Consider the following 113,045-nt stretch of genomic DNA (forward strand, 5'->3'; position numbering starts at 1 on the left):
TTTGCCTTCGGCTTCCTCCAGATTCGCAGTTACCCGCGACACCCTTGCCGTTCGGCTAACTCTTCCCCTTGCCGGGCGAGTAGAGGACTTCCACCTCCAAGTGAGTGCGCCCTGCCGGGCGCACCAAAAAGAAAAAGCCCGCTTACGCGGGCTTTCGGGAAAAGCGCTGTGCGCCGCCGCATCTGCGACGGCGCCCGCGGCGATCACTCGAACTCGATGATCACCTCGTCCACCGACAGGCTCGCGCCCGGCTTCGCGACGAGCTTCTTGACCTTGCCATCCTGCTCGGCCTTGAGCACGTTTTCCATCTTCATCGCCTCGATGATCGCGAGCTTCTCGCCCGCCTTCACTTCCTGGCCTTCGGCGACGCAGATGTCGCGCAGCAGGCCGGGCATCGGCGACAGCAGGAACTTCGACATGTCCGGCGGCAGCTTCTCGGGCATCAGCGACAGCAGCTTGGCCGCGCGCTCGGTCATCACGATCGGCTCGACCTGCAGGCCGCAGTGCGAGATGCGGTAGCGCAGGCCGCGGCGCTCGATCTGCAGGCAGATCGGCACGCCATTGACCGTGCCCTGGAACAGCAGGTCGCCGAAGGTCCAGTCGGAGACGATGCGGTAGGTCTTGTCGGCGTGGGTGATCTCCAGCCCGCCGCCTTCCAGACGCTGAACCGCGACCGGGTACTGCTTGCCGCCCATCACCACCACCCATGCGCCGCCGACCTTGCGGCCGTGGCCGGCGAGCTGGCCGTCGATCTGCACGGCGCGGTCGATGTAGCGCAGGCGCGCGAAGGTCGCGACCGCCGCGAGCAGCGCCGGATCGTCGTGCGGCACCATCGACGCGTCGAAGCCCTGCGGGTATTCCTCGGCGATGAAGCCGGTGTTGAAGTTGCCCGAGCAGAAGCGCGGATGCTGCAGCAGCGCGGCCTGGAAGGGGATGTTCGAGCTGATGCCGCGGATCACGAAGGCGTTGAGCGCGTCGCGCATGCGCTCGATGGCCTGCTCGCGGTTCGCGCCATGCACGATCAGCTTGGCGATCATCGAGTCGTAGTACATCGAGATCTCGCCGCCTTCGAACACGCCGGTGTCGACGCGCACCTGGCCCGGCACTTCGGCCGGCGCCTGGAACTTCACGAGGCGGCCGGTCGAGGGCAGGAAGCCGCGGAAGGGATCTTCCGCGTTGATGCGGCATTCCATCGACCAGCCGTTGATCGTGACATCGGCCTGCGCGAGCGGCAGCTTCTCGCCGTAGGCGACACGGATCATCTGCTCGACGAGATCGAGGCCGGTGATGAGCTCGGTGACCGGATGCTCGACCTGCAGGCGGGTGTTCATCTCGAGGAAGTAGAACTCCTTGGTCGCACCGCTGACGACGAACTCGACCGTGCCGGCCGACTCGTAGTTCACCGCGCGCGCCAGCGCCACCGCCTGCTCGCCCATCGCCTTGCGCGTCTCCGGGTCGAGGAAGGGGCTCGGCGCCTCTTCGATGACCTTCTGGTGACGACGCTGGATCGAGCACTCGCGCTCGTTCAGATACACGTAGTTGCCGAACGAGTCGCCCAGCACCTGGATCTCGATATGGCGCGGCTCGAGCACGTACTTCTCGATGAAGACGCGGTCGTCGCCGAAGGAGTTGCGCGCTTCATTGACGCAGGACGAGAAGCCTTCGAAGGCCTCCTGGTCGTTGTACGCGACGCGCAGGCCCTTGCCGCCGCCGCCGGCGGAGGCCTTGATCATCACCGGGTAGCCAATCTTCTTGGCGATCTCGACCGCTTCGGCCGGACCGGCAATCGCGTCGTTGTAGCCGGGGATGGTGTTCACGCCGGCTTCGATCGCGAGCTTCTTCGACTCGATCTTGTCGCCCATCTTGGCGACCGAGTAGTGCTTCGGCCCGATGAACTTGATGCCTTCCTCTTCGAGGCGGCGCGAGAACTCGGCGTTTTCCGACAGGAAGCCGTAACCCGGATGGACCGCCTCGGCGCCCGTCTGCTTGCAGGCGGCGATGATCTTGTCCATCACCAGGTAGGACTCTTTCGACGGCGCCGGGCCGATGCACACGGCCTCGTCGGCGAGCTCGACGAAGAGCGCGTCCTTGTCGGCCTCGGAATGCACGGCGACGGTGGCGATGCCCATCTTGCGGGCGGTCTTGATCACGCGGCAGGCGATTTCGCCGCGGTTTGCGATCAGGATTTTCTTGAACATTTCTTTCCTCAATTCGAAGCGACAACTGAGCGATATGGCGCACGCAGGGCAAGGCGGCGACGCAGGCGGCGACGAGACAGTACGCCAGTACGGCGAGGAGCAGACGAGGAAGCCAACGCCGCCATGCGTGATGCCAGATCGGTCAGAGCGGGATGTTGCCGTGCTTGCGCCAGGGATTCTCGAGTTCCTTGTTCTTCAGCATCGACAGCGAGCGGCACACGCGCTTGCGCGTCTCGTGCGGCATGATCACGTCGTCGATGAAGCCGCGCGCCCCCGCGACGAACGGGTTCGCGAAACGCGCCTTGTACTCGGCCTCGCGCTGGGCGATCTTGGCCGGGTCGTCCTTCTCGCCGCGGAAGATGATCTCCACCGCGCCCTTCGGGCCCATCACCGCAATCTCGGCCGACGGCCAGGCGAAGTTCACGTCGCCGCGCAGGTGCTTCGACGACATCACGTCGTAGGCGCCGCCGTAGGCCTTGCGCGTGATGATCGTGACCTTCGGCACCGTGCACTCGGCATAGGCGTAGAGCAGCTTGGCGCCGTGCTTGATGATGCCGCCGTACTCCTGCGTGGTGCCCGGCATGAAGCCCGGGACGTCGACGAGGGTCACCACCGGGATGTTGAACGCATCGCAGAAGCGCACGAAGCGCGCCGCCTTGATCGAGCTCTTGATGTCGAGGCAGCCCGCCAGCACCAGCGGCTGGTTCGCGACGATGCCGACCGGCGCGCCTTCCATGCGCGCGAAGCCGATGATGATGTTCTTGGCGTAGTCGGGCTGCAGCTCGAAGAAGTCGCCGTCGTCGACCATCTTGAAGATGACTTCCTTCATGTCGTACGGCTGGTTCGGATTGCTCGGCACCAGCGTGTCGAGCGAGAAGTCCAGACGCTCGGCGGGGTCGATCGCCGGCACGGTCGGGGCCTTCTCGCGGTTGCTCGACGGGATGAAGCCGACGAGGCGGCGCGTCATCATCAGCGCCTCGACGTCGTTCTCGAACGCGAGGTCGGCCACGCCCGACTTGGTGTTGTGGGTGATCGCGCCGCCCAGCTCCTCGGCGGTCACTTCCTCGTGGGTCACGGTCTTCACGACTTCGGGACCGGTCACGAACATGTAGGACGAATCCTTCACCATGAAGATGAAGTCGGTCATCGCCGGGCTATACACCGCGCCGCCGGCGCAGGGGCCCATGATCAGCGAGATCTGCGGCACGACGCCCGAGGCCATCACGTTGCGCTGGAACACGTCCGCGTAGCCGCCGAGCGAATCGACGCCTTCCTGGATGCGCGCGCCACCCGAGTCGTTGAGGCCGATCACCGGCGCGCCGACCTTCATCGCGTGGTCCATCACCTTGCAGATCTTCTCGGCGTGCGTCTCCGACAGCGAGCCGCCGAACACCGTGAAGTCCTGCGAGAACACGAACACCAGGCGGCCGTTGACGGTGCCGTAGCCGGTCACGACGCCGTCACCCGGCGTGTGGTCCGCTTCCATGCCGAACTCGGTGCAGCGGTGCTCCTTGAACATGTCCCACTCTTCGAAGCTGCCTTCGTCGAGCAGCAGCTCGATGCGCTCGCGCGCCGTGAGCTTGCCCTTGGAATGCTGCGCGTCGATGCGCTTCTGACCGCCGCCGAGGCGCGCCTTCGCGCGCTTTTCGTCGAGCTGGCGAATGATCTCTTGCATTGATGACCTCCTTGACTTGTTCTGCTGTCCCGGCCTTGTGCCGGCCGGGCGTTCAACTCTATTCAGATCGTAGGGCGGAAAAGCGAAGCGCCTTCCGCCGCATGCGCCAATCCGACCTTCCTCGGCTCCGATTCATGCGGCGGCGCATGTGCCCAATCCGGCCTTCGGCTCATCCGCCCTACGGAGCGTCCTTCTCCACATATCCAAGCAATCGCATCGCTGCGGCCGAGGGCGTCGTGGTGCCCTCCTCCACCGCCCGCGCGAGCGCGGGCAATTCCTGCTTCACCTGCGCGTGCCCACGGAAATGGCTGCGCAGCCCGGCATCGATCAGGTCCCACATCCACGCCAGCGCCTGGTGGCGCCGCTTCGCCTCGAACTCGCCCGAGGCCGTCATCGCCTTGCGGTAGTCCGTCACCGCCGTCCAGAAATCGGCGATGCCCTGCTTCTGCAGCGCGGAGAGCGTCAGCACCGGCACCGTCCAGTTCGGGCTCGCCGGGCGCAGCATGTGCAGCGCCGTCTTCATCTGCGACTTGGCGCGCATCGCCGCACCCGCATCGATGTCCGCCTTGTTGATGACGATCAGGTCGGCGATCTCCATGATGCCCTTCTTGATCGCCTGCAGGTCGTCACCCGCGTTCGGCAGCTGCAGCAGGCAGAAGATGTCGCTCATGCCCGCCACCGCGGTCTCGCTCTGGCCGACGCCGACGGTCTCGATGATGATCACGTCGAAACCCGCGGCCTCGCACACCAGCATCGTCTCGCGCGTCTTCTCGGCGACGCCGCCGAGGCTGCCCGCGGACGGGCTCGGGCGGATGAAGGCCGCCGGGTTCTGGCTCAGCAGCTCCATGCGCGTCTTGTCGCCGAGGATCGAGCCGCCCGTCAGCGACGAGGACGGATCGACGGCCAGTACCGCGACGCGCAGGCCCTGCTCGATGAGGTACAGGCCCAGCGCCTCGATGAAGGTCGACTTGCCCACCCCCGGCACACCGGAGATGCCCACCCGCATCGCGCCACCGGTCTGCGGCAGCAGCGCCTCCAGCACCTGGCGCGCGCGGGCCTTGTGGTCCTCGCGCTGCGACTCGATCAAGGTGATCGTCTTCGCGAGCGGACGCAGCTGACGCGCACGCACGCCCTCGACCAACGCCTGGTCGGCGGCATCGAGGGCGGGCAGGTGTTCGGGCTTGTTCATCGACATCGAGGCATCAACGGGGCGGTTCACGTAGGGCGGAAAAGCGAAGCGCCTTCCGCCACCGGTGCGACATACGGCGGAAGGCGCCTTCGGCTTTTCCGCCCTACGGAAATCAGGCCTTCGCGGCGCGGATCTGCTTCAGCACTTCGCGCGCGGCCACCGGAATCGGCGTGCCCGGCCCGAAGATGCCTTTTGCCCCGGCAGCATACAGCGTGTCGTAATCCTGTGCCGGGATCACGCCGCCGACGAAGACGACGATGTCGTCCGCGCCGAGCTTCTTCAGCTCGCCGACGATCTGCGGCACCAGCGTCTTGTGGCCCGCGGCGAGGCTGGAGCAGCCGACCGCATGCACGTCGTTCTCGACCGCGTGGCGCGCGGCCTCTTCCGGCGTCTGGAAGAGCGGGCCGATGTCGATGTCGAAGCCGAGGTCGGCGAACGCGGACGCAACCACCTTCGCGCCGCGATCGTGGCCGTCCTGGCCGAGCTTGGCGATCATGATGCGCGGGCGGCGCCCCTCTTCGGCGACGAAGGCTTCGATCTCGGCCTTCAGGTCCTTCCAGTCGACATCGTTTTCCACGACGGCTCCATACACGCCGGACACGGCTTGCGGGTTGGCACGGAAGCGGCCGAAGACCTTCTCCAGCGCATCCGAGATCTCGCCGACGGTGGCGCGCAGGCGCACCGCCTTGACGGCGAGATCGAGCAGGTTGCCCTCATTGGTTTCGGCACACTTCGTCAGCGCCGCCAGCGCGGCCTGCACCGCGGCGTTGTCGCGCGTCGCGCGGATCTTGGTGAGGCGCGCGATCTGCGCCTCGCGCACGGCGTGGTTGTCGATGTCGAGGATCTCGATCGGGTCTTCCTTCGCCAGCTTGTACTTGTTCACGCCGACGATGACGTCCTTGCCCGAGTCGATGCGCGCCTGCTTGTCGGCGGCGCATTCCTCGACCTTCATCTTGGCCCAGCCGGACTCGACCGCCTTGGTCATGCCGCCCATCGCCTCGATTTCCTCGATCAGCGCCCAGGCCTTGTCGGCCATGTCCTGCGTGAGCTTCTCCATCATGTAGGAGCCGGCCCACGGATCGACGACGTTACAGATGTGCGTCTCTTCCTGGATGATGATCTGGGTGTTGCGCGCGATACGCGCCGAGAAGTCGGTCGGCAGCGCGATCGCTTCGTCGAGCGCGTTGGTGTGCAGCGACTGCGTGCCGCCGAACACCGCGGCCATCGCCTCGATCGTCGTGCGCACGACGTTGTTGTACGGGTCCTGCTCGGTGAGCGACCAGCCGGAAGTCTGCGAGTGCGTGCGCAGCATCATCGACTTCGCGCTCTTCGGGTTGAACTGCTTCATGATCCGCCACCACAGCAGACGCGCCGCGCGCATCTTGGCGATCTCGAGGTAGAAGTTCATGCCGACCGCCCAGAAGAAGGACAGGCGGCCCGCGAAGGTGTCGACGTCCATGCCGCTCTTGATACCGGTGCGGACGTACTCGAGGCCGTCGGCGAGCGTGAAGGCGAGTTCGATCGCCTGGTTCGCGCCCGCTTCCTGGATGTGGTAGCCGGAGATCGAGATGCTGTTGAACTTCGGCATGTGCGACGACGTGTACTGGAAGATGTCGGCGATGATCTTCATCGACGGCGTCGGCGGGTAGATGTAGGTGTTGCGGACCATGAACTCCTTGAGGATGTCGTTCTGGATGGTCCCCGAGAGCTTGTCCTGCGAGACGCCCTGCTCCTCGGCGGCGATGATGTAGCCGGCGAGGATCGGCAGCACGGCGCCGTTCATCGTCATCGACACGGAAATCTTGTCGAGCGGGATGCCGTCGAAGAGGATCTTCATGTCTTCCACGGAATCGATCGCGACACCGGCCTTGCCGACATCGCCGGTCACGCGCGGATGGTCGGAGTCGTAGCCGCGGTGCGTCGCGAGGTCGAACGCGACCGACACGCCCTGGCCGCCGGCGGCGAGCGCCTTGCGGTAGAAGGCGTTGGATTCCTCGGCGGTCGAGAAGCCGGCGTACTGGCGGATGGTCCACGGCTTCACCGCGTACATCGTCGGCTGCGGGCCGCGCAGGAAGGGTTCGAAACCGGGCAAGGTATCGGCGTGCTGCAGGTCGGCGGTGTCGGCCTTCGTATACAGCGGCTTCACCGCGATGCCTTCGGGCGTGACCCAGTTGAGCTTCTCCACGTCGCCACCCGGCGCCTGCTTCGCGGCGGCCTTGTTCCAGGCTTCCACGTCCGACTGCGGATAAGCCGGCATCTTGTCGTTCGGCATGACAAACCCTCTCTGATTCCAAAGGCCGCGGCAAGCGGCGTTGCTATGTTGTGTACTGCTGATCAAACGTCTTGTCGGCGACGACGAGACCGCCCGCAGTCCATGGACCACGGGCGGTCGCCGGCGCTCCCGCGCTATCGACGCAGCTCCCTCTCCCTCTCGCCCCGCAAACGCAATGGCGTCGACCGGACGATTTCCCTTTCTGCGTCGTGCCCGGGAAGTTGACTTGTGCGAGCGGAGAAATAATACTTTATCCATAATTATGAATGCAACAGCGAAATCGACCGCGCGTCGCTGAGGCGTTTTCCGGGAAACCGCGCGTGAGCCGATCCGGCCCGTGCAGAAGGTTTCTCGCAGATCCGTTAGACTCGCGGCCGCCACACCCTGCCAGCAAAAATTACTCATGACTGCATCCCGCATCGCCCCCCTCGCCCTGTACCAGGAGGTGGCCGAAAGACTGCGCCAGCGAATCTTCTCGCACGAACTGCCGCCCGGCACCTGGGTGGACGAACAGGCGCTGGCCGACGACTACGGGATCTCGCGCACGCCGCTGCGCGAAGCGCTGAAGGTGCTCGCCTCCGAGGGCCTGGTCACGCTCAAGCCGCGTCGCGGCTGCTACGTCACCGAGATCTCCGAGCGCGACCTCGACGAGATCTTCACCGTGATGGCGCTGCTCGAAGGTCAGTGCGCGCAGACGACCGCGCAGAAGGCCACCGACGCCGATCTCGATCGCCTGCGCGGCATCCACGCCGACCTCGAAAAGGCGGCGGCGGCCGAGGACATCAACGGCTTCTTCGAGGCCAACCAGGCCTTCCACCTCGCCCTGCAGGAGATCACCGACAACCGCTGGCTGCAGCACGCGATCGAGGACCTGCGCCGCGTCATCAAGCTGTCGCGCCACCATTCGCTGTTCAGCGAAGGACGCCTCGAACAGTCGCTCGCGGAACATCGGGGCATCCTCGCGGCACTGACCGGGCGCCGTGCCGATGAGGCCGAACTGCTGATGCGCGCCCACATCCGCAGCGGCCGCGCCGCCCTCGGGCGCATCGCCAAGGCGCGCAACAAGGTCGCGTGAGCAACGGCGTCGAAGAATCGTAGGGCGGAAAAGCGAAGCGCCTTCCGCCGTCTGCGCGGGTCGATCCGCACACCCCATCCGGCGGATAACGCCTTCGGCTCATCCGCCCTGCGGAGCGTCCCTCACCCGCCCGGCCGCGTCATCGCCTCGGCATCGACCCACAGGTCGAACTCCTCCGCGCCGACGTAGCCGCTCGCCAGCGCCGCCTCGCGCAGCGACAAGCCCTCGCGGTGCGCCTTCTTCGCGATCTCGGCCGCGCGGTCGTAGCCGATGTGGCGATTGAGCGCCGTCACCAGCATCAGGTTCTTCTCCAGATTCGCGCGGATGCGCGGCAGATTCGGCTTGAGGCCACGCGCACAATGCGTCTCGAAGGCGTCGCACGCATCGGCGAGCAGCGCGATGCTTTCCAGCACGTTGTGCGCCATCACCGGCTTGTAGACGTTGAGCTGGAAATTGCCCTGTGTGCCGGCGAAGGCGACCGCGGCATCGTTGCCGAACACCTGCACGCACACCATCGTCAGCGCCTCGCACTGCGTGGGGTTCACCTTGCCCGGCATGATCGACGAGCCCGGCTCGTTCTCCGGGATCAGCAATTCGCCGATGCCGCAGCGCGGACCGCTCGCGAGCCAGCGCACGTCGTTCGCCATCTTCATCAGCCCGCCGGCGAGCGTGCGCAGCGCGGCCGATGCCTGCACCAGCGCGTCATGCGCGGCCAGCGCGAAGAAGCGGTCCGGCGCGCTGCGGAAGGGGTGGCCCGTCAGCTCCGCGATCGCCGCCGCGGCGCAGTCGCCGAAGCGCGGATGCGCATTGAGCCCGGTCCCGACCGCCGTGCCGCCGATCGCCAGCTCATGCAGCCCCGGCAGGCTCGCCCCCACCGCAGCGAGCCCGAAGTCGATCTGCGCCACCCACGCGCCGATCTCCTGCCCGAGCGTGACCGGTGTCGCGTCCTGCAGATGTGTGCGCCCGGTCTTGACGATTTCCTCGTAGGCCTTCGCCTTGTCCGCCAGCGTGTCGCGCAGGCGCTGCACGGCGGGCAGGAGGCGCTCGTGCAGTTCGCCGACGATCGCGATGTGCATCGCGGTCGGAAAGGTGTCGTTCGACGACTGCCCGCGATTGACATGGTCGTTCGGATGCACCGGCCGCTTCGAGCCGATGGTGCCACCCGCCAGCGCAATCGCGCGATTGGCGATCACCTCGTTGGCGTTCATGTTGGACTGGGTCCCGGAGCCGGTCTGGAACACGACCAGCGGGAAGTGCGCGTCGAGCTCGCCCGAGATGACCTCGTCCGCCGCGCGGCCGATCAGTTCCGCCAGCTCGGGCGCCAGTTCGCCCAGCTCGGCATTCGCCTGCGCCGCGGCCTTCTTCAGGATGCCGAGCGCACGGATCATCGGCCGTCCCCAGCGGAAGCGATCCGTGCCGATCGGGAAATGGGCGAGCGAGCGCTCGGTCTGCGCGCCCCAGTAACGGTCCGCCGCGACCTCGACGGAGCCCATCGAGTCGGTTTCGGTGCGCGTCGCTTTCATGCTCGTCTCCCGGCCGTTTTCCGGCGTACTTTTCTTTGACGCCCGCTGCCGGCGGGGATTCCTCCTCGCACGGGCTCCGTGATTTTGTAACTTAGCGCAAACATTCCGCACGGCTACCATTCACACCGGGCAAGGAAGCGGCGACTTCGGGCCGCGAGCGACGCGCAGCCCGGGAGAGACTCCACGCGATGCCTGGAACCGACGGCAACTCCAATAGACAAGCCCGCATGTACACAACGGCCGCCGGCGCGGGCAGCAGCCCGGAACTGCGGCGGGTGCTGGCGAACATCCGCGTCCTCGTCGCAATCGTCGCGGCCACGGAAGCGATGACGCTGTCGGTGGCGACGCGCCCGACGATGATGCTCGTTGTGCTCGGCTACGCCGTCTGGGCCGGCTGGCTGTGCTGGGTCGAGCTCAACGGCCTGCGCTCGCTACGCTCGCCGCTTACCTCGTGGATCGACGCGGCCTGGATCCTGCTCTTCGCGTGGCTCGCCGGCACGCAGGGCACCACCTACACGCTGCTGCTGCTCTTTCCCGTGCTCTTCGCCGCCCTCAGCTTCGGCTTCCTGACCGGCCTGGCCGTGTCGCTGTTCGCCGCGACGGGGGCCACTGCCGAGATCATGCTGCGCGACCTGCAGGTGGGCAAAGTCGCGCTCGAAGTGATCCTGCAACCGCTCTCCATCCTGATACTCGGCCCCCTGGTAGCAGGGCTCGCACGCGCGGGCGTGCGAATGAACGAACAAATCACGGTGGCCGACCGGCTTCTCGGCGAGGCCGACCCGCGCCTCGGCGTGAAGCGCGTTGCCAAAACGCTGCTGCAAGGGCTCACCCGCCACTTTGCCGCCGACCCCGGTCTTCTCATGATCTGGCTCCCCGGCGGCGAAGCACACCTGTTTCGCACCGACCGCGGCTGCGACTTCAGCGAAGTCACCGGCGAACTGCGCAGCGCCCTCGTCGACGCGCTCGCGGCACTGCCTGCAAACATTGCAAGCATGCATCACCATACCTACCTGTTCGGCCGGATTCCGCTGCGCTACACGAGCGGCTTCGACCTCGTCAGGCGGACCCCGACCGCCGCGGCACGCGCCGCCGTCCAGGACCTCGCCGACGCGCTCGACGCTCACTCCATGCTCGCGATTCCGCTGTGCCGCCGCGGCCCCCATCCCTGCCGCCTTGTGCTCGCATCCAGTCAGCGCCGCTACCGCTCGCACGATGCCGAACTGCTCGCGGGCATACTCGACCAGCTCACCCCGGTGATCGAGAACGCCGGCCTGCTCGAACGCCTTGCCGACGAAGCCATGGCCACCGAACGTGCGCGCATCGGCCGCGATCTGCACGACACGGCGATCCAGCCCTACCTCGGGCTCAAATACGGCATCGAAGCCCTCGCCCGCAAGGCCGGGCCGGACAATCCGCTACGCGACGACGTGCAAGCCCTGCAGCAGATCGCTCTGGAGGAACTGCACACGCTGCGCGAACTCGTCAGCGGCATGCGCGACGGCAGCGGCAACGGGGACGACGCCCTGCTTCCGGCGCTGCGGCGCCAGGCCAAACGCTTCCGCGAGCTGTTCGGGATCGACGTGGCGGTGCAATGCGAAGGCGCCATTCCAATGCGGCGCAAGCTCGCCGCGACAATATTCCCGATGGTCAGCGAGGCGCTCACGAACATCCGCCGCCACACCCCGGCAACCCGTTCGGAGATCCTCGTGCGCAACCACGACGATGCATGCGTCGTGAATATCCGCAATCCACACGACATCCAATCGCCGCCGCAACCCTTTGTGCCGCGGTCGATCGTCGAACGCGCGGAGTCTGTAAATGGATGTGTCGTAGTCGACATCCGGCGGGACGGCATTACTGATCTAATGATCTCAATCCCGAAGACAGCATAAGCGGCAACGATCATGCTCGATGTCACCGAACGCACCATTCAGGTATTCCTGGTCGATGACCATCGCGCCACCCTGTGGGGGCTGGAACGCCTCATCGGCGCGGCCGACCGCATGCGCCTCGCCGGCAGCGCGACCAGCGTCGCCGAACTGCTCGCCTCCCCCGCCAGCCGCGACGCGGACGTGATCGTCATCGATCTCGATCTCGGCGGGGCGGATTCCAGCGCATCCTTCGCCGAACTGTTGCACACTTACGGCGCGAAGATCCTCGTACTGACAGGGTCGCGCGACCTCGACACCCACCGCCGCGCCGTGCTCGCAGGCGCTCGCGGCGTCGTACGCAAGGAAGAGCCGGTCGAAATCCTGCTACGCGCCATCGAAAAGGTGGACGAAGGCGACGTGTGGGTGAACCGCGCCCTCATCGGCGACATCATGAACATGCTCACCGGCGCCCGCCAGGCCGTCCCCAACCCCGACGACGCCCGCATCGCCACGCTCACGCCCAAGGAAATCGAAGTCATTACCGCCGTCGTCCGCCACAAAGGCGCCAAGAGCCTCGTCATTGCCGACGACCTCGGTATCAGCGAACACACCCTGCGCAACCACCTCACGACGATCTACCACAAGCTCGAAGTGCATGGCCGGCTCGAGCTCTATGTGTACGCGAAGGAACGCAGGATCGGTACGGAAGCCCATTCCTGAGCGGTCTCGCGACACCCAGGACAATGTTTCGGCGCAGCGAAAAGCGAAGCGCCTCCACCGCATGCAGATGCCCTTCGACCGGCTCAGGGCGAACGGAGGTATCAGTGTCTCGTACAGGAGCGCCCCCGAACGCGCGCCCTCACTCCCGCGTGTTTGATTGACCACTTAGCCGTCGATGCCCTTTCAAACACCTCGTGCCACCGCTGAGCGATTCGTGGCACGTGCGAGCCATTGCGTGACCGAATCGCATGTGGAGATATGAACATGAAGCCCCTCGAAAAGACCGCAGCGTCAGCGCACCTTCACCGAGCGTCCGGGGTGATATTGTCTATATTGTGGGCCTTATTCGCGATCGCGCACTTCAACGGTTTTCACCTCACCGGAAGAACTAGTCTGTTGATGTTTGGTCTCGCCGAGACGGCCATCGGCGTTTTCTTCCTGCTCCGCACCCAACCGAAATCCTGCACGACGCGGCCCCATGAATGGGTCACCGCGCTGGCGGGGACATTTCTTCCCCTATTCTTGCGTCCGACCACTGACACCCCGATAGCGATTGCCGACTGGTGCCTCGTTCTAGGATCGACCGTGCAGATCGTTGGCGTGCTCTCGCTCAACCGCAGCTTCGCTCTGGTTCCCGCCTTGCGCGAACTAAAGACCCATGGCATGTACCGCTTCGTCCGTCATCCAATCTATTTCAGCTACCTGATCAATTACACTTCCTATCTGACCGCCAACTTCTCGGCCGAAAACCTGCTGATCATATTGGGAAGCATTGGCTTCCTTGTCGCGCGCGTGTTCTTCGAGGAACGACATCTGAGTCAAACACCCGAGTATCGCGCCTATCAAGACCGGGTCAGGTGGCGCCTCCTCCCATATGTCTTTTGAACACAGCCCTCCTCTGGGACAACTGTCAGCCCCGCGCCGAATTCGGCAGCCTGGCTCAGTTACGCACTGCGCCAATCCGCGAGCCCCTCGAATACCTCGACCATCGCCGCCAGCTTTTCCGTCTCCATTGCCGGTAAAAAAAAGAAAGCCCCACAATACAGGCGGTCGCAAACAAATGCATGCACGCACATGATTATCAACGTATTTTTTTGCTGCGCTCCTGCAATATGGGTAGCTATGGAAGTCCTGGTCATCCGTCCCCCACGACTCGCGCTCCTATCGACCGACTTTCTGCTCGCCCATAACCAATAAACGGTCCCGATCGAGACCGCCGAGCCGACCATCCCCGTTTACCTCCACTTGCACATCCCACACTCGGCCCTGCCGGTCCACTACGTCACCGGCCTCACTGACGAATTTGTCGCCAGATCCGCCGAATCCGCTTCCGATTTGCCCCTCAACGACGTACCGGGGCCGTCGCTTGCTCTCGATATACGTCTTCGCGACGTATTCACCGATCACTCCCAAGCTGAGCAACTGAACGCCCCCGAGAAAAAACATCGGGACGAGCGTCGACGCCCACCCTGGCACCCCCTCGTGATTCACCAAGCGCTCCCACAACGCCCATAGCCCACCAGCAAAGCTCAGAAGCGAAACCACGAACCCCACGAGCGTAATTGCACGCAGCGGGGCCGCCGAAAACGACGTAACGCCCTCGAGTGCAAACGCCACCATCTTTCCGAGCGGATACTTGGTTTCACCCGCAGGCCGTTCGGTCCGGTCGTAATGCACCATCGCGCTATTGAAACCAAGCCGAGGGACGACACCGCGCAGGAAGATATTCCGTTCGTCGTACCCCTTCAACGCGTCGATTGCGCGGCGCGACAACAGACGGAAGTCCGCGTGATTGAAAATGATTTCGACCCCAAGGCGCTCCAGCAACCAGTAGTAGCCCTCCGCACTGAAGCGCTTGAAGAACGAATCGGCCGTGCGGCAGCGGCGCACCCCGTAGACGACATCGGCTCCACCATGGTACGCATCGAGCATGCCCGAGATTGCCTCCGGATCGTCCTGCAGGTCGGCATCAATTGTGATCACGGCATCGCCCGACGCTGAGAAAAGGCCCGCCAACAATGCGTTCTGGTGTCCGCAATTGCGTGACAGCTTGATACCCTGGACTCGCCGTTCCTTAGCAGCGAGCGCCTCCACAATCTGCCACGTCCCGTCGGATGAGCCATCGTCAACGAAATACAAGGCGCTCCCCTCGTCGGCTTTGCCCCGCGCCCGCAGATCGGCCAGCACGGTCAGCAGCCGCCGCGCGGTATCCGGAAGTACCGCTGCCTCGTTGTAGCAGGGCACAACGACGGCAAGTCGTGTCATGTCGTCTCCTCCGCCTGCGAGGGTCGATCCGCAAACACCCACCATCGACATCCGCAGTAGCTGACCAGCACATAAGGCAGAACCGCCACCGCCTGAGCCCAGGCCGCGGCCAACCCCACCTCTATGGCACCCAACAACGTGACGATATTCAGCAACCACGCAGACAGTACGACAAGCAAGAATTTCACGGCATGTCGTAACAAGGGGCCACGCCCCGCAAAGGTCCAGTGTCGGTTCAGCGCAAAACTGAACATCAATCCGATCGCATATCCTGCCGCGTTGGCTGCAACCTCGCCCAATCCCGACGCCCGCGCCCCGTAAATGGAAGCCAGCCCGACGGCCGTGTTGCCCACACCTACCGCGCCAAAGCGCCACACGGTCGCGCATCGCTTCACGGCTTGCATCTCCGCGCACAAAGACGGTATTGCGCGCCGAGCGGCAACCATTCGAGATACGGCTCCAGAGGTCGCAGAAAGCGCAAAGCGCCGGGAAAGAAAATGCGGTATGCAAGTGTGACGCTGCCAAAACCTGCCGCGCGCAGGCGCTCCCTCATCGTACGCGCCCGAATCAGTACGGCATTGGCGTCGAACGGACAGGTATCCACGGCATGTCGTGTCAACGGATTCAGCGGGTTATGCTCGAACAGAAACAGGCTCCCGCCGTCGGCCAGCGTCCGTAGCAGTTCGCGCAAGAGCGCCAGATGCGCGGCGGCATCAATGTGATGGAAGACACAGGCCGCAAACGCCACGTCGAAGGTCCCGTCCTCGAACGGAATCGTGACGCCGTCAAAGCAGCAATACTCTACAGCCCCCGGATAGCGATCACGCGCAATCGCCAGCGAGCGCTCCGATACGTCGAGACAGGTCAGCGATGCCCGCGGAAAGAACTCGCGCCAATAGGGAACGGAACCACCTATGCCTGCACCGAAGTCCAGAATGCGCGTGGTGGCCTGTGCTGCGGGAGAACGCGCAACATCCTGAACCTTGTAGCGTGCGAAGTAAGCCGGACTTTCACCCGAAAGCCCGATATTGGCAGCATGCTGCTGCTCGTATTCGTCCGCACAACGGTCGAACTCGGCTCGCTCCATCAATGCTCTCTCATTGAACCGCACCGACGGAGTCCCTGACGTGGGCGACGGCCACCCCGTCGGCATGAACCCGCCTCCAGCCGGGAAGGTGGTCCAACAACGCCACAGCGGGTGTCCCCGTTCCCAGCAAGGTCCAGCCGATACGGTAATCCGCCAGCAACTTCTCGAGTGCGGCTGTATCCGCCAGTCCCACCGCGTCGATATAACGCTTCAGCAGTTCGTCGCCATACATGTCGGCACGTCCATCGATGAACACAGGTATGCCGCGATAGATCAGGTAACCACCAAAATTGTACGAATTGAGAACTGGCCCTGAAGCTCCCACGCGAATGGCGGCGTCGACCGCCGCTTCGGGCGAGCTCGCGGCTGCGGGCGAGAAACGCCCTGTCTGAAGCACTGCACCGATCACTACTGCGGCAAGCACCACTGCCACGGCAATTGCCCCGCGTCGTGCGGGCAAGGCAAATGCCGAAAAAATGCGATCCAGGGACTCCGCATCAGGCATAGCTCCCTTCGTCTTGTGCCAGACAGCCGCGAAAGGCGTCGCGATCAGGAAGGGGCTGACCAGCCCCAGAACCGACATATGGCGGTGATGTTTGAGCGCGAGGTGCACCAGTCCCAGCATGAGGATCAGTCTCAACAACGGCAGCCGCATGCGCCCCGAGCACGCTGCAGCCAATACCAGCATGAGCCAGACTTCCAATGTCTGCAGTTTCTGGAAATCCGGCGAGCGCCACTCCGAAATAACCTTGAGGGCGAGATCCATGCCGCTCACCTGCACCGGATACCAAAGCCCCCACCAGCCCGAGGGAGTAATCATCGCCGCAAAGACGGCCAAGCCGACAAAACACGCCCATCGGACAGCCGCCTTGCGCCGACATTCGGCAGCTTGGCTCAGCACCGCATCCAGCGCCAGAACGCCGCTCAAGCCAAGCCCGAGAACAAAGCTGCCGTGCAAATTCGCCCACAACACCATCAGGATCAGCGCCCCCCACGGAGGATCGCTTCGACGTTCCCCCGCATCCACCAGGGTTCCCACCCAAACGGCAAGCAGCGGCCATACGAGAACGTGAGGGCGCGCCAGCAAATGCCCCATCAACATGCCGGCAGCCAATGCCGTCAGCAGCAGCGCATGTATCGGCTCCATCCGGCCGAGCAGAAAACGCAGCAGATACGCCAAGGTTCCGGCAAAAAGCAGCGCAACCAATACGACCAGCCCCGTCCAATCCGCGAGTGCCTGCACGCTTGCGAGCACCACCTCCGACAGCCATTCATGTGCTGTCCAGGGAACACCGGGCATCGAATGTGAAAACGGGTCAACGTGCGGAACCGCTTTGTTCGCCAGGATCCACTGCCCCGCAGCGATATGCCAGTAAGTATCCGGATCGCCAAGAATTGCGTTGAACCGCTGATTGGTCAATATCTGCGAAAAAGCAAAAAACGCAGTCAGCAATGGCCAGGAAAACCCGAAAGTCCGGAATCCAGGCGGATTGACGTTACAGGCACGTTCCACTGTCGACATATCGATCAACGAATTCCAGTTTCAAGGACTGACAATCCCGGATCATTCATGAGAGGCCGTGACCCCGTGCGTAAGGCTGCCACACAACATAATCATCCATTCAAGCATGACAACCCGAAATCATGGATACCTATCCACCTAGGGCACGATTCGCTGAAACGAGAAGCACGCGCGCTGATAGCGAGGCATGTATCGTTCGCGAGCTCACAATCAGGCTTCACAAGCAAGGTGAGTAGGCAGCTCAGAACGGGGGTGACCGCATCCCTTATAAACTTGTCCCGAGTGGACAAGACGTGCGTATTTCACGGGCTACACGAGACATCAAAGCATTATGTGAAAGATGTCACGGCCTCGGAAAACCAATCCGATCGATCGTCGCCCCTGATACCCGGGCATGAAAAACATCGAGCTGTCCTTGTTTGCTCGCGAGCCAAGCCCCTTCTGTTTCGAGCCCGTCCCGCCCGCCCGGTGAATTCCCCGCGGGCCCGTGACATTCGTCCCGGTCGCGACAGTCACATATGCCTAAGCCGTCAGGGCGCAATGAACGATGTATGGAGAATCACGTTTTCATAAGCTGGCATCAAGGGTTCAGGACGGAGCGGAACGATGAAAGCCAGCCGGTTCAAGACGCTCGCAATTTCGTTCTATCAGGAGCAGGACGCGGTCACGGCAATCGAGTATGCACTGCTGGCTTCGCTGATTTTTGCAGTGATAGTGACCGGCGTCACGCTCCTCGGAACCGAAGTAAAGGCAATGTATGACGCACTGGCCGCCGCAATACCACCGCAGTGATCCAGCGCGTACTGATTTCCGGAACGGGCCTCCCGCTCCGGGTGACAGCCGGGAGGCCCGGCGTATTCTTGACGAAGGAGAGGATCATGCTGGAAATGCTCAAACAATTCATTCGTGACGAGGAAGGGGTGACGGCGATCGAGTACGGTCTGCTTGCAGCCCTAATCGCGGTGGCGATCATTCTGGGTGCATCGACGCTGGGCACCAACCTCAACACCCTCTTCAACAAGATCGCAACGTGTATCTCGACTCCCTCCAGCACATGCTTCAGCGGCGGCGCGTAATCAAGCACACCTGACACGCCCAACCAGTTGTGGGAACGGACGGGGTCCGTACCCACACTGGCTTTTGGATATTTGAGCTACCCGCCAGGATGGATGGCAAATGAACATCGGACTCGCGGCGCTGATCGGAGCACTGGCGTTTGCCGTGGTCACGGACATACGCCACGCCAGGGTGCCTAACCTCCTCGTGGCTCTTGGGACCGTGGCAGCCGGTCTGTACCACGGAATCTCCGTATATGGCGGAGGCGTACTGCATGTTCTCTCGGGAAGTATCGGATTGATCTCCCTCCTGGAAGGGATGATGGTCGGATTCGTCTGCCTGCTGCCTCTTTACGCGCTCCGGGCAATGGGTGCAGGCGACGTCAAGCTGATGATGATGGTCGGCGCCTTTCTCGGCCCGCTTCAGACCCTCGGCGTCGTCGTGCTGACCTTTGCCGCCGGAGGAGCCCTCGCGATCGTGATGGCCTTGTGGCAGCGCTCGTTGCGCCAGGTCGCATCGAACCTGCGCTTCCTGCTGACGACCTACGCCGTACGCGCCACCGGCGGCACCGGCCCCGAACTGGAACCCCTGCAGCAAACCGCCGGCCGCATGCCCTACGCCGTCGCCATTGCCGCCGGCACCCTCCTGCAGCTCATCCTGGTCCGCTCCGGAGGCTGGGCGCTGAGCTGATTTCGTTCGTCTCTCGGAGCACCGCCATGAACGCACCTACCAGCGCCCGGGTCATCCCGATGGATGAATCCGGTGCCTTTCCGCGTGCGCCGCGCACGCTGGACGAAACCGGCCTGCCGCTGCTGTTCCTCGTGGAGCTCGCGACGAAGCTGCTGTTCCTGCGCGGGCAGATGCGGCTCACCGAGATCTCGCACCACCTTCACTTGCCCGCAAGCGTGCTCGAAGCCCTGCTCGCCTTCATGCGCTCCGAGCGCATCTGCGAGGTAGTGCGGCGGGGCGAAACCGACGGCGACATCCTCTTCGGGCTGACCGATTCCGGGCGGGCGCGGGCATCCGAGTTTCTCGGTCGCTGCAAGTACGCTGGCCCGGCGCCCGTCAGCCTCGCGAATTACGTCGAACAGACGGACCTTCAGTCCGTGACCAGGATGCGCATCACGCGCGAGGATGTGAACGAAGCCTTCCGCGGCCTGATCATCAAGCCCGACGTTCAGGACCAGCTCGGTGCCGCGATGGGCTCGGGGCGCGCGATGTTCCTCTACGGCCCGGCCGGCGCCGGCAAGACCTACCTCGCCGAACGCCTATCGCTGCTGCTGGAAGGCAACGTCGCAGTACCGCACGCGATCATGGTCGACGGCGAGATCATCCAGGTGTTCGACCCGCTGATCCACACTCCCGTGGACGACGGACAGCGCCCTGCCGGGCTGGACAACCTGCAGCGCGCGGATCTGCGCTGGGTGCGCTGCAAGCGCCCCGTGGCGATCACCGGCGGCGAGCTGACCATGCGCATGCTCGACCTGGACTACGACATGAGCACCGGCTACTACCAGGCGCCGCCCCACGTAAAGGCCAACAACGGCATCTTCGTCGTGGACGACCTCGGCCGCCAGCTCGTCAAGCCCGAGCAGCTCATGAACCGCTGGATCGTGCCGATGGACCGCCACCACGACTACCTCGCGCTGCATAGCGGCACCAAATTCACCCTGCCCTTCGACGTGGTCCTCGTCTTCTCCACCAACCTCATGCCCTCGGAAGTGGCCGACCCCGCCTTCCTGCGCCGCCTCGGCTACAAGATCCACATCGGCCCGATGAATGAAGACGAATACAGGAACATATTCACGCGCGTCTGCGAGGAACGGGGCGTACCTTACGACGAAGCGGCCTTCCGCACGCTGCTGGACGAGTACCACAAGGTCCACAACAAGCCGCTCCTGGCTTGTTTCCCGCGGGACATCATCGGCCAGATCGCAGATCTCGCACGCTACCGTGGGGAGCCCGCAAGGCTGACGCCGGACGCCCTTCACTGGGCCTGGCACAACTACTTCGCGTCGCGCTGACCCGCGCGACGGAATAACGGGGCCCGCCACGGCGGGCATTGGCAGGGCCGCAAGCCGCGCGCCGGCGGCCCGGAAACAGGGGGACGCACATGAAGACCAAAGGTCTCGTCTTTCTTTTCATAGCGGTGCTCGCTGGGCTGGCCGCCGTGGTGCTCGGAACGCGATGGCTGCAAACGATGGCCAAGCCGGGCGACAACCGCCTTGCCGTCGCGGCGGTCGAGCTGCAGCTCGGGGGGCGCATCACGCCCGATGCGATCCGCATGGTGGAATGGCCGTCCGGCAGCGTGCCCACTGGGGCCTTCAAGGATGCCGCTTCGCTCGACGGCCGCATCGCGGTCGCCAGCATCCTGCCCGGGGAGCCGATCCTCGAATCGCGGCTCGCCCCCGTCGGCACCAAGGGCGGGCTTTCGTCCGTCGTTCCCGAGGGCAAGCGGGCGATCACCGTGCGCGTGAATGACGTGATCGGCGTGGCCGGCTTCGCGCTGCCCGGCAACTACGTCGACATCATGGTCAACACCGAGAAGGCCGAGGCCAGCCGCGGCACCGGCGACGACAACATGATCTCCAAGATAGTCCTCGAGCGCATCCTCGTGCTGGCCGTGGCGCAGGAAGCCAACCGCGACGAAACCAAGCCCAAGGTCGTGAACGCCGTGACGCTCGAGGTCACGCCCGAACAGGCCGAACGGCTCGATCTTGCGCGCAGCGTCGGCACCCTGTCGCTGGTGCTGCGCAACCAGGTCGATTCGGATCCGGCAAAAACCGCCGGTATCACGAAGGCGGAACTGCTGCGCACGTCGGCGCTGGTGCCGCCGACTCCGGTTTCGCCCCCCCCGGCAGCGAAGGTGAAGAAGCCCGCCGCGAGCCGCCCGCGTCAACCAACCCGCGCTCCGGCGCCATCGACCGACAAGGTGGAAGTCATCCGCGGCCTGCAGCGCTCCACGGCCGAGTTCTGAGCACGCAGCGAATCTCGTACTGTAGGGAGCAACAACAATGAAAAGCCAATCTGCCGTACTCCGTGCCAAACCCGGCTTCAGTCACCTTGCCGCCTTCGCGCTGGCTGCAAGCCTGTCCGTCCCGATGTCCGCGATCGCCGCCAAGACCCCACCGGCCAAGGCTCCGGACCGGGGAGTGGAAACCGTTTACGCCGAATCGGCAGAAATCGGGCCGGCGATGAATCTCATGCTCGGAAAATCCACGCTACTGCGGCTGCCCGGCGCGATCGACCGGATCTCGGTCGGCAATCCGAACGTGGCCGACGTGACGCTCATCAGCGCACGCGAGCTGTACCTGCTGGGCAAGACCGTCGGTTCGACCAACGTCATCCTGTGGCGCAAGGGCGGTGCAACAACCATCGTCGACGTGTCGGTGAACGTGGATGCCGGCCGCCTGCAATCACGCATTCACGAGTTGCTGCCCGGGGAACAGGGCATCCGTGTCACTACCGCAGCCGAATCCATCGTCCTCACCGGCGAGGTCTCCAGCTCGTTGCGCGCCGAGGAGGCCGTTTCTATCGCGGAGGCCTACGTGCGCAACCTCAATCGCGGCCTCGTCCTGCCGGTGGTCGCAGGCGGCGGCCAAGTAGCATCGGGCACCACGATCAGCGTCGGTGAATCGCGCAGCACCACCGGGGCAGTGCGGGCGGCAGGCTCGCAAGTCGTCAACATGATGCGCGTCAGCGCGCCCCAGCAGGTGATGCTCGAGGTGAAGGTCGCCGAGATATCGAAAACCCTGCTCGACAAGTTGGGCGCCGAATTCCGCTTCTCGACGACCGGCGGCAACTGGACCTATTCCATCATCAACAGCCTGCTGACCGACAGCGCGGGCGTGCTGACCGCGATCAAGAGCCCCACCAAGCTGCTCGCGATCGACGCCGAGAAGCGCGACGGCCTGTTGAAGATCCTCGCCGAACCCAACATCGTCGCGATCAGCGGACAGGAAGGCAGCTTCCTCGCCGGCGGCAAGATCTTCATTCCGGTCGCGCGAGCCAACGCGACGACCGGCGGAACGACCATCACGCTGGAGGAAAAGGAGTTCGGTGTCGGCCTGAAGTTCACCCCGACAGTGCTGGACGGTGGCCGCATCAACCTGAAGGTCGCCCCGGAAGTATCCGAACTGTCGCAGACCGGCTCGCCCTTCACGACAATAGACGGCACCACCGCGATCCTGCCCAGCTTCACGGTCCGGCGCGCGCAGACGACGGTGCAGCTGATCGATGGACAGAGCTTCGCGATCGCCGGCCTGATCAAGAACAACGTCACCGAATCCGTGAAGCGCTTCCCCGGCCTCGGCGAAATTCCGATCCTCGGCGCCCTGTTCCGCAGCAGCGAGTTCCAGACCGACCGCAGCGAACTGATGTTCGTGATCACGCCGCGCCTCGTGAAACCTCTGGCGGCCAACTACGCGCTGCCGACCGACAACTTCGTGCCGCCGTCACGCGGGGAGTTCTTCCTGGAAGGCAGGATGGAAGGCCGCCCCTCGTTCGACGAAGCGCCTGCAGGCAACACACCGTCCGCCCCGGCCGACGGCGGATTCCAGACCCGATAAGAGGAGATGGCCATGCTCAGAGCACTTTCCACCCTCGTGTTCGTCGCCTCGGCCGTCGCGTCCGGATGCGCGACCACCACGCCCAACCTCGATGCAAAGTTCGGACATGCAGTCACCGCTGCGCGCGCGTTGCAGACGATCAATCCGGACGCGTCGCGCAACGCCGACCCGGTCGCCGGCATCGATGGCGAATCCGCCGGACACAGCATCGACCGCTACCACGACAGCTTCAAGGCGCCGCCCACTACCTTCTCGGTCATCAACATCGGCGAAGGCATCAGCAGCGGCCAATGAGCGCGGCAGGGGTTAGCGCAACCAGGGGAAACGCGGCAATGGCACCGACACCCTCGTTCAGGCACCGCCAGCGCGGCGTCGTGGCCGTCATGGCCGGGCTGACTGCCGTGACGCTATTCGCCTTCGGCGGAATCGTCCTCGACCTGGGACATCTCTACATCGCGAAGACGGAGTTGCAGAACGCCTCCGACGCGGCCGCACTGGCGGGTGCGAAGGAGCTGAACAACAAGTTGAGCGGGGTGACGGCCGCAGTGAACCGAGCCATTGCCACCGCCGCGCAGCACGAATACAACTTCAACTCCCCGGTAACGATCACCATCGCCAATATCCGCCTGGGCTCATGCCCGAATGCCAACAACCTCAACACCTGGAACCGCCCAGTCCTTCGTACACCGCCATGCACCTTCGTTTCCGCGGCGAGCGTCACCAGCGACACGGCTGCGTCCGGATTGACGTTCATGGAGGTGGATACGGGCGACCAGACCCTGAACACCTACCTGATGCGGGTCGCGAGTGCAGCCTTCGAGACGACGCAAACCGCCGGATATTCCGTTGCGGGACGTTTCTTCACCAACGTGACGCCCATTGGCGTGTGTGCGGTCGATCCTGACAACCTCACACGCAGCTATGTCTACCCTGACGGCAGCACCGAGTTGATCGAGCTCGGTTTCCGTCGCGGCGTGAGTTACAACATCATCGAACTGAACCCGCTTGGCAGCGCCTCCGGCACGCCGATGCTGATCAACCCGGTCGACGCCCCTCCGGCGATCTGCGATCCGAATCATTCGAGCGCCAATTTCACCGCGCCCTTCGTCTGCCAGGGCAACAGCGCGGTTGCCAACAACGTTGGCGCGAGTACTAAGGTCTATGTAAACACCGGCTTTTCTGCAGGGCCGATCCAGAGAGCACTTAACAGCCGTTTTGCCGATTTCGGTGGCGGCTCCCCTTGTGACCCGGCCACTGCTCCATCCGACAGTAACATTAGATATTTTGCAAAAAACCCTCCACCCCCTGCAATCGGTCAGCCCCGCGATTGGATGGAAAAAGACGCGAACGTTCTCCCTAAGGATTATCAGACGGTGACCCTGAACCGGGATGCTTCCGGAAATCTGACAGGTCTGCACGAACCGGATTATTGGCCGTATGCCGTGCCGCCTTCGCTTGCCGCGAACCCTTTCGCCCCGGCCCCCCCTCCTGTAACACCGACCCTGCCTTTCGAGCGGTATGGAGTTCTCTGGTCCTATTCGCGGCCTTATTCGGCGATCGGAACTCCCCCAAAGGCTGGCGACCCGATCACAGCGACGAATTTGAACTGGGCGAAACTCTACAACGCAGGAAGTCCGCAGACGACCACGGGAAAAGATCTGCTGGACGTCTACCCAACCGAAATTGGGTCCAATTTCACGGCGAACTCCCCTTCCTCACCCTCGCCTTATAACCAGACCGGCGGAAGTTATTTTGACCCGCCTCCGTTTGCATATCGCCCGGGCCGCGCGAACCGGCGAGTACTGAACATTGTGATCGTAGATTGCCGTGCTTTCGTCGGCACAACAGGCGGCTTGTCATGCGACGCGCTCCCCGTAAAAGCCATCGGCAAGTTCTTCATGCAGGTACCGGCCGATCTCAACGGATCGCCGAAGAAGATCGAAACCGAGTTCGCCGGACTTGTAGCCCCCACTCCCACTTCAGAAATAATGCTGTATCGGTGAAGCCATGAACGGACGCAATCTGCATTGTTGTCCAGCGGGTCAGCGCCAGACGGGAGTTGCCGCCGTCGAGCTGGCTTTCGTGATTTTCTTCCTGCTGCTGCTGGTGGCCGGCATCATCGAATTCGGCCGCGCCTTCTGGTATTACGACGCGCTGACGAAGGCAACGCGCGACGGTGCGCGGCTGCTGAGCATCGCCGAGCGCGCAGATTTCACATCCCATATCGGAACAGCCCAGACCCGCGTAATGAATTTGGGAAACGCAGCAAATCTGAGACCGCCCCTGACGGAATCCAACGTTGCCGTGACCTGCATGAACAAGGACTTCGGCGCGATCGGCTGCGGCAACGGCACCAGCGCACCCGAAAATATCCGCGTTGCCATTTCCGGCTACGCGATCGACATAGGGGGATTGTTTCCGTTCATTCTGCCGGGCACCGCAACAGTATTCGGGGGAATCCCCCTCGCGCCGCACACGACGATGCCCTACATGAAGTGAGGCGCGCGATGAAAAACCCCATTCACAGACAACAGATTGTGCGGCGGGAAAACGGCACCACTGCAGTGGAGTTCGCGATCGTTGCGATGGTATTTCTTATGATCGTGTTAGGCATCATGGAATTCGGCCGCCTCCTGTATGTGTGGAACACCGTGCAGGAGGTTACCCGCCGCGCAGCGCGCGAGGCAGTAGTTCGTACGGCGGACGACGCAAACAGGATTGCCCGCATGGCGGTATTTCACGATGAAGCCGGAAGCGGGACGGTGCACCTGCCCGCCGGACTCGAAATCAGCAATGCGGAAGTGAAACTCAATTATCTGAGGGGCGATCTTGCCGCTCCCAGCCCGATGCCCGTGGATGCGAGCGGCCGGTTTGATCCGGCCAAGAACCTCGCCGCATGCAATAGTGCCGACCCCACGGAACTGGCAAGCTGCGTCCGATTCGTCGAGGCATGCCTGGCCACGGACGGAGCATGCGCGAACACTGTGAAATACGCGCCGATGATCGGTCTCTTCCCGTTTCTTGCGATCGACATTCCTGTATCGCGCGTGCTCATGCCCGCCGAAAGCCTCGGCTTCAACATATCCGAATAGAAATAACCTTACGCCGCCCCCAAACAGGTCGCCAACATGAGCAAAACGCGCATCACCGTCGCATCCCTGGACAAGCAGCACCTGTCCGAGATCACCAGCATCCTCGAACAGGACGTGTCGATCGGCGAGGTCGTTCCGCTCCAGTGCCAGGCGGAGGGGCTCGACGCGATCAAGACCGCGCCGGACGTCCTCATCCTCAACGGCAACCTGCCCGAAACGGGCGGACTGGAAAGCCTCGAGCGGCTGCGTCTGAGAAGCCCCGAGACCGGGTTCATCGTCATCAGCGACAACAAGACCCCCGAATTCCTGCTGCGGGCGATGCGCGCCGGCGTGCGCGAGGTGCTGCCGAAGCCTGTGACCGACATGCAGCTGCGCGCAGCGATTCACCGCGTGGCGCCCAGGCGGAAAGTCGCGGAAGTGGGGCAGATTCTCGCGCTGACCTCATGCAAGGGCGGGAGCGGGTCGAGTTTTCTCGCGACCAACCTGGCGTGGATGCTCGCGGAGCAGTTCGGCAAGCGCGTCGCGCTGATCGACCTGAACCTGCAGTTCGGCGATGCGGCGATGTACGTCACCGACCAGAAGCCGGCCAGCAATCTGGCGCTCGTGTGCCAGCAGATCCATCGCCTGGACGCCGCTTTCCTGGAATCCGCGATGATCCAGGTGACACCGCGTTTCAGCCTGCTCGCCGCGCCCGACGATCCGGCCCACGCGGTCGACGTGCGCGCAGAGCATGTGGAGGCGATCCTGAAGGTGGCGCGGGCGAATTTCGACTTCGTGGTGGTGGACGTGGGCCGGTCGCTCGACGGGGTGAGCCTGAAGCCTTTCGACATGGCGGACATGATCTTCCCGGTGGTGCAATTGACGCTGCCCTTCATCCGCGAAGGAAAGCGCCTCGTTCAGGTATTCCAGTCCCTCGGATATCCGATGTCGAAGGTCGGCCTGATCGTCAATCGTTTCGACAAATCCAGCGAGATCAGCCTCGAGGACGTCGAGCGCACCGTGAACGCGAAGGTCTTCAAGGCGATCCCGAACGCATACGAGGCGGTCGCCGCATCGGTCAATCAGGGACGGCCGATTGCCCTGCTGGCGAAGAACAGCCCGGTCACGAAAACGCTGCGCGAGATCGCGGAATCGCTCACCAACGATTCCCCGAAAGCGGACAGGCCCTGGTTCTCGCGCCTGTTTGCGTCACGTTGAAGATTTTGAGCGGGAGAACCTGAAATGAGCTTGCGTCAGCGACTCGAAGCGGTATCGGCGGAGACTGCCCCGCACGAGATCGGGACCCCCGATGCCACCACCGGCCGGGCCTACCAGGCCCTGAAGCTGCGTATCCACCAGTTGCTGCTCTCGCGCATCGACCTCGAGGCGATGGAGAACCTGTCACCCGAGCAGTTGCGCGACGAACTGCGGCTGATGGTGGAACGCCTGCTTTCCGAGGAAAACATCGTCGTCAATGCCAACGAACGGCGCGATCTGGTGCGGGACATCCAGTACGAAATGCTGGGTCTGGGGCCGATCGAGCCACTGCTGGCCGACCCCACGGTGTCCGACATCCTGATCAACGGCTCACAGCAGGTCTATGTGGAGCGCCACGGCAAGCTCGAGTCGACCAACGTGAGCTTCAGCGACGACGCGCACCTGATGAAGATCATCGACAAGATCGTGTCGCGGGTCGGCCGGCGCGTCGATGAGTCCAGCCCCATGGTCGATGCGCGCCTGCCCGACGGCTCGCGCGTGAACGCGATCATTCCCCCGCTCGCGCTCGACGGCCCCATCGTCTCGATCCGGCGCTTCGCCGCGACGCCGCTGACGATGATGAAGCTCATCGACTACAAGACGCTCACGCCGCCGATGGCCGAGCTTCTTTCCGGGCTCGTGCGTTCCAAGGTGAACATTCTGATCTCGGGCGGCACGGGCAGCGGCAAGACGACGCTGCTGAACATTCTCTCCGGCTACATCCCTGGCGACGAGCGCATCGTGACGATCGAGGACGCAGCGGAACTGCAGCTGCAGCAGCCGCACGTGGTGCGCCTGGAAACCCGTCCGCCCAACATCGAAGGCAAGGGTGAGGTTACGCAGCGTTCGCTGGTGCGCAACGCGCTGCGCATGCGCCCGGACCGCATCATCCTCGGCGAGACACGCGGCGGGGAGGCCTTCGACGTGATGCAGGCGATGAACACCGGCCACGAAGGCTCGATGACGACGGTGCACGCGAACTCGGCGCGGGACGCCCTGGGCCGGATGGAGAACATGATCGGCATGGCCGGCGCGAACCTGCCACCCAAGGTGGCCCGCTCCCAGATCGCGAGCGCGATCGGCGTGATCGTGCAGACCAGCCGCCTGACCGACGGCAAGCGCAAGCTGATGAGCCTGCAGGAGATCACCGGCATGGAAGGCGACGTGATCACGATGCAGGAGATCTTCACCTTCCGCCAGACGGGCATTTCCGACAACGGGGCGGTTGAAGGGTATTTCACCGCGACAGGGGTACGCCCGCACTTCGCGGACCGGTTGCGCTCCTTCGGCGTGACGCTGCCCGAAGACATGTTCAACCCGGCGCGGCGCTTCGAGTGAGGTAGCCATGGACATCCTGAGCGTCCTCTTTGCCCTCGCGGTGTTTATCGCGGTGGTGCTGGCCCTGGAAGGCGGCTTCCTGTGGTGGAACGCGACACATAGCGCAGAAGCGCAGCGTCTGAGCCGACGGTTGGAAGAAGTCGCAACTGGCGTCACGCAGGAACGTCCCCGTACGCTCCTCAAGGATCCGAAGGGCACCGGTTCGGAGTTTGGGGACCGCATCCTCGAGGCGATTCCGCACCTGCATGGACTGAACCGCCTCATCGTGCAATCACGCCTGAATCTGAGCTTCGCACAGTTCGTCGGCTGGACCCTCGGGCTGGCAGCGCTGGGGTTCATCCTGGCGCTGGTCCTCAAGCTGCACATCGTGGTGGCATTGATCGCGGCAGCCCTTCTCGCGCTGATACCCCTGATCTATGTGGTCCGCGCACGCAAAAAGCATATGGAGACCTTCGAGCGCCAGCTTCCGGAGGCCCTGGACCTGATGGGGCGGGCGCTGCGCGCCGGACATGCCTTCCCGACCGCGGTAAAGATGGTTGCCGATGAAATGAAGGATCCCATCGGCGGCGAATTCCGCATCCTGTTCGACGAAACGAACTACGGAGTGCCGCAGCAGACCGCCCTGCTCAACCTCGCCTCCCGAACTGACAGCACGGACCTGAGCTACTTCGTGATCGCGGTGCTGATCCAGCGCGATTCCGGCGGCAACCTCGCCGAGTTGCTGGACAACATCAGCGCCATCATTCGCGCACGCCTGAAGCTCTACGGGGAAATCCGCACGCTGTCTGCCGAAGGGCGCCTGTCCGCTTGGATTCTTGGCCTGTTACCTTTCGTGATGACCGGAGTGATCAACCTTGTAAATCCCGGATTCATGAGGATCCTTTGGCACGATGAACTCGGCCTGAAGATGATCGGTGTTGCCCTGACAATGATGGTGATCGGCGTGCTGTGGATGCGCAAGATCATCCGGATTCGTGTCTAGCACAGCGGAACGGAGGAGAAAACGGATATGGACTACAACCAGATCGCATTCCTCGCGCTGCTGTTCATTGCCGTAACGGCCGGCGCGTTTTTTGTGATGACGCGCTTCACCCGGTCGGCAACGGTCGAGCGTATGCAGGCGCTCGGCGGCGGGCACAAGGCCGCAGCACCCCCGGTATCCGACACCTGGATCGAGCACATGGTAAAGCTCACCGGGCCGCTCGCGAAGCTTTCCACCCCCGAGGACAGCGAGCACATATCGGCACTGCACATCCGCTTCCTGCATGCTGGCATCCGCAATCAGTCTGCGCCCTACGCCTACTTTGGCATCAAGACCGCGCTCGCGCTGGGGCTGCCGCTGCTGGCGTATTTCACAATCCTGATCACGACACCCGAACTGAAGTTTCAGGGGACGCTGCTGGTAATCCTGATTACTGCAGCGATCGGCTACTACCTGCCGAATTCGATTCTGGAGCGATTGATCTTTCTGCGGCAGAGGGAAATCTTCGAGAGTTTTCCCGACGCGCTGGACTTGATGACCGTGTGCGTGGAGGCAGGCTTGGGTATCGAGGCCGCGCTCGTTCGCGTGGCGGACGAAATGCAGCACAAGAGCGCGGCGCTGTCGGAGGAACTGCACCTCGTCACGCTGGAACTGCGTGCTGGCATGGAACGCGCGCGCGCATTGCGCAATCTTGCGATCCGCACGGGCGTCGAAGAGGTGGAAGGGTTCGTCGCGATGATCATCCAGGCTGAACGTTTCGGTACCAGCATCGCATCGTCGCTCCGCGTGCATTCCGACATGCTGCGCACGCGGCGGCGCCAGAAGGCCGAGGAAGCCGCGGCCAAGATCGCATTGAAACTCCTATTCCCGCTGATTTTCTGTATTTTCCCGTCGCTGATGCTCGTGCTGCTCGGACCGGCAGTGATTCAGGTCTACCGCATCCTGTTGCCTACCCTCGCCGGCACGTCAGGCGGCTGACCCCAAAGGGGACTGCGATGACAAAGAACAAGATCGTATTCGCGCTGAAACCCGTGCTCGCGGCGATGGTGTTCGGCGCGTGCAGCACGACACCGACCATGCCGCCCAAGGCATGGTCGGTCGACCCGGTGCTCGAAATCCAGCACGCCGGCCGCGACGCGGACACCTACTACCAGCTCGGCCGCTATCATGACGGACAGGACCGGCTCGGCGTTGCGGTCGCCGCCTACAGGGTCGCCGTGGCTGCGAATCCGCAGCACGGCATGGCATGGAATGCGCTGGGAACGGCACTTGCGAGGACCGGCAGACTCGCCGAAGCCATCGGCGCGTTCGAGACGGCAGCGGCGATTGCGTCCGATGCGAGCCACATCCAGAACAATCTCGGATATGCGCTGATGCTCGCGGGGCGCGACAAGGACGCCGTCGTGCCGCTCCGCCGCGCAATCGGTCTGGACCGCAGCAACCGCCACGCCTGGCGCAACCTGGAAACTGCCTATGGGCGCATGGGTGAGCGCGAACAGGCGATGGTGGCCAAGGCATTCGCGGACGCCGGCCAGCCACCGACCACCGCACCGGAAACACAGCCCGTCGCAGCAACCGAAGACCCGCCGCAGACCGGCAGCGTCCTCGTGCAAATCGCGGAGAACGTGTTCGAACTGCGGGCCCCCGCTGCGTCGCACACCGAAGCCGTCGCGGAGGCCGCAACCATTATCACGGCAGCGGTCGCGCCGGTTGCCGGTGCGCCTGTCGCAATGGCTCATCCCGTCCCGGCGTCAGGAGAAGCCATCCGCAGCAGCACGTTGCCGCCCGAGCCGCGAATCGAGGCGATCGCCCCCACTGCTGCCGCCACTTCGGTCCCGGCCCCGCGGAGACCGCAGCTCGTCGCACGCATCGTCCGGTACGAAATCACCAACGGCCAGGGCGGCGAAGGACTCGCCCGCCGCCTCTCCGCGCTGCTGGGACGCGAGGGTTTTGAGCGTCCCCGCCTCACGAACCACAAACCCTTCGACCAGATGGCGTCCTACGTTGAATACCGCGAAGGCTACCGTGAAGCTGCCGCGGCCTTCGCGAAGCGACTGCCATTCGGCACCGAACTGCGCGCCGCATCCGGCAACCTTGTCATGACCGACGTGCGCCTGATGTTGGGCAAGGACCTGAACGTCAGCGATGCCTGTTCGGCGCTGGGGCTCTGCTCCAACTACGCGCGCAATGCGGCACCGGCCAAGCAGGCCCAGACGGGAGGATTCACTCGCGCCAGCGGCAAGGCCCGCGAAGCGCGACGCCAGACTAGCGATCCGATCTGACACCCGCGCTCAGAGACCCGAATCCGCAAAAACAAACGCCCGCAAGACAATCCTTGCGGGCGTTTGTCTTGATGGGCCCCGCGCCGCGGAGCCCCGGATGCACGCTCAGTGCGACGCCGCGCTCGCCGCGCCCACACCCGTCTGCGCACGCACATACTGGTCGTCGAAAGCCTCGATTTCCTTCTGTGCAGCGACGCTGCTGTCCATCTTCGACACGACGATCGCGAGGATGAAGGCGATCGGCATCGAGAACAGCGCCGGCTGGGTGTAGGGGAAGATCGCCGAGGCGTTGTGCAGCACGTCGACCCACACGGATTTCGACAGCACGACGAAGGTCACGGCGCTGGCGAGGCCGGAGTAGCCGCCGACAAGCGCGCCGCGGGTCGTCAGGCCCTTCCAGTACATCGACAGGATCAGCACCGGGAAGTTGGCCGAGGCCGCGACGCCGAAGGCCAGCGCGACCATGAACGCGATGTTCATCTTCTCGAAGGCCATGCCGAGCAGGACGGCGACGATACCGAGGCCGATGGTGGCGAACTTCGACACCTTCAGCTCGGTCGTCTCGGACGCCTTGCCCTTCATGATGACGCGGGCGTAGATGTCGTGCGAGATCGCCGAGGCGCCTGCGAGAGCGAGGCCGGCCACCACCGCGAGGATGGTCGCGAAGGCCACCGCCGACAGGAAGCCCAACAGCAGGTTGCCGCCGACCGCCTTGGCGAGGTGCATCGCGATCATGTTGCCGCCGCCGATGACCTTGCCACCGATCTGGCCGCCCTCGAAGAACTCGGGGTTGGTGCCGACGATCAGGATCGCGCACAGGCCCATGATAGCGATGACGTTGAAGAAGTACGCGACGATGCCCGAGGCGTAGAGCACCGACTTGCGCGCTTCCTTGGCGTCGGTGACGGTGAAGAAGCGCATCAGGATGTGCGGCAGACCGGCGGTGCCGAACATCAGGCCGAGGCCCAGCGAGATCGCGGTGACCGGATCGGCGAGCAGGCTGCCCGGGGCGAGGAGCTTGCCGCCGAGCTTGTGCACTTCCATCGCGCGGGTGGTCAGCTCGTCGAAGCTGAAGCCGAACTGGCTGAACGCGAGCAGCATCACGGTGGTGCCACCGATCAGCAGCATGCAGGCCTTGATGATCTGCACCCAGGTCGTGGCGACCATGCCGCCGAAGGTCACGTACACCATCATCAGCGCGCCGACCACGAACAGCGCGATGTTGTAGTCGAGGCCGAACAGCAGCTTGATGAGCTGGCCGGCGCCGACCATCTGCGCGACGAGGTAGAAGCACACCACGGTCAGCGAGCTGACGGCGGCCATCGTGCGCACCTTGCCCTGGTCGAGGCGGTAGGCGGTGATGTCGGCGAAGGTGAACTTGCCGAGGTTGCGCAGGCGTTCGGCCATCAGGAACAGGATGATGGGCCAGCCGACGAAGAACGCAATCATGTAGATGTACGCATCGACGCCCTGCGTGTACATCATCGCGGTGAGACCCAGCAGGGTCGCGGCGGACATGTAGTCGCCCGCGATCGCCAGCCCGTTCTGCCAGCCGGTGATGCCACCGCCGGCGGTGTAGAAGTCGGACGTCGACTTGGTGCGCGATGCGGCCCAGTAGGTGATGCCGAGCGTCAGCATCACGAACACGAAGAACATGCCGATCGCGTGCAGGTTGAGGCCCTGCTTTTCGGTCTGGGCGATGGCGTCACCGGCGATCGCCGATGCGCTCACGGACAGCGGCAACAGGCCGGCGGCCAGGCGCGAGATAACGGAGGCTTTCATTATTTTTCCTCCTTCCACGCGGCGCGCACGATCTCGTTGTTGATGTCGTCGAATTCGCCGTTGGCGCGACGCACGTAGATCAGGGTCAGAACCCAGAAGAACACGAACTGGAACAACCCGACCGCAACGCCGAAGGTCAGGTTGCTGCCTTCGGACAGCCGCTTCGCGATGAGCTCGGGCGCGAACGCGACGAGCAGCACGAAGCCGTAGAAGATCGCCAGGACGACGATCGACAGGATCGTGGCAAAGCGGGTGCGCTTCGCCACGAGTTCCGCGAAACGCGGATTGCGCCGGATGTGCGCATACATTGATACAGACATTTCCCTCTCCCTCCAAGAAAAGCAACGATGTCACGCTGCCCTCCACACTCCGCCTCTTGCCCACCCGATGTCTGTCGCACCGGTGTCGGCGAGCGGATGATATATCATCTACAAGACTCCATACCATGACGTATGGAGTTTTTTTAATTAATTGATAAATTGAATTTTTCTACCATTTTCGAAGCGACGGACAAACCCCGGACATGAGCGGCGAGATACTCTTTTCCACCGACGGCGACATCGCCACGCTGACCCTCTCCAACCCCGACAAGCTGAACGCGATCGACTCCGCAATGTGGGTCGCGCTGCGCGAAGCCTTCGAGCGCATCGCCGCCGATTCCGCGCTGCGCGGCGTGATCCTGCGCGGCGCGGGCGACAAGGCGTTCGCTGCGGGCGGCGACATCGAGGAATTTTTGACCGTGCGCGCGACTGTCGATGACGCCCTGCACTACCACGACACGCTGGTCGCGGCGGCGCTGGACGCGATCCGTGCCTGCGCGATTCCCACGGTGGCGGCGATCCAGGGTGCCTGTGTCGGCGGCGGACTGGAGATCGCCGGCTGCTGCGACCTGCGCATCGCCGGCGAGTCGGCGCGCTTCGGCGCCCCGATCAACCGCCTGGGCTTCTCGATGTATCCGGGCGAGATGGCGGGCCTGCTGGAGCTCGTCGGCCCGGCGGTGCTGCTGGAGATCCTGCTCGAAGGGCGCATCCTCGACGCGCGCGAGGCGCTGCAGAAGGGCCTGCTGACGCGCGTGACCGACGACGAGAAGGTGCTCGACGAAGCCCGCGCGAGCGCCGCGCGCATCGCCGCCGGCGCGCCACTGGTCGCGCGCTGGCACAAGCAGTGGGTGCACCGCCTGATGCGCGGCGGCGCCCTGGGCGAGGAAGAAAAGCGCGCCGCCTTCGACTTCCTCGCGACGAACGACTACAAGGAAGGCTTGGACGCCTTCTTCGCGAAGCGCAAGCCGGTATTCAAGGGGCGTTGACTCGTAGGGCGGATGAGCCGAAGGCGTTATCCGCCGGATGGGTTATGACGAAGGGCATTTGATAGGCGTGACGTGGCACATGCGGCGGAAGGCGCTTCGCTTTTCCGCCCTACGGATCAAGCGTCAAACGGCCCACGCCGCCGGCAACACCGCCGACAGATCCAGGTTCGCCGCGACGCTGTCCGCCAGCCGATCAAGATCGGCCTCGCGCCGCGCCGCGAGATCGACCGTCTCGACCTCCCCCGCCCCGGCCCACGCGAGCAGCGCGGACAGCGCTTCCGGCGCATCGAACAGGCCGTGCAGGTAGGTGCCGAGGATCTGCCCGTCGGCCGACAGCGCGCCGTCGGGCCGGCCATCGGCGAAGTGCAGCGCGGGGCGGTCGAGCGCTGCGCCGCGGCTCACGCCCATGTGGATCTCGTAGCCCGTGACCGCGGCCGCGCCGGGCAGGCACAGTTCGCCGCGACGGTTCTCGAGCTGCTTTTCGGCCTCGAGGACGGTTTCCATGTCGAGCAGCCCCAAGCCCGCGACGGTGCTCGGCGCCCCTTCCAGCCCCTGCGGGTCGGCGAGCGCGGAGCCGAGCATCTGGAAGCCGCCGCAGACCCCCACCACCTTGCCGCCGTAGCGCAGATGGCGCTTGAGCGCGGGCTCCCAGCCCTGCGCGCGCAGCCAGGCGAGGTCCGCCTGCACGCTCTTGGAGCCGGGCAGCACGATCAGGTCGGCGGACGGGATCGCCTGGCCCGGTCCGACCCAGCGGAAATCGACCTGCGGGTGCAGGCGCAGCGCGTCGAGGTCGGTGTGGTTCGAGATGCGCGGATAGACCGGCGCGACCACCCGCAGGCGCGCCTCGCCCTTGTCGACGCGGGCTTCGCCGAGCGCGTCCTCGGCGTCGAGGAAGAGGCCGTGCAGGTAGGGCAGCACGCCCAGCACCGGCCGGCCGGTGCGTTCTTCAAGCCAGTCCAGCCCCGACTGCAACAGGCCGATGTCGCCGCGGAAGCGGTTGATGACGAAGCCTTTCACGCGCGCCTGCTCGGACGGCGACAGCAGTTCCAGCGTGCCGACGAGATGCGCGAACACGCCGCCGCGGTCGATGTCGGCGACGAGGATCACCGGCACGTCGGCCGCTTCGGCAAAGCCCATGTTGGCGATGTCGCGATCGCGCAGGTTGATCTCCGCGGGGCTGCCAGCGCCTTCGACGAGCACGCAGTCGTAGGCGCTGGTGAGGCGGTCCCAGGACTGCATCACCGCCTTCATCGCGGTCGGCTTGTAGGCGTGGTAATCGCGTGCCGAGAGGTTCGCGGCGACCTTGCCATGGATGACGACCTGCGCGCCGATGTCGGTCGACGGCTTGAGCAGCACCGGATTGAAGTCGGTGTGCGGCTGCAGCCCGGCGGCCAGCGCCTGCAGGGCCTGCGCACGGCCGATCTCGCCGCCATCGCTCGTCACCGCGGAATTGAGCGCCATGTTCTGCGGCTTGAACGGCGCCACGCGCACGCCACGCCGCGCCAGCATGCGCGCGAGTCCCGCGACCAGCGTGCTCTTGCCCGCATCGGAGGTCGTTCCCTGCACCATCAGGGTGATTGCTTGCGGCATGGCGTAGAATCCCGGCTCGTTCAAAGTGGCGGATTATCGCCGATAAGCTTCGCGCCGATGATTTCCCTGTTCATCAAACTCCTCGCCGGCATCGCCCTCGACCGTCTGCTCGGCGAGCCACGCCGCTGGCATCCGCTGGTCGGCTTCGGCCGCTGGGCCGGCTGGCTCGAAACGCGCCTGCGCCCGCTGCTGCCGACCCGCGCGGGCGGGCTGCTGGCGTGGCTGCTGGCGATCGGGCCGTGGCTCGCGCTCGCGCTGTGGCTGCGCGCCAGCCATCCCGCCGCGCACTGGGTCGTCGACATCGGCCTGCTGTATTTCGCGCTCGGCGCGCGCAGCCTCGCGCAGCATGCCGAGGCGATCGCGGCACCGCTCGCGGCCGGCGACCTCGACGCGGCGCGCGAGCGCGTCGGCTGGATCGTCAGCCGCGATACGCGCGCGCTGGACGCGACCGGCGTCGCGAAGGCCGGCACCGAGTCGGTGCTTGAGAACGGCAACGATGCGGTCTTCGGCGCGCTGTTCTGGTTCTGCATCGCGGGCGGCGCCGGGGCGCTGGTGTTCCGCCTCGCCAACACGCTCGACGCGATGTGGGGTTACCGCACCGAACGCTTCATCCGCTTCGGCTGGGCGGCGGCGCGCCTCGACGACGCGCTGAACTGGATCCCCGCGCGACTCACCGCGCTGACCTACACGCTGCTCGGCCGCAGCCGCGACGCGCTCGCATGCTGGCGCGAGCAGGCCCCCGCCTGGGACAGCCCCAACGCCGGGCCGGTGATGGCGGCAGGCGCGGGTGCGCTCGGCGTCCGCCTCGGCGGTGCAGCGATCTACCACGGGCGCGAGGAACAGCGCCCGCCGCTCGGCTGCGGCAACGCGCCCGATGCCGCGAGCGTGCGCGCGGCGGTGCGCTTGCTGGAACGCGGCATGCTGCTGTGGCTGGGCATCGTGGCCGCCGGCGCGCTGCTCGCAGGCATCGCATGAGCTTCGCCGGGGACGCACATGCTTGAGCACGGCGGACGCCTGCGCCGCGCGGCGCAACAATACGGCATCCCGCTCGCCGACTGGCTGGACCTGTCGACCGGGATCAATCCGCACGCGTGGCCCGTCCCGCCCGTTCCGGGCGCCGCGTGGCACCGTCTGCCGGAGGATGATGACGGGCTGGAGGGCGCCGCCGCGGCCTACTACGGCACCGACCAGCTGCTGCCGGTCGCCGGCTCGCAACCGGCGATCCAGGCCCTGCCGGCGCTGATCCCGGGCGAGCGCGTGACCGTGCTCGCGCCGACCTACGCCGAGCATCCTCACGCCTGGCGCGGCCGCAGGCTGCGCGCGCTCGCCGCCGACGCCGTCGATGCGGCGATCGACGACACCGACGTGCTGCTCCTCGTGCATCCCAACAACCCGTCCGGGGCACGCTTTGCGCGCGAGAAGCTGCTCGACTGGCACGCGCGCCTCGCGGCCCGTGGCGGCTGGCTGGTGGTCGACGAAGCCTTCATCGATGCGGCGCCGGCCGAAAGTCTCGCGTCGGCCGCCGGGCGGCCGAACCTCGTGGTCCTGCGCTCGCTCGGCAAGTTCTTCGGCCTCGCCGGCGCGCGCGTCGGCTTCGTGCTCGCCCCGGCGGAACTGCGCGCACGCCTCGCCGACCTGCTGGGCCCGTGGACACTCAGCGGCCCGGCGCGCCATGTCGCGCGCGCGGCGCTCACCGACCGCGGGTGGCAGGACGCGATGCGCGCCCGCCTGGAAGGCGAAGCGGCACGCCTCGCCGCCCTGCTGCGCCACGGCGGCCTCGGCGAACCCGCCGGGCCGGCGCTGTTCCAGTGGGTGCGGCATGCGGATGCCCCCACCGTGCAGGACCACCTCGCGCGCGCCGGCATCCTCGTGCGCCGTTTCGACGCACCGGCCAGCCTGCGCTTCGGCCTGCCGCCCGACGAAACCGGCTGGGAGCGCCTCGCCGCGGCGCTCGACACCTTGCGCCCACGCGCCTGACATGCAGCTCGACCACCACGTCAACACCATCGGGCGCCACCTGCGTGCACGCTTCGGCGAGCGCGTGCACAAGCTGCCGCTGCACGCGAACTTCACCTGCCCGAACCGCGACGGCACGCTCGGACGCGGTGGCTGCACCTTCTGCAACGTGCGCGCGTTCAGCGACGAAGCCGAAGCGCCGATCGCTCAGCAGCTCGACACCGGGCGCGTGCGCACCGACCGCGCGCGCCGCTACCTCGCCTACTTCCAGGCCTACACCAGCACTTACGCGGAAGTGGCGACGCTGCAGCGGCTGTATGAGGAGGCCCTCGCGGGCGCCGACATCGTCGGACTGTGCGTCGGCACGCGCCCCGACTGCGTGCCCGACGCCGCGCTGGATCTCCTCGCCGGCTACCACGAGCGCGGCTACGAAGTGTGGCTGGAACTGGGCCTGCAGAGCGCCTTCGACGACACCCTCGCGCGCGTCAATCGCGGTCACGGCTTCGCCGCCTACGCCGACGCGGTGGCGCGCGCCCGTGCCCGCGGGATTCCCGTGTGCACGCACCTCATCGTCGGCCTGCCGGGCGAGTCGCCCGAGCGCAGCCTCGACACGCTCGAGCGCGTGCTCGAATGCGGCGTCGCGGGGCTGAAACTGCATCCGCTGATGATCGTCAAGGGCAGCCGGCTCGCCGCCGCGTGGCGCCGCGGCGAGATCGCGCCGCCGGACGCCGCCCGCTACGCCGACGTCGCCGCCGAGATGATCCGCCGCACGCCCGCGAACGTCGTGTACCACCGCGTCTCGGCCACCGCCAACGCGCCGACCCTGCTCGCGCCGGCCTGGTGCGCGTCACGCTTCGAAGGCATCCACGCGATCGCCCGCCGGCTTGCCGCGACCGGCCCGCAGGGCAGCCTCACGGCGCAGCCGCTCGGCCCCCCGCTCCCTTTTTCCCGCGAACACCGCGCCCCTGCCTGACATGCCCACGCCCCTCCGCCTGTACCCCCGGTTCGGTGCCCTCTGCTGCGCGCTCTCGATCGCCGCAAGCCTGTTCATTGCAGTCCCTGCCCAGGCCGAGCTGCTGATGCGCGACGACACCGGCCACGAACTGCGGCTCGCGCGACCCGCCGAACGCATCGTCAGCCTCGCACCGCACGTCACCGAGCTGCTGTATGCCGCCGGCGCCGGCGCGCGCGTCGTCGGCGCCGTCGCCTACAGCGACTTTCCCGAAGCCGCACGCAAGCTGCCGCGCGTCGGCGGCTACAGCAACGTGGATATGGAGGCCATCGCCGCGCTCAAGCCCGATCTGGTGATCGCCTGGAAGAGCGGCAACCGCGATGCGCACCTCGACAAGCTCGCGGCGCTCGGCATCCCCGTCTACATGAACGAACCGCGCAGCCTGGACGACGTCGCGCACAGCCTGGAAAACATCGGCCGGCTGGCCGGAACGGACAAGTCAGCCCGCGCCGCGGCCGATGCCTTCCGCGCCCGCAAGGCGGCGCTCGCCGAACGCTACAGCCAGCGGCCGCGCGTGCGCATGTTCTACCAGATCTGGGACAAGCCGCTGATGACGATCAACGACGAGCACCTCATCTCGGACGTGATCCGGCTGTGCGGCGGGGAAAACGTGTTCGGCCGACTGAGCCAGCTCGCGCCGACGATCGGCGTGGAGAGCGTGCTCGCGGCCGATCCGGAAGCGATCGTCGCCAGCGGCATGGGCGAGGCGCGCCCGGATTGGCTCGATCACTGGAAGCGCTGGCCGAAGCTGGCGGCCGTTGCGCGCGACAACCTGTACTTCGTCCCGCCGGAGCTGATCCAGCGCCACACGCCGCGCATCCTCGACGGCGCGACGATGCTGTGCGAACAGCTGGAAGAGGCGCGCCGCAAGCGCCGCGGCGCGAAGTGACGCGGCGAACTCAGGCGCGGCGCGCACGCTCGTAGCGGCGGCGCCAGTCGCGCCGGGAGTCCTGCCACCACGCGCGGTCGAAGACCCACGACAGCGTCGGCAGGATGGGGCCGAGATGCGTCGTCGCCAGCGACTCGCCGCCGCACACCGGCACGGCCGGATCGACGCGCAGCACGCGCAGCCGGTCCGCCAGGGTCGGGTGGAAGTCCGCGGTCGACGCGGTGCCGCCGAACATGTCGCGAATGTCGACCGGGCCGGGTTCCGGGCGGCGGAAGCCGGCCATCACCCCGAGGCCCATCTCGCGGAACGGACGGACCAGCGGCTGCGGCGCCGTACGGCTTTGCTCCATGATCTTGCGCCAGTAATCCTCGTTGAGGAAACGCTCCTTCAGCGCGACCTCGACGAGCGCTTCGCCGACGCGCTGCGCCCCGACGACGTGCGCTGCGCCCGCGTCCGCCTCGAATTCCTCCAGCCGCGACAGGCGCATCGCCGCGCGCAGGTCGCCCGCAGACCAGCGCTCGAGCATGCCGCCCAGGCGCGGCATGTCTTCGATGCAGCGATCGAGCGCGCGGAACCACCACGCGCGCAGGTGCCCCCACCATGCATGCAAGCCCTGGCGCTGCGCCGCGAGGTGGGCAAATTCGTGCGCGAGGATGGCGCCGAACTGGCGCCGTGAGACGCTGTGGGCGAGCGGCAGTCCGATCATCAGGTGGGTTTCGAGCGGCCCGACCCAGCCCCAGCGCGGGCGCTGCAGGATCGCGGCGTTCATGTCGCCGACCACCCACACGGCGTCGATGCGGATGCCGCCGAAACGCTTGCCCATCCTGTCCACGAGGCCGAACAGTTCTTCCGCGAGCTCGCGCGGCAGCCGGACGCCGTCCGGCTTCGCCGTCGGTGCAAGAAGCCAGCCGAGGATCAACGCACACGCGGCAAGCGCGACGAGGAAACTGACCACCGCCGCCACGGCGTGGGCGACGTCGCCGTCGACGAGCGCCGCCCAGGTCCAGCCGACCAGCAGCACCGCCGCCGTGCCGAGGACGGCGGCGAGCAGCGTCATCGTCGAAAGGCCGATCGCAGCGCGCAGCCCGAGTGTGCGGGCGAGGCGTGCGCGGGTGCGCGAGAGGCGGGTCGGGACGGCTGCCATGAACGATGCTCCGCTATAAACCATGCTGGAAACGCGGAATATACTGAACCAGCGGTAAACGCAACAGTGCACCTTAGTGATACGCGACCCGACAAATTGCATATAAATCAAGGCTAAAGCCGCGAAGACCGGAGCTGGGCGGCGCGTCGACACCTTGCTGCAGCGCAAGAAAGACGTGTACAATTACAACACCTGCAGCCTTGCCAATCGGCCGCAGCCCTCCCATAACGACCGCTGACGACCCGTTTCCCGGTCGCACGTCCCCCCGCCCGCCTCGATTGGTGCCGCTCGCAACGCAGCGGCAGGCCGTCGCTGGAGCATCCTACTTGATCACTTCCGAAGTTTCCTTCGCCAGTCTTGGACTGGCCGAACCTCTTTTGCGCGCCATTTCCGAGTCCGGCTACACGCAGCCGACGCCGATCCAGGCACAGGCGATTCCGCTGGTGCTGGCCGGCGGCGACCTGCTCGCTGCGGCCCAGACCGGCACCGGCAAGACCGCCGGCTTCACGCTGCCGCTGCTGCATCGCCTGTCGACGACGTCCGCAGCGGTGAAACCCGGCCGCCCCCGCTGCCTCATCCTCACCCCGACGCGCGAGCTCGCGGCGCAGGTCGAGGAGTCCGTACAGACCTACGGCAAGCACCTGCCGCTCACGTCGATGGTGATGTTCGGCGGGGTGAACATCAATCCGCAGATCGCGGCACTGAAGAAGCGCGTCGACATCCTCGTCGCGACGCCGGGGCGCCTGCTCGACCACGCCGGGCAGAAGACGATCGACCTGTCGGGCGTCGAGATCCTCGTCCTCGACGAGGCCGACCGCATGCTCGACATGGGCTTCATCCGCGACATCCGCAAGGTGCTCGCGCTGCTGCCGAAACAGCGCCAGAACCTGCTGTTCTCGGCGACCTTCTCGGACGAGATCCGTTCGCTCGCCAACGGCCTGCTGAACAATCCGGGCTGCGTCGAAGTCGCGCGCCGCAACACGACCACCGAGCTCGTCGAGCAGTCGGTGTATCTGGTGCCGCAGAAGCAGAAGCGCGACCTGCTGGTGCATCTGGTGAAGGAGCACGACTGGCACCAGGTGCTGGTGTTCACGCGCACCAAGCACGGCGCCAACCGGCTGGCCGAATATCTCGGCAAGCACGGCATCCCGGCCGCCGCGATCCATGGCAACAAGAGCCAGTCGGCGCGCACCAAGGCGCTGTCGCAGTTCAAGGACAACTCCCTGCCGGTGCTCGTCGCGACCGACATCGCGGCGCGCGGCCTGGACATCGACCAGCTGCCGCAGGTCGTTAACTTCGAGCTGCCGAACGTGCCGGAAGACTACGTGCACCGCATCGGCCGCACCGGCCGCGCGGGCGCGACCGGCAAGGCGATCTCCCTGGTCGACGGCGAGGAGAAGCCCTACCTGGCGTCGATCGAGCGGCTCATCAAGCGCACCATCGATCGCACCCCCGTGCCGGCCTTCGTGACGCACGCCCCGGACCCGGGCGACAACGACCGCCCGCCGCGCGACCCGCGCCAGTCCGGCCGCCGCAACGATGGCCGCGCGCCGCGCCAGCCGCAGACCGAACGCCCGGCGCCGCGCGCGCAGAGCCATGCGCCGAACCGCCAGCCGGCACGGCAGGGCGAAGCGGCCGGATCGGGGAACCGTCCGGCACGCCCCGAAGGGCAGAGCGGCCGCAATCCGCGCGCCGGCGAGCCGAACGCCAAGCGCCCGCAGGACTCCGGTGCGAACCGCGCTCCGCGATCGGCGGAAGCGCCGCGTCAGCCCGCGCAACGTCCGGAGGCGGGCCGTCGTCCCGCACCGCGCGCGGCGCTCTTCAGCGCCAAATCGGGCGGCCGCGGCGACTGAGCATCAGCGCGGCCGGCGCGGCTCAGCCGCGCCGCACCCCGACGAGCTTCTGGTAAAGACCACCGAAACAGGTGGTCTTTTTCCATGTGAAGGCCTCGCCCAGCGGCGATAGCGTCGTGATGTCGGTGTCGAGCAGCGAGGGCGCGAACGGTTCGAGCCAGCGGAACACCTGCGCCATGATCGGCCGCAGCGGGTGCCACGGGCGGGTGCGGTGGTAATCGACGAACACGATCTTGCCGCCCGGGCGCACCGCCCCCAGCAGGTTGTGCACGATGCACGCGCGCTCGACCGGCGGAACTTCATGCAGCAGAAAGAAGCAGCATACGGCGTCGCTGGCCTCGGCGGCGACGCAGCCGGGCCGCGCCAGATCGCCCTGGCGTACCTGCGCGTGCGCGAGGCCGTCGAGCTTGCGGCGGGCGTTGGCGACCTGGATCGGCGCGACGTCGACGACATCCAGCACCCCTTCGGGGCCGACACGCTCGGCGAGCATGCGCGAGAAGCGGCCATACACGCAGGCGGCCTGCAGCAGCCGCTGCCCGGGCGCAAACTCCTCCACCGCCGCGCGCATCAGGCGCCCGGCATTGCCCCACAGGATCGCGGAGACCACCAGCGAGCGGTCGAGCCAGGGCAGCGTATGACGGTTCAGATAGGCCCAGTGATAGGTGCGCGACAGATACGACGGGACGGCGCAGGCGCGGGTCACGGGTGGCGTCATGGCGGGATCGGCGGAAAGCTCTGTCATATCCGCCAGCATAACCGGATCCGCATCGCGGCGGAACGCGGCCTGCATACGCCGGAATAATCGCGCGACCTGCCCGGTCGGCAAGCGGCTGGCAAATGACGCAACGGGCACTTGCGTTGCACCGGAAGCTTCGCCTATCCTCTGCGTGTTTCGATCCGGGTTCCCCGCCGTGCGACCGCGCGACGGGGTGAAACGGGAAGTCCGGTGACGTCCGGGAGCACACGCTTCCGACCAGTCCGGCGCAGCCCCCGCTGCTGTAAGCCTGACGGATCCGCCACACGCCACTGAGCCTTGCGCTCGGGAAGGCGGCGGAATCCGGGAGAAGGCAAGCCAGAAGACCGGCCCGATCGATTTGGTAGGTTTGTGCCTCGGGGTGAGGGCTTGCCGACTGGAATCCGATCGCGTCCGCCGCAACCAGCGCTCCGCACGCACTCAGCGACCAGCCACAAGTACCGACCGGACTGCGCCCGCTTCGCGACGCCCGTCCATCGACTCCCTTCCCCCGATGCGTTTTCAGACGCGCGCGTGGGAGTCGTCATGCAATCCGATCACAAGCCCGGCACCGTATGGTTCGTCGGCGCCGGCCCGGGAGACCCGGACCTGATCACCGTCAAAGGCCGTCGCCTGCTTGAGCAGGCAGGCGGCATCCTGTTCGCGGGATCGCTCGTCGATCAGGCGGCAACCCTCTATGCCCCCGAAGGCTGCGCGATCCGCGACTCGAAGGACATGACGCTCGAGGAAATGAGCGCGTGGCTGATCGACGCCGCGTCGCGCTGCGAGACCGTGGTGCGCCTGCAGACCGGCGATCCGGGCCTGTACGGGGCGCTCGTCGAGATGACGCGCCTGCTCGATGCCGCCGGCGTGCCGTGGAAGGTCGTGCCGGGCGTGTCCTCGGCGCTCGCTTCGGCCGCGGCCGCCGGCGAGACGCTGACGCTGCCGGAAGTCACGCAGACCGTGATCCTCACGCGCGTCGCCGGCCGCACGCCGATGCCCGCGGGCGAGGAGCTCGACGCGCTCGCGGCGCACCGCACGACGCTGTGCATCTTCCTCTCGATCACGCTGCTGCACGAGGTGCAGGACGCGCTGCGCCGCGCCGGCTGGCCGGAGGACGCGCCGATCCTGGTCGTGCAGAAGGCGAGCTGGCCGGGCGAGGAGAAGATCGTCCGCGGCACGCTCGCCGACATCAAGAAGAAGTGCCAGGCCGAGAAAATCGCCTCGCAGGCGATGATCATCGCGAGCCCCGCGCTGGGCGCCCGCGACTGGCCCGAGATCGCCCGTTCCAAACTCTACGACCCGAGCTTCAGCCACCGCTTCCGCCGGGCCTCCGTCACGGAGAACGCATGATGCAAGACACCACGATCCTGCTGGTCGGCCACGGCTCGCGCAACCGCGCGGGCAACGACGAGATCGAACGCTTTGCCGCCGAGTGGCGCGCGCGACGCCCCGAGTGGCGCATCGAGGCCTGCTTCATCGAGTACGCCGACGTGCTGCTCGACACGGGACTGGATCGCGCGGCTCACGACGCGAAGCGCGTGATCGTGATCCCCTTCATCCTCAACGCCGCGGGCCACGTGAAGATGGAAATCCCCGCCGCGATCGAGGCCGCGCGCGAACGCCACCCGGAAGTGGCCTTCGAATGCACGCGCCACCTCGGCATGGGACGCGAAATCTTCGACGTGCTGATGGGGCAGCTCGACCGCCTGATGCACGCGCTGCACATGCCCGATCCCTGCACCACGGGCGTGATCCTGCTCGGGCGCGGCTCGTCGGACGCGGGCGCGAACGGCGAGCTCGCGAAGATGGCGCGCTGGATGTTCGAAGCCACCGACCACGAGCTGGTCGATCTCGCCTTCACCGGCGTGACCTGGCCGCGGCTCGAGACGGCCGTGCAGCGCCAGGTGCGCCTCGGCATGACGCAGATCGCGGTGGTGCCGGTGTATCTCTTCACCGGGGTGCTGATCGAGCGCATCGACGCGCAGCTCGCGCGCCTGCGTGCGCAGTATCCGCAGATCGCGTTCGCGCTCGGCACGCATTTCGGCTTCGACAAGGGGATCTTCACGCTCGTCGAAGCGCGGGTCGCCGACGCACACAGCGATGAAGAGGCGCTCCTCGAATGCGACGGCTGCAAGTACCGCCTCGCCGCCGAAGCCGAGCACCTGCACGACCACAGCCACACCGCTGGCCACCACGATCACGGCGCGCACCACCACGATCACGGCCACGAGCACCACGACCACGATCATGGCCACGGCTGCGCCCACACCCCATCGACCAGCAATCGGCCGCACGCCGGCTGCGCCCACCACGCCCACGCCTGAAACCATGAACAGCAACGTCGTCACCGAACAGCTCACCGCCGCCGGACGCGCGATCGAGCACGATTCCTTCGCGATCATCGACGCCGAGGTCGGCCGTCACGACTACCGGCCGGAGCAATGGCCGATCGTGCGTCGCATGATCCACGCGAACGCGGACTTCGAATTCAACGGCCTCACCGACTTCCACGCGGACGCGGTCGCGGCGGGCCTCGCGGCGATCCTCGCCGGCGGCACGCGCGTCGTCGCGGACGTCGAGATGATCTGCGTCGGGTTGTCGGCGTCGCGCCTCGCGCACTTCGGCATCACGACCCACCAGTTCATCTCGGACGCGGACGTGATCGAGCAGGCGAAGGCCGAGGAGACCACGCGCGCCGTGCAGGCGATGCGCAAGGCTCACCGCCAGGGCCTGCTCGACGGCGCGATCGTCGGCATCGGCAACGCGCCGACGGCGCTGATCGAGGTCGTGCGCCTGATCCGCGAGGAAGGCGCGCGCCCGGCACTGGTGATCGGCATGCCGGTCGGCTTCGTGTCGGCGGCCGAGTCGAAGGATCTGATGGCTGAAGTCGCGGACGTGCCGTGGATCGTGATCCGCGGCCGCAAGGGCGGCTCGACGCTGGTCGTCGCGGCGATCCACGCGCTGCTGGGTATCGCCGAAGCGCGCCAGCGCGAACAGCAGGCGTCGGCAGCCTAAACCAGCAACCAACGGAGTCGAATGATGGCAGCGGGCCACGCGGTGCCGGAGAAAGTGCGCAAGGGCGACGCGAAGCGCGAGCGCGGAAATCGCTCGGGTTTCACGACCGGCGCGAACTCGGCCGCCGCGGCGACTGCGGCGACCCTCGGCCTCGTGCACGGCGAAGTCCCCACCGAGATCGAGTGCGTGCTGCCGAACACGACGCATGTGACTTTCCGCATCACCGACGGGCGCGTCGAGGACGACTGCGCGCACGCGGTGAGCATCAAGGACGCGGGCGACGACCCGGACGCGACCGACAAGGCGCATCTGACCGTCGACGTGCGCCGCATCCGCGACGGCAGCGGCGAGGTGATCCTGAAGGGCGGGCCGGGCGTGGGCGTGGTCACGAAACCGGGCCTCGGGCTCGACGTCGGCGGCCCCGCGATCAACCCGGTGCCGCGCAAGAACATCTGCGAGAACGTCGCGCGCGCCGGTGCCGAAATACTGGCCACGGGCGACAGCCTGGAGGTGACCATCTCGGTGCCCGGCGGCGAGGAGATGGCGAAGAAGACGCTCAATGCGCGCCTCGGCATCCTCGGCGGGATCAGCATCCTCGGCACCACCGGCATCGTGCGCCCGTTTTCCACCGCGGCCTGGCGGGCGAGCGTGGTGCAGGCGATCGAAGTCGCCGCCGCCCAGGGGCAGACCACGGTGGTGCTGACCACCGGCGGGCGCACCGAGAAGGGCGCGATGCGCGTGTTTCCCGAACTCGACGAAGCCTGTTTCGTCGAGTTCGGGGACTTCGTCAAGGCCGCCTTCACCGCCGCGGTAAAGCTGGGCATGCGCCACATCGTGCTCGGCGCGATGGTCGGCAAGCTGACCAAGATCGCGCAGGGCCTGTCGGTGACGCACGCGTGGCGCGCGGAAATCGACCGCACGCTGATCGCCGACGCCGCGATCGAAGCGGGCGCGCCGGAGGAGATCGTGGAGCAGATCCGCGCCGCCGAGACCGCGCGCTTCGCCGCCGAAAGCCTCGCCGAACTGGGGCTCACCGTGCCCTTCCACCGCGCACTGGCGCTGCGCGCGGTCCGTACCCTGCGCGAACGCTACCCCGGCCCGTACCGCCTGACCGTCCTCGCGTTCAACTTCGAAGGCGTGCCCATCGTCACCGTGGAGGAATCCGAATGTCCGACCATCGCTGCCTGATCCTGGGCATTCTCGACGACGGCTGGGAGGGGCTTTCCGCCGCCGGCCGCGCACGCCTTGCCGCGAGCCGCGTGGTGATCGGCGCGCGCCGCACGCTGGACCTCGTCGCGCCGCATCTGGGCAGCGAGATCGAACTGCGCGACATGGACGGCGCCCTCGGCAAGACGCCCGAATGGGTGCGCGCCGCGCTCGCCGACCATCTGCCGGTGACCTTGCTCGCGACCGGCGACCCGCTGTGCCACGGCATCGCACGCTTCCTCGTCGACAAGCTCGGCGCGGCGTGCGTGGAAGTGCTTCCGGCGCCGTCGACGGTCGCGCTCGCCTGTGCGCGGCTCAACAAGACCTGGCAGGACGCGGCGATCCGCTCCTGCCACGGCGCGGATGCCGGCGAATGGTTCGACGGCGCCGCACCCGGCCACGGCCTTTACGCCATCGTGCGGGCAGTCGCCGAACAGACTCGCGTCGCCGCCTTCACGAGCCCCGCGAACAGCCCGGACCGCGTCGCGCGGGCGCTGCTGGCTGCGGGCTACGGCGACGACGTGCGCATCTCGGTCGCGGCGCGCCTGTGCCTGCCTGACGAAGCGCTCTTCGCCGACCTGACGCTTGCGGAGGCGGCCGCGCGACGCTTCCCCGATCCGAACATCGTCGTCATCGACCGTGCACCAGCGCCCTCCCCGCGCGCCGTGTTCGGCTTCGAGGATTCCGACTTCGTGCAGCGCCAGCCCGAGAAGGGGCTGATCACCAAGCTCGAAGCGCGCGCCGTGTCGCTCGCGAAGCTGGGGCTACGCAGCGACAGCCTCGTCTGGGACATCGGCGCGGGCTCGGGCTCGGTCGGACTGGAAGCCTCGCGCATCGCCCGCGCGGGCCACGTCTGGGCGATCGAAAAGAACACCGGCGACGCCGCCAATGCGCGCGAGAACGCCCGCCGCCTGCAGGCGACGAACTACACGCTGGTCGAGGGCAAGGCGCCCGACGGCCTCGACGCCTGGCCCGATCCGGACGCCGTGTTCATCGGCGGTTCGGGCGGCGAGCTCGCGGGCCTGATCGAGCTGATTCTCGCGCGTCTGCGACCCTCCGGCCGCCTCGTGATGAACTTCGTCACGATCGAGAACCTCGCGACCGCGACCGCCGCGCTCGCTGCCGCCGGTGCCCAATGGGACGTGACGATGCTGTCGGCCGCGCGCAGCCAGCCGATCCTCGACATGCACCGGCTGGCCGCGCAAAACCCGGTGTGGATCGTCACCGCGTACAAGAACACTCCCCAAGCAGAGAACAACAATGAATGACGCTCTCCCCACGCCCCGCTACGGCCGCCTGATCGGCGTGTCGCTCGGCCCCGGCGATCCCGACCTGATCACGCGCCGCGGCTGGACCGCGCTACAGTCGGACGCACGCTGGACCTATCCGGTGAAGAAGGCCGAGGAACGCTCCTACGCGCTCGACATCGTCGTGCGCGCCGGCCTGGCCGTGCCGGCCGACGCGGTCGAACTGGTGTTCCCGATGACGCGCGACGCGGTGGCGCTGGCGAAAGCCTGGGCGCGCGCGGCGGCCCGCACCGCCGAACTCCTCGCCGAAGGGCGCGACGTCGCCTTCCTCGTCGAGGGCGACGCCTCGACCTACTCGACCTTCCGCCACCTCGCCCGCGCCGTGCGCGAGCTCGCGCCCGAAGTCGAAGTCGAGACCATCCCCGGCGTGAGCTCCTTCGCCGCCGCGGCCGCCTGCGCCGACCTCGCGCTCGCCGAGGAAGACGAAACGGTCGCGGTGATCCCGGCCGCCTACGGCGTGTCGGTGATCGACCACCTCCTCGACGAATTCGACACGCTGGTGCTGATGAAGGTGAAGCCGCTGATGGACGAGATCCTCGACCTCCTCGAAGCGCGCGACCTCGTCGCGACGAGCTGCTTCGTCGAGAAGGTCGGCTCACCCGAGGAGCGCGTCGTCAAGGACGTCGCGAGCCTGCGCGGCGAGAAGGTCAATTACCTGTCGCTGCTGCTGGTGCAGAACCCCAAGCGCGCGCGCGGCGAGCTGCGGCGCGGCTGCCGCAAGCGCGCGGCGGCGGCCGAGGCAACGACGGAAGCTGCAGCATGAGCGCGCAACTGCCCTTCCCCAACGAACGCGTCGCGGTCGTCTCGATCACGAAGCACGGCATCGCGCTCGCCGGCCGCGTCGTCGCGGCGATCCCCGGCGCCCGGCTGTTCGCGCCGGAGAAGTTCCGCGCCGAAGCCGAAGCCGCCGCGCCCGGCGCCGCCGCCTGCTACACCGGCAAGACCGGCGACCAGATCCCGGCGCTCTTCGCGGGCTTCGACGGCATCGTCGCGATCGTCTCGCTCGGCGCCGTCGTGCGCCTGATCGCGCCGCACCTGAAGGCCAAGGAACAGGACCCCGGCATCGTCGTGCTGGATGAAGGCGCCCGCTACGCGATCCCGATGCTGTCCGGCCACCTCGGCGGCGCCAACGCGCTCGCGGGCGTGCTCGCCGCGGCGCTCGGCGCCCAGGCGGTGCTCACGACCGCGTCCGACGCGCGCGAGACGCTCGCCGTCGACCTCCTCGGCCGCGAACTCGGCTGGACCTTCGACGCGAGCCACGACGAGATCGTGCGCGCGAGCGCCGCGGTCGTGAACGACGAACCCGTCGCCCTCGTGCAGGAAGCCGGCAGCGGCGACTGGTGGGCGCGTCACGCCAACGGCCGCAGCGGTCCGCTGCCCGCGAACCTCAAGCGCTTCGAGCGCCTCGAGGACGTCGATCCGGACCAGTTCGGTGCCGTGCTGTGGATCAGCCAGCGTGATCTGCCCGCCGGCTGGAGCGAACGTCTCGCCGGCCGCCGCGTGATCTACCGCCCGCCGCAGGAGGCAGCGTGACGGCCTCCCCCGGTCCCGTCGCCCTCGGCCTCGGCTGCGACCGCGGCACGCCCGCGCAGACGATCGCGCGCGCGATCGACGAGGCCCTCGCCCAGGCGGGTGCGAGCCTCGCCGACGTGTGCGCGGTCGCGAGCATCGATCTCAAGGCCGACGAAGCCGGATTGCTCGACGTCGCCTCGCGGCGCGGCTGGACCATCGCCTTCCACCCCGCGGCGACGCTCGCGGCCGTGCCCGTGCCGAACCCGTCGGAGACGGTGCGCCGCTACACCGGCACGCCCTCGGTGTCGGAAGCCGCAGCCCTGATCGCAGCCGGCACGGACCGCACGCAACTCGTCGTCGAAAAGCACAAGCTGCGCGGCCCGGACGGCCGCAACGCAACGGTGTCGGTCGCCCGCATGCCGGCATCCCACTGAGTTTCACACCCTGTCACACCATCAAAAAAGGAGAACCACCATGCAGCAACAAGCCACCCTGCAAATCGCCCGCCCGAAAAGCGCCCTGCTGGCGATCGCGATGCCCGTCCTCACCGCCGTGCTGCTCGGCGCCGTGATCGTCTACGGCGTCGGCTTCAGCCACATCGCCGCGGCCCACAACGCCGCGCACGACACGCGTCACTCCAACGTCTTCCCCTGCCACTGAGCCCGGAGCCCGACATGCTGTTCCGCCGCATCGTCCTGTGCGCCCTGTTCGTCGGGGTGCTCGCCGGCCTGCTCGTGAGTGCCGTGCAGCACTGGCAGGTCATCCCGATCATCGCCGCCGCGGAAGTGTTCGAAGGCTCGGCCGAAGGTGCCGAAGCCGCCGAGCCTGCTGCCACGATGGCTCATGATCACGACCATGGCGCCGCCCATGTCCATGACGAAGCAGCCTGGGAACCCGAAGACGGCACGGAGCGGCATGTCTGGACCTTGATCGCCAACGTGCTGACCGCGATCGGCTTCAGCCTCGTGCTGATCGCCGCGATCACGACCTGGGAACACCTGCGCGGCGGCCGCGTCGCCTCGGCGCGCAGCGGCCTCGTGTGGGGCGCCGCCGCTTGGCTGTGCGTCTTCGCTGCGCCCTCGCTGGGCCTGCCGCCCGAGATCCCCGGCACCGCCGCAGCCGCCCTCGACGCGCGCCAGACCTGGTGGCTCATCGCCGTCCTCTGCTCCGCGACCGGCCTCAGCGTCCTCGCCTTCGTCCCCGGCCGCCTGCGCTGGCTCGGCATCGCCCTGCTGGCCCTGCCCTACGCGCTCGGCGCACCGCATATCGACGGTGCCTTCGCCGCCTACAGCGACGAAGTGGCACGCCAGATGGAAGTTCTGACCGGCCAGTTCGCCATCGCCACCGCAATCTCCAGCGCGATCGAATGGCTTGCCCTTGGCAGCCTCGCCGGCTGGGCGGTCGCCCGCTGGGTGCGCCCGGCGCTCGCGACGCTGGGAACCCCGGCCACCGCCCGCGCGTAGGGCGGAAGAGCGAAGCGCCTTCCGCCGCATGGATAGTCATCGACGACACATGCGGCGGATAAGGCTCCTGCACCACATTTGACACGCGACCGTCGGCCACCCGGCGGAAAACGGCGGGATTTCATCCCGCCCTACGCCCTCAACACAGAGAGAACACCATGAGCACAGGCAAGATCATGCTCGTCGGGCTCGGCCCCGGCAGCGTCGAGCACATGAGCGGCCGCGCCCGCGCCGCGATCGCCGAAGCCGACACCATCATCGGCTACGTCACCTACATCCGCCTCGTCGCCGACCTCGTCGAAGGCAAGGAAGTCGTCAAGAAGTCGATGACCGAGGAACTCGACCGCGCGATCGAGGCGCTCGACCGCGCCCGGCAGGGCAAGAAGGTCGCGCTGATCTCGTCGGGCGATGCGGGCGTCTACGGCATGGCCGGTCCGACCTTCGAAGTGCTGTTCCAGGCCGGGTGGACCCCGGACTCGGACATCGAAGTCGAGATCATTCCCGGCGCTTCCGCGCTCAACACCTGCGCGGCACTGGTCGGCGCCCCGCTGACGCACGATTTCTGCGCGATCTCGCTCTCCGACCTGCTGACGCCGTGGCCGGCCATCGCGCGCCGCCTCAACGCCGCCGCCGCCGCCGACTTCGTCGTCGCACTGTACAACCCCAAGAGCGGCCGCCGCGCGCGCCAGATCGTCGAAGCGCAGCGCCTCTTCCTCGCGCACCGCCGCCCCGACACGCCCGTCGCGATCGTGAAGTCCGCCTACCGCCCCAAGCAGCGCATCGAGTTCACGACCCTCGACAAGATGACCGAGTGCGACATCGGCATGCTGAGCACCGTGCTGATCGGCAACTCCAACACCTTCGTGCGCGACGGCCTGATGGTCACGCCGCGCGGCTACGCGAACAAGTACGACGTCGAGTCGGGCTCCACCCGTGACGGCGAAAAAGCCGGCCGCTCGCTGTCGACCGGCCTCAACGGCTGGCTCGAAAGCCTGCGCGAAAGCGGCGAGAGCGCCGAGGAGCTCGCCCGCCGTTACGCGCTGCCGGTCGACTACATCACCGCGGCACTCGCCGACGAGGTCGTCGAAGACGACACCGCCGACGAAGGCGAAGCGCTCGCATGAGCGCCCCCGCGGATATCCCACCGCGATCGGAGGGTAGTCCGGTGGGCGACGCCACAAAGCCGAAACTCGGCAGCTACCGCCGCCACCTGCTGGTGTGCACCGGACCGCGCTGCACGCAGAACGGCGAAGCGCAGGCGCTCTTCGACAGCCTCGGCGAGACCTTCAAGGCTGCCGGTCTCGACCAGGGCGAACTGCGCGTCAAGCGTACCCGCGTGTCCTGCTTCGCCGCCTGCAAGGGCGGCCCGATCGTCTGCATTCAACCCGATGGCATCTGGTACTACAATGCCATTCGGGAGAACATGCAGCGCATCGTCGATCAGCACCTCGTTGGCGGGCAACCGGTCGAGGAACTGGTTTTCCACCGCGGCCCCTCCGCGCCCTGCTGAACGCCGGCTCCGCCCATAGGCGGAGCCAATCGAATCTCCCATACGCATCCGTACGTTTTCCATACGCATCAGTATGGACGCGAGTATCATCGCGCCCGAATCGATTCATAGATAGTCGAAGTCAGGGAGAGGAAGGACATGAGCGTACATACCCAGTATCAGCAGAAAAGAATGAGCGCGGCCGACGCGGCCGGCCTCGTGCAATCCGGCGACACCGTCGTCGTGCCGACCGGCGTCGGCGAGCCGCCCGCGCTGCTCGAAGCGCTGTCCGCGCGCCGCCGTAGCCTCGAAGGCGTCGTCGTCAGCCAGATCCTGCCCTTGCGCAAGTACGGCTATTTCGACCCCGAGACGGTCGCCAACGTGCGCCACAGCGCCTACTTCTTCGGCGGCGCGTCGCGCCCGGGCGGCCAGGCGGGCTGGGTGGACTTCATGCCCAACTACTTCTCCGAGATCCCGCAGCTCATCGAGCGCGGCCTGACGCCGGCCGACGTCGTGTTCTCGATGGCCTCGCCGATGGACGAACACGGCTATTTCGCGCTCTCGCTCGGCCCGGACTACACGATGGCCGCGGTGAAGAAGGCGCGCGCCGTGGTCCTGGAAGTGAACCCGAACGTCCCCTTCGCCTACGGCGACTGCCACGTGCATATCTCGCAGGTCGCGGCACTAGTCGAAAGCGACGCCCCGATTCTCGAAGTGGGCCTGCCGACGATCGGCCCGGTGCAGGAAGCGATCGGCAAGTACGTCGCCGACCTGATCGACGACGGCGCGACGCTGCAGATCGGCTACGGCGGCATCCCCGACGCGGTCGTGATGCAGCTCAAGCACAAGCACGACCTCGGCATCCACACCGAGATGATCGGCGACGGCATCCTGTCGCTGATCGAAGCCGGCGCGGTGACGAACCGCAGGAAGACGCTCAAGCCCGGCAAGATGCTCGCGACCTTCGCGCTCGGCTCGAAGAAGCTCTACCAGTACATGCACCGCAACCCGACGCTCGAGATGCACCCGGTCGACGTCACCAACGACCCCTACTACGCCGCGCAGAACGACAATCTCGTCGCGATCAACGCGACGATGCAGGTGGATTTCCTCGGCCAGTGCGGCTCCGAAAGCCTCGGCCCCTCGCCCTACTCCGGCACCGGCGGCCAGGTCGACTTCGTGCGCGCCGCGAACCGCTCGAAGGGCGGCAAGGCCTTCATCGTGCTGCCCTCGACGGCCAAGGACGACACCATCTCGCGCATCGTCCCGACGCTGACACCGGGCACCCACGTCACGACCAGCAAGAACGACATCAACTACATCGTCACGGAATACGGCGTCGCGCAACTGCGCGGCAAGACTGCCAAGCAGCGCTGCGAAGCGCTGATCGGCATCGCGCACCCGGACTTCCGCGGGGAACTGCGCGCGGCAGCGAAGCGAATAAAGCTGTTGTAAGCAACACCTCGCACACCACCCCGCGGCGGGACCTTCGCCCGCCGGGCTGTCGTGAGCGCCGGTGTGTTCGGGGTTGCGGGGGAAACAAGGCGACGCATGTCTGAGGCCGCGTAGCGGCCGAGTTTGCGTCGCCGCCCCCGCGGCCCCGAACACGCCGGGAAGCCGAAGGCCGCGAGCGTCTGCCCGCCGGGTGAAGGTCCCGCCGCGCCCCCAACGGCCCGAGATGCCGCAAAATATCGCCGTCTCAACGGCCCTCCCGCGCGTCCCATGCAACGCCGCATCGCCCACCTCGACATGGACGCCTTCTTCGCGTCCGTCGAACTCCTGCGCTACCCGCAACTCGCCGGCCTGCCCGTCGTCGTGGGCGGACGGCGCGGTACGCTCGCGGGCGACCGCATCGAAGACTTCCCGCGCCTGCGCGACTACGTCGGCCGCGGCGTCGCCACCACCGCGACCTACCCCGCGCGCGCGCTCGGCGTGCATTCCGGCATCGGACTGATGAAGGCCGCCGCGCTCGCCCCTGACGCCATCCTGCTGCCGGCCAACTTCGACGACTACATCCGCTATTCGCGCCTATTCAAGGCCGCGGTCGCCGAGATCGCCCCGCTGATCGAGGACCGCGGCATCGACGAGATCTACATCGACCTCACCGACGTGCCCGGCGAGACGGTCGAACTCGCACAGCGCCTCAAGGACGCCGTGCGCGCCGCGACCGGACTCGTCTGCTCGATCGGCGTCACCCCCAACAAGCTGCTGTCGAAGATCGCCTCCGACCTGCAGAAGCCCGACGGCCTCACCGTGCTCGACTACGCCGACATCCCTGCGCGCATCTGGCCGCTCGCCGCGCGCAAGATCAACGGCATCGGCCCGCGCGCGGGCGAAAAGCTCGACGCGATGGGCATCCACACCATCGGCGAGCTCGCCGCCGCGGCGCCCGAAAGCCTGATAGCGGAATTCGGCCAGCACTACGGCCACTGGCTCACGGAAGTCGCGCACGGCCGCGACGAGCGCCCGGTCGTGACGGAACGCGAAACGAAGTCGGTCAGCCGCGAGACCACCTTCGAACGCGATCTCGACGTGCGCGCCGACCGCGACACGCTCACCGAGATCCTCGTGAAACTGTGCGAGCGTGTCGCCGGCGACCTCAAACGCAAGGGCTATGTCGGCCGCACGATCGGCCTCAAGCTGCGCTACGACGATTTCCGCACCGTGACGCGCGACCTCACGATCGAGCACGCGACCGACGACGCGCCGGCGATCCTCGCCGCGGTGCGCAGCTGCCTCAAGCGCGTGCCGCTCGACCGCCGCCTGCGCCTGCTCGGGGTGCGCGTCGGCACGCTCGCGCCGCCCGGCGAGGCCGGTCCCCGCCCGCCGCAGCCGGGCGAGAACCTGCGCCTTTTCGATTGAAGGCTTACATCCGCTCGCCGCGCAGCGCGCGCAGGTGCCAGCCGAACACCTCTTCCAGCAGGTGCGGCGTCTGCTTGCCGGGCGAGAACTCCAGCGCGCGCTTGTAATAATCGCTCAGCGCCGGCTTGAAGTTCGGATGCGCGCAGTTCTCGATGATCACCTTCGCGCGCTGCTTGGGCGACAGCCCGCGCAGGTCGGCGAGGCCCTGCTCAGTCACCAGCACCTGCACGTCGTGCTCGGTGTGGTCGACGTGCGAGGCCATCGGCACGATGCACGAGATCGCCCCGCCCTTCGCCTGCGACGGCGTCATGAAGATCGACAGGTAGGCGTTGCGCGCGAAGTCGCCCGAGCCGCCGATGCCGTTCATGATCTTCGAGCCCATCACGTGGGTCGAGTTGACGTTGCCGTAGATGTCGGCCTCGATCAGGCCGTTCATCGCAATGATGCCCAGACGGCGGATCACTTCCGGATGGTTGCTGATCTCCTGCGGGCGCAGGATGATGCGCTCGCGGTACTTCGCGAGGTCCGCATTCAGCTCCGCCAACGCCTGGTTGCTGAGCGAGAAGGCGGTCGCCGACGCGCTCGCGAGCTTGCCGGATTTGAGCATCTCCAGCATGCCGTCCTGCAGCACCTCGGTGTAGGCGGTGAGGTTCTCGAACGGCCCCTCGTTGAGCCCCGCCATCACCGCGTTGGCGATGTTGCCGACGCCCGATTGCAACGGCAGCAGCTCGCGCGGCAGGCGTCCCTTCTTCACCTCGTGCTGCAGGAATTCCAGGATGTGGCCGGCGATCTTCTTCGAGTTCTCGTCCGGCGGCGCGAAGGCCGAGTTGCGGTCCGGCGCGTGCGTCTCGACCACCGCGATCACCTTCTCCGGGTCGCAGCGCAGGTAGGGCTCGCCGATGCGGTCGGAGCTGCGCACGAGCGGGATCGGCTGGCGGTTCGGCGGCAGCTGCGTGCCGTACCAGATGTCGTGCATGCCTTCGAGCTGGGCGCTCTGCCACGAGTTGACCTCGAGGATCACCTTGTCGGCCTGGTCCAGCCAGGTCTTGTTGTTGCCGATCGACGACGACGGGATCAGGCGCCCGTCTTCCAGGATGCCCGCGACCTCGACGACCGCGACGTCGAGCTTGCCGAGGAAACCGAACCACACGAACTGCGCGACGTGCGACAGGTGGATGTCGATGTACTCCATCTCGCCGGCGTTGATGCGCTTGCGGCAGGTCGGGTCCGACTGGTAGGGCAGGCGCATCTCGATGCCGTCGACCATCGCCAGCGCACCGTCGAGTTCCGGCGCCGTCGAGGCGCCCGTCCACACGCCGATCTTGAAGCGCTTGCCGTTCAGGTTTGCGTCCATGATGTGCTTGGCCAGCGCGGACGGCACGGCTTTCGGGTAGCCCGAACCGGTGAAGCCGCTCATGCCCACGTTCATGCCCGACTGGATCAGGCTCGCCGCCTCGGTGGCGGACATGACCTTGCTGCGCAGCGCCGCGTTATGGATGCGATTTTCTTTGTTCATGCGATTCACGTCTCCTGGAAGCCGGGATGTCTGCATCCCGGTGCAAACGGCCGCCCGGTGGAGGAGCCCGCAAAGCTGCCCTGCGTGGAATCCGCTGCCGGAACGGCGCGACAAGGCGCGGCACAAACGGAGCAGGCCGCGCACGTAATGCGCGCCACCGGTAACCCGATGGCGCGCATTCCGATCGATCGAAGATTCCCGGCGGTGGAGGAGGGAGGGAGACCGCCGGACACCACGAAGGATGTGGGACAGAGTCTAGGCAACCGCTGGCCCGCCGACAAACGACGATTTATGATGCAACAGTTAAGAATCACTTAACTATCGACGATGAACTACCGCCTGCCCGGCCTCACCCTGCTGCGCACCTTCGAATCCGCCGCGCGTCACCTGAGCTTCAAGCAGGCCGCGGCGGAGCTGTGCGTCACCCCCGCCGCCGTGAGCCAGCACATCAAGGCGCTGGAGGACTGGCTGGGCGTCCCGCTGTTCCGCCGCATGACGCGCGCGCTGGCGCTCACCGAACACGGCCGCGCGATGCTGCCCAAGGTGCGCGAAGGCTTCGACTGCTTCGCCGCAGCGGTCGAGAGCACGCGCCAGGCGATCGCCGGGCCGCTCACGGTGATAGCGCCGCCCTCGTTCGCGAGCCACTGGCTGGTGCCGCACCTCGCGAGCTTCACCAGCGCACACCCGGAAGTCGAGCTGCAGCTCTCGAGCACGGCCGACACCGTCGATCGCGCCGGCCAGGCGGCCATCGTCGCCGCGCTCGCCGTCGACCCGCGCGACGCCGAAAGCCGCGTCGCCATCTTGTACGGCACCGGCCACTATCCCGGCCGCGTCGTCGACAAGCTCTTCTCCCCCGACTACGTGCCGGTGTGCGCGCCCGCCCTGCTGCGCGGCGACAACGCGCTGCGCGAGCCGGCCGACCTCGCCCGCCATGTGCTGATCCACGACGACACGCTGCGCGACGCCGGCCCCGGCATCGCGCGCTCGGGCTGGGGGCTGTGGCTCGAACGGGCGGGCGTCGCCGGCGTCGATGCGAAGCGCGGCCCGCGCTTTGCCAACGCCGCCCTCGCCCTCGCGGCGGTGCTCGCCGGCCAGGGGGTCACGCTCGCGTCGCGCTCGCTGATCACATCGCGCGTCGCCGAAGGCAGCCTCGCGATCCCCTTCGACATACCGCTGCCCTCGCCCTTCGCCTATTATCTGGTCATGCACGAGGCGATCGCGCAGCGCCCCGCGGTCGCCGCCTTCCGCGCCTGGCTGACGGCCGAGACCGCCGCCCAGGCTGTCTGACCCGGAAACACCACCGCAATGAAAGCCATCCTGACCGGACACACCCAAGGCCTCGGCGCCGCGATCGCCGAAGAGCTCCTCGCACGCACGATCCCCGTGCTGGGCCTCGCGCGGCGCACCAACGACGCCCTCGCCGAACGCTACCCCGACGATCTCTCGCAGGTGCAGATCGACCTCGCCGACACCGAGGTCCTCGCCGACTGGCTCGCCAGCGCGACCCTGCGCAGCTTCCTCGCCGATTGTTCGCAGGCCTTCCTGATCAACAACGCCGGGGTACTGCAGCCGGTCGGCCAGTCCGACATCCTGCCGCCGGAGGCGATCGCCCGCGCCATCGCGCTCAACACCGCTGCGCCGCTGATGCTCGCGAGCGCCTTCGCCGCCGCCAGCAGCGAGGTCGCGGATCGGCGCATCCTGCACGTGTCGAGCGGCGCCGCGCGCAGCGCCTATGCCGGTTGGAGCGTGTATTGCGCATCGAAGGCGGCGCTCGACCAGCACGCGCGCGCCGTCGCGATGGACGGCACGCCCGGCCTGCGCATCTGCAGCCTCGCCCCGGGTGTCGTCGATACCGCGATGCAGGCGGAGATCCGCGCGACGCCCGAGGACCGCTTCCCGGTGCGCGCCCGCTTCGAGGCGCTCAAGCGCGACAACGCCCTCGCCCGCCCCGACGAATGCGCCTTCCGGCTCGTGAACTACCTGCTCGGCGACGAATTCGGCACGGCGGCCACGGCCGACCTGCGCCAGCTCGCAAGCTGATCCCTGCCCTCATTCCTGTCACTCAACAAGGAAACACCGCCATGCTGATGACCACCACGCCCACCGTCGAAGGCAAGACCATCCGCGCCTACCACGGCGTCGTCACCGGTGAAGCGATCATCGGCGCGAACTTCCTCAAGGACATGTTCGCCGCCGTGCGCGACTTCGTCGGCGGGCGCTCGGGCGCCTACGAGAAGACGCTGCGCTCGGCGCGCGAGACCGCCTTCGAGGAAATGGCCGAAGCGGCGGAGAAGCTCGGCGCCAACGCCATCGTCGGCATCGACCTCGACTACGAGGTGCTGGGCGAAACCAATGGCATGCTGATGGTGGCGGTCAGCGGCACGGCCGTCACGCTCGCCTGAGTTTTCAGGCGGGTATTCAGCGCTCGGCCAGCACCAGCCGCGCCGCGAGACCGAGGAACACCAGCCCCGCCGACTTGTTCAGCACGCGCCGCGCAGTCGCCGAACGGCGCAGGCGCTGCCCGATCGACGCCGCGAACAGCGCGATCGCGCCGAAGGTCAGCAGCGTCGCGACGATGAACACGAAGCCCAGCCACATCACCTGCAGCGCCACCGGCCCCGCGCCGGCCTCGACGAACTGCGGCAGGAAGGCGAGGAAGAACAGGATCACCTTGGGATTGGTGAGGTTCATGACGATGCCGCGCACGTACATGCGCCAGCCGTCCGGCGCCGCCGCGCCGACGGTCGGATCGCCCCCGTCGGGCGCCGTCAGCACCTGCCACGCGAGCCACGCGAGATAGGCCGCACCGGCGAACTTCAGCACCGTGAAGGCCGTCGCCGACGCGGCGAAGACGGCTGCCAGCCCCACCGCGACCGCCGCCGTGTGCCCGAGCAGGCCCGTGCACAGGCCGAGGACGACCAGCATCCCCGCGCGGCGCCCGCGCATGGCCGACTGCATCAGCACGAACAGGTTGTCCGGCCCCGGCGCCGCGCCGAGCAGCACCGACACGGCAAAAAAGGCGAGGGTCGTCTCGATGGAAGTCATTTCAGCTCAAGGGAAGCGCGCAGGGCAGACCGCGACCCGTCCGGCTCAACGCAGCCCCGACGCGATGCGCGGCGCCGCCGCGGCGAGGTTCCCGGCGCTGCGCACCTCGGTGAAGCGCTGCCGCGCGCGCTGGCCGTTCGCCAGATAGTCGATGCCGAAGCAATCCAGGCCGAGCAGGTGCGTGCGCGCCGGCACGTTCCCGGCGATCTGCTGCAGCAGCCCGGCCTCCTCCTCGACCGCCAGCACGGGCAGCGTCGTCCAGCGCTCCTCCTCGATCCATCCCATGCGCCCCACGCCGCCGATGAAGCGGATGCGTTTCGGGTGCAGGCGGAAGAACGCGAAGTCGAGCTCCAGGTACTGCTTAGCGTCCGGCTGGTAGCGCAGGTAACGGGCGACGAGTTCCGGCGACGGTTCGAAGCGTTCGACGTCGCCGATCAGCGTCATGCGCGCCCCGGCCTGGATGTTGCCATTCTCGGCGCCGACGACGGACAGGCTCGCGCGCGGGTCGGCGAGCAGGTTCTTGGTGTGCTCGGCGAGCAGGCTGATGCAGAACAGCGGGCGGTGCGCCTCGTCGACGACGCAGGGCAGCGCGGTTGCGTACGGGTAGCCGGCGAGCTGCGTCGAATGCGTCGCCAGCGTGGCGTGCCCCGCTTCGTGCAGCAGGTGGATGGCGGGGGCGACGGAGAGGTTCATGTCCGTCACTCTGTCGCCCCCGCCTGCCGGCGTCAATGAGTTATTTCTCCTCCGCGCCGAAATCGCCTCCTGCGCCGCTCACAGGGATTTCAGGAATTCGACCAGGTCGGCCTTCTGCTCCGGCGTCAGACTCAGTATGAACTGCCTGTCGTAATGGTTCACGACATCCAGCAGCGTCCTGGCGCTGCCGTCGTGGAAGTACGGCGGATGCTGCCACAGCGCACGCAGCGGCGTGGTGCGATACATCTTGGTCGCCGAGCGCTGCGCATAGGCGGGGTCCATCCCCGTCTCGGCGGCGGCGTGCAGCCGCGGCGTGTTCGCGTCCGGGCCGTTCTGCACGTCGGTATAGGTCGGCGCCATATGGCACGTCCCGCAGCGCCCCACGCCGTTGAAGATCACCTCCCCGCGCTGCGCCGCCGCGTCATTCACCGTTCCCTCCGGCGGCCGGGGCGCCGGCAGGCTCAGCTGGTAGGCTAGCAGTTCAGGCAGCTTCGGCGTGACGAGATCCGGCGGCGTCTGTACGACGGATATGCCCAGCCGCGGATCGGAGAAATTGCCGTGCCCGCCCATCTGCGTCACCGCGACGTAGGCATTCCAGTAGGAGACCGGACCGTCGCCCGTATAGATCTCGAAGGGAACGCCCGCAAGGCCGTAGGCCGGCGGGATCACGACCGGCCCGTTGATGCCGTCGATGTTGAACCGCGGATCGTAGCGACCGGGCCCCCAGGAGTTGTAGACGGCCTTCTGGTCGGCCGTGAGTGCCGGCGACAGCGCGATGATCGCGCCCGGGTTGAGGTCGTGATTCGGCCAGCCGTCGAGCCGGTTGCCTATGCCCGGCGCCACCGAGTTGTCGACGGTCGAATGACACAGCGCGCAGGTCACTCCTACCCGCTTCAGCACCCCGCCTTCGACCTTGCCGACGACGCCGACGACGGCGTCGCGCCGCAGCAACTCCACCGTTGTCGCAGGATCGGTGAGATCGCTCCGGGCGAGGAAGTTCGGCGGCAGCCTGGTCGCGTCCACCTTCAGTCCGACGGAAAGCGCCGTCAGCGGGCTCACGGCCGCCGGGATCACCTCGTGCATCCGCAGCGTGTCGGTCCACTGCTGCTCGTCGCCGAAGGTGTCGAAACGGAAGATGTGCTGCCCCTGATTCCGGTTGCCGCCGGGCATCGCGTCGGACAAGGCCGGCGTCGATGACAGGCCAAGGGCCACGGCCGCCGCGACAGCCGACAGGGTAAAGGCCGACGCCGCCACGATGCGGCGCCGTGCCGGCTTCCGCGCTGCGGAAGCGGAATCGATGCGCTTGTTCATGATGCACTCCTCCTCGGCCGGAAGAGGCATCGTCACGCAGGATGCGGCGCACCCCCTCCACTTGCTGCCGATTAGATGGAGTGCGCGATCGAAAGGTTACAGTGGCCGTTCAGCGCTTGACCTCGAGCAGTTCGACGACGAAGGTCAGCGTGCTGTTGGGCGGGATCGTCCCGGGGATGCCGCGCGCACCGTACGCCGTCTGCGGCGGACAGGTGATGCGCACCGACCCGCCCGGCTTCATCAGCTGCAGCACCTCGGTCCAGCACGGGATCACCCCGCCGACCGGGAACTCGGCCGGCTGCCCGCGGCTGTAGGAGCTGTCGAACTCGCGCCCGTTCGAGAGCGTGCCCTGGTAATGCACGCGCACGACGTCCGTCTTCGTCGGCGCGGTGCCGGTCCCTTCCTTGTAGCGCTCGATCGTCACGCCGGACGGCAGGGTCTCCGCCTCCGGACCGGCGGCCGCGGCCGAGAGTGTGAAACCTGCAAGCAAAACCGCGACGTATGCACGCATCGGGACTTCCCTCCTGTGATCGGTGACGAAAAAGCCAATTCGCGTAATTTAAGTCGAAAACGCACCCGCGTGCATCACATCGTCGTCCGCTGCGCCGGGCGGGGCTCATCATGCGGGAGATTCGTATGCAGCATATCCGGGCAGGATGGGCGCCGGGAATGGCAATGTTCGGCTGATAGAATGGCCGCCATGGAGCTGGCGCTGATTTTCTTCCTCCCCTTCGCGGGCAGCCTGTGCGCTGCCTTTCTGCCGTCCAACGCGCGCAACGCCGAAGCGTGGCTGGCGGGCTTCGTCGCGCTGGGCACCACGCTCGTCATCGCCGCCCTCTATCCGCAGGTGAGTGCCGAGGGCGTGGTGCGCCTGAACGTGCCCTGGGCGCCCGCGCTCGGCCTGGACATCAGCCTGCGCATGGACGGCTTCGCGTGGCTGTTCGCGCTGCTGGTGAGCGGCATGGGCACGCTGGTCGTGGTGTATGCGCGCTACTACATGTCGCCGACCGATCCGGTCCCGCGCTTCTTCTCCTTCCTGCTCGCCTTCATGGGCGCGATGCTGGGCGTGGTGCTGTCCGGCCACCTGATCCAGATGGTGATGTTCTGGGAGATGACGAGCCTCGCCTCCTTCATGCTCATCGCCTACTGGCACCACCGCGCCGACGCGCGGCGCGGGGCGCGCATGGCGCTGACGGTCACCGGCGCGGGCGGCCTGGCGCTGTTCGGCGGCGTCCTGCTGCTCGGCCACATCGCCGGCAGCTACGACCTCGACGCCGTGCTCGCGGCAAGCGCGCAGATTCAGGCGCACCCCTGGTACCCGGCGGTGCTGGCGCTGGTCGCGCTCGGCGCGCTCACCAAGAGCGCCCAGTTCCCCTTCCATTTCTGGCTGCCACACGCGATGGCGGCGCCGACGCCGGTGTCGGCCTACCTGCATTCGGCAACCATGGTCAAGGCGGGCGTATTCCTGCTCGCGCGCCTGTGGCCGATCCTGGCCGGCACCGATGCGTGGTTCTGGATCATCGGGGGCGCGGGGCTGTGCTCGCTGGTGCTGGCCGGTTACCTGGCGATGTTCCAGCAGGACATGAAGGGGGTGCTGGCCTATTCGACGATCAGCCACCTCGGCCTGATCACGCTGCTGCTCGGGATGAACAGCGAACTCGCGCTGGTCGCCGCGGTGTTCCACATCGCCAACCACGCGACTTTCAAGGCCTCGCTGTTCATGGCCGCCGGCATCGTCGACCACGAGACCGGCACGCGCGACCTCGGGCGCCTGTCCGGCCTCTCCCGCGCGATGCCGATCACCGCCGCACTGGCGGCGGTGGCCGCGGCGGCGATGGCCGGCGTGCCGCTGCTCAACGGCTTCCTGTCGAAGGAGATGTTCTTTGCCGAGACCATCTTCCTCGACCGCCCCGACTGGCAGCGCATCGCGCTGCCGCTCGCGGCGACGCTGGCCGGCGTGTTCAGCGTCGCCTATTCGCTGCGCCTGATCCACCAGGTCTTCTTCGGCCCGCCGGCCCGCGACCTGCCGCACGTGCCGCAAGAGCCGACGCGCTGGATGCTGCTGCCGAGCGCGCTGCTGGTGGCGGCCTGCGTGCTGGTCGGCGTGATCCCGGAGCATGTCATCGGCGACTACCTGCGCACCGCGACCGACGCCCTTCTCGGCGCCGACGCGCCCGCCTACAGCCTGGCGGTGTGGCACGGCTTCACCACGCCGCTGCTGATGAGCGTCGTCGCCCTGTGCGGCGGTTCGCTGCTCTACGCCGTCGCGTTCGCGCGGCGGCGCGCGACGACGGTGCCGCTGCTCGAAGCCATCGACGGCCGCAGGATCTTCGACGCGCTGATGACGGGCGTCACGAGCGGCGCGGAATGGGCCATGCGGCGCCTGTCGTCGCACCGCCTGCAGATGCAGATGATGCTGCTCTTCGCGGTGGCGCTCGGCGGTGCGGCGCTACTGGCGCTGTCCGGCGGCATCGGCTGGGGCACGCGGCCGACGCTTCCGCTCGACCCCGCGTTTGCGCTGCTGTGGGTGATCGGCGGTACCTGCGCGCTCGCCGTCGCCTGGCAGGCCAAGTATCACCGCTTGGCCGCCGTGGCCTTCGCCGGCGGCGCGGGGCTGGCCACCAGCCTGACCTTCGTGTGGCTGTCGGCGCCGGACCTCGCGCTGACCCAGCTCACGGTCGAAGTCGTCACCACCGTGCTGATCCTGCTCGGCCTGCGCTGGCTGCCGCGCCGCGACGAACGCATCGCCGGCCGCGGCGGCACCAGCCCGCGCCTGCGCCGGCTGCGCGACGTCCTCGTGGCGGGCGCCTGCGGCCTGGGCATCGCCGCCCTCGCCTACGCGGTGCTGACCCGCCCCGGGGTGGACGGCCTCGCCCCCTTCTTCGTGCAGGCGTCGCTGCCGCAGGGCGGCGGCCTCAACGTCGTCAACGTCATCCTGGTCGATTTCCGCGGCTTCGACACCTTCGGCGAGATCACCGTGCTGGGCATCGTCGCACTCACCGTGTTTGCGCTGCTGCGGCGCTTCCGCCCGGCGCCCGAGAGCATGCCGCTGCCGCGCCAGCAGCGCGAGCAGGCCGCCGCCGGCGACGCGCCGCCGTCGCGTGTCCACGGAGGCGAGCTCCTGCCCGCCGGCCTCATGATGCTACCCGCCGTGCTCGCCCGCCTGCTGCTGCCGCTGGCGATGCTGGTGTCGCTGTTCTTCCTGCTGCGCGGCCACAACGCGCCGGGCGGCGGCTTCGTCGGCGGCCTGGTGCTGGCCACGGCGGTGATCCTGCAGTACATGGTCGGGGGCACCGCATGGGTGGAATCGCGCCTGCGCATCCATCCCCTGTACTGGATCGCGGCCGGCCTGCTGGCCGCCGCCGTCGCGGGGATCGGCGCCGCGCTGGCCGGTGCGCCCTTCCTCACCAGCAAGGCGTGGCACGGCGAACTGCCATGGATCGGCGAGCTGCATCTGTCGAGCGTGCTGGTGTTCGACCTCGGTGTGTACATGCTGGTGGTCGGCGCGACGGTGCTGATGCTCGTCGCCATCGCGCACCAGTCGCTGCGCAGCCACCCCCACAAATCCGTTCCGGGAGCCCTGCGCTGATGGAAATCGTGTTCGCGCTCGCCATCGGCGTGCTGGCCGGCTCGGGCATCTACCTGCTGCTGCGCCCGCGCACCTTCCAGTTCATCATGGGGCTGTCGCTGCTGAGCTACGCGGTGAACCTGTTCATCTTCGGCATGGGCCGCCTGCGCACCGGCGCGGCGCCGGTGATCGACCCGGCCCGCGGTGCCGATCCGGCGCTCTACGCCGACCCGGTGCCGCAGGCGCTGGTGCTCACCGCCATCGTCATCGGCTTCGCCGTCACCGCGCTCTTCCTCGTCGTCCTGCTCGCCGCGCGCGGACTGGCCGGCACCGACCACGTGGACGGCCGGGAGCCGGAGCGCGAATGATGCAGCATCTGCCCATCCTGCCGATCCTGTTGCCGCTGCTGGCGGGCGCGCTGCTGCTGTTCGCGAGCGAGACGCGCCACCGGCCGCGCGCGCTGCTCGCCCTCGGCGCGACGCTGGCGCAGCTCGCGACCGCGCTCGCGCTGCTGGCCTGCGCCGACGGCCGCATCGCCGCCCCGTGGCCCGGCGAGCTGGGCGTCTACGCCCTCGGCGACTGGGCCGCGCCCTTCGGCATCGTGCTGGTGGTCGATCGCCTGGCCGCGCTGATGCTCACGCTCACCGCCACGCTCGGCCTCGCGGCGCTGGTCTACGCGCTGGCGCGCTGGGAACGCGCCGGCAGCCACTTCCTGTCCCTGTACCAGTTCCTGCTGATGGGCCTGAACGGCGCCTTCCTCACAGGCGACCTGTTCAACCTGTTCGTGTTCTTCGAGGTGCTGCTCGCCGCCTCCTACGGCCTCGCGCTGCACGGCTCGGGCGCGCCGCGCGTCAAGGCGGGCCTGCACTACGTCGCGATCAACCTCGTCGCATCGCTGATCTTCCTGATTGCCGCCGCGCTGATGTACGGCGTCACGGGCACCCTCAACATGGCGGAGCTGGCGCTGCGCGTGCCGCAGCTCGCGGCGGGCGAGCGCACGCTGTTCGACCTCGGCGCGCTGCTCCTCGGCATCGTGTTCCTCGTCAAGGCCGGCGCCTGGCCGCTCAATTTCTGGCTGCCGTCCACCTACGCCGCGGCGGCCGCGCCCGTTGGCGGCCTGTTCGCGATCCTCACCAAGGTCGGCGTGTACGCCTTGCTGCGCTTCTCCGTGCTGCTGCAAGAGGCCGGCGCGCCGGCGCCCTTCGAGGGCGACTGGCTGTTCTACTGCGGACTGGCGACCATCGCCGTCGGCACGCTGGGCGTGCTGGCCGCGCAGAAGCTGGACCGGCTCGCCGGCTTCCTGGTCATCGTCTCCTCCGGCACGCTGCTCGCCGCCTTCGGCTTCACCGGCACGACACTGACCGGCCCGGCGCTGTACTACCTCGCCAGCTCGGTGCTCGGCAGCGGCGCCTTCTTCATGCTGATCGAAATGGCCGAACGCAACCGTGCGGTCGCCGCGGACCTGCTGGCGATCAGTTTCGAGGCCTTCGGCCTGCAGGACCGGCACGAATCCGAGCATCCCGACGAGATGGCCGGCGTCGCCATTCCGGCGGCGATGGCCTTCCTCGGCCTGGCGTTCATCTCCTGCACCGTCGTGCTCGCCGGCCTGCCGCCGTTCTCCGGCTTCGTCGCCAAGTTCGCCCTACTCAAGGCCGCCATCGCCGCGCCGCCCGCGGCCCCCGCCCTGCACGCGAACCTGCTCTTCGCGGCACTGATACTCTCCGGGCTGGCGGGTCTGATCGCGCTGTCGCGCCTGGGCATCCGGGTGTTCTGGAGCAGCGAGCGGCCGACGCCGCGCCTGCAGTGGCTGGAAGCCGGCCCGGTGGCCGCGCTGGTGCTGCTGTGCGCGGTGCTGGCCTTCGGCGCGGGGCCGGCGATGGATTACTTCGAGGCGGCCGCGCGCTCGCTGCACGATACGTCGGCCTACGTCGGCGTGGTGCTGCCCGAAGCCGCCGCGGGAGGCGCGCCATGAGGCGTCCGCCGCTCGTCCCGCTGCTGCCGGCGGTGCTGCTCGCCGTGTGGCTCCTGCTCAACGACAGCGTCGCGCCCGGCCACGTCGTGCTCGGCGCCGTCTTCGCGTGGCTGGTCAGCGCCGCCGTGGCGCGGCTGCGCCCGCTGCCCGCGTGGCCGCGCCGCCTGCATGTCGCGATCGGCCTGTGCTGGCATGTCTTCGTCGACATCGTGCGTTCCAACATCGGCGTCGGACGCGTCGTGCTCGGCGCCGCGCGGCGCCAGCCGACCATCGGCTTCCTGCAGATCCCGCTGCAACTGCGCGACCCGCACGGCCTGGCGATGCTGTCGATCATCATCACCGGCACGCCCGGCACGGTATGGGCCGGACACGACCCGGCCAGCAACACCCTGACCCTGCACGTGCTGGACCTGCAGGACGAGGAAACCTGGATCCGCACGATCAAAGACCGCTACGAGCGCCCCCTGATGGAGATCTTCGAATGAACGCCATCCTCCCCTTCGCCGTGAACTTCGGGCTCGCCTGCTGCTCCGTCGGCATGCTGTGCGCCCTCGTCCGCCTGCTGCGCGGCCCCGCCGCCCAGGACCGCATCCTCGCGCTCGACACGCTGTACATCAACGGCATGCTGACGATCCTGATGCTGGGCATCGGCTCCGGCGCCGCCATCTACTTCGACATCGCGCTGCTGATCGCGCTATTCGGCTTCATCGGCTCCACGGCGATGGCCAAGTTCCTGCTGCGCGGCGAGGTGATCGAGCCATGAGCGCGGCCGACGTTCCATTGTGGGCCGCGCTGCCGGCCGCCCTGCTGCTGATCTGCGGCGGCCTGCTGGCGCTCGTGGGCTCGCTCGGCCTGTTGCGCCTGCGCTCCTTCTTCGCCCGCATCCACGCCCCCACGATGGGCAGCACGCTCGGCGCCGGCTGCGTCCTGATCGCCTCGATGCTCACCTCGACGGCGCTGGCGCAGCGCCCGGTGGTCCATGAGCTGCTGATCACGCTGTTCATCCTCGTGACCGCACCGATCACCACGATGCTGCTGATGCGCGCCGCGATCCTGCGCAGCGACCGGAGCGAGAGCTAAGGCAGCGTCAATCCGGAATCTCCGGCTCGACGAGCCGCGCCAGATGGTCGAGCGACTCCTGCCAGCCGAGGTAGCAGAACTCCGTCGGAATCGCCTCAGGGATGCCTTCCTGCACGACGTTCATTTCCGCCCCGCAGGCCACCGCGCGCAAGGTGACCGTCGTCACCATCTCGCCGGGCAGATCGGTGGAATCGAACTTGTCGGTGTAGCGGATGCGCTCGTTCGGCATCAGCTCCAGATAGCTGCCGCCGAAGGAATGGCCGTTGCCGGTGCTGAAGTTCCTGAATGCCATCCTGAAAGTGCCGCCGACCCGGGCATCCAGGTGGTCGACCTTGCAGGTGAAGCCGTTGGGCGGCAGCCATCGGGCGAGGGCCTCCGCATCGAGGAAGGCACGGTAGATTTTCTCGGGTTTTGCACGCAGCACGCGGTGCAGGCGGACGGTACCGGTCGGCATGATCTCTCCTTTCGTTGGGGCTCGACGTCGCGGCTGTCGTCGCCGCTTCCCATACCTTAGTCGACCGCCGGTGCAGCAGGTCGGCCGTTACGGAAATTTTCCGGTGACCATCGCGGCTCCCGCGCAGGAACCATCTCTTTTTCGCCGGTGTCTCCACGCGATATGGGACACCATCGCAAGGGCTGTCGCCCCCTCGCGGCGGTCGAACGCTCCACCGGCGAAAACTTCACTGAGTTCGCCGCCCCACACCGTATCGCCGAAGCAGAACAACATGAAGCTTGATGCGGAAAGCAAGGCCAGAATCGCGTTCGCCGTGTTCCTGCTGCTCCTGGCGGCAGGCGGGCTCGGCTGGTACCTGCTGTCGGCCGCTCGCTACACGCTCTACCAAATCCGGACGAACGACCCGGTCTCGGGGCTGATTCCCGATGCGCCGGTCGAATACCACGGCGTGGACGTCGGCAAGGTCGAGCGCGTCGACCTGGTCGACGCGCGCTCGATCCGCGTGGTGCTCGCCGTCCGCGCGGACGCCCCGGTGAGCGCGGCGACCGTCGCGACGATCACGAGCCGCGGGGTCGCGACGCGCGGATTCACCGGCTACGTCTACATTGCCCTCGAGGATGCCGGCACGGCTTCCGGCCCGCTCGTCGCGCGCCCCGGCGAGCCGTACCCGACCATTCCGACGACCGCGTCGAAATCGATGAGCCTCGATCTGCTGATCAGCCAATTGAACGACAACGTCCAGTCGCTGACCGGACTCGTCCACGGCCTGCTCGACCGCGACACGATCGCCGCGCTGAAGGAATCGGCGGACAACCTGCGGCAAGTCACGAAAACGCTCGCGGACAACAACGCCCGCCTGAACACGCTGATCGCCAACGGCGAGGCCGCCAGCCGCCGGCTGCAGCCGCTGCTGCAATCGAGCCAGCACACCATCGACTCGTTGCAGCCGCTGGTGCGCTCGAGCCAGGACCTCGTCGCCACGATGCAGCCGCTGGTGCGATCGAGCCGCGACACGGTCGATGCGCTGCAGCTCCAGCTGGTGCCGCAAGCCTACCGCGTGCTCACGCAGCTCGACGAGCTGACGGTGTCGCTCGACGGCATCGCCGACAAGGTCAGCAGGGACCCCATCTCGGTCATCCGCGGCGCCCCGGCGCGGCGCCCCGGACCGGGGGAGCGGCCATGACGGGCGCGCGCCGCGCTGCGCTGTGCATGATGCTGGCGGTCGCGCTCTCGGGCGGTTGCACGCTGCTCGCCCCGCCAGGCCCCGAGCCCGACAAGGAGATGCTGACCGCGATTCCGTCCGACCTCCCGGCCCGTCCGCGGCGCGGCGCAACCCTGCTGGTCTTTCCGCCCGAGGCGAACGCGATCTACGACACGGCGCTGATGGCCTACATGGACCAGCCCGGCCGCATCGCCTATTTCAGCCGCACCGAATGGGCCGCACGGCCCCCGCAGATGCTCAGGGCGCTGCTGCTGCGGACCCTGGACCGATCGGGCTATGTCGGCGCCGTCGTCACGCCGCCGTTCGCGGGACGCATCGGCTGCGCGCTGCGCACCGAGATCGTGGCGTTCGAACAGGACTTCACCACCGAACCACCGGCCTTCCACCTCGCGCTCCGGCTCAGCCTGATCCCGGCCGGGGACGGCGCCGCCATCGCCACCCGGGAAGTCGAGCTGCGCGAACCGCTGGCCGAACGCACGCCGCACGGCGGCGCCGTCGCCGCCAACGCGGCTATCGCGAAGGCGCTGAAGGAAGTGGCCGAGTTCGTGCACGCCCACGCGGGCTGAGACCGTCGGTACGCGCGCGGGCAGGCAGCATCTTCCGCAGCGTCTCGTCGCGCAGCACGAAATGATGCTCCAGCGCCGCGCCGACATGCAGGGCGACCAGCAGCGTCAGCGCATAGCCCAGCCACTGGTGGAGCGCCAGCAGGAAGCGGAACAGGTATTCGTCGTACCGGACCAGGTCCGGCAGGTAGAACAGGCCGAAGAACGACACCGGGATGCCCGCCGCCGAAGACATCACCCAGCCCGTGACGGGCTGCGCGAACATCAGCGCGTACAGGCACAGGTGCACGAAGCGCGCCACCACCTGCTGCCATTCCGGCAAGCCCTCGACCAGCCGCGGCAGCGCGTTGCCGACCCGCCACGCGAGCCGCAGCCCCGCGAGCATCAGCGCCAGGATGCCGAGCTCCTTGTGCAACAGCACCAGGCGGATCTTCGTCTTGTCGAAACCGACGTCGGGCAGTTGCGCCGCGTAGAGGCCGAGCACGACAAGCCCCGCCAGGAGTCCGGCCATCCCCCAGTGAAGGGCCATCGCCACGATGCCGTAGCACTGCTTCGTGTTGCCGAATTGCGCCATCGCCGCGATGCCCTCCGGAGAACCGCCACCGCAGTTCGACATGCACGCCCCCGCAAAGCTCCCGCCCGGTCGCTCGCGGCGCCTGTCCGCGCGGGAAAAAATGAAAGTTTCGTTTATACGCGAACCATTCCGCCAGGACCCCGCTGGCGCCGGCATTCTGGAACGACCAGATGAACGATCGCACCGTGCTGGCCACAAAGCTGGCGAACTCGGCGATGGAAGCGCTGGCCGACCACCTCCATCCGGAGTTCCATCCCGTCATCGGCAAGCTCAAGGACATGCCCTCGGCATGGTGCTGGCGATGAATCCGGGCGCCGCGGTCGTGGCGGTGATCGCGCTGTACGCTACGCTCGCTGCGTAGCGAATCAGCTTTACTTGGGTGGGGCGAGATATCGTGACTACAGGCTACGGGCGACGGGTTGTCGGCCGGAGCGGCCAGCCGGTTGGCGCCTACTTTACGGCGGCAATATGGTCTATTGCCGGCATTCATCTCAGTGCTAGAGCTGCGCAGCCGGGTCTGAAAGACGAAATCGTCGAATATCAGGCTGGCCTCATCCATCCCGTTCGGTGGCGATGCCGGCAATCAGTGGATAAGCAAAGCCTCTAAGTCGTATACAGACGTTATCCGGGTGACGAGGTATGCTCACCTTTTGAGTGACAGCGACATTTCAGTTATCCCGATGCCACTGTGGTTGTCGGTTCATCTTCACTGGCGATGACATTTCCACTCGGATCTCGCCTCTAGAACTATACTTCTGACTCGGATTCATAAAATTGGCGCAAACAGCTTCGATACTCGTGCGTAGCATCGGCTGAGAACCACGTAGATCGATACTCTTTCTATAAATTACACAATGAAGACTTCGCGTCTGATCTATTTCGTCCTGATCGCATTAACCTCAATGCTGGTTGTTGTCGGATTTTATTTTTATAGTTTTCATGGTCCGCTAAGCACATCCAATTCAGACTGGGGGACCTTTGGTGACTATTTTGGCGGAGTCCTTAATCCGTTGTTTGGTTTTCTAAGCTTGATGGCGATTTTGGCTACAATCACATTGCAGAGCGCCGAAATGGACCTAACTCGCAAAGAGTTAGAGCGCGCCGCTAGGGCGCAAGAGAAATCTGAAATGGTGCTTAACGCCCAAGCGAAAACTCAAGAAAGGCAGCAGTTTGAAGGAACGTTCTTCTCTCTCCTCAATGAGCACAACAAGGCGCTGCAGGAAATCTCCAGCCCTGACCTCGGAGCCCGCAAAGGGTTAAGTCGCGTTGATGATTTGTACGGCGATGTCTTTTACATGACACTCAACCTTTCACAGTCAAGATCCGCCTTCGCGCAAAGCAACCGTCTGTGCGGGAAGTATTTCAGGATCTTGTATCAGATCTTAAAGTTTATCGCGGTTGAGTGCCCCGACGGATCCGTCGGGGAAGAATTTGGATCTGAAGGCATAAAGGGATCATCTGTAGCACGTTCGGAAAAAATGTACGCGAATATGGTTCGAGCATTCATTCCGGACAAGGCTCTCCAACTGCTCGCAATAAACTGCGCATGCGACTCGCCCGTTGATGCGTTCTGGAAATTCAAACTTCTTCTCGAGCGCTATGAATTCTTAGAGCACATGCCATTCGATATTGAAGACCATAAAGGATCTCAATTAATGGAATTGACAAATATTTACGAGCGATCAGTTTTTGGATCGACCATCTATTTACCCGATGATGATACCTAGTTTTCGCGTTGAAGGCTTATTTTTCCATTCATCAAAGAACCCGCTTTGGGCGCGGCGACCTGACGGGGTGACATCTGACGTTGGGATCTAAAGCGGGATCGACGACAGCATTAAAGGACGCTGGATCTGAACACATTTCGTACGCACCATCCTCTGCTTCGAGCGCCCTGGTGAGACGCCCTACCGCCACACTTCACAGCACGTGCGCATCTGGCCAAAAGTCACAAGTTTGCGCCCTCTTTTTCAGACTTTTGCACTCCATCTGGCCTTCTCGCCCAAACAATCAAGAATATGCGTATATCAATTTCTCCGTACTGCATACATCTGGCGACTGTTGTTGTTCCGATAGCGCTCATGCTTGCATTGATACTATCGACCGGGCCGCAAATTCAGAACTATGCTTTATCACTTTTAAACAGCGGAAACCCTTCGATTTACGCTTCAGTCTATGGCGAAGAACTCATCAAATTTCCAAGATTAATGACATGGATAAGGGCTGGATTCGAGTGGCAGTTCCTCTTGGCAGGAGCTGCGGTCGCTTTTGTTTGTGTTAGGCAATCCGCGCCCCGCATGCTTGCGTGGCGAGTTAGCGTCGCCACGTTCATGATTCTGTGTCTCGTTGATGCTGCAAACGCTGTTGTCACCGGGTCGGCGACGCTAGACTTTCTTGTGAAGAATCTTGTATCAAACGGCATAGGCGCAGTATTTTTGGGCGCACTTGTTCTAAGTTTTCTGCGTGCAGCTGATCTCCTCTACTCAAACTTGGAAGTTGGCGCTTTTTCTAAGCGTCTGACCGCCTCACTGGCAATCCTCATCGCAGGATTTCTCACGTCTTGTTCTGTATATTACGTTTGCGAGTTGTTATTTAGCCCACGACCAACTGAAATCAAAGCTTACTTCGCCACGCCATCGAGTGGAACCATCGTGCCAAGACTATCTAATGAACTGGGCTCACCCAGCAAGGAAGGTCGTGTGCCATTTTCTTTCTTTTCTAGTCTTGCAACTGCCGGGAATGCAACTTGGACAAACATCAATGGTGATTTGCAATTGACGCTATTGCAAGAAAAAGCCTCACAGAAATATCACGTGGATATTCATCTCATTTCAGGCTGCAATACTTTTGACGCAATAAATGGGTTAGATTTCAGCAGGCCATGGATGACCTTTGATGAGGTTACCACTCTGCAGGCATCTACTGATACTGGCATCACCCAGTTCTTAGCGGGCTCGCTTCAGGGGCATCATACGAAAATCAAAGTGGATTCCGGAAAGGTCGGATTTTTTGATTTCAAACGCGACTCACAGTCTAATTCTCTATCACTTACACAATTTGTCGGAGATGACGCCCACCTCGAGCTATCTAGCTACGCTGATGACCTGCTGTTCGCCTTTTCCGCCTCATTCTTGAACAAGAAAAATGATGAGTTGGCCAACTCTCCACGTTTCCTTAATTTGAAAATTGATAAGACGACGTATGTCATACAGTTTGTCCCACCCTTGAAATCACCCTCAAACAAAGAAGTGACGTGCAAGGTGCTCGAACAAGACGGGCCGGCCAAGAACTCGCAACGAAGCTACGTTGAAATCGATGGCCGGGGACTGCTTCCGGGAGTATTGCTTAGGCTTCGGCCTAGCGACTTATCTGGAATTCGAAGGGTGCCCGCTGAAACGACTCTTCGAGTTCAAGGTGCAGATGGTTGGATAGCGGTTCACGGACTAGAGATAGATAGCGTAGCCGGACAACCCCTCGGGCACCTGAAGATGTTTCATGTCAGAGGGAATATTCTCAACTTCATACTCGACGAATCGTCAACCGCCGTCCAACCGTTCGATACGTACACAGCTATCGGAGAGTTGCAAGGTAATTTTAGCGCTGATGGAAACCTGCTCTTTTCCGGTCGCGCCGATAGCTTATGGAAAGGTAATGTAAGGGCGAATCTCACCAGATGGGAAAGACTGTCATGGGAGGCTAAAGTCTTTCTGCTCGGATTGCTTGGGTCGTTCGTCACCTTCATGGGCTCTTTGTGTTCTCGGTGGCTTCGTGAAAACAGACCGATTTCTTGGATTACGTACGCAAATTAGGTGGCATTTTCTTGCATCCCAGTGCGAGCGCCAGAGCATGATGGGGTTTCTAGTCTAGGTTGTAGAGGGATTTGAGTCGCGCTCTACCGTTTCGCGAGAGTGATCACTGCCGTTTAAGTCCGCGGCGCACTGAATGGCAGCAATGGAGCGCGCTACGGGCCTTTGCGGTTGGGAAGCTGAACGACGGCTCAGGCCGAGAAGCCGGCGCAGACCCGCAACAGTCGACCACCCGGTCCCCTGGTTCAGAATTGAAAACGCCCGGACTAGCCGGGCGTTTTCATGAGGCCATCCAGTTTTCGACTTTAATCGTCAGGAGGAGGAGGAACAGCGGGCAAAAGTCCTCCTCACTCCACCGTCACCGACTTCGCCAGGTTCCGCGGTTTGTCGACGTCAGTCCCCTTCACCAGCGCCGCATGGTAGGACAGCAGCTGCAGCGGCACGACGTGCAGCACCGGCGACAGCATCCCGTAGTGCTCGGGCATGTGCAGAATGTGCACGCCTTCGGACTCGTGGATCTCGCTGCCCGCATCGGCGAAGACGTACAGCTCGCCGCCGCGCGCGCGCACTTCCTGCAGGTTGGACTTGAGCTTTTCCAGCAGTTCGTCGGCCGGCGCAACCGCGATGACAGGCATTTCCTTGTCAACCAGCGCGAGCGGGCCATGCTTGAGTTCGCCGGCGGCGTAGGCCTCGGCGTGGATGTAGGAGATCTCCTTCAGCTTCAGCGCGCCTTCCATCGCGATCGGCCAGTGCTGGCCGCGGCCGAGGAAGAGCGCGTGCTGCTTGCCGGCGAAGCGCTGCGCCCAGCGCTCGATCTCCGGCTCGAGTTCGAGCACTTTCTTCACGGCGACCGGCAGGTGGCGCAGCGCGGTAAGGTACCGCGCCTCGTCCGCTTCCGGCAGGCGGCCGGCGAGCTTCGCGAGCGACAGCGTCAGCAGCGCCAACGCGGCAAGCTGGGTCGTGAAGGCCTTGGTCGAGGCGACGCCGATCTCGGGGCCCGCGCGCGTGATGAAGCGCAGCGCGGCCTCGCGCACGATGGCCGACTCGGGCACGTTGCAGATCGCCAGCGTCCGCTGCATGCCCTGAGCCTTCGCGTGCTTGAGCGCCGCGAGCGTGTCGGCGGTTTCGCCCGACTGCGAGATCACGACCACCAGCGTGCCAGGATGCGCGACCGATTCGCGGTAGCGGTACTCGCTCGCGATCTCGACGCTGCACGGCAGCTTCGCGATCGCCTCGATCCAGTAGCGCGCCACCAGGCCCGCGTGGTAGCTCGTGCCGCAAGCGAGCACGAGCACGCGCTCGACCCCGCCCAGCAGCTCGGGCGCGCGGGTGCCGAAGAGCTGCGGTGTCACCGATCCGCCGCCGGCGATGATCTCCAGCGTATTGGCGAGCGCCTGCGGCTGCTCGAAGATTTCCTTCTGCATGTAATGGCGGTACTGGCCGAGCTCGACCGCGTCGGCGGACAGGCTCGACACGTGCATCGGGCGCTCGACCGGCGTGCCGTCCGGGCGCGCGATGCGGTAGCCGTCGAGGCGCAGTTCGGCGATGTCGCCATCCTCAAGGTAGATCACCTTGCGCGTGACCTGCAGCAGCGCCGCCGTGTCGGACGCCGCGTACATCCCGTCCTCGCCCACGCCCAGCAGCAGCGGCGCGCCGTGGCGCGACACGATCACGCGCGCGGTGTCGGATTCGCACACCACGCCGATCGCGTAGGCGCCGACGAGTTCGTTGGTCGCCAGGCGCACCGCCTCGAAGAGGTCCGGCTGCGTCGCGAGCTTGCTGTGCACCAGGTGGGCGATCGCCTCGGTGTCGGTCTCCGACGCGAACTCGTAGCCCTGGGCCATGAGGCGCTGCTTGATCGACTCGAAGTTCTCGATGATGCCGTTATGCACGACGGCAAGGCCCGCCGATACGTGCGGATGCGCGTTGCGCTCGGACGGCACGCCGTGCGTCGCCCAGCGCGTGTGCGCGATGCCGATGCCGGCGTCGAGCTTCTTCTCCTCGGCACGCGCCGCGAGTTCGGCGACGCGGCCGGCCGCGCGCACGCGCTGCAGCCCGCCGTTGAGCACCGCCAGGCCGGCGGAATCGTAACCGCGGTATTCGAGCTTGCGCAGGCCTTCGAGGAGGACGGGGACGACGTTCTGCGTCGCGATGGCAGTGACGATGCCGCACATGATGCTTTCTCCGACTTACTTCTTCTTCACCGGCCGCTTCCAGCCGGCAATGGTGATCTGCCTGGCCCGCGACACGGTGAGCTGCTCCGGCGGGGCGTCCTTGGTGAGGGTCGTGCCGGCGCCCAGCGTCGCCCCGCGGCCGACGCGCACCGGCGCGACGAGCTGGGTGTCCGAGCCGATGAACACGTCGTCCTCGATGATGGTGCGGAACTTGTTCGCGCCGTCGTAGTTGCACGTGATCGTGCCGGCGCCGATGTTCACGCGCTGGCCGACGTCCGCATCGCCGACATAGGCGAGGTGGTTGGCCTTCGAATGGTCGGCGATCGCGCTGTTCTTGACCTCGACGAAATTGCCCAGATGCACGTCGTCGCCCAGCGTCGTGCCGGGACGCGTGCGCGCATACGGGCCGATCACGCACTCGCGGCCGGTGACCGTATCCTCGACGTGCGAGAACGCTGCGATGCGGGTGCCGGCGCCGATGCGGGCGTTGCGGATCACGCAGTGGGCGCCGATCCGCACGTCGTCGCCGAGTTCGACGCGCCCCTCGAACACGCAGCCGACGTCGATCTCGACATCGCGCCCGCATTCGAGCTCGCCGCGCACGTCGATGCGCGCCGGGTCGAGCACCGTCACGCCCGCTTCCATCAGGCGCTGGGCGATGTTGCGCTGATGGATGCGTTCGAGTTCGGCGAGCTGCGGCTTGCTGTTCACGCCCAGCGTCTCCCACACCGCATCCGGCTGCACCGTGACGATCTCGACGCCCTCGGCGACCGCCAGCCCGATGATATCGGTGAGGTAGTACTCGCCCTGGGCGTTGTCGTTGCCGATGCGTCCCAGCCAGTCGCGCAGGCGCGCCACCGGCGCGACGAGGATGCCGGTGTTCACTTCGCGCACGCGGCGCTGCTCGGCGCTCGCATCCTTCTCTTCGACGATGCGCGTGACCTGGCCTTGGTCGTCACGCAGGATGCGTCCGTAGCCGGTCGGATCGGCGAGTTCCACGGTCAGCAGCGCGAGCTTGCCGCTGCCCGCCGCCGCCTGCAGGCGACGCAGCGTCGGCGCGCCGATCAGCGGTACGTCGCCGTACAGCACCAGCGCCATCTCGCCGTCGCTGAGCTCCGGCAGCGCCTGCTGCACGGCGTGCCCCGTGCCCAGCTGCGGCTCCTGGCGCGCCCAGCGCAGCCCCGCATCCTGCAGCCGCTCACGCACCACTTCGCCGCCGTGGCCATACACCACGCAGATGCGCGACGCGTCCAGCGCCCTCGCCGCAGCGATCACGTGCGCCAGCATCGGACGCCCGGCAATCGGCTGCAGCACCTTCGGCAATACCGAACGCATACGCTTGCCCTGCCCGGCCGCGAGAATCACGACTTCCATGAACACTCCGTTCTGATCCAGACCGGCGCCGATTCTAGCACGTGCGCCCCACCGCTTCCGCCCGGCGCCGGAACGCTGTCGCGCGGATCGCACATGGATGACGCAGCGCAAACCTGTTTTTACAACATGTCAGACAACGTTTTGATAACGCGACTAAAATACGGTTTTTGCACTGCAACCGGAATACACCAATCATGGATCGCGACGCCAACCAATTCATCCAGAACCGCGTCTTCGACGAGATCCAGGTGGGCGACCGCGCCCAGCTCGTGCGTACGCTGCGGCCGGACGACATCCACCTCTTCGCCGTCATGTCCGGCGACGTCAATCCGACCCACGTCGACCCCGAATTCGCGCGCTCCGGCCAGTTCCGCGAAGTCGTCGGGCACAGCATGTGGGGCAGCACGCTGATCTCGACCATCCTCGGCACCGAGTTCCCCGGCCCCGGCACCGTGTACGTCTCGCAGGGCCTGAATTTCCACCGCCCGATCACGATCAGCGACACGCTCACGATCACGGTCACCTGCCGCGAGAAGTTCGAACACAACCACCACATCGTGTTCGATTGCCTCGCGCTCAACCAGGACGGCCTGAAGGTCATCGACGGCGTCGCCGAAGTGCAGGCGCCCACCGAAAAGATCAAGCGCAACCGCGTCCATCTGCCCGCGGTGACGATCTCCGACCGCGAGCTGCGCTACGGCCACCTGCTGTCGATCACTGCCGGCAAGGAGCCCATCCCGATCGCGGTCGCACATCCGTGCGACGCCGAGTCGCTGCGCGGCCCGATCCAGGCGGCGCAGGCCGGCCTCGTCATCCCCGTGCTGGTCGGCCCCGAAGCGAAGATCCGCGCGATCGCCGAACAGGAAGGCATCGACCTGCACGACGTGCGCATCGTCGACGTCGCCCACAGCCACCTGGCGGCCGAGACCGCCGTGGCGCTCGCGCGCGACGGTCACGTCGAAGCGCTGATGAAAGGCTCGCTGCACACCGACGAACTGATGGGCGCGGTGGTCTCCAAGACCGGCGGCCTGCGCACCGCGCGCCGCATCAGCCACGTGTTCATGGCCGACGTCCCGACCTACTCGCATCCGCTGCTGATCACCGACGCGGCGATCAACATCGAGCCGACGCTCGAAGACAAGGTCGACATCATCCAGAACGCGATCGAGCTCGCCCAGATGATGGGCCTGCCCGAGCCCAAGGTCGCGATCCTGTCGGCGGTGGAGACCGTTACGTCGAAGATCCGCTCGACGATCGACGCCGCGGCGCTGTGCAAGATGGCCGACCGCGGGCAGATCAAGGGCGGCCTGCTCGACGGCCCGCTCGCCTTCGACAACGCCGTGTCGCTGGTCGCCGCCAAGACCAAGGGCATCCGCTCGCTGGTCGCCGGCAACGCCGACATCCTCGTCGTGCCCGACCTCGAATCCGGCAACATGGTCGCCAAGCAGCTCGAATACCTCGCCAATGCCTTGATGGCCGGCGTCGTGCTCGGCGCGCGGGTGCCGATCGTGCTCACGAGCCGTGCCGACACCGCCGAAACGCGCGCCGCATCGTGCGCGATCGCGCAACTGATGGCGCACAAGAAGCGCGAGGCGCGTGTCGCATGAAGGCCGTTCTCGTCATCAACGCCGGCTCGAGCAGCCTCAAGTTCGCGCTCTTTCCGATCGAACCGGTACTGGCCGACTCGCCCGCGCTGTCGGGACAGATCGAGGGCATCGGCGCAACCCCGCTCCTGTCGGCCAGGGACGCAGACGGGCATTGCTACCAGGAACCCGTCCTGACCTCGGGCAGCCAGACCGAGCAGCACCGCGACGCGCTCAACCACCTGTTCCGCTGGCTCAGCGCCCACAATCCCGACCTCGACGTCGTCGCGGCGGGACACCGCATCGTGCACGGCGGCGAGCTCTACAGCGCCCCGGTGGTGCTCAACGAGTTCGTGCTGCGCGATCTCGAAAGCTTCATCCCGCTCGCGCCGCTGCACCAGCCGCACAACCTGCGCGCCGTGCGCGCCATCGCCGCGCTCACGCCCGAGATCCCGCAGGTCGGCTGCTTCGATACCGCTTTCCACCGCACCCAGTCCGCGCTCGCGCAGACCTTCGCGCTACCGCGCGCGATCAGCGCGGAAGGCGTGAAGCGCTACGGCTTCCACGGCCTCTCCTATGACTACGTCGCGCGCCGCCTGCCCGACGTCATCGGCGAGCGGGCAAACGGCGCGGTGCTGATCGCCCACCTCGGCAACGGCGCCTCGATGTGCGCGCTGCGCGAAGGCAAGAGCGTTGCCACGACGATGGGCTTCACCGCCGTCGACGGCCTGATGATGGGCACGCGCACGGGCAGCCTCGACCCCGGCGTCCTGCTCTACCTGATGGAGCAGAAAGGCATGGACGCGAAGACCCTGACCAACCTGCTGTACAAGGAATCCGGCCTGCTGGGCGTTTCCGGCATCAGCCAGGACATGCGCACGCTGCTTGCCTCGGACTCGCCACATGCGCGCGAAGCCGTCGATCTCTTCTGCTACCGTATCGCACGGGAAATCGGTTCGCTCGCCGCAGCGGCCGGCGGACTCGATGCGCTGGTGTTCACCGGCGGGATCGGCGAACGCGCGGCAGCGGTACGCGAGCGTGTCGCGCAACTGTCGGCGTGGCTGGGCGTCGCGATCGACCCGGAAGCGAACGGCGTGCACGCCTTGCGCATCGACGCCCCCGACAGCCGCGTGGCGGTCGCCGTCGTGCCCACCAACGAGGAAGGCATGATCGCCCGTTACACACTGGAGCGCCTCGCGCACTGAGCGCCGGCGCGCAGCAACAAAAAGGGCGACCCGCGGGTCGCCCTTTTCATTTCATACGGCCGGAACCGGATCAGCGCGGCAGGACCGATTCGCCCATGAGGAACTGGTCGACCTCGCGAGCGCATTGCCGGCCTTCGCGCCCTGCGGGCCGGCCGGCCCGCAGTCGTCCACACCCGCCCGTGGGCGGTCCGCGTCGTTCAGCGTGGCAGGACGCTTTCACCCATGAGGAACTGATCGACCTCACGGGCGCACTGACGACCTTCGCGGATCGCCCACACCACCAGCGACTGGCCACGGCGCACGTCGCCGGCGGCGAACACCTTCGCCGCGCTGGTCGCATAACAGCCGGCGCCATCGGTCGTCGCCTTCGCGTTGCCGCGAGCATCCTTCTCGACGCCGAACGCCTCGAGCAGCTTGCCCAGCGGGTTCGTGAAGCCCATCGCGAAGAAGACCAGATCGGCCTTCACGTCGAATTCCGACCCCGCGATCTCCAACATGCGGCCGTCTTTCCACTCGAGGCGCACCGCCTTCAGGCCGGTCACCTTGCCGTCCTTTCCGACGAACTCCTTCGTCGCGACGGCGAAATCGCGCTCGCAGCCTTCCTCGTGCGACGAGGACGTACGCATCTTGATCGGCCAGTACGGCCAGGTCAGCGCCTTGTTCTCCTGCTCGGGCGGCATCGGCATCAGCTCGAACTGCGTCACGCTCGCGGCACCGTGGCGGTTCGACGTCCCGACACAGTCGGAACCCGTGTCACCGCCGCCGATCACGACGACGTGCTTGCCCTCGGCCGAGATCGGATTCGGGCCATCCCCGGCCACCGCCTTGTTCTGCGGAATCAGGAATTCCAGCGCGAAATGCACCCCCGCGAGATCACGGCCCGCCACCGGCAGGTCGCGCGGCACTTCCGAGCCCGCCGCGAGGACCACCGCGTCGAACTCCTTCTGCAGCGCCTCGGCGCTGACGAAGGTCGTCGCGTCGTTGACGATGCCGGGCGCCGTCGCATCGGCGCCGACGATCACGCCAGTGCGGAAACTCACGCCCTCGGCTTCCATCTGCGCCATGCGGCGATCGATCAGCCCCTTCTCCATCTTGAAGTCGGGGATGCCGTAGCGCAGCAGGCCGCCGATGCGGCTGTTCTTCTCGAACACCGTCACGTCGTGGCCGGCACGCGCGAGCTGCTGGGCCGCGGCGAGGCCTGCGGGGCCCGACCCGACGACCGCAACCTTCTTGCCGGTCTTCACGGCAGCCGGACGCGGCAGCACCCAGCCCTCTTCCCACGCCTTGTCGATGATCGCGTGCTCGATCGACTTGATGCCGACCGCATCGGAATTGATGTTCAGCGTGCACGCGGCTTCACACGGCGCCGGGCAGATGCGGCCGGTGAACTCGGGGAAGTTGTTGGTCGAGTGCAGGACCTCGATCGCCTCCTTCCACTGTCCGCGGAACACGAGATCGTTCCAGTCCGGAATGATGTTGTTCACCGGGCAGCCGTTGTTGCAGAACGGGATGCCGCAATCCATGCAGCGCGCGCCCTGTACCGCCGCCTCCGCGTCGCTCAGGCGCAGCACGAACTCCTTGTACTTCTTCACGCGCTCGGCAACCGGCTCGTAGGCCTCCGACAGACGCTGATACTCCAGAAAACCCGTGGGCTTGCCCATTTTTTATGCGGCCTCCAGTTGCTTCTGCTTCTGCGCAGCCATCTCGGCCAGCGCTCGGCGGTATTCATGCGGCATCACCTTGACGAACTTGCAGCGCCAGGCGGTCCAGTTTTCGATGATCGCGCGAGCGCGCGGGCTGCCCGTGTAGCGCGCATGGCGCTCGATCAGCCCCTTCAGGATCAGCTCGTCGCCCATTTCGAGGTGGTTGATGTCGACGCGGCCATGCGACTCGAGATCGTCGCCCGACTCCGACCCCTTGCGCGCCTCGAACTCGTCGGGCACCGGCTCGAGGGCGACCTGCGCCATGTTGCAGCGCTGCTCGAACGTACCGTCCTCGTCCAGCACATAGGCGACGCCGCCCGACATGCCGGCGGCGAAGTTGCGGCCGGTCTGGCCGAGCACGACGATCGTGCCGCCCGTCATGTATTCGCAGCCGTGGTCGCCCACGCCTTCGACGACGGCGGTCGCACCCGAATTGCGCACGGCGAAGCGCTCGCCGGCAACGCCCGAGAAATACGCCTCACCCTCGATCGCGCCGTACAGCACGGTGTTGCCGATGATGATGTTCTCGGTCGATGCGCCGCGGAACGCAGCCTGCGGACGCACGATCACGCGGCCGCCCGACAGGCCCTTGGCGACGTAGTCGTTGCCCTCGCCGACCAGTTCCAGCGTCACGCCGCGCGCCGTGAAGGCGCCGAAGCTCTGGCCCGCGGTGCCGTTCAGCGTCACGTGGATCGTGTCGTCCGGCAAACCGGCGTGGCCGTACTTCTCGGCGACACGCCCGGACAGCATCGCGCCGACCGTGCGGTTGATGTTGCGCACCGGCACATCGATACGCACCGCCTCGCCGCGCTCGAGCGCCGGCTTGGCCAGCTCGATGAGCTGGTTGTCGAGCGCCTTCTCGAGGCCGTGCTCCTGGGTCTCGACGTGACGCTTCGCGACGCTCGCAGCGACCTTCGGGCGATGGAAGATGCGGCTGTAGTCGAGGCCGCGCGCCTTCCAGTGCTCGATGCCCTTCTTCATGTCCAGCAGCTCGGGACGGCCGATCAGGTCGTCGAACTTGCGGATGCCGATCTGCGCCATCAGCTCGCGCACTTCCTCGGCGACGAAGAAGAAGTAGTTCACGACGTGCTCGGGCTGGCCGGTGAAGCGCTTGCGCAGCTCGGGGTCCTGCGTCGCGACGCCGACCGGGCAGGTGTTGAGGTGGCACTTGCGCATCATGATGCAGCCTTCGACGACCAGCGGCGCGGTCGCGAAGCCGAACTCGTCCGCACCCAGCAGCGCGCCGATGACGACGTCGCGGCCGGTCTTCATCTGGCCGTCGACCTGCACGCGGATGCGGCTGCGCAGGCTGTTGAGTACCAGGGTCTGCTGCGTTTCGGCGAGGCCCAGCTCCCACGGCGAACCGGCGTGCTTGATCGACGACCACGGCGAGGCGCCGGTGCCGCCGTCGTGACCGGCGATCACGACGTGATCCGCCTTGGCCTTGGCGACACCTGCCGCGACCGTGCCGACACCGATCTCCGACACCAGCTTGACCGAGATCGAAGCCGCCGGCTGGGCGTTCTTCAGGTCGTGGATCAGCTGCGCCAGATCCTCGATCGAGTAGATGTCATGGTGCGGCGGCGGGGAGATCAGGCCCACACCCTGCACCGAGTGACGCAGGAAACCGATGTACTCGGTGACCTTGTGGCCGGGCAACTGGCCGCCCTCGCCGGGCTTGGCGCCCTGTGCCATCTTGATCTGGATCTGGTCGGCGTTGACCAGGTACTCCGCGGTGACGCCGAAGCGGCCCGACGCGACCTGCTTGATCGCGGAGCGCAGGCTGTCGCCCGCCTTGAGCTCGAGGTCGCGCGCGATGCGGTTCTCGCCGACGATCTGCGACAGGCGCATCGCCTGCGTGATCGGCTTGAAGCGCATCGGATCCTCGCCGCCCTCGCCGGTGTTCGACTTGCCGCCGATGCGGTTCATCGCCACGGCCAGCGTCGTGTGCGCCTCGGTCGAGATCGAGCCGAGCGACATCGCGCCGGTGGCAAAGCGCTTGACGATCTCCTTGGCGGACTCGACTTCCTCGAGCGGCACCGGAGGACCTGCCGGCTTGATCTCGAACAGGCCGCGCAGCGTCATGTGGCGCTTGCTCTGGTCGTTGATCAGCTTGGCGTATTCCTTGTAGGTATCGGCCCTGCCCGAGCGCGTCGCATGCTGCAGCTTGGCGATCGATTCCGGCGTCCACATGTGGTCGTCGCCGCGCACGCGGAAGGCATAGTCGCCGCCCGCGTCGAGCATGTCGACCAGCACCGGGTCGTTGGAGAAGGCCCTGCGGTGCAGGCGGATGGCTTCGTCCATCACCTCGAACACACCCATGCCCTCGACCTGGCTGGTCGTGCCGGTGAAGTAGCGGTCGCACAGCGACTGCTTCAGGCCGACGGCCTCGAAGATCTGCGCGCCGGTGTAGGACATGTAGGTCGAAATGCCCATCTTGGACATGACCTTCATGAGCCCCTTGCCGACCGCCTTGACGAAATGCTTGATCGCCTTCGCGCGCGCCTCGTCGTCCTCGCCGGCGAGCTGCTGCAGGGTCTCCATCGCCACATAGGGATGGACCGCTTCGGCACCGTAACCGGCGAGCACGGCGAAGTGGTGCACCTCACGTGCGGTCCCGGTCTCGACCACGAGGCCGGCGCGCGTACGCAGTCCCTTCGACACGAGGTGCTGATGCACCGCGGAGGTCGCGAGCAGCGCGGGAATCGCGACGTGATCGGCGTCGACCTTGCGATCCGACACGATCAGGATGTTGTAGCCCTGCAGCACCGCATCCTCGGCCTCGGCACACAGCGTCGCGAGGCGCGCCTCGACGCCGTCCTTGCCCCAGGCGACCGGGTAGCACGCGTCCAGTTCGGCCGAACGGAAGCGGCTGTCGGCGTAGCGCCCGATGTTGCGGATCTTCGCCATGTCGTCGAAGTCCAGCACCGGCTGGGTCACTTCCAGGCGATACGGCGGGTTGATCTCGTTGATCTCGAGCAGGTTCGGGCGCGGGCCGATGAAGGACACCAGCGACATCACGAGCTGTTCGCGGATCGGGTCGATCGGCGGGTTCGTCACCTGTGCGAACAGCTGACGGAAGTAGTTGTAGAGCGGCTTCTCCTTCGCCGACAGCACGGCCAGCGGCGAGTCGTTGCCCATTGAACCGGTCGCTTCCTCGCCCGTCTTGCCCATCGGCTCGAGGATGAACTTGATGTCCTCCTGCGTGTAGCCGAAGGCCTGCTGGCGATCCAGCAGCGAAGCGCGCGGCTGCAGCGGCTCGACACCCTCCGGCACCGGCAGGTCGTCGAACTTGATGTTGATGCGACGGATCCACTCGCGATAGGGCTTGGCGAGCGCCAGCGACTCCTTCAGCTCGCGGTCGTCGATGATGCGGCCCTGCTCCATGTCGATCATGAACATCTTGCCGGGCTGCAGACGCCACTTCTTGACGATCTTGCTGTCGGGGATCGGCAGCACGCCGGACTCCGACGCCATCACGACGAGGTCGTCGTCGGTGACGAGGTAGCGCGCCGGCCGCAGGCCGTTGCGGTCGAGCGTCGCGCCGATCTGGCGGCCGTCGGTGAAGGCGACCGCAGCCGGGCCGTCCCACGGCTCCATCATCGCCGCGTGGTATTCATAGAAGGCGCGGCGCTTCTCGTCCATCAGCGTGTGCGACTCCCACGCCTCGGGGATCATCATCATCACCGCGTGGGCGAGCGAGTAGCCGCTCATCACCAGCAGTTCGAGCGCGTTGTCGAACGACGCCGAGTCCGACTGGCCCGGGTAGATCAGCGGCCAGATCTTTTCCAGATCGTCGCCGAGCAGCGGCGAATGCGTGCCCTTTTCGCGCGCGCGCATCCAGTTGTAGTTGCCGCGCAGCGTGTTGATTTCACCGTTGTGGGCGATGTAGCGGAACGGATGTGCGAGGTCCCATTTCGGGAAGGTGTTGGTCGAGAAGCGCTGGTGCACGAGGGCGAGCGCCGACACCGTACGCGGATCGGCGAGATCGCAGTAGTACTCGCCGACCTGCGTCGCCAGCAGCAGGCCCTTGTAGTTCACGGTGCGCGCCGACATCGACACCATGTAGAACTCCTTGCCGTGCTTGAGCTGCAAGTCGTTGATCGCGTTCGCTGCGCGGCGGCGGATCACGAACAGCTTGCGCTCGAGCGCGTCGGTCACCGTCACGGTCGGGCCGCGGCCGATGAAGACCTGCCGCATCACCGGCTCCTTGTCCTTCACCGCCGGCGACATCGGCATGTCGCGGTTCACCGGAACGTCACGCCAGCCGAGCACCACCTGGCCTTCGGCGCGCACCGCGCGGCGGATCTCCTCCTCGCACGCGAGACGCGACGCCTGCTCCTTCGGCAGGAAGACCATGCCGACGCCGTACTCGCCCGCCGGCGGCAGCTCGACGCCCTGCTTCGCCATCTCTTCGCGATACAGGACATCGGGAATCTGGATCAGGATACCCGCGCCGTCCCCCTGCAGCTCATCTGCACCGACGGCGCCCCGGTGGTCGAGATTCTTCAGAATCTCAAGCCCCTGGCTGATGATTGCATGACTCTTGACACCCTTGATGTGGGCGACGAAACCCACACCACAGGCATCATGTTCATTGGTCGGGTCGTACAGACCCTGCTTCTGGGGGAGATCCATCACGTTCTTCCTCGACACAACACGTTTGCCGGCAAACCGGCGTTGATCGGGCGACGGCAACGCCGCATGCAAATAACGCACCAAAATTGTGCAGGCGTCAAAAAAAGCCGGGTGCGCGCGCACACCGGCTCCTTTCGGCCAGTGTTGCACACACGGCCACTGCTTACCTTTCAGGCGGACTTAGAAATATACCCGCGCAAAACCCGTGTTTCAAGATTTTTTTGCAGCGCGGTAAGCCTATGATGCTTCAATGAATTTCGCCGACGGCGAAGAGGCGGCGGTGCTCCTTCATCGCGTAGCGGTCGGTCATTCCCGCGACGTAGTCGGCGATCGCGCGCGGCGTATCGGCGCGTGCGCGCACCTGGTACTGCGGCGGAAGCAGGCGAGGATCACTCATGAAGGCACCGAACAGGTCCTGGATGATGCGTCGGGCCTTGTCGGTCATCCGCAACACCTGATAGTGCGCGTAGAGGTTCTGGCGGAGGAAGGTCTTCAACTCACGCAGCCGCGGCGCAAGCGCCTCCGAATAGGCGACCAGACGCGCCGCACGGTGCACGTCGGCGAGCGACTGCACGCCCGCCTGCACGATATTCGCGCGCGTCGTCGCAATCAGATCGAGCACCATCTCGTTGATCATGCGCCGGATCGTCTCGTGAATCAGCCGACGTCCGCCCAGCCCCGGCCATTGCGCCTCGGCATCACGCCGCGCGCCGGCGAAGATCGCGATGTCGTCGAGCTGTTCGAGCGTGATCAGCCCGGAACGCAGCCCGTCGTCGATGTCGTGGTTGTTGTACGCGATCTCGTCGGCCAGATTCGTGAGCTGCGCCTCGAGGGACGGCTGCCCGCCCTCGAGAAAGCGCTGCCCCAGTTCGCCGAGTTCCCGGGCACGTTCGCGCGAACAATGCTTGAGAATGCCTTCGCGGGTCTCGTAACACAGGTTGAGCCCGTCGAACGCCGCGTAATGCTCTTCGAGCTCATCCACCGTGCGCAGCGACTGCAGGTTGTGTTCGAAGCCGCCGTAGTTCTTCATGCACGCATTGAGCGCATCCTGGCCGGCGTGGCCGAACGGGGTATGCCCCAGATCGTGGGCCAGCGCAATCGCCTCGACCAGGTCCTCGTTGAGTTGCAGCGCACGCGCCACCCCGCGGGAAATCTGCGCGACCTCGAGGCTGTGCGTCAGCCGCGTGCGGAAAAGGTCGCCTTCGTGATTGACGAACACCTGCGTCTTGTATTCGAGCCGCCGGAACGAGTTCGAATGCACGATGCGATCGCGGTCGCGCTGGAATTCGCTGCGAATGCCGGGTGCGGGCTCGGCATGCACGCGCCCGCGCGAGCTCGATTCAGTGACGGCGTAGGGTGCGAGCGCGCTCATGCGCAGCGCGCGTCAATGGCGGCCGCGATCGCCTCGGGCGTCGCGTCGGCATGGATGACGGCCTGCCCGATGCCGCGCAACAGAATCAGGCGCAGGCGTCCGGCCTCGACCTTCTTGTCGTGCGCCATCAGCTCGAGATAGCGGCCCGCCCCCAGGCGCGGCCCCTGCACCGGCAAGCCGGCGCGGCGATGCAGCGCCTCGATCCGCGACACCTCCGCGGCCGGGAGCCACCCGAGCCGGCATGACAGCTCGGCCGCCATCATCGTTCCCGCGGCAACGGCCTCGCCGTGCAGCCAGGCGCCGTAGCCCATGCCCGTCTCGATTGCGTGGCCGAAGGTATGACCCAGATTCAGCAGGGCGCGCTCGCCCTGCTCGGTTTCATCCGCCGCAACGACCTCGGCCTTGTTTACGCACGAGCGCTCGATGGCGAACGCCAGCGCCTCCGGCTCGCGGGCCACCAGACGCTCGATGTTCGCTTCCAGCCAGACGAAAAACCCGGGATCCCTGATCAGCCCGTACTTGATGACCTCGGCGAGGCCCGCAGCCAGTTCGCGATCCGGCAGGGTATCGAGGGTGCCGGTGTCGGCGAGCACCAGTCGCGGCTGATAGAAGGCCCCGATCATGTTCTTGCCGAGCGGGTGATTGATTGCCGTCTTGCCGCCGACGGAGGAGTCCACCTGCGACAGGAGCGTCGTGGGAATCTGGATGAACGGCACGCCCCGCTGATAGGTCGCCGCGGCGAATCCCGTCATGTCGCCGACCACCCCCCCGCCCAGCGCCAGCAGCGTCGTCGAACGTTCGCAGCGCTCGGCGAGCAGGGTATCGAAGATCAGGTTGAGGGTTTGCCAGTTCTTGTGTTCCTCGCCATCCGGCAGCGTCACCGCATGGACACGCACGCCGCACTCACGCAGCGCCGCCTGCAGGGAATCCAGATAGAGCGGCCCGACGACATCATTGGTGACGATCGCGACGCGCGGCGTCTTGAGAAAGGGGAGAATCAGCGACGGATCGCCGAGCAGTCCACTGCCGATGTTGATCGGATAGGAGCGCTCACCCAGAGCCACGTTGAGAGTACGCATATTACTTCTTGAAGTTGTCGACGGCCTTTTCGATCATGCGCACCATCCCGCCGGGGTTGCCGCGACCGCCATCGACGATGATGTCCGCGACGGCACGATACAGGGGGTCGCGCTCGCGATAGAGTGTTTCGATCCGCTCGCGCGGATTGGGGACCTGGAGCAAAGGGCGATTGCGGTCATGTCGGGTGCGTTCCCACAGAACCGGCGTCGGCACGTTCAGGTACACCACGATCCCGCGCTCGGCCATGAGCGCGCGGTTGGCCGGGTTGAGAACCGCTCCGCCCCCGGTGGCCAGCACCAGGTCGGATTCCTGCGTCAGCTCGTCGATGAGCTGAGTTTCGCGCCGCCGAAACCCTTCCTCGCCCTCGATTTCGAAGATCGTCGCAACCTTGACCCCCGTGCGGGCCTCGATCTCATGGTCGCAATCGACAAAGCGCAAGTGGTGACGCCGGGCATACTCACGACCTACCGTGGTCTTCCCGGCGCCCATCATGCCAACCAGAATCACTAACACCAAACCGGCATCCGATACGTAATGCCGCCAACTATACAGGCGAACGGGCTTGCCCGTCTGCCGATCACTTGAGCGTCAGGGCGTCGGACACGATCCGCGGCGTCAGGAACACCAGCAGCTCGCGGCGCGACGACTGCGTGTTCGTCGAACGGAACAGTGCGCCGAGGTACGGGATCTCGCCAAGCAGCGGCACGCGATCGACGTTGGTGGTTTCCTCTTCCTCGAACACGCCGCCGATCACGACGGTGCCGCCGTTCTCGACCATCACTTCGGTCGTCACGCTCTTCTTGTCGATCGGCGGGTTGCCCAGGATGCTGCGCGAGAAGTCCGCCCGGTCCTTGCTCACCTCCACCTTCAGCTGCACGCGGCCGTCGGGGGTGATCTGCGGACGCACCTTCAGCATGAGCACCGCGTCCTTGAAACTGACGGTCGGCGGCTCCGTACCGCTCGACGGCGTGACGTACGGAATCTCCTGACCCTGCTTGATCGTCGCCTCGACCTGGTTGGCGGTAAGGATGCGCGGACTCGACACCACCCGGCCACGGCCGTCGGTCTCGAGCGCCGCCAGTTCCAGATTCAGGAAGCGCGTAAGGGACTTGTTGAACAGCGTCAGATTCAGGGATCCGAACGGATTGTTCGGCAGGAAGCCGTTGCCGCTCACGACGTCCTCGCCGACGCGATGGATGATCGTGTTGATCGCCGCGTTGCCGCTGGTGTCGATCGCGCCGGTGGCCGGGTTGACGCTGCCGAACTCGGCCGAACCGGCTCCAAGTCTTGCGCCTCCACCGAGGCTCCGCACGCGGCGATCGCCATACCCGAGACGGACGCCCAGATCGCGGGCGAAATCCTTGTTCGCCTCGACAACGCGCGCTTCGATCATGACCTGCCGCGGCGGAATGTCGATTTCCTTGATCAGGTTCGCAAGCGCGGCGAGGCGGCTCCCGACATCGGTGATGAACAGGCGGTTGCTGCGCTCATCGACGACGACACTGCCGCGCTTGGACAGCATCGTCTGGTCCTTGCTCTTCAGGAAGTCGAAGATTTCCTTGGACTTGTGATAGTTGATCTGGAAGCTCTCGGTCTGCAGCGGCTCCAGATCCCCGATCTGCGCCTTCGCTTCGAGTTGCAGCTTCTCGCGCGTCGCAAGCTCCTCACCAGGCGCGATCCAGATGACGTTGCCGGACTTGCGCATGTCCAGGCCCTTGGCCTGCAGGATGATGTCGAGCGCCTGGTCCCAGGGCACATCCTTCAGACGCAGCGTCAGATTGCCCTGCACCGAGTCGCTGGTGATGATGTTGAAGTTCGTGAAGTCGGCGATGACCTGCAGCACCGAACGGACATCGATGTTCTGGAAATTCAGCGAGAGCTTTTCGCCCTTGTACTGGCCGCGGCTTGCCCCCTGGACCAGCTTGTTCGGATCCTCGACGACGCGCCGCACTTCCAGCACGAACTGGTTGTCGCTCTGGTAGGCGTTGTGCTCCCACTTGCCATTGGGCGTCACGACCAGGCGGACGTTGTCGCCCTGCTGTTGCGCGGTCATCGAAGTCACCGGCGTGGCGAAATCGGTGACATCGGAGCGGCGGCGCAGATGTTCCGGCAGCGAGGTCTTCAGGAACTCGACGACGAGATTGCCGCCCTGCTGCCGAATGTCGATGCCCGCGTCGGGATTCGCGAGCTGCACGACCACGCGCCCTTCGCCGTCCTTGCCGCGCCGGAAATTGATATCGCGGATGCTGCTGCCGTCGGCGGCCGCCGCGTCACGCGTGGGCGCGGCGAAATTGGCCATCGCCTGCGACACCTGCGTCGTCGTGGCACCGGCGGTGGCCGCGCTACCGAGGGAGATGATGACGTCGCGGCCTTCGATGCGCGACTCGAACGGCATCACCCTGGTGACGTTGAGCACCAGCCGCGTACGGTCGCCGGACTGGACGATGTTTGCGCTGCGCAGCTCCCCCTGCTCGATTGCCTGCACGCTGCGCCCCAGGCCGTTGGTCGTGCCGGGGAAATCGAACGCGATCCTGGCGGGATTCGCGACGCTGAAGCTCGCCGGAGGCGCAGCGAGCGGATCCTTGAGCGTGAGCTTCAGGTGGACCTGGCCGCCCTGCTGCGACACCTCGAGGTTTTCGATGCGATTCGTCGCGGCCTGGCTTGCAGGCGCCGTCTGCGCAAGCACGGCGGCGCCGGGAACAGCCAGGGTGAACGCCGCGACGAGCAGCGCAATCATGCGTTTGTTGTTCATTTCCGTGCCTCCTGCTGCTCCTGCAGCAGCAATGTGCTGATGCGCTCGACCCAATCACCGTTCATGTCTTCGACCAGTTCCTTGAGGGTGACTTCCGATTCCGTGATCGCGGTCACCAGCCCGAAGTTCTGGCCCATGTAGTTGCCGACCCTGACCTGGTGGAGGTTCTGGTCGGCCTTCACCAGCGCGTGCACCTTCCGGTTCTGCTTGATCACGCCGACCAGTTGCAGGGACTCGAGCGGGAAGGCTTCGAGAGGCTCGCGCCGACGGTCGAGATCGGGACCGCCACGACGGGATGTCTTCGTTTCGGGCTCGATGCGGCCCTGCAGGAAGGGGTCGGAAGCACCTTCGGCTTCATACTTCACGACCGGAGCGGGTTTCATTTCGGGCAGGGGCTTGATCGTTCCGGTCATGCCCTTTTCCTGCTCGGCCATCCATCCCTGGATGTCCTCCTGGTCGCTGGAGCAGGCTGTCAGGACGAGAGCGCTTGCAAGTATCAGAAGGCGTTTCATGGCGTTCTCACTTGCCTCCCTTTGCCTTCGCGGCCTTTTCCTGCGCTCGCTTCTGCGCAAGCTCCTCTTCGTCGAGATAACGATAGGTGATGGCCTTGGCCTCGAGCTTGAGCATGCCGTCCTTCTGCGCTTCGATCGCCACGTTGTCGAGCGTCACGATGCGCGGCATGTGGGCGACGTCCTCCGCAAACGCACCGAGGTCGTTGTAGGCCCCGACGATGCGCACATCGATCGGCATCTCGGCGTAGAAATCCTTGACCACGTCGACACCGGGCTTGAACAGCTCGAACTGCAGGCCACGGCCGACGCCCGCCTGGTTGATGTCGGAGAGCAGCGAATCCATTTCCGCCCGGTTGGGCAATTGCTTCAGCAGCGCACCGAACTGGCGATCGATCTCTTCGAGTTGCAGCTTGTACGCATCGAGATTCACGGCCTGCGCCTTCTTGTTCCGCCAGTCCTCGCGCAACTGCACTTCTTCGGCCTCGCGCTGCTCGAGCAGCGCCACCTGATCGCGCCAGTCGAACCACCATGCCAGCGCAAATACGGCGGCCAGCAGGGCAATGAACACCGCGATGCGCGGTGCGAGTGGCCAGGCGCCCGGATCGTTGGGATCGAGGCCCTTGAAATCCTGCGAGAGGCGCTCGAAGTCGATACTCTGGAGTTTGCCGAGCTTCATTTCCTGGCCCCTTGATCGCCTTCGGCCTTGGGCCCTTCGATACCGATGTTCAGCGCGAAGTCGCTGACCCGGCGCTTGTTGACCGACGCCGCCTTGACCTCGACGAGGCCGGGATTCGCGAGCCACGGCGATTCATCGAGGCTGCGCATCAGCGCCGACACGCGCGAGTTGGACTGCGAGTAGCCGAGCAGCGCGATCTTCGGTCCCGTCTGCTTGATGGAGCGCAGATACACGCCGTCCGGAACGCGCCGGGCGAACTCGTTCATGACGTTCACCGCCTGGGCACGCGTCGTCTGCAGGGATTCGATCACCTGCTTGCGCGCGAGCAGGGCATCGATCTGCTCACGCAGGCGCTTGATCTCGGCGATCTGCGTATCGAGCTTGGCAATCTCGCTCTTGAGGAAGTCGTTGCGACGCTCCTGATGTTCGACATAGCCGGCGATGACGGTATGCACGAGCACCCCGACGAGCAGGCCGGCAACGACCATCGCGGCGGACACGACGTAGAACTGCTGGCGCCGTTCGCGGCGCTTGAGTTCGCGATGGGGCAGCAGGTTGATTCGAATCATGAATCGAATCTCCGGAGCGCCAGACCGCAGGCCACCATCAGCGACGGGGCATCGGCCAGCAGGTTCTTGGGTCGCACACGCGACGACAGCGACATCCCGACGAAGGGATTCGCGACGATGGCCGGGACCTGGGTGCGGCCCGCGACGACATCCGACAGACCGGGCATCACCGAGCAGCCGCCCGCGAGGACGATGTGGTCGACCTGGTTGTACTGGGTGGACGTGAAGAAGAACTGCAGCGCCCGCGATACCTCGAGCGCGAGACTGTCCATGAACGGCCGCATCAGGTCACGCTCGTAGTCTTCGGGCAGGCCGCCGGTGCGTTTGGCGGCCTCGGCGTCCTCGACGCTCATGCCGTACTGCCGCGCGATTTCCTGCGTGAGCTGCATGCCACCGAAGGCCTGCTCGCGCGCATAGAGCTGCTGGCCGTTGCGCAGCACGCTGACGTTCATGACATTGGCGCCAATGTCGATCACCGCGACGATCTTGTCGGCGCCGCCGCCCGGCAACTGCCTGGCGACGAGTTCGAATGCCGCCTCGGCGGCAAAGGACTCCACGTCCATCACCACCGCCTTGAGGCCGGCGGACTCGACCACCGCCACGCGGTCCTCGACCTTTTCCTTGCGGGAAGCGGCAATCAGGACCTCGACCTCCTCCGGGCTGCCCGGCGACGGACCGACGACCTGGAAGTCGAGATTGACTTCGTCGAGGGCGAAGGGAATGTACTGGCTCGCCTCCGACTCGACCTGAAGCTCCATTTCCTGGTCGCGCAGACCGCCCGGCAGGATCATCTTCTTGGTGATGACCGCGGACGCCGGAAGCGCCACGGCGACCTGCTTGATGCCCCCGCCCATGCGGCGTACGGCGCGCATCACCGCGTCGCTCACGCCTTCGAGATTGGCGATGTTGCCGTCGACGACGGCGTCACGGGGCAGGGATTCGATGGCGTAGCGCTCGATGCGATACGCACCCTTTTCGCCCTCTGCAAGCTCGACCATCTTCACTGATGAAGATGAAATATCGAGTCCGACCAGCTGGCGCGCCTTGGGGCGAATGAGGGAGAAGTCGATCACAAAGAAAATCCTTAAATTTCTTTATGTTAGGCGCCGATACTGAATAAGCTTGTGAGATGCTAGCAACAAAATGTTGCGAGTGTAAAGCGGGACTTTGAGGGGCGTTTTTGGGGCCCCGGACGGGGACCCGTATAATTGCGCTCCTGCTCTTCCTTTTCTGGACTCCCGATGCGCTGGGTTTTCTACCCTCTCGCGGCACTCATCGCCCTCGTCATCCTCGGCATGGCGACCGTCGCAGCGGTCTCGGCCTTCGCATGGCCGAATCTGCCCTCACTGGACGTATTGACGGACTATCGCCCCAAGATTCCGCTGCGAGTATACACGTCAGATGGATATCTACTTGGGGAATTCGGTGAGGAGCGTCGCGTCGTCGCAACAATGAGTGAAGTGCCCGCGATCCTCAAGCAGGCCATACTTGCGGCCGAAGACGAGCGCTTCTACGAACACCCCGGAATCGATGTGATCGGCATAGCCCGTGCGGCGGTGGCGAACGTCGTGTCGGGCGGGCGCGGCCAGGGGGCGTCGACGATCACGATGCAGGTCGCCCGCAATTTCTTCCTCACGCGGGAGAAGACCTTCAACCGGAAGCTCTACGAGATCCTGCTGGCGCTGAAGATCGAACGCAGCCTGAGCAAGGATCAGATCTTCGAGCTTTACATCAACCAGATCTACCTCGGCCAGCGCGCCTACGGCTTCTCGGCAGCGGCACGCACGTACTTCGACAAGCCGCTGAAGGACCTCACGGTGGCCGAAGCGGCGATGCTCGCCGGACTGCCGAAGGCGCCGTCGGCCTACAACCCGGTCGCGAACCCGCGCCGGGCGACGCTGCGTCAGCAGTACGTGCTGCGGCGCATGGTCGAGGCTGGTTTCATCGACGAGAAGACCTTCGAGGCCGCCCGCGCGGAGCCGCTCGTGCTGGCGAACGGCCGCTCGGCATCGGGCCCGCTGCGCGGCGACTATGTTGCGGAAATGGCGCGGCAGCTCGCCGTCGAGCAATTCGGCGAGCAGGCGTACGACTCGGGCATCCGCATCGTCACGACGGTGACGCGCGAGGACCAGCAGGCGGCCTACAAGGCCGTCCGCCAGGGGGTGATGGATTACGACCGGCGCCATGGATACCGCGGCCCGGAGGGATTCGCGGACCTGGGCACCGCGAACAGGAATGACGACGAACACTTCGACGAGCTCCTTGCCGACGTGGCCGATTATGACGACCTGCTGGCCGCGCTGGTGCTCGATGCGTCGCCGAAATCGGTCACCGTCTATCGCCACGGCGAAACCCTGAAGATCACGGGTGCGGGATTGAGCTTTGCCGCCCCGATGCTCAACGAGCGCGCGCCGCAGGCGCGGCGGGTGCGGCGCGGGGCGATCGTGCGCATCCGCGATCTCGGGGACAAGGGCTGGGAAATCGCACAGCTGCCGGATGTCGAGGCGGCGCTGGTCGCGATCGATTCGAACACCGGTGCAGTCCGGGCGCTGATCGGTGGCTTCGACTTCAATCGCAGCAAGTTCAACCACGTGACCCAGGCGCTGCGCCAGCCGGGTTCGAGCTTCAAGCCCTTCATCTATTCCGCGGCGCTGGAGCGCGGCTATTCACCGAGCAGCGTCGAGGACGATGCCCCCCTGTTCTTCCCGGCCGGGATCACGGGCAGCAAGGACTGGGAGCCGAAGAACTACGACGGCAAGTACGAAGGCCCGATGACCTTGCGGGACGGGCTTGCGCGGTCGAAGAACATGATCTCGATCCGCGTGCTGCGCTCGATCACGCCCGCATATGCACAGGACTACATCACGCGCTTCGGCTTCGACGCGGCCCAGCATCCGCCCTATCTGACGATGGCGCTGGGTGCCGGCATGACGACGCCGTGGCAGATGGCGACCGGCTATGCGGTTTTCGCCAACGGCGGGTACCGGGTCGAGCCCTATGTCGTGAAGGAGATGATCGATGGCGAGGGGCACGTGGTCGCGAAAGTCGATCCGCCGGTGGCGGGCGACAGTGCGCCGCGCGTGATCGATCCGCGCAATGCGTGGCTGATGAGCTCGATGATGCAGGACGTGGTCCGGCGCGGCACGGCGACGCGCGCGCTGGTGCTCAAGCGCGGCGACCTCGCCGGCAAGACCGGCACGACCAACGACTACGTGGATGCATGGTTTGCGGGCTACAACCCGGATCTGGTCGCGGTGAGTTGGCTCGGGCACGATCAGCCGCGCAACCTGGGGCGCGGGGAGACCGGCGGCACGGCGGCCCTGCCGATGTGGGTGAACTTCATGCGCACGGCCCTGAAGGGCTCGCCGGAAAAATTCCCGGCGCGCCCTGAGGGGCTGCTGGCCGTGAATACCGGCTCGGGACGCGAGGAATTCATCTACCAGGAAAACCTGCCGACCGAACCCATCGTGGTTCCCGCCGGCATCGAGAATCTGCCCCCGCCGTCCGAAGCGCCCGACGACGCGCCGGCGCAGCCCCGGCCCAGTGCGGCCCCCGCCCCGGTGGTCGAGCGCGTGCCGACGCCGATCCGGCGACCGTGACGGCCGCCGGCGGAGAAGCCGACGATCAGCCGGCAGTCACCTCGACAGGGCTGCCGGACTGCTGGCTGACGAGCTGCGAGAGCAGCTCGTAGAGTTCGGTGCCGCTGCGCGTCGCGACCCAGCGCCCGGCATCGTGGCGGAAGTGGAAGCCGCCCGATTTGGCGGCGACCCAGATCTCGCGGGCAGCGGAATGGCGGTTGATGACCATCTTGCTGCCGTTCTCGAATTCGATTTCCAGCACGCCGCCGGGCATGGTCTCGATGTCCAGCTCGGCCCCGCAGGCTTCGAGCGCTGCTTCGATCCGCGCGAGCTCGGCCTCGGCCAGCGCGTTGAACGCCGATTCTTCCATGTTCTCTCCTTCTGTTAGGATTTCCGTTTTTTCGATTGCCGCCACCATGCGATCCATTCCGACCGCCGCCGCACTGTGCTGCGCCGCCCTTGCACTGAGCGGCTGCGGGATCAAGGGGCCGCTCTACCTGCCCCAGGTTCCGCCCGCACCGGCCAAGGCAGCCCCGCCTGCCGCCGTCGATCATAGCAAAGCCCCCACCGCTCCCGCCGACTCCAGATGACTTCCCGATTCCCGATTCCGACCCTGACCGAGGGCAGCAACGGTCTTCAGCTTGAACAGGTCGCGCTGACCACGATCGCTGCGCAATACGGTACGCCTGTCTATGCCTATTCGCGGCGCGCCCTGACCGACGCCTTCGCGGCCTACCGCGAGGTCCTGGCCGGCCGGCGCGGTTTCATATGCTATGCCGTGAAGGCCAATTCGAATCTCGGCGTGCTGTCGGTGTTCGCGCAGCTGGGCGCGGGCTTCGACATCGTCTCGGGCGGCGAACTCGCGCGGGTGCTGGCCGCCGGCGGCGACGCGGGCAAGGTGGTGTTCTCGGGCGTGGGCAAGAGCCGCGACGAGATGCGCCAGGCGCTGAACGCGGGGATCCGCTGCTTCAATGTCGAATCGGAAGCCGAGATCGAGCGCCTGAACGCGGTCGCGGGCGAGCTCGGCAAGGTCGCCCCGATCGCGTTCCGCGTGAATCCGGATGTCGACCCCAAGACCCATCCCTACATCTCGACGGGGCTCAAGAACAACAAGTTCGGCGTCGCGATCGATGCGGCGGCGGACCTGTATCGCCGCGCGGCGAGCCTGCCGCATCTGCGCGTGAGCGGGGTGGCGTGCCATATCGGCTCGCAGCTGCTCGACCCCGCGCCGATCGCGGAAGCCGCCGGCAAGCTGCTCGCGCTCGTCGACCGCCTTGCCGCCGAGGGCATCGAGCTCGATCACATCGACCTGGGGGGCGGCCTCGGGATCCGGTATCGTGACGAGCAGCCGCCGAGCGTTGCGGAGTACCTCGCGCCGCTGCTGAAGCTGTTCGAGGGCCGCAAGGAGGAGCTGAGCTTCGAGCCGGGCCGCTCGCTGGTCGGCAACGCGGGCCTGCTGCTCACGCGCATCGAGTACCTGAAGCCGGGCGAGGAGAAGAATTTCGCGATCGTCGATGCGGCGATGAACGATCTGGCGCGTCCGGCGCTGTACGACGCCTACCACGAGGTGGTCGCGGTGCAGCCGCGCACGCTGGCGGCGAAGACTTACGAGATCGTCGGGCCGATCTGCGAAAGCGGCGACTTCCTCGCGCACGACCGCGAGCTGGCGGTCGAGGCGGGCGATCTGGTCGCGCTGCTGTCGGCCGGGGCCTACGGCATGGCGATGAGCTCGAACTACAACACGCGCCCGCGCGCGGCCGAGGTCATGGTGGATGGCGACCGCATGCACCTGATCCGCCGGCGCGAGACGGTCGAATCGCTCTATGCGCTCGAGTCGCCGTTGAGCTGAGCCCTCGGGTCCACTTTTTTCCCTTCGGCTTGCGCCTCAAGGATCAGGGCGCGGCCGAAGGCCTTCCAGGCCGGTCCGCCGTGCGTGTGTACACCGGTATCGGCGCTCTCCTCCATCACGCGCAACATCAGCACGCCCAGCGCGAAGAGTTCGCCGCGCGCGCGCAGGCGGGCATCCGGGTCGGCAAGCAGGGCCTGCGTGTGGTCGGGACCACCTTGCAGGGCTTCGCGGGCGAGCTTGCGCATGACAACCGGGTTGTCCCAGTCAAGTTTGAGCAGCATCCCGCGCTTGAGGATCTCGCGCTCGAGCTCGCTGGCATCGCGGTCGAAATGCTCGAATCCGCTCATGGCTCAGCGCGCAAGCTCTTCGAGGCAGCGGCGCAGCGCGTCCTGCCACGGCGGCATCACGATGCCGAAGCGTGCGGCGAGGCGATCCGCGGACAGGCGGGAGTTGGCCGGGCGTGCGGCCGGCGTCGGATAGGCCGATGCGGGGATCGGTTCGACGCTCGTGACCTTGAGAGCGAGTTCCGGCAACGCACTGCGGGCGGTGGCGAAGACCGCCTCGGCGAAGCCGTGCCAGTTCGTTTCGCCGGCTGACGTGAGGTTGAAGAGGCCCGATGCGAAGGCACCCTCACGCCGTTCGCGCTGTGCGCCCGCAATGATGTGCGCCGTGGCGTCGGCGATGTTGCGCGCCCAGGTCGGCGCGCCGTGCTGGTCGGCGACGACGCGCAGCGCTTCGCGCTCGGCGCCGAGGCGCAGCATCGTGCGCACGAAGTTGCCGCCGCGCGCGGCGAACACCCAGGTGGTGCGCAGGATCAGGTGGTCGCAGCCGGACGCACGGATCGCCACTTCGCCGGCGAGCTTGCTGCGGCCGTAGGCGTTGACCGGGGCGACGGCGTCGTCCTCCGTGTAGGGGCCGGACTTGGTGCCGTCGAACACGTAGTCGGTCGAGTAGTGGATCAGCAGAGCACCGGCCGCCTTCGCGGCGCGGGCGAGTTCGCCGGGGGCGGTGCCGTTGATCGTGGTCGCGAGCGCTTCCTCGGATTCGGCCTTGTCGACGGCCGTGTACGCGGCGGCATTGACGATGACGTCCGGGGCCTGTTCGGCGATGAGCGCGGCGAGCGTCTCGGGGTGCGACAGGTCGCAGCGGCGACGGTCGAGCGCGACGACTTCGCCGAGCGGCATCAGGGCGCGCGCAAGTTCCCAGCCGACCTGGCCGTTGGCGCCGGTGACGAGCAGTTTCATTCGAATACCTCGCATTGCGCGAGCAGCTTGCCCTCGCGGTCTTTCGCCGACAGTTGCGGCTCGCCCGCGAGCGGCCACTCGACGCCGACCGTCTGGTCGTTCCAGGCGAGGCAGCGCTCGTGTTCGGGCGCGTAGTAGTCGGTGGTCTTGTACAGGAAGTCCGCGGACTCGGACAGCACGACGAAGCCGTGCGCGAAGCCGGGCGGGATCCACACCTGGCGGTGGTTGTCCTCGCTGAGCTCGGTGCCCGTCCAGCGGCCGAAGGTCGGCGAACGGCGGCGCAGGTCGACGGCGACGTCGAACACCGCGCCCCGCACGACGCGCACGAGTTTCCCTTGCGGCTGGCGAATCTGGTAATGCAGGCCGCGCAGCACGCCGCGCGCAGAACGGGAGTGGTTGTCCTGCACGAACGCTGCGTCGAGGCCGGTCGCGTCGCGGAAGGCGCGCGCGTTGAAGCTCTCGAGGAAGAAGCCGCGCGCGTCGCCGAACACTTTGGGTTCGATGATCAGGACGTCGGGGATGGCAGTCGGGATCGCGTGCATCAGAACACCCGCTCTTCGAGAAGGCGCAGCAGGTACTGGCCATAGCCGTTCTTCGCGAGCGGCCGGGCGAGTTCGGTAAGCTGGGCGGCATCGATCCAGCCCGCGCGCCAGGCGATCTCCTCCGGGCAGGCGATCTTCAATCCCTGGCGCTTCTCGATCGTCTGGATGAAGAGGCCGGCTTCGAGCAGGCTTTCGTGCGTGCCGGTGTCGAGCCAGGCGTGGCCGCGGCCCATGACCTGCACGTCGAGCGCGCCGGCCTCGAGGTAGTGGCGATTGACGTCGGTGATCTCGAGTTCGCCGCGCGCGCTGGGCTTGAGGCCGCGGGCGATGTCGACGACGCGTTCGTCGTAGAAATAGAGGCCGGTGACGGCGTAGCGGCTCTTCGGCTTCGCGGGTTTTTCCTCGATGCTGATGGCACGCCCGGCGGCATCGAATTCGACGACGCCGTAGCGCTCCGGGTCATTCACCGGATAGGCGAAGACGGTCGCGCCGTGCGCGCGCTGGCCCGCCTGGCGCAGATCGTCGGCGATCTCGTGGCCGTAGAACAGGTTGTCGCCGAGCACGAGCGCCGAGGGGCCGCCGGCGATGAAGTCCTCGCCGATCAGGAAGGCTTGCGCGAGGCCGTCCGGGCTGGGCTGCACCGCATATTGCAGGCGCAGGCCCCAGCGACGGCCGTCGCCGAGCAGCTGCTCGAAGCGCGGCGTGTCCTGCGGCGTGGAGATGATGAGGATGTCGCGGATGCCCGCGAGCATCAGGGTGCTGAGCGGGTAGTAGATCATCGGCTTGTCGTACACCGGCAGCAGCTGCTTCGACACGGCCAGCGTCGCCGGGTGCAGGCGGGTGCCGGAGCCGCCGGCGAGGATGATGCCCTTGCGTGCGCTCATGTTCAGCGTTCTCCGTAGTTGCGCACGACCCATTCCCGGTACGCGCCGCTCTGCACGTGCGCGACCCAGTCCTGGTTCGCGAGGTACCACGCGACGGTCTTGCGGATGCCGGTCTCGAAGGTCTCGGCCGGGCGCCAGCCGAGCTCGCGCTCGATCTTGCGCGCGTCGATCGCGTAGCGGCGGTCGTGGCCGGGGCGGTCGGCGACGTAGGTGATGAGGCGCGCGTGCGGGCCGGCGGGGTCGGGGCGTAGTTCGTCGAGCAGTGCGCAGACGGTGTGCACGATCTCGAGGTTGGGCATCTCGTTCCAGCCGCCGACGTTGTAGGTCTCGCCGAGGCGGCCGTGTGCGAGGACTTCGCGGATCGCAGCGCAGTGGTCGCCGACGTACAGCCAGTCGCGCACGTTGCGGCCGTCGCCATACACGGGCAGGGGCTTGCCGGCGAGCGCGTTGGCGATCATCAGCGGGATGAGCTTTTCGGGGAACTGGTAGGGGCCGTAGTTGTTCGAGCAGTTGGTCGTGAGCACCGGCAGGCCGTAGGTGTGGTACCAGGCGCGCACGAGGTGGTCGGAGGCGGCCTTGCTCGCGGAGTACGGGCTGTTGGGCTCGTAGGCCTTGGTCTCGGCGAAGGGCGGGTCGTCCGGGGCGAGCGAGCCGTAAACCTCGTCGGTGGAGACATGCAGGAAGCGGAAGTCGGCCTTCTCGGCGCCGTCGAGCGCGGACCAGTACGCGCGGGCGGCTTCGAGCAGCGTGAACGTGCCTTCGACGTTGGTCCGGACGAAGGCCGCGGGGCCGTGGATCGAGCGGTCGACGTGGCTTTCGGCGGCGAAATGGACGATCGCGCGCGGCCGCTGTGCGGCGAGCAAGCGGTCGATGAGCGCGCGGTCGCAGATGTCTCCCTGCACGAAGACGTGGCGGGAGTCATCCCGCAGCGCGGCGAGGTTCTCGAGGTTGCCCGCGTAAGTCAGCGCATCGAGGTTGAGCACCGGCTCGTCGCCGGCGCGCAGCCAGTCGAGCACGAAATTGGCGCCGATGAAGCCTGCACCGCCCGTCACCAAAATCATCAAACCACCTTCAGCGGGATTTGCCCTGCACGGCAGGGCGTAAAATGCCGATCCGATCGGGATCGCGAAACGTGAAATTGTATCGCGCCCGGATAACGCCGCGCGATCGGCCCGAGGAATGCATGTTGCAGGATATTGACGACCATCTCATGACGGCAGGCCGCCTGGTGCGCGTCTGCGCGGGCCTGTTGCTCGCCGTGCTGTTCGGCGCCGCGAGCGCCAGCGGGCTCCCGGCGCCGGTACAGCAGGCGCTCGACGCCGCACACGTGCCCGCCGACGGCGTCGCCGTGTGGGTGCAGGCGGTCGACGCCCCGAAGCCGCAGTTGCAGCGCAATGGCGAGCGGCCGATGAACCCCGCGTCGGTGATGAAGATCGTCACCGCCTTCGCCGCGCTGGATCGGCTCGGGCCGGCCTTCACCTGGACGACGCGGGTGGCGAGCGACGGACCGGTCGCGGCGGGCGTGCTGGACGGCAACCTGTACCTGACGGGCGGTGCCGACCCGATGCTGAACCACGAGCGGCTGGAGCGGCTGCTGCGCCAGGTCCGCGCGCTGGGCATCACGACGGTGCGCGGCGACATCGTGCTCGACGGCTCGGCGCTCGCGCTGCCGCCACACGATCCGGCGGCCTTCGACGGGCGGGCGCTGCGGCCCTACAACAGCGGCGCCTACGGGCTGCTGATGCACTTCAACACCCTGCAGCTGCGCCTCGTGCCGGCCGCGGAAGGCCAGCTGGTGGGGCTCGCGCCTTATCCCAGCCTGACCGGGGTCGACATCGACAACCGCATCCGGACCGCGCCGGGCCCCTGCGGCGTGTGGTACGGGAACCTCGATGCGGCGCTGGAAGCCGGCCCGGCGGGGTCACGCCTGGTGCTGTCGGGCAGCATGCCGGCGAGCTGCGGGCAGCGCGACTGGGCGACGGCGCCACTGTCGCCCGAAGCCTTCGGGCGGGCGCTGATCTCGGCGCTGTGGGCAGAACTGGGCGGCACGGTCGAAGGCACGGTGCGCAGCGGCGTGACGCCGGGCAGCGCGGTGACGCTCGTCACGGAGACTTCGCCGCCGCTCGCCGACGTGGTGCGCGAGATGAACAAGTGGTCGAGCAACGTGATCGCGCGCCAGTTGCTCGCGACGCTGGGCCGCGAAAGCGGTGCGAACCTGGACATGGTCGCGGGCGGTGCGGCGGCCGTGCAGGCGCAGCTCGCCGCCGATGGAATCGCGACGGCGGGCCTCGTGATCGAGAACGGCTCGGGCCTGTCGCGCATCGAGCGGGTGAGCGCGCGCGCGCTCGCGGAGATCCTGCTCGCGGCGTGGCAGCGGCCCTTCATGCCGGAGTTCATGGCGGCGCTGCCGATCGCCGGCGAGGACGGCACGGCGCGCGGGCGGCTGAACGACAGCCCGGCGCGCGGCTACGCCCACATCAAGACGGGCTCGATCAACGGCGTGAAGTCCTTCGCCGGCTATGTGCTGGATCGTAACGGCCGGCGCCATGCGGTCGTGATGATCGTGAACCACGCCGAGGCCGGCGCGAGCCAGGCCGCGCAGGACGCGCTGCTGGAATGGGTGTGGGCCACCGGCGGCGCCCCGGAGAAGTGACGGGCGCCGCGGCGGTGCGTCAGGCTTCCGGCATCGGCATGACGCTGCGGTCGAGCAGGTTGAGCCAGCCGCGGATCACGCGGTAGATGATCCACAGGGTCGCACCGCCGATCAGCACAAGGGCGAAGGGGATGCCGATGAGGGTGAAAACCATCCCGGCGGCGACGAGGATCCACAGCAGCGCGAACCAGAAGGTGCGGATCTGCCAGCGGAAGTGGCTTTCCAGCCAGGTGCCGCGCACGGCGCTGCGCTTCATGTAGTTGAGCACCACGGCGAGGATCGACGGCAGGCTCGCAACGAAGCTGCCGATGACCGTCGCGGAGCCGACAATGCCGGAGATGACGGCGAAGGCGTGGAGCGCGTAGATGACGTGCGCGAGGGTGACGAGGCCGTCGAGGTCGGCGGGAACGCTGTCGCTGCGGTAGTCGGGCATGGCTCGCTCCGTGGTGATCGGGGTGTCGGGTGACGCTTACAGGCCGAGGTCGGCCCACAGCTCGTCGACGCGCTGCTTGACGGCGGCATCCATCACGATCGGGCGCCCCCATTCGCGGTTCGTCTCGCCCGGCCACTTGTTGGTCGCATCCAGCCCCATCTTGCTGCCGAGGCTCGCGACCGGGCTGGCGAAGTCGAGGTAGTCGATCGGCGTGTTGTCGACCATCACGGTGTCGCGCGTGGCGTCGACGCGCGTCGTCATCGCCCAGATCACTTCCTTCCAGTCGCGGATGTTCACGTCATCATCGACGACGATGATGAACTTCGTGTACATGAACTGGCGCAGGAAGCTCCAGATGCCGAACATCACGCGCTTGGCGTGACCGGGGTACTGCTTGCGGATGCTGACGACGGCAAGCCGGTAGGAGCAGCCTTCGGGCGGCAGGTAGAAGTCGATGATCTCGGGGAACTGCTTCTGCAGCAGCGGCACGAAGACTTCGTTGAGCGCGACGCCGAGCATCGCCGGTTCGTCGGGCGGCTTGCCGGTGTAGGTCGAGTGGTAGATCGGGTCGCGGCGCATCGTGATGCGCTCGATCGTGAAGACGGGAAAGTCCGAGACTTCGTTGTAGTAGCCGGTGTGGTCGCCGTAGGGGCCTTCGGGCGCCATGTCGTCTGGGTGGATCACGCCTTCGAGCACGATCTCGGCGGAGGCCGGCACCTGCAGGTCGGAGCCGAGGCATTGCACGAGCTCGGTCTTGGCGCCGCGCAGCAGGCCCGCGAACTGGTATTCGGACAGCGTGTCGGGCACCGGCGTGACGGCGCCGAGGATGGTCGCGGGGTCGCAGCCGAGCACGACCGCGACCTTGAAGGGCTCACCGGGGTGTGCGAGCTGGTGCTCACGGAAGTCCAGCGCGCCGCCGCGGTGGGCGAGCCAGCGCATGATGACGCGGTTGGGGCCGAGTACCTGCTGGCGGTAGATACCGAGGTTCTGGCGCTTCTTGCCGGGGCCGCGCGTGACGACCAGGCCCCAGGTGATCAGCGGCGCGACATCGCCGGGCCAGCAGTGCTGGATCGGCAGCTTCGCGAGGTCGACGTCCTTGCCTTCCCACACGACTTCCTGGCAGGGCGCGGAGCGCACCTCCTTGGGCGACATGTTGAGCACCTGGCGGAAGGCCGGGAACTTCTCCCACGCGTCCTTGAGCCCCCGGGGCGGCTCGGGCTCCTTGAGGAACGCGAGGAGCTTGCCGACTTCGCGCAGCGGCGTCTGCCAGTCGCCGTCGGTGAGTTCCTCGCCCATGCCCAGCGCAACCCGCTCGGGCGTGCCGAAGAGGTTCGCGAGCACCGGCATCGATTGCGGTACGCCGCGGGTGACGGGTTTTTCGAACAGCAGCGCGGGACCGCCGGCGCGCAGCACGCGATCGGCGATCTCGGTCATCTCGAGGTGGGTATCGACGGGAATGCTGATGCGCTTGAGCTCGCCGCGCTGTTCGAGCTGGGCGATGAAGTCGCGGAGGTCGTGGTAACGCATGAAGGGGTCTGGCTGGCTCAGCGGTGGGCGTTGATCGCGTCGCGCGTCTCGAGGGCGACGCGGCGCGCGGCTTCGGCGTAGTCCTCGCCGCTGCCGGCGTAAAGGATCGCGCGCGAGGAATTGATCATCAGGCCGGTGCCGTTCGCGGTGCGCCCCGCCTGCATCGTCGCGGCGATGTCGCCGCCCTGGGCACCGATGCCGGGCACCAGCAGCGGCATGTCGCCGGTGAGTTCGCGCACGCGGGCGATCTCGTTCGGGAAGGTCGCGCCGACGACGAGGCCGAGGTTGCCGCTCGCGTTCCACTCGTTCGCGACGAGGCGCGCGACGCGCTCGAACAGGCGCTCGCCGCCGCCGACGTCGAGGAACTGCAGGTCGCTGCCGCCGGGGTTCGAGGTGCGGCACAGCAGGATCACGCCCTTGTCGGCGTATTCCAGGTACGGCTCGACGGAGTCGCGGCCCATGTAGGGATTGACGGTGATCGCGTCGGCGCGGAAGCGCTCGAAGGCTTCCGCCGCATACTGGCTCGCGGTGCTGCCGATGTCGCCGCGCTTGGCGTCGAGGATCACCGGGATGTCGGGGTGGCGCGTGTGGATGTGGTCGATCAGCGCCTCGAGCTGGTCCTCGGCGCGCTGGGCGGCGAAGTAGGCGATCTGCGGCTTGAAGCTGCACACGAGGTCGGCGGTGGCGTCGACGATGCCCTTGCAGAATTCGAGGATCGCGTCGGGGCGGCCCTGCAGGTGGGCAGGGAAGCGCGCGGGATCGGGGTCGAGGCCGACGCACAGCAGGCTGTTGCGGCGCTGCCAGGCGGCCCGGAGGGCGGTCATGAAATGCATGGAGGCGTCCAGTTTGGTTCGGGGCGAATGATAAGCCGGATGACGCGCGTGCGCGCCCTCCCCCGCCACCTCCCCGCACAAAAACAACGGGCCGCACGATGGCGGCCCGCTGCGCCGTGATCGATGCGACTACATGATCTTGAGGATCTTCATGGCTTTCCCGAGCGTATCGACGGATTCCTGATGCTTGCCGGCCTTGTGCAGGGCCTCGCCGTCGGCACGCAGCTTCTTCACCTCGGCCATCTGCTCGGCAGACAAGGCGGGGCTCTTCGCCATCGCGTCATCGATCTTCTTCATGTCCGCGGGACAATGCATCGCGAACGCGCTGCCGGACAAAGCCATCACGAACAGGCCTGAAATAAGGCTTTTTTTCATCTTGGTCTCCTAGGGGAATATGCCGCGGTTGACCCGCGTGTTACTTCGACCGCATCGGACCCGGTCGGTTCACCCTAGCTCAGACGGCGGGAAACACAATGTAATCACCGACGATACCGGCGAAGATGCTCGCCCCGACCCAGTTGTTGTGCAGGAAGGCCTTGAAGCAGGGGGCGCGCTCGCGCCCGCGGATCAGCGTGTAGTGGTAGCCGGCGATGCCGCAGGCCCCCAACAGGCCGGCGAAGTAGAACGCGCCCCGCCCTGCGGCGAAGCCGACGGCGGCGAACAGCGTGAACGCGATCGCATAGCACAGCATCACGGCGGCGACGTCGAAGCGGCCGAAGGTGATCGCGGAGGTCTTGATGCCGATCTTGAGGTCGTCGGGGCGGTCCACCATCGCATATTCGGTGTCGTAGGCGACAGTCCAGAAGATGTTGCCGAGGAGCAACCACCAGGCGATTGCGGGCACCTCGCCCTGCACCGCGGCGAACCCCATCGGAATGCCGAAGCCGAACGCGATGCCAAGGTAGGCCTGCGGGATCGCGAAGAAGCGCTTCATGAACGGATAGCTGGCGGCTAGGAAGAGTGCCGGCAGCGACAGCCACAGGACGATCGGCCGTAGTGGCAGGATCAGCAGGAAGGAGACGAGCGAGAGGGCGGTCGCGAGCAGCAGTGCCTCGCGGGTGCCGATGGCGCGCGTGGCGAGCGGGCGGTTCTTCGTGCGCTCGACGTGGCCGTCGAAGTCGCGGTCGGCGTAATCGTTGATGACGCAGCCGGCCGAGCGCATCAGCACCGTGCCCAACGTGAAGATCGCGATCAGGTGCAGCGGCGGGAAGCCGTCGGCGGCGAGCCACAGCGCCCACAGCGTCGGCCACATGAGCAGCAGGATGCCGATCGGCTTGTCGAGGCGCATCAGCCGCAGGTAGATGGGCAGGCGGGCGGACAGGGGGAGCGGCGCAGACATCATTCGGGCAGGTCCAGGATCGTGGGCAGGAAGGCCTCGCTGACGAGCAGCGCGCGGCCATGCAGGCGGAACAGCGAACGACGCGCCCACACGCGGGGCGGCATCGCCATCGGTGCGACCGCGGCAGACGCGAGATGATAGCGCGCGTCGCGGCGGTCGAGACAGGCGCAGGTGAGCGCGCGGCGGCTGATCGCCGGGTCGGCGAAGAGCGCCGCGCCGAGCGGCCGCGCGCCCATGCCGTGGAACAGGTTCCACGCGCCGCGCACGTTCGCGCGCGGCAGCAGCGAGCGCGCGAACACGACCGGCACGCCGTCGGCGATCAGCAGGACTTCGCGCAACCATGCGACTTCGCCGCGGCGCAGGCCGAGCAGCGTCGCTTCGTCGCGGTGCGGCACGGCGAGGCGCTGGCGCAGCACGCGCACCGCGAAGGTGCCGCAACGGGCGCGGATGCGCGCGGTGAGCGAGTCCGGGTCGGTGAGCCAGGGGCGCAGCGTGCGGAAGACGGTCGCGCGCGGCGGGCGCTTCAGCCAGGTTTCTTTGTGGGGACGGGTGCGCATGGAACGCGCATGATACCGGTCGCGCAACGACTGCCCAAACCGGGTCGCGCGGCGCTCACGCGCGCAGCAGGCCCTCGCGACCGCCGAGCCAGCGCTCCATCAGCTGCGTCGCGACGCCCGGCGCCTCATGCAGCAGGCGTTCGGCGAGCGTGCGCGCCGGCTCCAGGAGATCGGCGTCGCCCTCCAGATCGGCGTAGCGCAGCAGCGGCACCCCGCTCTGGCGTGCACCGACGAACTCGCCCGGACCGCGGATGCGCAGGTCCTCGCGCGCGATCGCGAAGCCGTCGCTGTGCTCGTAGATCACCTTCAGGCGCGCGCGGCCCGTCTCCGACAGCGGGTGGGCGTAGATGAGGATGCAGGCGGATTCCTTCGTGCCGCGCCCGACGCGCCCGCGCAGCTGGTGCAGCTGGGCGAGGCCGAAGCGCTCGGCATGCTCGATCACCATCAGGCTCGCGTTGGGGACGTCGACGCCGACCTCGATCACCGTCGTCGCGACCAGCAGGTGGATGTCGCCGGCGGCGAAGGCCGCCATCGTCGCGGACTTCTCGTCGGACTTCATGCGCCCATGCACGAGGCCGATCTTCAATTCCGGCAGCGCCGCGCCGAGCGACTCGAAAGTCTCGACCGCGGTCTTCAGCTGCAGCGCCTCGGATTCCTCGATCAGCGGGCATACCCAGTAGGCTTGCGCCCCGCCGAGGCAGGCATCGCGCACGCGCGCGACGACCTGGTCGCGGCGCGATTCGGCGACGAGCTTGGTGAGAATGGGCGAGCGCCCGGGCGGCAGTTCGTCGAGCACGGTGACGTCGAGGTCGGCGTAGTAGCTCATCGCCAGCGTGCGCGGGATCGGCGTCGCCGACATCATCAGCATGTGCGGGTGCAGCGCGTCGGCGCCCTTCTCGCGCAATGCGAGGCGCTGGCGCACGCCGAAGCGGTGCTGTTCGTCGACGATCGCGAGGCCCAGGCGCGGCAGCGTCACCGGATCCTCGATCAGCGCATGCGTGCCGACTGCGAGCAGCACGTCGCCGCTCGCGAGGCGCGCGAGTTCGGCCTCGCGCTCCTTCTTCCGCCGACTCCCCGACAGCCACGCAATG

Annotated in this window: 105 protein-coding genes and 1 riboswitch (1 of these 106 running past the window's edge); of the genes, 59 read left to right on the forward strand and 46 right to left on the reverse strand. The window is 66.5% G+C overall.

The features are described 5' to 3' along the window. Nucleotides 1–203: 203 nt before the first annotated feature. From accC to scpA, 4 genes are all read right to left on the reverse strand, one after another. Nucleotides 204–2,198, reverse strand: a complete 1,995-nt coding sequence (accC, locus tag GPA22_RS04845) for an acetyl-CoA carboxylase biotin carboxylase subunit (protein ID WP_169254971.1) — start codon at nt 2,196–2,198, stop codon at nt 204–206. Nucleotides 2,199–2,340: 142 nt separating this feature from the next. Further along, nucleotides 2,341–3,873: an acyl-CoA carboxylase subunit beta gene (locus GPA22_RS04850; protein ID WP_169254972.1), complete on the reverse strand. Its 1,533-nt coding sequence runs from the start codon at nt 3,871–3,873 to the stop codon at nt 2,341–2,343. 178 nt (nt 3,874–4,051) lie between these two features. Further along, nucleotides 4,052–5,068 carry a methylmalonyl Co-A mutase-associated GTPase MeaB gene (gene meaB, locus GPA22_RS04855; RefSeq protein WP_169254973.1) on the reverse strand — a complete coding sequence of 339 codons (1,017 nt, stop codon included), beginning with the start codon at nt 5,066–5,068 and terminating at the stop codon, nt 4,052–4,054. Nucleotides 5,069–5,174: 106 nt separating this feature from the next. Further along, nucleotides 5,175–7,334 (reverse strand): methylmalonyl-CoA mutase, encoded by a 2,160-nt coding sequence (gene scpA / locus GPA22_RS04860; RefSeq protein WP_169254974.1) that lies wholly within the window; start codon nt 7,332–7,334, stop codon nt 5,175–5,177. Between the two features lie 403 nt (nt 7,335–7,737). On the opposite strand from scpA, the gene GPA22_RS04865 reads away from it, so the two are divergent. Next, nucleotides 7,738–8,409, forward strand: a complete 672-nt coding sequence (locus GPA22_RS04865) for a GntR family transcriptional regulator (protein ID WP_169254975.1) — start codon at nt 7,738–7,740, stop codon at nt 8,407–8,409. Nucleotides 8,410–8,531: 122 nt separating this feature from the next. Here the strand turns inward: GPA22_RS04865 and fumC are convergent, their stop codons facing one another. Next, entirely contained in the window at nt 8,532–9,932 is a 1,401-nt protein-coding gene (gene fumC / locus GPA22_RS04870) for a class II fumarate hydratase (RefSeq protein WP_169254976.1), read from the reverse strand. Between the two features lie 227 nt (nt 9,933–10,159). Between fumC and GPA22_RS04875 the strand changes: the two genes are divergently transcribed. The 3 genes from GPA22_RS04875 to GPA22_RS04885 all read left to right on the forward strand — a co-directional run bounded on the left by GPA22_RS04875 (nt 10,160) and on the right by GPA22_RS04885 (nt 13,408). Next, nucleotides 10,160–11,824 (forward strand): sensor histidine kinase, encoded by a 1,665-nt coding sequence (locus GPA22_RS04875; RefSeq protein ID WP_246264085.1) that lies wholly within the window; start codon nt 10,160–10,162, stop codon nt 11,822–11,824. A gap of 12 nt (nt 11,825–11,836) precedes the next feature. Beyond that, nucleotides 11,837–12,523 (forward strand): LuxR C-terminal-related transcriptional regulator, encoded by a 687-nt coding sequence (locus GPA22_RS04880; protein ID WP_169254978.1) that lies wholly within the window; start codon nt 11,837–11,839, stop codon nt 12,521–12,523. Nucleotides 12,524–12,787: 264 nt separating this feature from the next. Beyond that, entirely contained in the window at nt 12,788–13,408 is a 621-nt protein-coding gene (locus tag GPA22_RS04885) for a methyltransferase family protein (RefSeq protein ID WP_169254979.1), read from the forward strand. A 276-nt stretch (nt 13,409–13,684) separates the two neighbouring features. Here the strand turns inward: GPA22_RS04885 and GPA22_RS04890 are convergent, their stop codons facing one another. Genes GPA22_RS04890 through GPA22_RS04905 form a run of 4 tightly spaced genes read right to left on the reverse strand, consistent with a single transcriptional unit; the run spans nt 13,685 to nt 17,406 of the window. After that, nucleotides 13,685–14,788 carry a glycosyltransferase family 2 protein gene (locus GPA22_RS04890; RefSeq protein ID WP_169254980.1) on the reverse strand — a complete coding sequence of 368 codons (1,104 nt, stop codon included), beginning with the start codon at nt 14,786–14,788 and terminating at the stop codon, nt 13,685–13,687. Next, on the reverse strand, nt 14,785–15,192 hold the full coding sequence (locus tag GPA22_RS04895; protein WP_211168940.1) for a GtrA family protein: 408 nt from the start codon (nt 15,190–15,192) through the stop codon (nt 14,785–14,787). The genes GPA22_RS04890 and GPA22_RS04895 overlap by 4 nt, the downstream gene beginning before the upstream one ends. Further along, nucleotides 15,180–15,875, reverse strand: a complete 696-nt coding sequence (locus tag GPA22_RS04900) for a class I SAM-dependent methyltransferase (protein ID WP_169254982.1) — start codon at nt 15,873–15,875, stop codon at nt 15,180–15,182. The genes GPA22_RS04895 and GPA22_RS04900 overlap by 13 nt, the downstream gene beginning before the upstream one ends. Nucleotides 15,876–15,885: 10 nt before the next feature. After that, entirely contained in the window at nt 15,886–17,406 is a 1,521-nt protein-coding gene (locus tag GPA22_RS04905) for a hypothetical protein (RefSeq protein WP_169254983.1), read from the reverse strand. A gap of 597 nt (nt 17,407–18,003) precedes the next feature. On the opposite strand from GPA22_RS04905, the gene GPA22_RS04910 reads away from it, so the two are divergent. The 15 genes from GPA22_RS04910 (at nt 18,004) to GPA22_RS04980 (ending at nt 31,951) form a co-directional block, all read left to right on the forward strand. Continuing rightward, a complete protein-coding gene (locus GPA22_RS04910; protein WP_169254984.1) occupies nt 18,004–18,189 on the forward strand; it encodes a Flp family type IVb pilin in 186 nt (61 codons plus the stop codon). Nucleotides 18,190–18,275: 86 nt separating this feature from the next. Then, nucleotides 18,276–18,473, forward strand: coding sequence for a Flp family type IVb pilin (locus GPA22_RS04915; protein WP_169254985.1), 198 nt, complete (start codon nt 18,276–18,278; stop codon nt 18,471–18,473). 100 nt (nt 18,474–18,573) lie between these two features. Beyond that, complete coding sequence (locus tag GPA22_RS04920; protein WP_169254986.1) at nt 18,574–19,143, forward strand: A24 family peptidase; 570 nt, start codon at nt 18,574–18,576, stop codon at nt 19,141–19,143. A 26-nt stretch (nt 19,144–19,169) separates the two neighbouring features. Further along, complete coding sequence (locus GPA22_RS04925) at nt 19,170–20,477, forward strand: P-loop NTPase family protein (protein ID WP_169254987.1); 1,308 nt, start codon at nt 19,170–19,172, stop codon at nt 20,475–20,477. Nucleotides 20,478–20,566: 89 nt separating this feature from the next. Then, nucleotides 20,567–21,430, forward strand: a complete 864-nt coding sequence (gene cpaB, locus GPA22_RS04930; protein ID WP_169254988.1) for a Flp pilus assembly protein CpaB — start codon at nt 20,567–20,569, stop codon at nt 21,428–21,430. Nucleotides 21,431–21,467: 37 nt separating this feature from the next. After that, on the forward strand, nt 21,468–23,021 hold the full coding sequence (locus tag GPA22_RS04935) for a type II and III secretion system protein family protein (RefSeq protein WP_211168942.1): 1,554 nt from the start codon (nt 21,468–21,470) through the stop codon (nt 23,019–23,021). 12 nt (nt 23,022–23,033) lie between these two features. Further along, on the forward strand, nt 23,034–23,315 hold the full coding sequence (locus GPA22_RS04940; protein ID WP_169254989.1) for a hypothetical protein: 282 nt from the start codon (nt 23,034–23,036) through the stop codon (nt 23,313–23,315). 38 nt (nt 23,316–23,353) lie between these two features. Continuing rightward, on the forward strand, nt 23,354–25,024 hold the full coding sequence (locus GPA22_RS04945; protein ID WP_169254990.1) for a pilus assembly protein TadG-related protein: 1,671 nt from the start codon (nt 23,354–23,356) through the stop codon (nt 25,022–25,024). 4 nt (nt 25,025–25,028) lie between these two features. After that, nucleotides 25,029–25,520, forward strand: coding sequence for a TadE/TadG family type IV pilus assembly protein (locus GPA22_RS04950; protein WP_169254991.1), 492 nt, complete (start codon nt 25,029–25,031; stop codon nt 25,518–25,520). Between the two features lie 8 nt (nt 25,521–25,528). Then, complete coding sequence (locus GPA22_RS04955) at nt 25,529–26,113, forward strand: TadE/TadG family type IV pilus assembly protein (RefSeq protein WP_211168943.1); 585 nt, start codon at nt 25,529–25,531, stop codon at nt 26,111–26,113. A 36-nt stretch (nt 26,114–26,149) separates the two neighbouring features. Next, nucleotides 26,150–27,310: a CpaE/TadZ family protein gene (locus GPA22_RS04960; RefSeq protein ID WP_169254992.1), complete on the forward strand. Its 1,161-nt coding sequence runs from the start codon at nt 26,150–26,152 to the stop codon at nt 27,308–27,310. Between the two features lie 24 nt (nt 27,311–27,334). After that, nucleotides 27,335–28,687, forward strand: a complete 1,353-nt coding sequence (locus tag GPA22_RS04965; RefSeq protein WP_169254993.1) for a TadA family conjugal transfer-associated ATPase — start codon at nt 27,335–27,337, stop codon at nt 28,685–28,687. Between the two features lie 7 nt (nt 28,688–28,694). Beyond that, nucleotides 28,695–29,669, forward strand: coding sequence for a type II secretion system F family protein (locus GPA22_RS04970; RefSeq protein ID WP_169254994.1), 975 nt, complete (start codon nt 28,695–28,697; stop codon nt 29,667–29,669). A 27-nt stretch (nt 29,670–29,696) separates the two neighbouring features. Continuing rightward, on the forward strand, nt 29,697–30,647 hold the full coding sequence (locus GPA22_RS04975) for a type II secretion system F family protein (RefSeq protein ID WP_169254995.1): 951 nt from the start codon (nt 29,697–29,699) through the stop codon (nt 30,645–30,647). Nucleotides 30,648–30,664: 17 nt separating this feature from the next. Continuing rightward, nucleotides 30,665–31,951: a LytR C-terminal domain-containing protein gene (locus GPA22_RS04980; RefSeq protein ID WP_169254996.1), complete on the forward strand. Its 1,287-nt coding sequence runs from the start codon at nt 30,665–30,667 to the stop codon at nt 31,949–31,951. 105 nt (nt 31,952–32,056) lie between these two features. On the opposite strand, the gene GPA22_RS04985 is transcribed toward GPA22_RS04980, so the two are convergent. Then, a complete protein-coding gene (locus tag GPA22_RS04985) occupies nt 32,057–33,733 on the reverse strand; it encodes a cation acetate symporter (RefSeq protein ID WP_169254997.1) in 1,677 nt (558 codons plus the stop codon). Beyond that, nucleotides 33,733–34,053, reverse strand: a complete 321-nt coding sequence (locus GPA22_RS04990; RefSeq protein WP_425483944.1) for a DUF485 domain-containing protein — start codon at nt 34,051–34,053, stop codon at nt 33,733–33,735. The genes GPA22_RS04985 and GPA22_RS04990 overlap by 1 nt, the downstream gene beginning before the upstream one ends. A 203-nt stretch (nt 34,054–34,256) precedes the next feature. Between GPA22_RS04990 and GPA22_RS04995 the strand changes: the two genes are divergently transcribed. Continuing rightward, the gene (locus GPA22_RS04995) at nt 34,257–35,039 is read left to right on the forward strand and encodes an enoyl-CoA hydratase/isomerase family protein (protein ID WP_169254998.1); all 783 of its coding nucleotides are present in this window, start codon (nt 34,257–34,259) and stop codon (nt 35,037–35,039) included. Between the two features lie 123 nt (nt 35,040–35,162). Here GPA22_RS04995 and GPA22_RS05000 read toward each other — a convergent pair whose 3' ends face one another. Continuing rightward, complete coding sequence (locus GPA22_RS05000; protein ID WP_169254999.1) at nt 35,163–36,629, reverse strand: cobyric acid synthase; 1,467 nt, start codon at nt 36,627–36,629, stop codon at nt 35,163–35,165. A gap of 57 nt (nt 36,630–36,686) precedes the next feature. On the opposite strand from GPA22_RS05000, the gene cbiB reads away from it, so the two are divergent. From cbiB to GPA22_RS05020, 4 genes are read left to right on the forward strand one after another with little or no spacing between them, the layout of a single operon-like run. Beyond that, entirely contained in the window at nt 36,687–37,604 is a 918-nt protein-coding gene (cbiB, locus tag GPA22_RS05005; RefSeq protein WP_169255000.1) for an adenosylcobinamide-phosphate synthase CbiB, read from the forward strand. An 18-nt stretch (nt 37,605–37,622) separates the two neighbouring features. After that, nucleotides 37,623–38,606 carry a threonine-phosphate decarboxylase CobD gene (gene cobD / locus GPA22_RS05010; RefSeq protein ID WP_169255001.1) on the forward strand — a complete coding sequence of 328 codons (984 nt, stop codon included), beginning with the start codon at nt 37,623–37,625 and terminating at the stop codon, nt 38,604–38,606. A 1-nt stretch (nt 38,607) separates the two neighbouring features. Further along, entirely contained in the window at nt 38,608–39,558 is a 951-nt protein-coding gene (gene mnmL / locus GPA22_RS05015) for a tRNA modification radical SAM protein MnmL/YtqA (RefSeq protein ID WP_169255002.1), read from the forward strand. 1 nt (nt 39,559) lies between these two features. Beyond that, complete coding sequence (locus GPA22_RS05020) at nt 39,560–40,486, forward strand: cobalamin-binding protein (RefSeq protein ID WP_169255003.1); 927 nt, start codon at nt 39,560–39,562, stop codon at nt 40,484–40,486. Nucleotides 40,487–40,496: 10 nt separating this feature from the next. Here the strand turns inward: GPA22_RS05020 and GPA22_RS05025 are convergent, their stop codons facing one another. Beyond that, the gene (locus GPA22_RS05025) at nt 40,497–41,630 is read right to left on the reverse strand and encodes a M48 family metallopeptidase (RefSeq protein WP_169255004.1); all 1,134 of its coding nucleotides are present in this window, start codon (nt 41,628–41,630) and stop codon (nt 40,497–40,499) included. 329 nt (nt 41,631–41,959) lie between these two features. Between GPA22_RS05025 and GPA22_RS05030 the strand changes: the two genes are divergently transcribed. Further along, the gene (locus tag GPA22_RS05030) at nt 41,960–43,483 is read left to right on the forward strand and encodes a DEAD/DEAH box helicase (protein WP_169255104.1); all 1,524 of its coding nucleotides are present in this window, start codon (nt 41,960–41,962) and stop codon (nt 43,481–43,483) included. A 22-nt stretch (nt 43,484–43,505) separates the two neighbouring features. On the opposite strand, the gene rquA is transcribed toward GPA22_RS05030, so the two are convergent. Beyond that, complete coding sequence (rquA, locus tag GPA22_RS05035) at nt 43,506–44,198, reverse strand: rhodoquinone biosynthesis methyltransferase RquA (protein ID WP_246264087.1); 693 nt, start codon at nt 44,196–44,198, stop codon at nt 43,506–43,508. Nucleotides 44,199–44,364: 166 nt separating this feature from the next. Then, nucleotides 44,365–44,586: riboswitch (cobalamin riboswitch) on the forward strand. Nucleotides 44,587–44,762: 176 nt separating this feature from the next. On the opposite strand from rquA, the gene cobM reads away from it, so the two are divergent. From cobM to dinB, 14 genes are all read left to right on the forward strand, one after another. After that, nucleotides 44,763–45,569: a precorrin-4 C(11)-methyltransferase gene (gene cobM, locus GPA22_RS05040; protein WP_169255006.1), complete on the forward strand. Its 807-nt coding sequence runs from the start codon at nt 44,763–44,765 to the stop codon at nt 45,567–45,569. Beyond that, nucleotides 45,569–46,543, forward strand: coding sequence for a sirohydrochlorin chelatase (locus tag GPA22_RS05045; RefSeq protein ID WP_169255105.1), 975 nt, complete (start codon nt 45,569–45,571; stop codon nt 46,541–46,543). The genes cobM and GPA22_RS05045 overlap by 1 nt, the downstream gene beginning before the upstream one ends. A 4-nt stretch (nt 46,544–46,547) precedes the next feature. Continuing rightward, nucleotides 46,548–47,234, forward strand: a complete 687-nt coding sequence (locus tag GPA22_RS05050) for a precorrin-8X methylmutase (RefSeq protein WP_169255007.1) — start codon at nt 46,548–46,550, stop codon at nt 47,232–47,234. Nucleotides 47,235–47,258: 24 nt separating this feature from the next. Further along, the gene (locus GPA22_RS05055) at nt 47,259–48,422 is read left to right on the forward strand and encodes a cobalt-precorrin-5B (C(1))-methyltransferase (protein ID WP_169255008.1); all 1,164 of its coding nucleotides are present in this window, start codon (nt 47,259–47,261) and stop codon (nt 48,420–48,422) included. Beyond that, nucleotides 48,401–49,708, forward strand: a complete 1,308-nt coding sequence (gene cbiE / locus GPA22_RS05060; protein ID WP_169255009.1) for a precorrin-6y C5,15-methyltransferase (decarboxylating) subunit CbiE — start codon at nt 48,401–48,403, stop codon at nt 49,706–49,708. Before GPA22_RS05055 ends, cbiE begins: the two co-directional genes overlap by 22 nt. After that, the gene (cobI, locus tag GPA22_RS05065) at nt 49,701–50,510 is read left to right on the forward strand and encodes a precorrin-2 C(20)-methyltransferase (RefSeq protein WP_169255010.1); all 810 of its coding nucleotides are present in this window, start codon (nt 49,701–49,703) and stop codon (nt 50,508–50,510) included. Before cbiE ends, cobI begins: the two co-directional genes overlap by 8 nt. Next, complete coding sequence (locus GPA22_RS05070) at nt 50,507–51,280, forward strand: cobalamin biosynthesis central domain-containing protein (protein ID WP_169255011.1); 774 nt, start codon at nt 50,507–50,509, stop codon at nt 51,278–51,280. Before cobI ends, GPA22_RS05070 begins: the two co-directional genes overlap by 4 nt. Beyond that, nucleotides 51,277–51,693, forward strand: coding sequence for a cobalamin biosynthesis protein (locus GPA22_RS05075; RefSeq protein WP_169255012.1), 417 nt, complete (start codon nt 51,277–51,279; stop codon nt 51,691–51,693). The genes GPA22_RS05070 and GPA22_RS05075 overlap by 4 nt, the downstream gene beginning before the upstream one ends. Before the next feature lie 40 nt (nt 51,694–51,733). Further along, on the forward strand, nt 51,734–51,919 hold the full coding sequence (locus GPA22_RS05080) for a CbtB domain-containing protein (protein ID WP_169255013.1): 186 nt from the start codon (nt 51,734–51,736) through the stop codon (nt 51,917–51,919). 14 nt (nt 51,920–51,933) lie between these two features. Continuing rightward, on the forward strand, nt 51,934–52,722 hold the full coding sequence (locus GPA22_RS05085) for a CbtA family protein (protein ID WP_169255014.1): 789 nt from the start codon (nt 51,934–51,936) through the stop codon (nt 52,720–52,722). Between the two features lie 158 nt (nt 52,723–52,880). Then, nucleotides 52,881–53,846 carry a precorrin-3B C(17)-methyltransferase gene (gene cobJ / locus GPA22_RS05090; protein WP_169255015.1) on the forward strand — a complete coding sequence of 322 codons (966 nt, stop codon included), beginning with the start codon at nt 52,881–52,883 and terminating at the stop codon, nt 53,844–53,846. Nucleotides 53,847–53,887: 41 nt separating this feature from the next. Next, nucleotides 53,888–54,232 carry a (2Fe-2S) ferredoxin domain-containing protein gene (locus tag GPA22_RS05095; protein WP_343035956.1) on the forward strand — a complete coding sequence of 115 codons (345 nt, stop codon included), beginning with the start codon at nt 53,888–53,890 and terminating at the stop codon, nt 54,230–54,232. A gap of 138 nt (nt 54,233–54,370) precedes the next feature. After that, nucleotides 54,371–55,666 carry an acetyl-CoA hydrolase/transferase family protein gene (locus GPA22_RS05100; RefSeq protein ID WP_169255017.1) on the forward strand — a complete coding sequence of 432 codons (1,296 nt, stop codon included), beginning with the start codon at nt 54,371–54,373 and terminating at the stop codon, nt 55,664–55,666. Nucleotides 55,667–55,933: 267 nt separating this feature from the next. After that, nucleotides 55,934–57,073 carry a DNA polymerase IV gene (gene dinB, locus GPA22_RS05105; RefSeq protein WP_169255018.1) on the forward strand — a complete coding sequence of 380 codons (1,140 nt, stop codon included), beginning with the start codon at nt 55,934–55,936 and terminating at the stop codon, nt 57,071–57,073. Nucleotides 57,074–57,077: 4 nt separating this feature from the next. On the opposite strand, the gene scpC is transcribed toward dinB, so the two are convergent. Then, nucleotides 57,078–58,589 (reverse strand): succinyl-CoA:acetate CoA-transferase ScpC, encoded by a 1,512-nt coding sequence (scpC, locus tag GPA22_RS05110; RefSeq protein WP_169255019.1) that lies wholly within the window; start codon nt 58,587–58,589, stop codon nt 57,078–57,080. Nucleotides 58,590–58,916: 327 nt separating this feature from the next. Between scpC and gcvA the strand changes: the two genes are divergently transcribed. From gcvA to GPA22_RS05125, 3 genes are read left to right on the forward strand one after another with little or no spacing between them, the layout of a single operon-like run. Continuing rightward, complete coding sequence (gene gcvA, locus GPA22_RS05115; protein WP_169255020.1) at nt 58,917–59,876, forward strand: transcriptional regulator GcvA; 960 nt, start codon at nt 58,917–58,919, stop codon at nt 59,874–59,876. A gap of 18 nt (nt 59,877–59,894) precedes the next feature. Further along, a complete protein-coding gene (locus tag GPA22_RS05120) occupies nt 59,895–60,629 on the forward strand; it encodes an SDR family oxidoreductase (RefSeq protein ID WP_169255021.1) in 735 nt (244 codons plus the stop codon). Nucleotides 60,630–60,670: 41 nt separating this feature from the next. Beyond that, on the forward strand, nt 60,671–60,991 hold the full coding sequence (locus tag GPA22_RS05125; RefSeq protein ID WP_169255022.1) for a heavy metal-binding domain-containing protein: 321 nt from the start codon (nt 60,671–60,673) through the stop codon (nt 60,989–60,991). Between the two features lie 16 nt (nt 60,992–61,007). Here GPA22_RS05125 and GPA22_RS05130 read toward each other — a convergent pair whose 3' ends face one another. The 4 genes from GPA22_RS05130 to GPA22_RS05145 form a co-directional block, all read right to left on the reverse strand. Then, nucleotides 61,008–61,634, reverse strand: a complete 627-nt coding sequence (locus GPA22_RS05130; RefSeq protein ID WP_169255023.1) for a LysE family translocator — start codon at nt 61,632–61,634, stop codon at nt 61,008–61,010. Nucleotides 61,635–61,679: 45 nt separating this feature from the next. Next, a complete protein-coding gene (locus GPA22_RS05135; RefSeq protein WP_169255024.1) occupies nt 61,680–62,327 on the reverse strand; it encodes a HugZ family pyridoxamine 5'-phosphate oxidase in 648 nt (215 codons plus the stop codon). 78 nt (nt 62,328–62,405) lie between these two features. After that, the gene (locus GPA22_RS05140; RefSeq protein WP_169255025.1) at nt 62,406–63,638 is read right to left on the reverse strand and encodes a hypothetical protein; all 1,233 of its coding nucleotides are present in this window, start codon (nt 63,636–63,638) and stop codon (nt 62,406–62,408) included. Between the two features lie 109 nt (nt 63,639–63,747). Further along, complete coding sequence (locus tag GPA22_RS05145; protein ID WP_169255026.1) at nt 63,748–64,149, reverse strand: FKBP-type peptidyl-prolyl cis-trans isomerase; 402 nt, start codon at nt 64,147–64,149, stop codon at nt 63,748–63,750. 180 nt (nt 64,150–64,329) lie between these two features. On the opposite strand from GPA22_RS05145, the gene GPA22_RS05150 reads away from it, so the two are divergent. From GPA22_RS05150 to mnhG, 6 genes are read left to right on the forward strand one after another with little or no spacing between them, the layout of a single operon-like run. Continuing rightward, on the forward strand, nt 64,330–67,227 hold the full coding sequence (locus GPA22_RS05150) for a monovalent cation/H+ antiporter subunit A (protein ID WP_246264089.1): 2,898 nt from the start codon (nt 64,330–64,332) through the stop codon (nt 67,225–67,227). Then, nucleotides 67,227–67,574 carry a Na+/H+ antiporter subunit C gene (locus tag GPA22_RS05155; protein WP_169255027.1) on the forward strand — a complete coding sequence of 116 codons (348 nt, stop codon included), beginning with the start codon at nt 67,227–67,229 and terminating at the stop codon, nt 67,572–67,574. Before GPA22_RS05150 ends, GPA22_RS05155 begins: the two co-directional genes overlap by 1 nt. Next, a complete protein-coding gene (locus tag GPA22_RS05160; protein WP_169255028.1) occupies nt 67,571–69,178 on the forward strand; it encodes a monovalent cation/H+ antiporter subunit D in 1,608 nt (535 codons plus the stop codon). The genes GPA22_RS05155 and GPA22_RS05160 overlap by 4 nt, the downstream gene beginning before the upstream one ends. Continuing rightward, nucleotides 69,175–69,663, forward strand: coding sequence for a Na+/H+ antiporter subunit E (locus GPA22_RS05165; protein ID WP_169255029.1), 489 nt, complete (start codon nt 69,175–69,177; stop codon nt 69,661–69,663). The genes GPA22_RS05160 and GPA22_RS05165 overlap by 4 nt, the downstream gene beginning before the upstream one ends. After that, nucleotides 69,660–69,941 carry a K+/H+ antiporter subunit F gene (locus GPA22_RS05170; RefSeq protein ID WP_169255030.1) on the forward strand — a complete coding sequence of 94 codons (282 nt, stop codon included), beginning with the start codon at nt 69,660–69,662 and terminating at the stop codon, nt 69,939–69,941. Before GPA22_RS05165 ends, GPA22_RS05170 begins: the two co-directional genes overlap by 4 nt. Then, entirely contained in the window at nt 69,938–70,258 is a 321-nt protein-coding gene (gene mnhG, locus GPA22_RS05175; protein WP_169255031.1) for a monovalent cation/H(+) antiporter subunit G, read from the forward strand. Before GPA22_RS05170 ends, mnhG begins: the two co-directional genes overlap by 4 nt. A 7-nt stretch (nt 70,259–70,265) precedes the next feature. Here the strand turns inward: mnhG and GPA22_RS05180 are convergent, their stop codons facing one another. Beyond that, complete coding sequence (locus GPA22_RS05180) at nt 70,266–70,712, reverse strand: SRPBCC family protein (RefSeq protein ID WP_169255032.1); 447 nt, start codon at nt 70,710–70,712, stop codon at nt 70,266–70,268. Between the two features lie 271 nt (nt 70,713–70,983). Between GPA22_RS05180 and GPA22_RS05185 the strand changes: the two genes are divergently transcribed. Next, a complete protein-coding gene (locus GPA22_RS05185) occupies nt 70,984–71,895 on the forward strand; it encodes an MlaD family protein (protein ID WP_169255033.1) in 912 nt (303 codons plus the stop codon). Then, a complete protein-coding gene (locus GPA22_RS05190; RefSeq protein WP_169255034.1) occupies nt 71,892–72,500 on the forward strand; it encodes an ABC-type transport auxiliary lipoprotein family protein in 609 nt (202 codons plus the stop codon). The genes GPA22_RS05185 and GPA22_RS05190 overlap by 4 nt, the downstream gene beginning before the upstream one ends. Here GPA22_RS05190 and GPA22_RS05195 read toward each other — a convergent pair. Continuing rightward, on the reverse strand, nt 72,445–73,113 hold the full coding sequence (locus tag GPA22_RS05195) for a cytochrome b (protein WP_246264091.1): 669 nt from the start codon (nt 73,111–73,113) through the stop codon (nt 72,445–72,447). The two genes, GPA22_RS05190 and GPA22_RS05195, sit on opposite strands and share 56 nt — an antisense overlap. 128 nt (nt 73,114–73,241) lie before the next feature. Here GPA22_RS05195 and GPA22_RS05200 point away from each other — a divergent pair, with 128 nt between their 5' ends. From GPA22_RS05200 to GPA22_RS05210, 3 genes are all read left to right on the forward strand, one after another. Then, nucleotides 73,242–73,376: a diacylglycerol kinase gene (locus GPA22_RS05200; RefSeq protein ID WP_211168945.1), complete on the forward strand. Its 135-nt coding sequence runs from the start codon at nt 73,242–73,244 to the stop codon at nt 73,374–73,376. A gap of 549 nt (nt 73,377–73,925) precedes the next feature. Further along, the gene (locus GPA22_RS05205; RefSeq protein WP_169255035.1) at nt 73,926–74,798 is read left to right on the forward strand and encodes a putative phage abortive infection protein; all 873 of its coding nucleotides are present in this window, start codon (nt 73,926–73,928) and stop codon (nt 74,796–74,798) included. 354 nt (nt 74,799–75,152) lie between these two features. After that, nucleotides 75,153–76,880, forward strand: a complete 1,728-nt coding sequence (locus tag GPA22_RS05210) for a hypothetical protein (protein WP_169255036.1) — start codon at nt 75,153–75,155, stop codon at nt 76,878–76,880. A gap of 344 nt (nt 76,881–77,224) precedes the next feature. Here GPA22_RS05210 and glmS read toward each other — a convergent pair whose 3' ends face one another. Then, the gene (gene glmS / locus GPA22_RS05215; protein WP_169255037.1) at nt 77,225–79,051 is read right to left on the reverse strand and encodes a glutamine--fructose-6-phosphate transaminase (isomerizing); all 1,827 of its coding nucleotides are present in this window, start codon (nt 79,049–79,051) and stop codon (nt 77,225–77,227) included. A 15-nt stretch (nt 79,052–79,066) separates the two neighbouring features. Continuing rightward, nucleotides 79,067–80,425, reverse strand: coding sequence for a bifunctional UDP-N-acetylglucosamine diphosphorylase/glucosamine-1-phosphate N-acetyltransferase GlmU (gene glmU, locus GPA22_RS05220; RefSeq protein ID WP_169255038.1), 1,359 nt, complete (start codon nt 80,423–80,425; stop codon nt 79,067–79,069). Between the two features lie 194 nt (nt 80,426–80,619). Here glmU and GPA22_RS05225 point away from each other — a divergent pair, with 194 nt between their 5' ends. Both GPA22_RS05225 and GPA22_RS05230 read left to right on the forward strand, forming a co-directional pair. Continuing rightward, the gene (locus GPA22_RS05225) at nt 80,620–82,032 is read left to right on the forward strand and encodes a bifunctional enoyl-CoA hydratase/phosphate acetyltransferase (RefSeq protein WP_169255039.1); all 1,413 of its coding nucleotides are present in this window, start codon (nt 80,620–80,622) and stop codon (nt 82,030–82,032) included. Next, nucleotides 82,029–83,213 carry an acetate/propionate family kinase gene (locus GPA22_RS05230; RefSeq protein ID WP_169255040.1) on the forward strand — a complete coding sequence of 395 codons (1,185 nt, stop codon included), beginning with the start codon at nt 82,029–82,031 and terminating at the stop codon, nt 83,211–83,213. The genes GPA22_RS05225 and GPA22_RS05230 overlap by 4 nt, the downstream gene beginning before the upstream one ends. A gap of 197 nt (nt 83,214–83,410) precedes the next feature. On the opposite strand, the gene GPA22_RS05235 is transcribed toward GPA22_RS05230, so the two are convergent. From GPA22_RS05235 to GPA22_RS05280, 10 genes are all read right to left on the reverse strand, one after another. Then, nucleotides 83,411–84,874, reverse strand: a complete 1,464-nt coding sequence (locus tag GPA22_RS05235; RefSeq protein WP_169255041.1) for a glutamate synthase subunit beta — start codon at nt 84,872–84,874, stop codon at nt 83,411–83,413. 3 nt (nt 84,875–84,877) lie between these two features. After that, nucleotides 84,878–89,554 (reverse strand): glutamate synthase-related protein, encoded by a 4,677-nt coding sequence (locus GPA22_RS05240; RefSeq protein WP_169255042.1) that lies wholly within the window; start codon nt 89,552–89,554, stop codon nt 84,878–84,880. Nucleotides 89,555–89,801: 247 nt separating this feature from the next. Continuing rightward, nucleotides 89,802–90,926, reverse strand: coding sequence for a deoxyguanosinetriphosphate triphosphohydrolase (locus GPA22_RS05245; RefSeq protein WP_169255043.1), 1,125 nt, complete (start codon nt 90,924–90,926; stop codon nt 89,802–89,804). Next, nucleotides 90,923–92,005 carry a 3-dehydroquinate synthase gene (gene aroB / locus GPA22_RS05250; RefSeq protein WP_169255044.1) on the reverse strand — a complete coding sequence of 361 codons (1,083 nt, stop codon included), beginning with the start codon at nt 92,003–92,005 and terminating at the stop codon, nt 90,923–90,925. The genes GPA22_RS05245 and aroB overlap by 4 nt, the downstream gene beginning before the upstream one ends. Before the next feature lies 1 nt (nt 92,006). After that, nucleotides 92,007–92,519, reverse strand: coding sequence for a shikimate kinase (locus GPA22_RS05255; protein ID WP_425483945.1), 513 nt, complete (start codon nt 92,517–92,519; stop codon nt 92,007–92,009). Between the two features lie 64 nt (nt 92,520–92,583). After that, nucleotides 92,584–94,758, reverse strand: coding sequence for a type IV pilus secretin PilQ (locus GPA22_RS05260; protein ID WP_169255046.1), 2,175 nt, complete (start codon nt 94,756–94,758; stop codon nt 92,584–92,586). Next, complete coding sequence (locus tag GPA22_RS05265; protein ID WP_169255047.1) at nt 94,755–95,270, reverse strand: pilus assembly protein PilP; 516 nt, start codon at nt 95,268–95,270, stop codon at nt 94,755–94,757. The genes GPA22_RS05260 and GPA22_RS05265 overlap by 4 nt, the downstream gene beginning before the upstream one ends. Nucleotides 95,271–95,277: 7 nt before the next feature. Continuing rightward, nucleotides 95,278–95,946: a type IV pilus inner membrane component PilO gene (locus GPA22_RS05270; protein WP_169255048.1), complete on the reverse strand. Its 669-nt coding sequence runs from the start codon at nt 95,944–95,946 to the stop codon at nt 95,278–95,280. Further along, nucleotides 95,943–96,515 carry a PilN domain-containing protein gene (locus GPA22_RS05275; protein ID WP_169255049.1) on the reverse strand — a complete coding sequence of 191 codons (573 nt, stop codon included), beginning with the start codon at nt 96,513–96,515 and terminating at the stop codon, nt 95,943–95,945. The genes GPA22_RS05270 and GPA22_RS05275 overlap by 4 nt, the downstream gene beginning before the upstream one ends. Then, on the reverse strand, nt 96,512–97,588 hold the full coding sequence (locus GPA22_RS05280) for a type IV pilus assembly protein PilM (protein WP_169255050.1): 1,077 nt from the start codon (nt 97,586–97,588) through the stop codon (nt 96,512–96,514). The genes GPA22_RS05275 and GPA22_RS05280 overlap by 4 nt, the downstream gene beginning before the upstream one ends. A 168-nt stretch (nt 97,589–97,756) precedes the next feature. On the opposite strand from GPA22_RS05280, the gene GPA22_RS05285 reads away from it, so the two are divergent. Further along, nucleotides 97,757–100,114 (forward strand): penicillin-binding protein 1A, encoded by a 2,358-nt coding sequence (locus GPA22_RS05285; RefSeq protein WP_169255051.1) that lies wholly within the window; start codon nt 97,757–97,759, stop codon nt 100,112–100,114. Between the two features lie 25 nt (nt 100,115–100,139). On the opposite strand, the gene cyaY is transcribed toward GPA22_RS05285, so the two are convergent. Further along, nucleotides 100,140–100,463 (reverse strand): iron donor protein CyaY, encoded by a 324-nt coding sequence (gene cyaY, locus GPA22_RS05290; RefSeq protein WP_169255052.1) that lies wholly within the window; start codon nt 100,461–100,463, stop codon nt 100,140–100,142. A 46-nt stretch (nt 100,464–100,509) separates the two neighbouring features. On the opposite strand from cyaY, the gene lptM reads away from it, so the two are divergent. Then, nucleotides 100,510–100,683: an LPS translocon maturation chaperone LptM gene (gene lptM, locus GPA22_RS05295; RefSeq protein ID WP_169255108.1), complete on the forward strand. Its 174-nt coding sequence runs from the start codon at nt 100,510–100,512 to the stop codon at nt 100,681–100,683. After that, entirely contained in the window at nt 100,680–101,942 is a 1,263-nt protein-coding gene (gene lysA, locus GPA22_RS05300; protein ID WP_169255053.1) for a diaminopimelate decarboxylase, read from the forward strand. Before lptM ends, lysA begins: the two co-directional genes overlap by 4 nt. On the opposite strand, the gene GPA22_RS05305 is transcribed toward lysA, so the two are convergent. Genes GPA22_RS05305 through rfbB form a run of 5 tightly spaced genes read right to left on the reverse strand, consistent with a single transcriptional unit; the run spans nt 101,915 to nt 105,673 of the window. Continuing rightward, the gene (locus GPA22_RS05305) at nt 101,915–102,289 is read right to left on the reverse strand and encodes a hypothetical protein (RefSeq protein ID WP_169255054.1); all 375 of its coding nucleotides are present in this window, start codon (nt 102,287–102,289) and stop codon (nt 101,915–101,917) included. The two genes, lysA and GPA22_RS05305, sit on opposite strands and share 28 nt — an antisense overlap. Nucleotides 102,290–102,292: 3 nt before the next feature. Continuing rightward, entirely contained in the window at nt 102,293–103,186 is an 894-nt protein-coding gene (gene rfbD, locus GPA22_RS05310; protein ID WP_169255055.1) for a dTDP-4-dehydrorhamnose reductase, read from the reverse strand. Further along, nucleotides 103,183–103,728 (reverse strand): dTDP-4-dehydrorhamnose 3,5-epimerase, encoded by a 546-nt coding sequence (gene rfbC / locus GPA22_RS05315; RefSeq protein WP_169255056.1) that lies wholly within the window; start codon nt 103,726–103,728, stop codon nt 103,183–103,185. Before rfbC ends, rfbD begins: the two co-directional genes overlap by 4 nt. Further along, the gene (rfbA, locus tag GPA22_RS05320; RefSeq protein WP_169255057.1) at nt 103,728–104,612 is read right to left on the reverse strand and encodes a glucose-1-phosphate thymidylyltransferase RfbA; all 885 of its coding nucleotides are present in this window, start codon (nt 104,610–104,612) and stop codon (nt 103,728–103,730) included. Before rfbA ends, rfbC begins: the two co-directional genes overlap by 1 nt. Before the next feature lie 2 nt (nt 104,613–104,614). Beyond that, entirely contained in the window at nt 104,615–105,673 is a 1,059-nt protein-coding gene (rfbB, locus tag GPA22_RS05325) for a dTDP-glucose 4,6-dehydratase (RefSeq protein ID WP_169255058.1), read from the reverse strand. A 122-nt stretch (nt 105,674–105,795) separates the two neighbouring features. On the opposite strand from rfbB, the gene dacB reads away from it, so the two are divergent. Then, entirely contained in the window at nt 105,796–107,265 is a 1,470-nt protein-coding gene (gene dacB / locus GPA22_RS05330) for a D-alanyl-D-alanine carboxypeptidase/D-alanyl-D-alanine endopeptidase (protein ID WP_246264093.1), read from the forward strand. Between the two features lie 19 nt (nt 107,266–107,284). On the opposite strand, the gene GPA22_RS05335 is transcribed toward dacB, so the two are convergent. From GPA22_RS05335 to recG, 7 genes are all read right to left on the reverse strand, one after another. Further along, entirely contained in the window at nt 107,285–107,698 is a 414-nt protein-coding gene (locus GPA22_RS05335) for a DUF4870 family protein (protein ID WP_169255059.1), read from the reverse strand. Between the two features lie 36 nt (nt 107,699–107,734). Continuing rightward, nucleotides 107,735–109,225 (reverse strand): 4-hydroxy-3-polyprenylbenzoate decarboxylase, encoded by a 1,491-nt coding sequence (gene ubiD / locus GPA22_RS05340; protein ID WP_169255060.1) that lies wholly within the window; start codon nt 109,223–109,225, stop codon nt 107,735–107,737. A gap of 17 nt (nt 109,226–109,242) precedes the next feature. Further along, nucleotides 109,243–110,058, reverse strand: coding sequence for an orotidine-5'-phosphate decarboxylase (gene pyrF, locus GPA22_RS05345; protein ID WP_169255061.1), 816 nt, complete (start codon nt 110,056–110,058; stop codon nt 109,243–109,245). Between the two features lie 129 nt (nt 110,059–110,187). Continuing rightward, nucleotides 110,188–110,433: a hypothetical protein gene (locus GPA22_RS05350; protein WP_211168946.1), complete on the reverse strand. Its 246-nt coding sequence runs from the start codon at nt 110,431–110,433 to the stop codon at nt 110,188–110,190. A gap of 79 nt (nt 110,434–110,512) precedes the next feature. Further along, nucleotides 110,513–111,400, reverse strand: a complete 888-nt coding sequence (gene ubiA, locus GPA22_RS05355) for a 4-hydroxybenzoate octaprenyltransferase (protein ID WP_425483947.1) — start codon at nt 111,398–111,400, stop codon at nt 110,513–110,515. Next, complete coding sequence (locus GPA22_RS05360; protein WP_169255062.1) at nt 111,397–111,954, reverse strand: chorismate--pyruvate lyase family protein; 558 nt, start codon at nt 111,952–111,954, stop codon at nt 111,397–111,399. Before GPA22_RS05360 ends, ubiA begins: the two co-directional genes overlap by 4 nt. 55 nt (nt 111,955–112,009) lie before the next feature. Continuing rightward, nucleotides 112,010–113,045, reverse strand: the 3' portion of a protein-coding gene (gene recG, locus GPA22_RS05365) for an ATP-dependent DNA helicase RecG (protein WP_169255063.1). 1,013 nt of this gene lie beyond the right edge of the window; only the last 1,036 of its 2,049 coding nucleotides appear in the window; its start codon lies off the right edge, out of view; it ends in the stop codon at nt 112,010–112,012.

It is taken from the genome of Aromatoleum toluvorans (assembly GCF_012910905.1).
GTDB lineage: Bacteria > Pseudomonadota > Gammaproteobacteria > Burkholderiales > Rhodocyclaceae > Aromatoleum > Aromatoleum toluvorans.

Excerpts from the sequence above, each read along its gene's own strand:
- GPA22_RS04875 (WP_246264085.1), top strand. The coding sequence starts at position 10,160 with ATGTACACAACGGCCGCCGGCGCGGGCAGCAGCCCGGAACTGCGGCGG.
- GPA22_RS04965 (WP_169254993.1), top strand. The coding sequence starts at position 27,335 with ATGAGCTTGCGTCAGCGACTCGAAGCGGTATCGGCGGAGACTGCCCCG.
- GPA22_RS05155 (WP_169255027.1), top strand. The coding sequence starts at position 67,227 with ATGGAAATCGTGTTCGCGCTCGCCATCGGCGTGCTGGCCGGCTCGGGC.
- GPA22_RS04885 (WP_169254979.1), top strand. The coding sequence starts at position 12,788 with ATGAAGCCCCTCGAAAAGACCGCAGCGTCAGCGCACCTTCACCGAGCG.
- GPA22_RS04890 (WP_169254980.1), bottom strand. The coding sequence starts at position 14,788 with ATGACACGACTTGCCGTCGTTGTGCCCTGCTACAACGAGGCAGCGGTA.
- GPA22_RS04995 (WP_169254998.1), top strand. The coding sequence starts at position 34,257 with ATGAGCGGCGAGATACTCTTTTCCACCGACGGCGACATCGCCACGCTG.
- GPA22_RS05135 (WP_169255024.1), bottom strand. The coding sequence starts at position 62,327 with ATGAACCTCTCCGTCGCCCCCGCCATCCACCTGCTGCACGAAGCGGGG.
- GPA22_RS05185 (WP_169255033.1), top strand. The coding sequence starts at position 70,984 with ATGAAGCTTGATGCGGAAAGCAAGGCCAGAATCGCGTTCGCCGTGTTC.
- cobI (WP_169255010.1), top strand. The coding sequence starts at position 49,701 with ATGAATGACGCTCTCCCCACGCCCCGCTACGGCCGCCTGATCGGCGTG.
- GPA22_RS05080 (WP_169255013.1), top strand. The coding sequence starts at position 51,734 with ATGCAGCAACAAGCCACCCTGCAAATCGCCCGCCCGAAAAGCGCCCTG.
- dacB (WP_246264093.1), top strand. The coding sequence starts at position 105,796 with ATGTTGCAGGATATTGACGACCATCTCATGACGGCAGGCCGCCTGGTG.
- GPA22_RS04935 (WP_211168942.1), top strand. The coding sequence starts at position 21,468 with ATGAAAAGCCAATCTGCCGTACTCCGTGCCAAACCCGGCTTCAGTCAC.
- GPA22_RS04980 (WP_169254996.1), top strand. The coding sequence starts at position 30,665 with ATGACAAAGAACAAGATCGTATTCGCGCTGAAACCCGTGCTCGCGGCG.
- GPA22_RS05050 (WP_169255007.1), top strand. The coding sequence starts at position 46,548 with ATGAACAGCAACGTCGTCACCGAACAGCTCACCGCCGCCGGACGCGCG.
- rfbB (WP_169255058.1), bottom strand. The coding sequence starts at position 105,673 with ATGATTTTGGTGACGGGCGGTGCAGGCTTCATCGGCGCCAATTTCGTG.
- GPA22_RS05180 (WP_169255032.1), bottom strand. The coding sequence starts at position 70,712 with ATGCCGACCGGTACCGTCCGCCTGCACCGCGTGCTGCGTGCAAAACCC.
- GPA22_RS05235 (WP_169255041.1), bottom strand. The coding sequence starts at position 84,874 with ATGGGCAAGCCCACGGGTTTTCTGGAGTATCAGCGTCTGTCGGAGGCC.
- GPA22_RS05200 (WP_211168945.1), top strand. The coding sequence starts at position 73,242 with ATGAACGATCGCACCGTGCTGGCCACAAAGCTGGCGAACTCGGCGATG.
- GPA22_RS05130 (WP_169255023.1), bottom strand. The coding sequence starts at position 61,634 with ATGACTTCCATCGAGACGACCCTCGCCTTTTTTGCCGTGTCGGTGCTG.
- GPA22_RS05210 (WP_169255036.1), top strand. The coding sequence starts at position 75,153 with ATGCTTGCATTGATACTATCGACCGGGCCGCAAATTCAGAACTATGCT.
- glmS (WP_169255037.1), bottom strand. The coding sequence starts at position 79,051 with ATGTGCGGCATCGTCACTGCCATCGCGACGCAGAACGTCGTCCCCGTC.
- GPA22_RS05195 (WP_246264091.1), bottom strand. The coding sequence starts at position 73,113 with ATGTCGAACTGCGGTGGCGGTTCTCCGGAGGGCATCGCGGCGATGGCG.
- GPA22_RS05205 (WP_169255035.1), top strand. The coding sequence starts at position 73,926 with ATGAAGACTTCGCGTCTGATCTATTTCGTCCTGATCGCATTAACCTCA.
- GPA22_RS04900 (WP_169254982.1), bottom strand. The coding sequence starts at position 15,875 with ATGGAGCGAGCCGAGTTCGACCGTTGTGCGGACGAATACGAGCAGCAG.
- scpA (WP_169254974.1), bottom strand. The coding sequence starts at position 7,334 with ATGCCGAACGACAAGATGCCGGCTTATCCGCAGTCGGACGTGGAAGCC.
- GPA22_RS05140 (WP_169255025.1), bottom strand. The coding sequence starts at position 63,638 with ATGAACAAGCGCATCGATTCCGCTTCCGCAGCGCGGAAGCCGGCACGG.
- mnhG (WP_169255031.1), top strand. The coding sequence starts at position 69,938 with ATGAGCGCGGCCGACGTTCCATTGTGGGCCGCGCTGCCGGCCGCCCTG.
- GPA22_RS05100 (WP_169255017.1), top strand. The coding sequence starts at position 54,371 with ATGAGCGTACATACCCAGTATCAGCAGAAAAGAATGAGCGCGGCCGAC.
- GPA22_RS05275 (WP_169255049.1), bottom strand. The coding sequence starts at position 96,515 with ATGATTCGAATCAACCTGCTGCCCCATCGCGAACTCAAGCGCCGCGAA.
- fumC (WP_169254976.1), bottom strand. The coding sequence starts at position 9,932 with ATGAAAGCGACGCGCACCGAAACCGACTCGATGGGCTCCGTCGAGGTC.
- GPA22_RS05025 (WP_169255004.1), bottom strand. The coding sequence starts at position 41,630 with ATGGCAGCCGTCCCGACCCGCCTCTCGCGCACCCGCGCACGCCTCGCC.
- GPA22_RS05085 (WP_169255014.1), top strand. The coding sequence starts at position 51,934 with ATGCTGTTCCGCCGCATCGTCCTGTGCGCCCTGTTCGTCGGGGTGCTC.
- GPA22_RS05160 (WP_169255028.1), top strand. The coding sequence starts at position 67,571 with ATGATGCAGCATCTGCCCATCCTGCCGATCCTGTTGCCGCTGCTGGCG.
- GPA22_RS05270 (WP_169255048.1), bottom strand. The coding sequence starts at position 95,946 with ATGAAGCTCGGCAAACTCCAGAGTATCGACTTCGAGCGCCTCTCGCAG.
- GPA22_RS05245 (WP_169255043.1), bottom strand. The coding sequence starts at position 90,926 with ATGAGCGCGCTCGCACCCTACGCCGTCACTGAATCGAGCTCGCGCGGG.
- GPA22_RS05070 (WP_169255011.1), top strand. The coding sequence starts at position 50,507 with ATGAGCGCGCAACTGCCCTTCCCCAACGAACGCGTCGCGGTCGTCTCG.
- GPA22_RS04975 (WP_169254995.1), top strand. The coding sequence starts at position 29,697 with ATGGACTACAACCAGATCGCATTCCTCGCGCTGCTGTTCATTGCCGTA.
- scpC (WP_169255019.1), bottom strand. The coding sequence starts at position 58,589 with ATGAACAAAGAAAATCGCATCCATAACGCGGCGCTGCGCAGCAAGGTC.
- GPA22_RS04920 (WP_169254986.1), top strand. The coding sequence starts at position 18,574 with ATGAACATCGGACTCGCGGCGCTGATCGGAGCACTGGCGTTTGCCGTG.
- cobD (WP_169255001.1), top strand. The coding sequence starts at position 37,623 with ATGCTTGAGCACGGCGGACGCCTGCGCCGCGCGGCGCAACAATACGGC.
- GPA22_RS05020 (WP_169255003.1), top strand. The coding sequence starts at position 39,560 with ATGCCCACGCCCCTCCGCCTGTACCCCCGGTTCGGTGCCCTCTGCTGC.
- GPA22_RS04895 (WP_211168940.1), bottom strand. The coding sequence starts at position 15,192 with ATGCAAGCCGTGAAGCGATGCGCGACCGTGTGGCGCTTTGGCGCGGTA.
- meaB (WP_169254973.1), bottom strand. The coding sequence starts at position 5,068 with ATGTCGATGAACAAGCCCGAACACCTGCCCGCCCTCGATGCCGCCGAC.
- GPA22_RS05000 (WP_169254999.1), bottom strand. The coding sequence starts at position 36,629 with ATGCCGCAAGCAATCACCCTGATGGTGCAGGGAACGACCTCCGATGCG.
- accC (WP_169254971.1), bottom strand. The coding sequence starts at position 2,198 with ATGTTCAAGAAAATCCTGATCGCAAACCGCGGCGAAATCGCCTGCCGC.
- cbiE (WP_169255009.1), top strand. The coding sequence starts at position 48,401 with ATGTCCGACCATCGCTGCCTGATCCTGGGCATTCTCGACGACGGCTGG.
- gcvA (WP_169255020.1), top strand. The coding sequence starts at position 58,917 with ATGAACTACCGCCTGCCCGGCCTCACCCTGCTGCGCACCTTCGAATCC.
- GPA22_RS04850 (WP_169254972.1), bottom strand. The coding sequence starts at position 3,873 with ATGCAAGAGATCATTCGCCAGCTCGACGAAAAGCGCGCGAAGGCGCGC.
- GPA22_RS04985 (WP_169254997.1), bottom strand. The coding sequence starts at position 33,733 with ATGAAAGCCTCCGTTATCTCGCGCCTGGCCGCCGGCCTGTTGCCGCTG.
- GPA22_RS04880 (WP_169254978.1), top strand. The coding sequence starts at position 11,837 with ATGCTCGATGTCACCGAACGCACCATTCAGGTATTCCTGGTCGATGAC.
- GPA22_RS05360 (WP_169255062.1), bottom strand. The coding sequence starts at position 111,954 with ATGCGCACCCGTCCCCACAAAGAAACCTGGCTGAAGCGCCCGCCGCGC.
- GPA22_RS05045 (WP_169255105.1), top strand. The coding sequence starts at position 45,569 with ATGCAAGACACCACGATCCTGCTGGTCGGCCACGGCTCGCGCAACCGC.
- GPA22_RS05165 (WP_169255029.1), top strand. The coding sequence starts at position 69,175 with ATGAGGCGTCCGCCGCTCGTCCCGCTGCTGCCGGCGGTGCTGCTCGCC.
- GPA22_RS05145 (WP_169255026.1), bottom strand. The coding sequence starts at position 64,149 with ATGCGTGCATACGTCGCGGTTTTGCTTGCAGGTTTCACACTCTCGGCC.
- dinB (WP_169255018.1), top strand. The coding sequence starts at position 55,934 with ATGCAACGCCGCATCGCCCACCTCGACATGGACGCCTTCTTCGCGTCC.
- cyaY (WP_169255052.1), bottom strand. The coding sequence starts at position 100,463 with ATGGAAGAATCGGCGTTCAACGCGCTGGCCGAGGCCGAGCTCGCGCGG.
- rfbD (WP_169255055.1), bottom strand. The coding sequence starts at position 103,186 with ATGAAACTGCTCGTCACCGGCGCCAACGGCCAGGTCGGCTGGGAACTT.
- ubiA (WP_425483947.1), bottom strand. The coding sequence starts at position 111,400 with ATGATGTCTGCGCCGCTCCCCCTGTCCGCCCGCCTGCCCATCTACCTG.
- GPA22_RS05150 (WP_246264089.1), top strand. The coding sequence starts at position 64,330 with ATGGCCGCCATGGAGCTGGCGCTGATTTTCTTCCTCCCCTTCGCGGGC.
- GPA22_RS04970 (WP_169254994.1), top strand. The coding sequence starts at position 28,695 with ATGGACATCCTGAGCGTCCTCTTTGCCCTCGCGGTGTTTATCGCGGTG.
- ubiD (WP_169255060.1), bottom strand. The coding sequence starts at position 109,225 with ATGCGTTACCACGACCTCCGCGACTTCATCGCCCAGCTCGAACAGCGC.
- cbiB (WP_169255000.1), top strand. The coding sequence starts at position 36,687 with ATGATTTCCCTGTTCATCAAACTCCTCGCCGGCATCGCCCTCGACCGT.
- GPA22_RS05265 (WP_169255047.1), bottom strand. The coding sequence starts at position 95,270 with ATGAAACGCCTTCTGATACTTGCAAGCGCTCTCGTCCTGACAGCCTGC.
- GPA22_RS04915 (WP_169254985.1), top strand. The coding sequence starts at position 18,276 with ATGCTGGAAATGCTCAAACAATTCATTCGTGACGAGGAAGGGGTGACG.
- GPA22_RS04955 (WP_211168943.1), top strand. The coding sequence starts at position 25,529 with ATGAAAAACCCCATTCACAGACAACAGATTGTGCGGCGGGAAAACGGC.
- cobJ (WP_169255015.1), top strand. The coding sequence starts at position 52,881 with ATGAGCACAGGCAAGATCATGCTCGTCGGGCTCGGCCCCGGCAGCGTC.
- GPA22_RS05190 (WP_169255034.1), top strand. The coding sequence starts at position 71,892 with ATGACGGGCGCGCGCCGCGCTGCGCTGTGCATGATGCTGGCGGTCGCG.
- GPA22_RS05285 (WP_169255051.1), top strand. The coding sequence starts at position 97,757 with ATGCGCTGGGTTTTCTACCCTCTCGCGGCACTCATCGCCCTCGTCATC.
- lysA (WP_169255053.1), top strand. The coding sequence starts at position 100,680 with ATGACTTCCCGATTCCCGATTCCGACCCTGACCGAGGGCAGCAACGGT.
- cobM (WP_169255006.1), top strand. The coding sequence starts at position 44,763 with ATGCAATCCGATCACAAGCCCGGCACCGTATGGTTCGTCGGCGCCGGC.
- GPA22_RS04990 (WP_425483944.1), bottom strand. The coding sequence starts at position 34,053 with ATGTCTGTATCAATGTATGCGCACATCCGGCGCAATCCGCGTTTCGCG.
- GPA22_RS04865 (WP_169254975.1), top strand. The coding sequence starts at position 7,738 with ATGACTGCATCCCGCATCGCCCCCCTCGCCCTGTACCAGGAGGTGGCC.
- rquA (WP_246264087.1), bottom strand. The coding sequence starts at position 44,198 with ATGACGCCACCCGTGACCCGCGCCTGCGCCGTCCCGTCGTATCTGTCG.
- GPA22_RS05335 (WP_169255059.1), bottom strand. The coding sequence starts at position 107,698 with ATGCCCGACTACCGCAGCGACAGCGTTCCCGCCGACCTCGACGGCCTC.
- GPA22_RS04925 (WP_169254987.1), top strand. The coding sequence starts at position 19,170 with ATGAACGCACCTACCAGCGCCCGGGTCATCCCGATGGATGAATCCGGT.
- GPA22_RS04945 (WP_169254990.1), top strand. The coding sequence starts at position 23,354 with ATGGCACCGACACCCTCGTTCAGGCACCGCCAGCGCGGCGTCGTGGCC.
- GPA22_RS05305 (WP_169255054.1), bottom strand. The coding sequence starts at position 102,289 with ATGAGCGGATTCGAGCATTTCGACCGCGATGCCAGCGAGCTCGAGCGC.
- pyrF (WP_169255061.1), bottom strand. The coding sequence starts at position 110,058 with ATGCATTTCATGACCGCCCTCCGGGCCGCCTGGCAGCGCCGCAACAGC.
- GPA22_RS05350 (WP_211168946.1), bottom strand. The coding sequence starts at position 110,433 with ATGAAAAAAAGCCTTATTTCAGGCCTGTTCGTGATGGCTTTGTCCGGC.
- rfbC (WP_169255056.1), bottom strand. The coding sequence starts at position 103,728 with ATGCACGCGATCCCGACTGCCATCCCCGACGTCCTGATCATCGAACCC.
- GPA22_RS05230 (WP_169255040.1), top strand. The coding sequence starts at position 82,029 with ATGAAGGCCGTTCTCGTCATCAACGCCGGCTCGAGCAGCCTCAAGTTC.
- GPA22_RS05240 (WP_169255042.1), bottom strand. The coding sequence starts at position 89,554 with ATGGATCTCCCCCAGAAGCAGGGTCTGTACGACCCGACCAATGAACAT.
- GPA22_RS05225 (WP_169255039.1), top strand. The coding sequence starts at position 80,620 with ATGGATCGCGACGCCAACCAATTCATCCAGAACCGCGTCTTCGACGAG.
- aroB (WP_169255044.1), bottom strand. The coding sequence starts at position 92,005 with ATGCGTACTCTCAACGTGGCTCTGGGTGAGCGCTCCTATCCGATCAAC.
- glmU (WP_169255038.1), bottom strand. The coding sequence starts at position 80,425 with ATGGAAGTCGTGATTCTCGCGGCCGGGCAGGGCAAGCGTATGCGTTCG.
- lptM (WP_169255108.1), top strand. The coding sequence starts at position 100,510 with ATGCGATCCATTCCGACCGCCGCCGCACTGTGCTGCGCCGCCCTTGCA.
- GPA22_RS04940 (WP_169254989.1), top strand. The coding sequence starts at position 23,034 with ATGCTCAGAGCACTTTCCACCCTCGTGTTCGTCGCCTCGGCCGTCGCG.
- rfbA (WP_169255057.1), bottom strand. The coding sequence starts at position 104,612 with ATGAGCGCACGCAAGGGCATCATCCTCGCCGGCGGCTCCGGCACCCGC.
- GPA22_RS04950 (WP_169254991.1), top strand. The coding sequence starts at position 25,029 with ATGAACGGACGCAATCTGCATTGTTGTCCAGCGGGTCAGCGCCAGACG.
- GPA22_RS05120 (WP_169255021.1), top strand. The coding sequence starts at position 59,895 with ATGAAAGCCATCCTGACCGGACACACCCAAGGCCTCGGCGCCGCGATC.
- GPA22_RS04910 (WP_169254984.1), top strand. The coding sequence starts at position 18,004 with ATGAAAGCCAGCCGGTTCAAGACGCTCGCAATTTCGTTCTATCAGGAG.
- GPA22_RS05055 (WP_169255008.1), top strand. The coding sequence starts at position 47,259 with ATGGCAGCGGGCCACGCGGTGCCGGAGAAAGTGCGCAAGGGCGACGCG.
- GPA22_RS04960 (WP_169254992.1), top strand. The coding sequence starts at position 26,150 with ATGAGCAAAACGCGCATCACCGTCGCATCCCTGGACAAGCAGCACCTG.
- GPA22_RS05260 (WP_169255046.1), bottom strand. The coding sequence starts at position 94,758 with ATGAACAACAAACGCATGATTGCGCTGCTCGTCGCGGCGTTCACCCTG.
- GPA22_RS05125 (WP_169255022.1), top strand. The coding sequence starts at position 60,671 with ATGCTGATGACCACCACGCCCACCGTCGAAGGCAAGACCATCCGCGCC.
- GPA22_RS05170 (WP_169255030.1), top strand. The coding sequence starts at position 69,660 with ATGAACGCCATCCTCCCCTTCGCCGTGAACTTCGGGCTCGCCTGCTGC.
- cpaB (WP_169254988.1), top strand. The coding sequence starts at position 20,567 with ATGAAGACCAAAGGTCTCGTCTTTCTTTTCATAGCGGTGCTCGCTGGG.
- mnmL (WP_169255002.1), top strand. The coding sequence starts at position 38,608 with ATGCAGCTCGACCACCACGTCAACACCATCGGGCGCCACCTGCGTGCA.